Consider the following 92,629-nt stretch of genomic DNA (forward strand, 5'->3'; position numbering starts at 1 on the left):
ATTGAGCTAGCGGCTTTCCGACCAGCGCGCGACGCACATTCCAGTCGATTTGCGTGAATTGGTCCGCTGCGAACAGAGTTTGCAGCTTAGGGCTGACCACGATCACCCATTCCTGGGTTTCGTTGTCCTTGTAGGCCTCATCGATCAGGCCGCCGATGTATGACCACCCGTCCTGCTTGATTTCTACTGCGTTGGCTCTTAGACGGGTGATACGCGTGTGCAGCACCCTACGGTTCTTGCCCGTGTCAGTCTTGCCCATAAGCTTTAGCAGCGCGTAGGACGTTACACGGCACGGCACCCCCAGCGCCTGAAGGCGCAAGACGTGGAGCACGCTTTCCCACCCATCGAGGTCGCCCTGGTCAAGGCGTTCGCCAGTGTAAAGAATTGTCAGACCGTCGAGCGTTGTCACCCGCTCGCCCGACATATAGCGGCGCCGTCCCTTGGCGATAGCGCCGAACAGTGCTGACCGCAGGAAGCCGTTGGGCACGCCCCGCACAAAGTCCGGCCAACGCGGCAACTGAACCACGTCGTGCGGAAGCGGTGCGCCGGGCAGCTTGTTGCGCTTTTCACTGGCGACCCGCTCTCGGTGCTTCTTCTGCAATTCCGCGACGCGTGCGACCAGTGCATCAACCGAGTGGCGCTCCGAATCGCCGCCTGCGCCTGTTGGTCCCCGCCCAAGCACGGGTGTGCGGACAGCGCGGCCCCTCAAATCGTCAAGCGGCATGACTCACCACTTGACGTCGCTATGCGCGCGCTTGGCTACCGATTCGGCTTTGGTTGGGCGGCCCCGCCGACGCTTTTCAGGTGAAGCCAGTTCCGTCACGTTGGGAGAGTCGGCGCCGGTGACGTGTAGGCCAATCCATCTCTCTACATCTTCAGCGCGCCAAAGAAGGCGCTTCGTGTTGGGAAGGCGGCAGATCGGCGGAAGGGACTGCGGATTGCGCGTCGCATCGCTGCGGATGCTGGCGACAGATTTCTGTAGATGCTCAGCGAGCTGATCGACCGTGAGTAGCGCTTGCATGGACATTGGCCCTTATTTCCGCCATGTCACATTTGTGCACACAGCGGCGTTGGTTAGCTGATGTCTGCAAGGTTGACTCTTAGGGTCACCGAAATCTCGGTAGAGACGTGAAGTGTTTTCTACCAATGGGCTGCGCGATCTCGACCCACTGCGCGGCGCCACAAATTTGCCACATCTAGTGTGCAAAAACCTGCGCCAGAATGCAAAACAACGCACTACATCGCAAGACGTAGTGCGTTGTTTTTATTGGAACTTTTGGTGGAGCGGATGAGGATCGAACTCACGACCTTCGCATTGCGAACGCGACGCTCTCCCAGCTGAGCTACCGCCCCACTATCCAAAAGATTCTAGCACAGCAACTTCCGCTTGTGCCAAGCGCCAAAATTGCGCGACATCAACCCCCCAGAGCCTCAAGAAAGCTATTTGGATGAACCCGGCGCCCCAGCCAGCACCCAAGCCACGACATCCCGAATATCCCCCGCACTCATAGCAGGATGCGAGGGCATAGGAATCGCCCCCCAAACCCCGGCCCCCCCATCACGCACCTTCTTCTCGAGCTTGGCCTGCGCCCCGGCATCGCCCTTGTACTTCGCGGCGATATCTTTAAACGAAGGCCCAACAAGCTTCCGATCCACCGCATGACAGCCCATACAGGCATTGGAACGCGCAATAGCCGCCCCATCGCTACCAGCAGCAGCAAAAGCCAAAGACGACGCCCCCAACAACCCAACGAGCATCGCTCCAGCCATCCAACGCCCACGCATCATAAAAGCCCGAGCGACCATCACATCGCTGCCCCATTGCCACCGGCTGGCGCGGGCTCCGTCACCGGCGCAGGCGCCTGGTGTTGCGAATCGAGCGGCCTCGAGCTGACGTCCGCATCAGGCACAGCCCCCACCGTCGGCGCATCGGCGGCACTAACAGGCGCCGGCGTCGGCGCATTCCCGTTCGCCGCTCCATTCGCCACCATCGCCTGCTCCGGCTGAATATACTGGTAGCACTTCACCACCTGCATCACGCCCGGCACCGTGCTCGCCGCAGTGGCAGCGGTGCTGCCTTCCTGCATGGTCACGAGCCCCATCAGATAGACAACGCCGCGCTCGCTCACCACCTTGAAGTTGTTCGCCGAGATGTCCTTGTACAAGACGAGCTCGCTCTTCACGCGCCCTTCGAGATACGAGTCGTTGGCACGCGACGAGAACGAGCTCGCCGGCGACACCGCCAGTTCGTTGAGGATCGAGCCGACGTTCGGAATCGCCCGCACGATGCCCTCGGCCTTCTGCTTCGACGCATCGTCGGGCACTTCACCCGTCAGCAGCACGCGCTGATTGAACACCGCCACGTTCACGTGCGAAGCATCGGGCAGCCCATCGTTCAGGTCCTTGAGCGCCTTCACCTGGATCTCGCGGTCTTCGGTCTGCGAGCCCACCGTGCGCCGGTCGGTCGCCACCAGCGCCGTCCCGCCCGCCGCCGCGCCCGCAACGGCGAGGAAGCAGCCCTGCAGGTTCGCGCACAGCGAGGCCGCGAAGCCGATCGTCAGCGTGGTCCGGGCCAGCGCACGCGTCATGCTGTTTCTGATCATCAACTCCCTCTCCTTCGTCCTTCGGTGTCAGTCGTCGCCCAGCAGCATCGCGTCGATGCCGTCGCACAGGCAGTGGATCGTCAGCAGGTGTACTTCCTGGATGCGCGCGGTCCGCTCGGACGGCACGCACAGGTGGATGTCGGTGTCGGCGAGCGCGTCGTTGACCATGCCGCCGCTCTTGCCGGTCAGCGCAATCACGATCATTTCGCGCTCGTGCGCTTCTTCGACGGCGGCCAGCACGTTCGCCGAGTTGCCCGAGGTCGTGATGGCGAGCAGCACGTCGCCGGGCTGGCCGAGCGCGCGGACCTGTCTCGCGAACACCTGGTCGTAAGCGTAGTCGTTCGCCAGTGCCGTGAGCACCGATGCATCAGTCGTCAACGCAAGCGCGGGCAGGCCCGGGCGCTCGCGCTCGAATCGGCCGATCAGTTCGGCGGCGAAGTGCTGGGCGTCGGCGGCCGAACCGCCGTTGCCGCATGCGAGAATTTTGTTGCTGTTCGCCAGCGCGGCGAACATCGTATCGACCGCGGCGGCAATCGGCACGGCCAGGGCTTCCATCGCGGCGAGCTTGAGTGCTGCGCTGTCGCGAAAGTGCTGTTGAATTCGTTCGACGGACATCGACTCTCTAATCTGTACTGCGTATATCGCGAATATTCCGCGTGAATGCGGTGTGGCGCAAGTTTAGCGCACTCAAGCCCATTCTCTTCCGGCGTTCTTTTCTGTACGCGCTTTCCAGACCGCTTTTTTCGCGCGCGTGACCTCATGTGAAGGCGCGCGGTCATACCATCCGGTTACGCTTCGCCCGCTTATCGCCCGTCTTCGCGAAACGCGTCGCGCAGCCACGTGAGGCGTCCGCCTTCGAACGTCACCACGTCGAAGCGGCACGCGGGCGGCAATGCTTCCCGCGTATGCGCACACATCCCCACGTTCGCCAGGTAATAGCGCGCCGCGCGCAGGATGCGTTGCTGCTTGTGCCAGCCCACGCTCGCTGCCGCGCCGCCGTAACCGTGCCGCGTGCGTGCGCGCACTTCCACGAAGACGAGCGTGCCGTCGCGGTCGCGCATCACCAGGTCGATCTCGCCGGCCCGGCAATACACGTTGCGCGCGACCAGTGCGAGGCGTTGGCGCTGCAGGAATGCGAGTGCATGCGATTCGAAGCGCGCTCCTGCTTCGCGGCGTTCGCCCGCGCGCGCTCCGGCGTTGGACCGGGCTTGTGCGGAAAAGTTGTCGCGCCGCGTATCTGCGCGCGCCTTGTTGCCCACGTCCGCATGCGAAACCCGCGCGCCTGCCTCGCGACGCGGCACGTCCTGTGCCGCCGCGCGCTCCCCTGCGTGGCACAATGTCGGCCTCTTTTCCTGCGTTCGCGCGCTCCGTGTCATGACGTCCCTCCTCGAACTCGCCCAGGTCCAGCAGTATCCGGCCGCCACGCTGTACGTCGTGGCGACGCCCATCGGCAACACGGCCGACATCACCTTGCGCGCGCTTCACGTGCTCGGCCTCGTCGATCGCATCGCGGCCGAGGACACGCGCAACACGGGCCAATTGCTCGCGCGCTACGGCATTTCGAAGCCGCTCCTCGCCGTGCACGAGCACAACGAGCGCGAGGCGGCGCTGCGCGTGATCGAGCATCTGCGCGCGGGCGAGCGCGTGGCCTGCGTCTCGGACGCGGGCACGCCAGGCATCTCCGACCCGGGCGCAAAGCTCGTCGATGCCGTGCGCGCCGCCGGTTTCCAGGTCGTGCCGCTGCCGGGGGCGAGCGCGCTCGCCACGGCGCTTTGCGCGGCGGGCGACTGGGTCGCGACGTTCACGTTCCTAGGCTTTTTGCCGCCCAAGCCGAAGCAACGCGCGGCCGCGCTGAAGCCGCTCGCCGATCATGCGCACGCGATGGTGTTCTACGAGGCGCCGCATCGCATCGTCGAGACCGTGCAGGCGCTCGCCGATGCGTTCGGTCCGGCGCGGCGTCTGTTGATCGCCCGCGAATTGACGAAGTTACACGAGGCGCTCTGGTGCGGCACCCTGGCCGAAGGGCCAGCGTGGCTCGCCGCCGATGCGAACCGTCAGCGCGGCGAGTTCGTGCTGGTGGTGGAAGGCGCAAGCGCGCAGGTGTCCGGCGAGGCCGATCACGATGCGCTGCTGCGCGTGCTGCTCGAAGAAGTGCCGGTGAAGGGCGCGGCGAAGATCGCAGCGGCGCTCACGGGTGCGTCGCGCAATGCGCTCTATGCGCGCGCGCTCGAGCTGAAGAACGAAGGCGGAGAGGAAGAGGCCGACTGAGCCGTCACAGGCAAACCGACCGGCAGTGGCATGACTGGCGCGCCGGGTTGAACGACGGACGCGGTCATCAGAAAAGCCGAATGGCCGCCGAAGGCGGCCATTCGGCCATATAGACACATGGAGCTTGTGAGCCGTCCGGTGCGCGCCACGCGCCAGCACGGACGAAACCCATGGAATCGATCATGCGCTTTTAGCGCAGCGAATCTCAGTTGCCGTTCGAGTTCGCCGCCACCATTTCCGCTTGCGCAGCCTTCGCTTCCTGGCGCGAGAGGCCTTCGATATCCACCTTGGCGGTGCCCGCGTGCTGGAGGCCCAGCACCTTCGCCGCCGCATAGGACAGGTCGAGAACGCGGCCACGCGCGTACGGCCCGCGGTCGTTGATCTTCACCACGACCCACTTCGAGGTCGCGGGCACGCTCACGCGCACGTAGGAACCGAGCGGCAGCGTACGGTGCGCGGCGGTCAGCGCCCGCATGTCGAAGCGCTCGCCGCTCGCGGTCTTGCGGCCGTGGAACGCACGGCCGTACCACGAGGCGCGGCCGGTCTGGTGGAACGAGGCAACGTCCGGCGCGTTATCGTCGATCGGTTGCGCGTCGGCGAGCGAGTTGTCCTTGCCGGCGCCCGATGCGGGCAGCGCCCCGAACGCGGAGCCATAGCTCTGCGGTGCGGCGAATGCGGTGTGCGCGTCCTTGGTGCTGAGCGCGTTGCCCTGCGCCTGGTCTTGCGGACCAGGCGGCATGGCACAACCGGCCAGCACGGACACGGCTGCGAGACTCCCGAGTCGTCGTCGAGAAAGTCCGAAGTTCATAAATTTAGCCATCACGTTTCGGGGCCGTCCCGCGCCTTGGTTGCGCGTTCGTGGTTGGCCCCGGCGGTCGCAGGCAAAAGAACACCCCACCCGCCGATCGATGAAAAACGGCGAGCGAATGCCCATACCCGGATGCGGCCCTATTTGCCGCTAACCGCTGGTTTTCTTTCACGTCTGGCGCAGCCTGTCCCCGGCAGCCTGACCAGACCCCACATGCCGCCATCGAACGCGATGTACACGTTCAGGCACGCCGGTGACACACGGCGTACAGGAACGGCGGCGTAGGCCCCACCCAGCGTCACGGCAGCAAGTCCGTGGCAGGCGCGTGGCGCCTGGCTGGGCAAGACGTGCGGTGCCGAACGAATCGGCACCTGATTTGCCGTCTTGTAAGGCAGCCTGTTTAGCCAGCCTTGCTTGACGGCACTGCTTGACGGCGATGTATCGCGACCCATTTTTTACTGCGGGTCACATCGCCCAGTGAATGCACGCGTAAACGTGCTTGATGGAGCGCATTATACCTAAAAGTAATTCTTGCCATCCTTACCCGGTACAAATCTCCATGATTTTTCCCTATTGATGCAACAAAGCCGTTTGGCTCCAGCGCCCGCCGCCTTGTCTGACAAGGCGCGCGGACGGCCCTCGGCAGGCGCGGGCGACGTCTTGCGCGCCCCGGTACAATCGGGGTTTTGGCCTGCCCAGAACCCCATCATCCACGAGCCGCGCGCATGAAAGTCACGCTGATCCCCGTCACGCCGTTCCAGCAAAACAGTTCGCTCCTTGTCTGCGAAGCCACGGGGCGCGCCGCCGTCGTCGATCCGGGTGGCGATCTCGATCGCATCGAGGCCGAGATCGCGCGTCAGGGCGTGCAGCTCGAAAAAGTGCTGCTCACGCATGGCCACCTGGACCACTGTGCGGGCGCGAAAGAACTCGCCGAAAAGTTCGGTGTGCCGATCATTGGTCCGCACGAGGACGAGCGCTTCTGGATCGATCAGTTGCCGCAGCAGAGCGTGCGCTTCGGCTTTGGCCATGCGCAGGCGTTCGAGCCGGCTCAGTGGCTCGCGGACGGCGACACCGTGCAGTTTGGCGACGAGAAGCTGGAGGTCTATCACTGCCCGGGGCATACGCCCGGGCACGTCGTGTTCTTCAGCCGCCAGCATCAGATCGCGCTCGTGGGCGACGTGCTGTTCGCAGGCTCGATCGGCCGCACCGATTTTCCGCGCGGCAATCATGCGGACTTGATCCGCTCGATCCGGGAGAAGCTCTGGCCGCTCGGCAACGACGTCACGTTCGTGCCGGGCCACGGCCCGGTGTCGACCTTCGGCGAGGAGCGCCGCACCAACCCTTACGTCGCAGACAGCGTGCCCGGCGTCTCCGCCGGCGCGAGCGCGGCGCCCTGGGGCTGAGCGCCGGGCCAACCCACCCGCGCGGGCCGTCACGCCTCAAACCGTCAACGAATCCAGCCCATGAATCCAGCGAATCAAGCCGCCATTGAAGAGATCTACGTCAGCACCGACGTCGAGGCCGACGGGCCCATCCCCGGCCCCCATTCGATGCTGAGCTTCGCGTCGGCGGCCTATACCGCCGACAAGCGCCTGATCGCCACCTTTTCGGCGAATCTCGTCACGCTCGAGGGCTCGGCGCCGCATCCGGTGCAGGCCGCCTGGTGGGAGACGCAGCCCGACGCGTGGGCCGCGTGCCGCAAGGATCTGCAGGACCCGGCCGCGGCGCTCAATACCTATGTGGAGTGGGTGGAGGCGCTGCCCGGCAAGCCCGTGTTCGTGGCTATGCCCGCGGGCTTCGATTTCACCTTCATGTTCTGGTACATGATGCGCTTTGCGGGCCGCTGCCCGTTCTCGTGGTCGGCGCTCGACATCAAGACGCTCGCGTTCGCCATGACGGGCCTGCCGTACCGCAAGTGCATCAAGCCGCGCTTTCCGAAGCACTGGTTCGACGATCATCCGCATACCCATGTCGCGCTCGACGACGCCATCGAGCAAGGCGCGCTCTTTTGCAACATGCTCGCCGATCTGCGCGCGCAGCAGGCGGCGCCCGAAGCGGCCGCCACGTCCGATGATGGGGACGCCTCAGGGCAAAAAGCCGCTACTAGGCCGGCAAATTAGGGAATCTCCCTCGTCAGGTGCGGTTTGCATTGCGTTTCGTTTTCCCGGCCTCTAACATTCGGGAATACGGCGACGCACATGGAGGCGCATTTGACACTCGATACGTTCTCTCAGAAGATCCTGCGCCTGTTGCAGCTCGACGCGCGCCGTTCGGTGCAGGAAATCTCCGATCAGGTGGGTCTGTCCAGCACGCCGTGCTGGCGCCGCATCAAGGACATGGAACAATCGGGCGTGATCCAGCGCTACACGGCGCTGCTCGATCGCGAGAAGCTTGGCCTGCACGTCTGCGCGCTCGCGCATATCCATCTCACGCGGCACACCGAAGGCGGCGTCGAGGAGTTCGAGCGCGAGATCGCCACCTGCCCCGAAGTGACCGAGTGCTACAGCACGACCGGCGAATCGGATTACATCCTCAAGATCGTCGCGCCCGACATCAAGGCCTACGACGCTTTCCTGCACGAGCGCATCTTCCGCATTCCGGCCGTCGCGCAGGTGCGCACGAGCGTCGTGCTTCGCGAAATCAAGTTCGATACGCAATTGCCGCTTTGAGCGGCGGCTCGGCGCGCGGGAACGCGCAGGCTCGCGGCGCCTGCGCGTTCGCGGGCGTGCGTGCTCCAGTGCCCACTAACGACGCGGCCGCAACGAATCAGCCACGCGCGCCGCGCGAAACCCTTGCCGATCCCGAATCCGCCGACGACGCTGGCGCCGGCGTCGCGGCCTGCACGGCCTCCAGCTTGCTCGCGCCGAGCTTGCGCGCGAGCGTCTGCATGTCGACGTCGTCGAGACGCCGCGCATCGCCTTGCGTCGAGAGCACGACCTGAATTTCGAGCCCCGTGCTCAGGTAATGGAGCGTCACCGCCTCCACGCGTATGCCGTGCGCCGCGAGCGCCTCGCGCAGCGCGTGCGCGACTTCGCTGCGCGGCGGCAAGTTCGCGACCGAGCGCACGTGCATGTCGTCCTCGGGATCGACGTGGATCAGCGCGTCGAGCACGCGCGGGTCGGTGAGCAAACGCGCGCGCGCCGTCTCCGCGATGTAATGCCCCTCCGACACCGAGATGAACGGATCGACAAGGATATGCGCATCCACGAGCGCGAGGTCGCCGGTCTTGCGCGTGCGCATTTCATGCACGTCGAGCACGCCGGGCGTGCCGAGCAGCAGCGTGCGCAGGTCGGCCGTGGTGGCGTCGTCGAGCGCGCGATCGGAGAGGTCCTGCAGCGCGTCCCAGCCGAACACCCAGCCCATGCGCGCGACCATGAAGCCGACGATGGCCGCCGCGATCGGATCGAGCAGCCGCACGCCCATGAGGCTGCCCACGATGCCGATGGCGACCACGAGCGACGACGCCGCGTCCGAGCGCGCATGCCAGGCGTTGGCGATCAGCATGGCCGAGCGCACGCGCTGCGCCTCGCGCAGCATGTAGCGGAACAGCGTCTCCTTGGAGACGAGCACGAGCACGGCCACCGCGAGCGCACTCGCATGAACCGGCGGAATATCGCCGAGATGGGCGATGCGCGTGCCGGCGCGCGCGAGCATGCCCACGCCCACCGCAATCAGTAATGCGCCGAGAAATAATGAAGCAACCGTTTCATAACGGCTATGACCGTAATTATGGTCGGCATCCGGTTTTGCACCGCTATGGCGGTTCGCGAGCAACACGACGAAATCGGAAACGAGATCGGAAAGCGAATGAATGCCGTCGGCGATCAAGGCCTGCGAATGCGCAAACACGCCGACTGCGATTTGCAGCACGACCAGCACGGAATTGAGGGCGACGCTGACAAGCGTAGTCTTGCGCGCGACGCGCTGTTTTTCCGATGACGATACGGCAGTGGTTGTGGACATGCGAACAAAACGCGAACGGGGAATAGTCGCGATTGTAATGGCCCTACCATGACCAATTGGAGATAACCTTGAAAACTTCTTTTAAATCAGGCAACTACGAGAACACTTCGCATTCGCGTTCAACTCGCGCAGGGCAATACTGAAAGGTATCAGTAAGAAGGAAACAAAAAAGCCGCGCAAGTCCCCGTGACGGCGCGGCTTTTTCGCTCGGCGGGCCGCAGGGCCCCATGCCAGAAGCTAAATACTGGGAAGCGATTTACTTCTGAATCAGGTATTTTTCGCGGTCCTGGCCGGCGATCCAGCGCGGCGGCTTGCCGCGGCCCGACCACGTGCTCCCGCTATCCGGGTCGCGATATTTCGGTGCAACGCTTGCGCGCGAGCGGCTGGCTGCCTTGGCGCCTTTACCGGCTGCACGGCCGCCGCCGAGTTCGGCTAGCGTAATGCCATAGTCGGCCATTTTCTGCTTGATCTCGTCGAGGACTTCGGCATATTCACGTGCCTTTGCCTCTTCAATCTGCTTCTCCAGCTTTTCTCGCTGTGCGAGGAGTTCCTTGTAGGAAGACATAGGTATCCTGGTGGTTTGCTAATTAATGGCTACCGATCTTGAGTCAGTATGCCGATTGACAGGTGATTCGCCTCGGAAATTGCAGGCGAGATTAACACAGAATCGAATGTCGCGAAAAGCGCGGGCAATAAAAATAATTAAAATGTTTTACGCATTCTTCAACGCTGCGTCAGCTCTCGAAGAGCTTTCATTTCGTGCAAATCGGCGCTTTTACCCAATTCGCCTTTTTCCAGATAAATCCGGCTCTCATAATTCGCAGGGCGTGAAAATTAATTGAGAAAAAACGTGCAAACATTTCATCTCATGCGAGCTTTTGCCGGGGCCGACTTATTATCTCGAAAGTTTGCAATGCACTATGAGTGGCAGCAGACAGCGTCCGCCACCCTGTCGCAGAAATAGTCAGCTCGCATGCCGCGCGAGGCAATCGGCTAGCACGGCATGCAAGGATTGTGTGTCCCGTTGCGGTGCCTCGAAAACATAGCGCGTGCGTATACCGTCAATCGCGAGATCGGCGCCGTAGCGATCCACGCCGAGCAGCACGAGCGCGTCGCGCCGTAACGGATGCGTCTCGAAGAAACGAATCAGCGCGTCTTCCTCGTCGGCGGCGAGCGGATCGAGCGTGTCGAGATCCGCGCCGTCGAGCCAGCCCATCGCACCAAAGCCGCCGATATAGCGCAGCCGCTCCACGCGCATCGTCCAGAACGTGAAGTCGCCGAGCGCGAGATAGCGCGCCGCGTCCGGGTGGTAGCGCAGGTAGCGGCGCGCGAGCGGCGCCTCGGGGTTGGCGCTGGCGTCGGCGTCGCCCGGTTCGAACAGCCCGAGTAAGGTCATGCGCGGTGCGCTCAGCACGTCGTCGGGCATGCCCGCGCCGCTCATCTGCGCGACGAGAAAGCCCGCGCGCGGATCGTCCTGCAGATTGCGCGTGTGCTCGGCGAGCCGGCTCACGAGAATGACGGGACGATGCCGCGCATCGGGCGCGAAAGGCAGCAGCGTCGGATACGGAAAGCCGAGCGGCTCGCGCGTATGGGTCGCAAGCGTGCCGGTGGAAGTCTGATGCAGCAGATGGAGCGGCGCGTGAGCGGGGATCTTCAAGGCAATGTCCTCGATCGATGGGTTTTCGATGCGCTATCGACGCACTATGGCGCGTTATCAACGGATTATCGCGGTGCGCGACCGCAGCGAGACGAAAACCGCCAGCCTGGATCGAGCCGCGCGCACATCGCGCCATTCCACTATTAGAGCAGGCCGGAGCGCCGCAAGCAGCCCGCGCGCGCCTTCGCTAGAATTTCCCCTTGCCTTTCAAAAAGCTGATTCGCGAGCCGTTCCCGAGCCGTTCGGCCTCGCTCTCGCCCAACGCCAGGATTTCCCGTGTCCGACCGCCCTTCCGAACCGGCACTCGCCGTGCCGCCCCATGCCGTCCATCGCGCGCTGCCCGCCGCCACGCGCCAGCGTGCGCGCATTGCGACCATGGCGCTGTTTTTCATCGCCGGGATGATGTACGCGTCCTGGGGCGTGCACGTGCCCACGGTGCGCGACAAGTTCCATCTGGACGCCGCGCTGCTCTCGTACGCGCTCTTCGCCGTGGCGGGCGGCTCGATCGCGGCCATGACGACCATCGCCGGCTGGATCGCGCGTGCCGGCACGCGCCGCGCGTGCCTCACGGGCGGCCTCACGATGTCGGTATGCGGCGCGCTGATTCTCGTCGTGCCGTATTACTGGATGCTGCTCGTCGTGCTCGCCGCGTTCGGCATGGGCATGGCCACGCTCGACGTCGCCATGAACGCGGAGGCGAGCGCCGTCGAGGAAGCCATCGGCCGGCCGATCATGTCGTCGCTGCACGGCATGTTCAGCCTGGGCGGCATGGCCGGCGCGGCCATTGGCGGCGCGTTGCTCGCGCGCGGCATGGCGCCCGCGCTGCATCTGCTGCTTGCCTCGGCGCTGGCCGCGCTCGTGCTGCTCGTGTCGTGCCCCGCCGTGCTGCCGCACGTGCCGCACGCCACCCACGGCGAGCACGCGCGGACCGGCAACCGCTGGCGCACGCCCGCGCTATGGGCGCTGGGCGGCATCGCGCTCATCGCGCTGATCGCCGAAGGCGCGATGTACGACTGGGCCACGGTCTATATGCGCGACGTCGTGGTCTCGACGCCCGCGCTCGCGAGCGCCGCCTATGCCGCGTTCTCGGGCGGCATGGCCGCCGCGCGCTTCGCCGGCGACGCCGTGCGCGCACGCTTCGGCGCGCCGCAGCTCGTGTTCGCGAGCGCGTCGCTCGCCTGCGCGGGCATGATCGGCGCGCTGCTGCTGCCGTATTCGTTCTCCGCGCTCACGGGTTTCACGCTGATGGGCCTCGGCCTTGCGAACATGATGCCGGTGCTGTTCGCCGCCGCCGCGCGCGTGAAGGGCATCCATGCCGCCGAGGGCCTCGCGCACGTGGCCGGCATCGCTTATTTCGGACTGCTGTTCGGGCCGGTCGTGATCGGCGGCATCACCCAGGTGACGAATCTCACGGTCGGGCTCGCGGTCGTCGCGCTATGCGCCGCGCTCGTGGCGTTCGCGGGGCCGAAGGTGCTCAGGCGGCTGGGGATTTGAGGGGGGGCCGTCTACCGGATCAAACCTTCGGGGCAAAATGGCCAGCGCGAGCGCATGCTGGTCGGACTTGGGTTCGGTATCATCGAAAACGAATCGCTACTTTTGGGGAGCCACAGATGACTCAACTCGAAACCCGCACGTTGATGGCAAACGTGCCGATGCCTCTCGCCGAGAAAGTCGATCAGTTAGCCGAGCGGCTGGAGCGCTCGCCCGGCTGGATAGTCAAGCAAGCGCTATCGGCCTGGATCGACCAGGAGGAGGAGCGGGAGCGCCTGACACGCGAAGCACTTGCGGACGTCGACGCGGGCCACGTCATCGATCATCAGGCGGTGCAGGCATGGGCCGATAGCCTCGATACCGATCACCCGCTGCCGGCGCCCCGCTGATGGAACTGAAGTGGACCGGTAAAGGGTTGGCGGATTTGACGCGGCTCTACGAGTTTCTCGCGCCGGTCAACGAACCGGCTGCCGTCCGCGTCGTGCGCGCCCTGACCGACGCGCCAAAGTTGCTCATCGCCAATCCGCGTATAGGCGAAAAACTGTTCGAATTCGAACCCAGGGAGGTACGGCGCTTACTCGTCGGTCATTACGAAATGCGCTATGAGATTCGTGACTCGACCGTCTATGTTCTGCGCTTGTGGCATACACGCGAAGATCGCTGACAGTCAGTTCCGCCCCCGCCCGAATCGACCTTCCTCCAAAAAAACCAAAGCCCGCGAGTCCTGAAACTCGCGGGCTTTTCTCACCTCGCGCCGCACGAGGCAGCGCAACGCGCAATTACATCTTCACCACGTCGAGCAGCGACTTCTTGCCCGCCTTGTAGTTGTAAAGCGAGATCACGCCGTGCTTGAGGTCGCCCTTCGAATCGAAGGTCGTCTCGCCAATCACGCCCTTGTAGTCGGTGCTCGGCATTGCCGCGAGGATCTTCGCCGGATCGGTCGAGTTGGCACGCTTCATCGCGTCGACGATGATGTACACCGCGTCATACGTGAACGGCGCGTAGATCTGGATCGGCTGGCCGAAGCGCTTCTCGAACTTCGCCTCGAACGCCTTGCCGCCCGGCATCTTTTCGAGCGCCATGCCCGCTTCCGAGCACACGATGTTGTCGGTCGCGTCGCCGGCGAGGTCTGCGAGCTTGTCGGTACAGACGCCGTCGCCCGCGAGCACCTTCGCGCGCAGGCCAAGCTGCTTGGCTTGCTTGGCGAACGGGCCGCCGGTGGCGTCCATGCCGCCGTACATGATGGCGTCGGGATTCTCGCCCTTGATCTTGGTGAGAATCGCGCGGAAGTCCACGGCCTTGTCGTTGGTCGCGTCATGCGACATCACGTTCATGCCGAGCGACTTGGCGGTCTTCTCGAATTCGTTCGCGAGGCCCTGGCCGTAAGCGGTCGAGTCGTCGACGATCGCCACGCTCTTGAGCTTCATGGTCTTCGCCGCGTAGTTCGCGAGCGCCGGGCCTTGCTGCGCGTCGGTCGCCACCACGCGATAGGTGGTCTTGAAGCCCTGCTGCGTGTAGGCCGGGTTGGTCGCCGACGGCGAGATCTGCACGATGCCCGCATCGCTGTAGATCTTCGAAGCCGGGATCGAGGTACCCGAGTTCAGGTGGCCCACGACCGCGACAACCTTGTCGTCGACGAGCTTCTGCGCCACCTGCGTCGCCGTGCGCGGGTCGGCCGCGTCGTCTTGTGCGTCGAGCACGAGCGTGATCTTCTGGCCGCCGATCGTCAGGCCCTTGGCGTTGATTTCCTCGATCGCGAGGCGTGCGCCATTTTCGTTATCCTTGCCGAGGTGGGCAATGCCACCCGTCAGCGGCGCGACGTGGCCGATCTTGACCACTTCATCTGCGCTGGATGCCGTTGCAAAAGTCGCGAACAAAACGACTGCCGCGCTGATCGGCAACAGCTTGTGAAGCTTGATATTCATGTAAGTCTCCAGTTTCGAACCCAAAAGCAACGTAATCGCCCTGTGCTCCCGCGCCCCGAACGTGTCGCTCCCCGTGCGGACGACCACGCAGGATGCATCCTTGATGCACCTGGCTCGTATGGCGAAAAGCCCGCTCATGGCAGACCGCCCATCCATACTTGCGCGCAAGTGTAGGTGATCAAATTAATTTGGGGGATTTTTTTCAGATATCGGGGCGAGTACCAATAGGCTTTCACCCGAGTGCTTCGAAGGCCTGATCAATCGGCCCGGAAACCTTGTGCTGCAAGGGTCGACGAAGAGGTTTGCAATCCTTTCGAAAGCATTTTCCAGGGTGCGCCCGGATATTTTTTGGGATTTTTGGCCGGTTATGCCGCAGGTGTGGAATGCAACACCGGCACACGATAACGTTTGCTTTTTCAGGTGCTCTCGCCTATCGAGAGATTAGCGGGAATTAAAGTCAGCTTTCGATTAATTCCGGGCGCGCGGAAATCGTTGCGCGCGCCAGGGTTTTCTCCTGGTCTGCCGCGGCAAATTCAGGCCGATGAGGATTCGCCCGCTGCGAAACGCTCGAAACGCTCAAGCGTTGCGCGCAATTCGGTGTCGAGCGCATCGACCAGTTGAGCGGCGCCCAGGTTGGCTTCGCGCCGGCGCGCGAGCGGCGCGCCCTGCCCCGACCACAGCGAAAGATAATCGCCGTCGTTCGCGCGCGCCGCGTGCTGGCGCAATTCCTGGGTGAGCGCGTTCTGCACGGGATACGGCGCGACGTTCTCGGGGTGCGCTTCGAGTTGCTGCATCAGCGGATTGCGGATGCCGCGCGCGTGGCGGCCCGTGATCGCGCGCGTGACCGAGGTTGCCGTATCGGCCGAATCGCGCAGGCGCGCCTTCCAGTCGGCGGGAATCGCGCTTTCCGCGCAGCCGAGAAACGCCGTGCCCATCTGCACACCCTGCGCGCCCAGCGCGAGCGCGGCGGCCATGCCGCGCCCGTCCATGATGCCGCCCGCGGCGAGCACGGGCAGGCCGGTCGCGTCGGCGAGCTGCGGCACGAGCGCCATGGTGCCGACCAGCGCGTGCGGCACCTCGCCGATGAAGGTGCCGCGATGCCCGCCCGCCTCCGCGCCTTGCGCGACGATCGCGTCGGCGCCCGCGTCGCGCCAGGCGAGGCCTTCGGCCACGTGCGTCGCCGTGCCGATCACATAGCTGCCCGCCGCGTGCAGGCGTGCGACGTCCTCCTTCGCGAGCAGACCGAAGGTGAAGCTCGCGACCGGCACGCGCAGGTCCACGAGCGCGTCGAACTGGGCGCGGAAGTCGGGCGCGTAGCGGGCGGGTGGTGTCAATGGCGCGCCGGGCGGCAAGCCGTAATGCGCGCGCAGCGGGTCGATCGACGCGAGCGCGCGGCGCACGGTGGCGTCGTCGGGGCGGGCCGTGTCGAGCACGAAGAGATTCACGCCGAAGGGCCGGTCGGTGAGCGCGCGGATCGCCGCCGTTTCGCTGGCGATCTTCTCCGGCGCGAGCGCGGCTCCGGCGAGAAAGCCGAGCGCGAGCGCGTTCGATACCGCCGCGACGAGCGCGGGCGTCGTGGGGCCGCCGGCCATCGGCCCCTGGACGAGCGGCAGGCGCAGGCCGAAGCGCCGGCTGAACGGTGTGGAAAACGCTGCGGCGGCGGCGGACTGAGACGCGGAAACGGAGATCATGGCGATACCCTGGCTGATGGAAGCGAAAGCGCTCGATGCACGCGCCGTGCTCGCGGCATGGACGGCAAGCGCGGCGAGCACACGCAGTACTCGTGCGCCGGGCCGCCGGGCTGGGCACTGCGCGTGCGGCGCCATGCACGCGGCGCGACACCGGCTTCGACTGTAGCGGAGCCCGCCACGGCCGAAAAATGAATAATCGAGATCGTTACGATCCGCTTGCGAGAATGAAGCGCGCTGCAGGCTCGGCGACGGCGTGGCAAACTGGCTCCCCGTTGCGGAGCCTGGGCCCGCGCATGACAGGCTCCTGCAGGCACCATCGACATCATCGACACCATCGGCATCACCCCATTCGCGTAGAAGGAGAGCAACGTGAGCGTATCGACCAAGTGGATCGACATCCCCGCCGGCAAGGAAAGCTTCGGCGCGTATCTCGCCCTGCCCAAGGGCGGCAAGGGCCCCGGCATCGTCATCATTCAGGAGATCTTCGGCGTCAACGGCCACATTCGCGATGTGGTCGAGCAATATGCGCTCGACGGCTACGTGGCGATCGCCCCCGACATCTTCTGGCGCACGGCGCCGCGCGTCGAGCTCGACTACGTGGACGCGGACCGCGACCGCGGCATCGAGCTGATGAAGAAGACCGACCTCAATCTCGTCGTCGAGGACATCGCGGCGACGGCCGACACGCTGCGCAAGCTGCCCGAGTGCACCGGCAAGATCGCGGCCATCGGCTACTGCCTCGGCGGCCGCCTCGCGTACATGGCGGCGGCGACCGGCTCCGTCGATGCGGCGGTCTCGTACTACGGCGGCGGCATCCAGACGCAGCTCGATCTCGCCGACAAGATCAAGCAGCCGATCCTGTTCCACTACGGCGAGCTCGACCACGGCATTCCGCTCGACGCGGTGGGCCAGGTGAAGGAGCGCTTCGCGGGCCGCAACAACGCCGAGGTCCATATCTACCCCGGCGCCGATCACGGCTTCAACTGCTCGGTGCGCGCGTCGTACAACCAGAATGCGTCAGCGCTCGCGCACGGCCGCACGCTCGCGTTCCTCGCGCAACATCTCTAAGCCGCGCAGGCCCGGCTCGCACGGCGCGGGTGTGTACAAGCGCACGTAAAGCGCACGCACGCGCGCACGAGCGGGCCAAAACCAGCGGCCATTGCGGCAGAATCGCCGCAATGGCCGCTTTCGTTTCATCGCGCCCGAAGCGCTGGAGCGCCCGGCGGCGCTTCGAGTCATCGACCGATCGAGTTGAACGATCGACTTGAACGATCGAAGGCCGGGCCTCCCGAATCCCCCGACGTCCCCAAGGAGTGCGCGCTTTGCAGTCCGACTATCTCGAATATGACGCCATCGGCCTCGCGGAGCTCGTGCGGCGTCGCGAAGTGAGCGCGCGCGAACTGCTCGACACCGCAATCGCGCGCGCCGAGGCCGCCAATCCCGCGATCAATTCGATCGTGCTCAAGGACTACGACGCCGCGCGCAAGCGCGCGCTGCGCATCGAGGCGGGCGGCAACGGCGTCGATGCCCTCGCGCAGGGGCCGCTCGCGGGCGTGCCGTTTCTCGTCAAGGATCTGGGCGCGGCGGTCGCGGGCCTGCGCATGACGCTCGGCAGCCGCCACTATCGCCATTACGTGCCGCCCGCGGACTCGCCTGTGGTCGAGCGCTTTCGCGCCGCGGGCCTGAATCTGTTCGGCAAGACGAGCGCATCGGAGCTCGGCCAGATGCCGTACACGGAGCCCGAACTGTTCGGGCCGTGCCGCAATCCGTGGAGTCTCGATCACACGCCGGGCGGTTCGAGCGGCGGCGCGGCCGCCTCGGTCGCGGCCGGCATCGTGCCGCTCGCGCACGCCTCGGACGGCGGCGGCTCGATCCGCATTCCCGCGTCGTGCTGCGGGCTGTTCGGCCTGAAGCCTTCGCGCGGCAACCAGCCGCCTTCGGACGTGCCGCCCTCGCCGGGCGGGCTTGGCGTCGATCTCGCGGTGTCGCGCAGCGTGCGCGACACCGCGCTCGTGCTCGACCTGCTCGCCGGCGACCCCGCGCGCGCGCCCGGCGCGCCGGGCAGCTTTCTCGCGGCGGCGCGCGAGCCGCTCGACGGCGGCAAGCCGCTCTCGATCGCCTTCATCGCCGAGCCGATGTTCGCCGACACGCTCGCGCCCGACGTACGCGAAGCGCTCGACGACGCGGCCGCGCTGCTCGCCTCGCTCGGGCACAACGTGGAGCCGATGCGGCTCAGCGTGGATTTCGCGTCGGCGCGCGAGGCGTTCCTGATGCTGTGGTCGGTGGTGGCCGAGAAATACGTGCTCGAAGCCGACACGATCACGGGCGTCAAGCCGCGCCGCCAGGACTTCGAGATCGCGACGTGGGCGATGGCGCACATCGGCCGCAAGCTGGGCGAGCGGGCGCTGCCCGCCGCGCTCGAAACGCAGCAGCGCGTGACGGCGCAGATCGCCGACCTGATGACGCGTTTCGACGTGATCCTGTGCGCGACGCTGGCCGCGCCGCCGGTGAAGATCGGCGAGCTGAAGCCGACGCCCGCGGAGCGCATGCAGATGCGCGCCGTCACCGCGATGCCGGTGGAAGCGCTGATGAAAAAACTGCTGACGGAAGCCTCGAACAAGGCTTTCGCGTGGGCCGGCTGCACCGAGCTGTTCAACCTGACGGGGCAGCCTTCGATGTCGGTGCCGCTGGCGTGGAATGCGCGCGGGCTGCCGATCGGCGTGCAATTCGCGGCGCGCGAGGGCAACGATGCGTTGCTGCTGCGCCTCGCGGCCCAGCTCGAAGCGGCGCGCCCGTGGTTCGGGCGGCGCCCGCCTCTGCTGATGGCGCGCGTCTAGGTCCTGAGCGAGGAGCCCTGAACCGGGCGCCGGGCGAGGCGTGACGAGGTCGGTGCGCGCGCATCGATGCGCGGCGCGCCCGACGCGCGAGGCCTCGGGCCCGGCGTCAGACCTCGTTGAGCGCCCGGGATCAGGCGATCAAGCCTTCTTGTTGTAGGCGCTGCACCAGCCCTTGCCCGCGACCTGCTTGCCGGGGAACATCGGGCAGGCGGCGTAGGCGTCGGTGGCCTTGCCCTGGTAGAACGTGCAGTTGCTGCAATCCTGGCCGGCGGCGTACTTCGCGTACTTGGCCTTGTCGACCTTGGTGGCGTCGGACTTGTAGCCGAGTGCCTGGGCGGTGGGATCGGTGTCGGCGACCTTCGGCGTATCGGCGAAAGCCTGGCGCGAGAGCGCAACCGTCGTGGCGACGCCAAGGCTCGTAATCAGAAAGCTGCGGCGGGACGATTTCATGGGCAGTACTCCATCCAATATTGTGGGCACACCGTTCTGACGACGGCGTGGCGAGAAGAATAACAACGAAGCCGCCGTGCGTGCGTCAAGAATTCCGGAGATAAGCGATTCGCATCCGGGAACGATGTGCGGCGGGCAGGGGCTGTCCGGCATGTCCAATGGGGATGCCGCCCCGCGAGGCGACGGCGTGCGTACAGGATGGATAAGCTGGATAAGCGCTGCCGCAGGCGAACAACCCGCTCGAGCCCGCGGCCCAGCTCGAAGCGCTGCGGGCCGCTCAGGCGCGCCCGGCGACCTCGCACACGCGCTGCGCGATGGCGAGCGACGCCGTGAGCCCCGGCGACTCGATGCCGAACAGATTCACGAGCCCGCGCACGCCGTGCGCCGCGCCGCCCTGGATCACGAAGTCGGCGGCGCTCTCGCCCGGCCCCGAGAGCTTGGGCCGGATGCCCGCGTAGGCGGGCTGCAGCGCGCCGTCGGGCAGACCCGGCCAGTAGCTGCGGATCTGCGCATAGAAGGTCTCGGCACGGCGCGGATCGACGTCGTAGTCGATCGAATCGATCCACTCCACGTCGGGACCGAAACGCGCCTGCCCGCCGAGATCGAGCGTGAGATGCACGCCGAGCCCGGCTTCGTTCGGCATCGGATAGATCAGGCGCGAAAACGGCACGCGCCCCGAGACGCTGAAGTAATTGCCGCGCGCGAGATAGAGCGGCGGGATGTGGCGCGGATCGAGCCCGCGGATGCGTTTCGCGATCCGGGTCGCGTGCAGGCCCGCGCTGTTGATGAGGCAGGCCGCGCGGATTTCGGTGGGCGCGTCGCCGCCCGTCCTGATCACGAAACCGTTCGCGCTCGCGTCCACCGACTCGACCGGCGACTTGAGCGCCACCACGGCGCCCTCGCGTTCGGCGTCGCCCTGGAGGGCCAGCATCAGCTGATGACTGTCGACGATGCCCGTCTGCGGCGAGTACACCGCCGCCACGCATTCGAGCGCGGGCTCGAGCGCGAGGGCCTCGGTCTTGTTGATGCGCGTGAGGTCGAACACGCCGTTTTCCTTGCCGCGCGCCCGAATCGCTTCGAGCTGCGCGATCTGGGCCGGCGTCGTGGCCACGAGCAGCTTGCCGCAGCGCGCGTGCGCGACATTGCGTGCCGCGCAATACTCGTAGAGCATCTCGCGCCCGCGCACGCACAGCGTCGCCTTGAGCGAGCCGCGCGGATAGTAGAGCCCCGCGTGAATCACTTCGCTGTTGCGCGAGCTGGTGCTGGTGCCGATGGCGTCGGCGGCCTCCAGCACGATCACCTCGCGTCCGCGCGCGGCCAGCGCACGCGCCACGGCGAGGCCGACCACGCCCGCGCCGATCACCACACACTCGATTTGATCCATGTCCCTGCGTCCGGCGAGTGAGGCGGCGGCGCCATGGCCGGCACCGCCATGAGAAAAATTGTACGCCTCGCGCGGGACGGGCTCGAATCGAATACGTGCGGGAAATGCGGGCAAATCCACGTATTGGCGCAGGCGTGCCGGATTGAGCCCGCGCTGGCGCATGTCCCGACCATCGATCGGTACTACTCAGTCATTGTTGCGTAAAAAATAACAATTCCTTCGCAATACACGCTCGAAATACGCCGTTGTTGCCCCTATATTACAAATGGATACACACACCTTCATTGATGCGGCGCTGCGGCGTCCCCAAGTGAATCGACTGTTTGAGGTCCGGCGTTTGCGAACCCGGTATAGGATCGAAGGTCATAAAGAGTCCGCCTCGCCGCTGCCTGCCGACCTTATCGACTCGCAACCGCCCGCGTACATGGAGCCTGCCGACATGATGTTGTGGAAGAACTGCCTCGCCGCTACCCTGCTGACCGCTGCCGCCGCACTCGTGGCCGCGCGCGCGCAAACGACGGTGGAAGGGGTCGTCCAGCCCGCGCTCCCCGCCTCGCAGCCGGTGGTGCACGCCGTTCCGGCGAACCCTGCCACGTCGGCTCCGCAAGCGCCCCCGCAGGCTGTTGAACAGCCAGCCGCGCCGTCCGCCCAAAAGTCTGCTGAGAAGCCCGTGCAAAAGCCGGTTCACAAGCCTGCGCACAAGCTCGCCGAAAAGCCCGCTCCCGAACCCTACGCGCTGCCCACCGGGCAGCCCATGGTGCCCCAACCCGACGTCCCGCTCTTGCCGGCGGCGCAACCCGTGGAGCACCAGGCGCCCACGCAGGAACCCCCGCTGCTGCCGGCGCCGGGCCAGCAACCGGCGATGCAGCCGGCACCCACGTCACAACCCGCGATACAGGCAGCACCGGCTCCGCAACCCGCCATGCAGCCGGCACCGCAGCCCGTCGTGCAGCCCGCCCAGCAACCGGTGCCAACGCCACAGCCCTACGCGCAGCCCGCACCGGCGCCCGTTCCCGCGCCGCCGCCCTCCGCTCAGCCCGCGCCCGCGCCCACACCGCAGCCCTACGCGCAACCGGCCGAGCAGCGCGCCGTCAACTGGACGCTGCAGGTGATCCGCAATGGCCAGTTGATCGACTCGTTCGACGGCACGACCACGGTCGGCCAGGCGCACACCGACACCCATCACAAGGTCGTTTCGCACGACGTCGGCTGCAAGGATCAGCCGGCGGGCAGCATCGACCTGCAGCGCACCATCACGGTCTCGCCGCTGCGCGCGAATCCGACCGAGTCGATCCTCGCGATCGACGCCCAGGAGACGCTCGAAGACGGCGCCGCGCCGACAACCGCGGAAGGCTGCAAGCTGCCGCCGCAGCCGCGCCAGGTGCACGCGAGCCACCCGGGGCTCGTCGTGCCCGCGGGGCAATGGGTCAGCTGGCCGATCATCAACAAGGACCCCGCGCTCGCGTACCGGGTACGCGCCACGCTCGCGCCGCCGTCCCAGCAGCCCTGAGGGCCGCCCGAACGTGCCGCCCCGAAGCGCGAATCCGCCAACCGCACGAAACTGTCCAGGAACTCGTCGTCACAAGCGCATGCGAAATTTCGAACAACCCCTCATCGACGCGGTGCCGGCCAACACCGGGGACTTCGTCGCGGTGAGCTGGAACCTGCACAAGGGCCGCTCACCGCTTGGCTTTCAGGCCTGGCAGGCGATGCGGCGCTGGGTGCAGTCGACCCACGCCGACGCCTGGTTCCTCCAGGAGGCGATGGCGCGGCGTCTGCCGCAGCCGGTGCTTTCCTCGACTTTCGGCGCCGAGCTCGGCGACCCGCTGGAGGACGTCTGGCACTGCCAGGCCACCGAAATCGCCGACGCGCTCGAGCTGAAGATCGCGCTCGGGCCGAACGTGTTCAAGCCTTCGTGGCGGCACGGCAATGCCATCCTTTCGCCGCATCCGCTCGATCTGGGCGGACGCTGGGACATCTCGGCGCACCGCTTCGAGCGGCGCGGCCTGCTCGTCGCGCGCGCGAGCGTGGCGGGCCAGTCGGTCACGCTGCTGTGCGCGCACCTCGCGCTCACGCGTAGCGCGCGCCTGCGGCAGATGAACTGGATCGCGCACTGGATCGCCAAGGAAGCGCCGCAAGGGCCGCTCGTGCTCGCGGGCGACTTCAACGACTGGCGCAACGACTCGGTGCCGCTGTTCGCGGAGCACGGTCTGCAGGAGGTCGCGACGCTGCTCGGCGAGCCGGCGCGCACGTTTCCGGCGTTCTCGCCCGCGCTCGCGCTCGACAAGATGTTCGTGCGCGGCCTGCAGCCCGTCGAGCTGATCCAGCCGCCGCAGGAGACGGCCTGGCTCTCCGATCACCTGCCTTATATGGCGCGGCTGCGACTCGAATGACGCGCCACGAGAAGCCAACGCAATCGCGCTAATATGTCCGCGTCGCGCGCCCTTGGGGTGCGCCCTTCCCACCGGGCCTCGCATGCACCTCTTCGCCACGCTGCTCCAGATCGCCATCGTCTATTTGTTCGCGCTCATCAGCCCGGGCCCGAACTTCTTCATGGTGACGCAGCTCTCCCTGGCGGGCCGACGCGGCCTTGGCATCGCCTCGGCATTCGGCGTGGGCACGGGCTCCACGCTCTGGGCCGCGCTCGCGATGCTCGGCTTCGCCGCGGTGCTCCAGCATATCGAATGGCTCTATCACGGCGTGCGCGTCGCCGGTGCGCTCTATCTGCTCTGGTTCGGCATCAAGCTGCTGCGCTCGGGCGTGCGCCGCGATTCTGACGCGGCCCGCTCCGCCGACACCAGCCACGCGATCGAAAGCCCCGTCGCCGCGCTGCCGCCGCCCGACCGGCGCGCCTGGCTGCGCACGTGGCGCGCGGGCTTTCTCACCTGCCTGACGAACCCGAAGTCGTGCGTGTTCTGGACCAGCGTATTCGCGGCGATCTTTCCGGCTCACCCGCCGCTGTGGTTCTACGGCGCGGCGCTCGCACTCGTGGCGGCGATGTCGTTCGGCTATCACTCGAGCCTCGCGTTGCTGTTCGCCGACCAGCGCACGCAACGCGGCTACAAGCGGCTGCGCCGCCCCATCGACGCATTCTGCGGCGCGGCGCTGATCGGTCTCGCCGCCAAGCTCGCCGCCGACCGCTGAGATCTCCATAGCAATCAGTCGTATCGATCGTAAAAGCGCGACCCTATGCCGCCGCGCGCCGAATCTGCCCCCGCCAGCAGGGTCTCTGCTGCGACCTGTCAGACCTTCCGGTATGATTTGGGCGAAGATTCGGGCGGTATGCGTCGTATTCGTGCGCGTTGCCGCCAGCGGCGAGCACGCATGCCCTGGAAGGGGCGAACCGGCCCGGCCAGAAGGGCTGCCGGATTCCCGGGCTTTCGTGCCTCGCGCCGCCTCCCGCCGAAGCCCGCTTTATCGCGCCACGGCCCGTACGCAAGGGCTTGTGCGAGCGCGATACGGCATCTCGCGACACCCCGCGTAGCGCAGGCCATCACGCTCGTTAGACGCGGCGCAGCCCACGAGGCACGCTCGCGGTAAAATAGCGGACTGCGCCTCGTTCGCAATGGGAAGGCTGGCACGCTGGCAAAAAGCGGGGCACGAAGCGGAAAGCACAGCGGGAACCCAGGCGAGTCGCGAGGCAGAATGCCAGGCACACGCATGGGCAACCGCCGGAGAAGCGCACGCCGCACATCGTCAAACCGAGCCTGTCATGCACGTCATGCGTGGCCGGAAGGAACGCCCCGTCCGGCGGACCTTGTTTCGCATCATCAGGAACCATGAGCAAACACACCGAAGAAACCGTTCTGAGCGTCCACCACTGGACCGACACGCTTTTCAGCTTCACCTGCACGCGCGACCAGGCCCTGCGTTTCGACAACGGCCAGTTCACCATGGTCGGCCTCGAGGTCGAAGGCAAGCCGCTGATGCGCGCGTACTCGCTCGCGAGCGCGAACTATGAAGAGCATCTCGAGTTTCTGAGCATCAAGGTGCCGGACGGCCCGCTCACGTCGCGCCTGCAGCACCTGAAGGTCGGCGACAAGGTTCTGATCGGCAAGAAGCCCGTCGGCACGCTGGTGGCCGACAACCTGCTGCCCGGCAAGGTCCTGTGGCTGCTCTCGACCGGCACGGGCCTCGCGCCCTTCATGTCGATCATCAAGGACCCGGACATCTACGACCGTTACGAGAAGATCGTGCTCACGCACACCTGCCGTTTCGTCGACGAACTCGCGTACAAGGAATTCATCACCGAAGAGCTGCGCGAGCACGAGTACCTGGGCGAGATCGTCCGCGAGAAGCTGGTCTACTACCCGACCGTGACGCGCGAAGTGTTCGACAACCGCGGCCGCATCACCGAGCTGATCGACACCGGCAAGCTGTTCGCCGACCTCGACCTGCCCGGCTTCACGCCCGAGCGCGACCGCATCATGATGTGCGGCAGCACGCACATGCTGCGCGACACCGTCGCCCTGCTCGAAAAGGCCGGCCTCAAGGAAGGCAGCAACAACGAGCCGGGCCACTACGTCGTGGAAAAGGCGTTCGTCGGCTAAATCGGGCGGCGCGCCGCTGGGCCGCCGTGATCGGCACAAGAAACCGGAGCCTCGCGCTCCGGTTTTTTTATTTGCGTTTTGCCCATCCCGGCGCGTCACAGCGGCGCGTCAAAAAGCCACGCGGACCTTCATGTCTGATGGTTACAGTTTTCACAAACTTCGCGTAGCTTCCGTGTCAGTGTTTTTCCTACAGAAAGCGCGCGGCGCAACCTCATTCAGTCCGTGAGCTTTCGTCGCTAAGTATTGTCCCGACTGAAGTTTTCGCTTTTTTCAGATATTATCGCGGCGCAGCATCGGCGATATCGGGGCGTCTGACAGCGTCGGAGGCCGGTTGTTACAGGATGTAAGTTTCGTTACGCTGCGCCTGCCATGGATGACGCAAAACGTCGTCGCACTGGCATGCTCCGGCGCGCAAGCAGAGCACAAAAGGACCGGTTTCTGAACGGGAAATCACGGGGGATAGATGGATATGTCGACTCGCACCGCGCTTGATGCGGGCGTGCCTCGCGCCGATGCGCCAGGCACGCGTGCGGCCTGCACGGCCGGTGGCGTCCCCTTGCTCGCCAACGCCGAAGGCGCACGCGGAGCGTTCGACGCCATCGCGCGCGTGCAGCGACAGATTGCCGCAGCGGGTGCCGCTCGTATCCACGCCGACGAGGCCGCGCGCCACCGGCTCGCACGAGAGCTACACGACAGCGTCGGCGCCGAACTGGCGGCCACGCGCTTCGCCCTCGCGAACGTCCATACCTGGCTGCCCGCCGACGCGCCGCCCCAATGCACCGAGGCGCTCGCGCTCGTCATGCGCTCGCTGGACTCCGCCGGCGACGCCGTGCGACGTGTGCTCGACGGGCTGCACGCACCCGAACTCGATGCGGGCCTCGCAGCCGCGCTCGCCGACTGGACGCGTGGCTTCGCTACGCGCACCGGGCTTGTCGTGCGTTTTACCGCTTGCTCGATCGCCAGCTCACCAGACGCCACGCACACCACCGAACTCACCCGCGACGACGAAGCACGCCTCGCGCGCCTGCCCGCCGAAGCGGCGCTCGCGGTGTTCCGCGTCGCGCAGGAAGCGCTCACCAACGTCGCCCGCCACGCGCAGGCCACGCGGGTCGAGGTGCGCCTCACCAGCACGCCGCACGAGCTGATCGTGAGCGTGGTCGACGACGGCGTGGGCCTCTCGCACGAAGCCGCGCGGCGCGCCAAGCGGCATCGGCAACGTGAGCAAGCAGCGCCGAACGGCGAGCACGGTGCAAACGGCCGCAGCGCCTATGGTATCGCCGGCATGCGCGAGCGCTGCGCCGCCTTCGGCGGCACGCTGCTCATCGCGCCCGCTGGCCATAACCCGTCCACCGGCGAGATCAGCGAGATCAGCGAGATCAATCAGATCAAGACCAGCGACAACGCCATCGACCGGGCAGGCAACAATCCGTCCCGCCCCGGCACGACCATCGAAGCGCGCTTCCGCTGGGAAACGCTGCTCTCGCGGGCATCCGCCGAACCGGCTCCCAACTTCATGAAGGGCGTGCGCTCATGACGCTGCGCATCCTGCTCGTCGACGATCACGCCGTGGTACGCCAGGGCGTGCGCCAGCTACTGCTCGACCGCGGCGTCGCAAGCACGGTGATCGAGGCGCAAAGCGGCGCCGAAGCGCTCGCCAGCGTTGCCAGGCAAGCCTGCGACGTGGTCCTGCTCGACATCTCGCTGCCCGACATGAGCGGCATCGAAGTGCTCAAGCGCGCGAAGAAAAAGGCGCCGCGCGTGCCGGTGCTGATGTTCTCGATGTATCGCGAAGACCAGTACGCCGTGCGTGCGCTGAAGGCAGGCGCGTCGGGCTATCTCTCGAAGACGGTGGACGCCGCGCAGATGATCGCGGCGATCCAGCAGGTCGCGAGCGGTCGCAAGTACGTGAGCCCGGCGATGGCCGAGGCGCTCGCCGAATACGTGCTCGTCGACGGCGAGCAAATGCCGCACGAAAAACTCTCCGACCGCGAGTACCAGACGCTGTGCATGCTCGCCTCGGGCAAGCGCCTCACCGACATCGCGCACACGCTCTCGCTTTCGGTGAAGACGGTGAGCGTCTACCGCACGCGCCTGCTCGAAAAGATGAAGCTCAGCAACAACGCCGAGCTCACCTTCTACGTGATGAGCAACCGGCTCGTGGATCTCGCGCCCGCGCCGGGGATCTGAGGCGGCGAGCCGTCGAGCCAAGACCCGCCACGCGGTAAGCGGCCACACCGCAGGCCGCGCCGCACCTGCATCGCAAAAGAAGCGTCACTAAGACGCCTTCTCGCCACAAGCCGTTGATCTGGAAATGAATTCCGCCTTTTCGACCGGGTTCGTGCAAAGAACGCACGCACCCGCGCCCCTTTGCGGCGGAATCGACCACCGCCCCGCGCCGAATCCCTTCAGCACCCGACCCGGCTGAACCGGCCTGCGCGCCCCGATCCGCTAAAATTGCGGGTTTCCCCGCCTTCCCTGCCGTATGCGGCTTGGGAAGGCACGAGAGCGCGATTGCGCTCCCCGCGTTTGCGTGGCCGCCCGCGCGTTTTACCTGGAGTTCCCCGCCCAATGTCCCTCTTTCGCAAGAAGAACGTCGAACACATGCTGCAGGCGAGCGCCAAGGGCGCCGGCCTGAAGAAGGCTCTCGGCGCACTGGACCTCACCTTTCTCGGCGTCGGCGCGATCATCGGCACCGGCATTTTCGTGCTGACCGGCACCGGCGCCGTGCAGGCCGGCCCCGCGCTGATGCTCTCGTTCCTGATCGCCGCCGTGGCCTGCTGCTTCGCCGCGCTCGCCTACGCCGAATTCGCCTCGACCATTCCCGTGGCGGGCTCGATCTACACCTACTCGTACGCCACGCTCGGCGAGCTGGTCGCGTGGATCATCGGCTGGGACCTGATGCTCGAATACGGTCTCGCGACCTCGGCGGTCTCGGTGGGCTGGTCGGGCTATCTGCAGTCGCTGCTCTCGGGCTTCGGCGTCTCGCTGCCCACGATGCTGACCGCCGCGCCCGGCGCCGTGCCCGGCTCGTTCACGCTCTTCAACCTGCCCGCGTTCGTCGTGATGATGGCGATCACCGCGCTGCTCTCCATCGGCGTGCGCGAATCCACCCGCATCAACAACGTCATGGTCGCGATCAAAGTCACGGTCGTGCTGCTCGTGATCGGCGTGGGCGCCTTCCACGTGACGCCCGAGAAATGGCATCCGTTCATGCCGCACGGCTGGAACGGCGTGTTCGGCGCCGCCGCCGTGATGTTCTTCGCGTTCATCGGTTTCGATTCGGTGTCCTCGGCCGCGGAAGAGGTCAAGGATCCCAAGCGCGACCTGCCCGTGGGCATCATCGCGTCGCTCATCGTCTGCGCGGTGCTCTACGTGGCCGTCGCCGCGGTCGTCACGGGCATCGTGCCCTGGCAGCAGTTCGCCGGCATCGCCCACCCGGTTTCGTATGCGCTCCAGGTGGCCGGCGAGAAATGGGTCGCCGGTTTCATCGACCTGGGCGCCGTGCTCGGCATGCTCACCGTGATTCTCGTGATGAGCTATGGCCAGACCCGCATCATCTTCGCCATGTCGCGCGACGGCCTGCTGCCCGCGAAGCTCTCGAAGGTGCATCCGCGCTACGCCACGCCGTTCTTCACGACCTGGCTCGTCGGCATCTTCTTCGGCCTGATCGGCGCGCTCGTGCCGCTGAACGTGCTCGCCGAGCTCATCAACATCGGCACGCTCGCGGCGTTCTCGATGGTCTCGATCGCCGTGCTCGTATTGCGCAAGACCCACCCCGATCTGCCGCGCGCGTTCCGCTGCCCCGGCGTGCCGGTCGTGCCGATTCTCGCCGTGGCCTCGTGCCTGTTCCTGATGCTCAATCTCGCGTGGATCACGTGGGTCGCGTTCGTGGCGTGGCTGCTGATCGGCCTCCTGATCTACTTCCTCTACTCGCGCAACCATTCGCGCCTCGCGCATCATCCGCACGAGCACTGAAACGTCCCCGCACGGCGCGCCGGCCGCGCGCCCTTGAGTATTTGAGTACGCTTCACTGCGACGCCTAAGCGCGCATTTCGCTGCACTGCAACGGCCCGCCCCGGTCTCCCGGCGCGGGCCGTTTTGCATCTCGGCCAGCCGTTAAAAAGCGGCTAAAAAACGGTAAAAGCCCGCGCAGCGCGAATCAGTAAAGTGTGCTTTACTGTCCCGGCATTACCGACAGCAAAACACCAGCCGGACCCTCGTCCCCGCTTCCGCCCAGCCTGCCCGCCTTCGCGCGCGGCAGACGCATCGCGCCCGTTTGCGCGACGCATTCTGGGCGAAAGACAGCAGGCGGCACCAGCGGGGCAATTGGTGAATGCGGGCCCAGGCCGGTCCCTACCCATCACCTTGCATGGGACCAAAGACGCTCGAGCTTTGGTCAACAGGAGACAGTCAATGGCGATCAGTCTCAGTCTGACGGTCAACGGCAAGCCCGTGACCGCCGAAGTCGAACCCCACACGCTGCTAGTCCAGTTCCTGCGCGAGCAGTTGCGCCTCACCGGCACGCACGTCGGCTGCGATACCGCGCAGTGCGGCGCGTGCACCGTCCACCTCAATGGCCGCGCGATCAAGTCGTGCAACCAGCTCGCCGTGCAGTGCGAGGGCATGGACGTGACGACGATCGAAGGGCTCGCCACCGCGAGTGGAAACAACGACGGTAACGGCGCACTCCATCCCATGCAGGCGGCTTTTCGCGAATGCCACGGCCTGCAATGCGGCTTCTGCACGCCGGGCATGGTGATGAGCGCGGCTGCGCTCGTCGCCGAAAAGCCGGGCCTCAGCGAAGCCGACGTGCGCGCGGGCCTCGACGGCAACCTGTGCCGCTGCACCGGCTATCACAACATCGTGAAGGCCGTGCTCGCGGGCGCCGAAGGCATGCGCTCCGGCGCGGCTGAACCGGCAAAAGTGGCCTGAGGGGAGAACGCCATGAACGCACCCGACTCCCAAACGCCCCGCATGATCGGCGCCTCGGTCAAGCGCAAGGAAGACTATCGCTTCCTCACCGGCGCGGGCCAGTACACCGACGACGTCGTCCTGCCCGCCCAGACGTACGCCGTGTTCGTGCGCTCGCCGCATGCGCACGCGCGCATCAAGAGCATCGACATCAACGCGGCCAAGGCCGCGCCCGGCGTGGTGGCCGTGTTCACGGGCGCTGACCTCGCCGCCGACAACGTGGGCGGCCTGCCATGCGGATGGCTGATCCACAGCATCGACGGCACGCCCATGCACGAGCCGCCGCATCCCGTGATCGCGCACGAGAAGGCGCGCCACGTGGGCGACCAGGTCGCGCTCGTGATCGCCGGATCCCTGAAAGAAGCGAAGGACGCCGCCGAACTGGTCGAAGTCGACTACGAGGAACTGCCCGCCAGCGTCGACACCGCGCATGCCGCCGACGCGGGCCAGCCGCTCGTGCACGACGGCGTGCCGAACAACACCTGCTACACCTGGGGCCACGGCGACAAGGCCGCGACCGACGCCGCCTTCGCCCAGGCCGCGCACGTCACGACGCTCGACATCGTGAACAACCGGCTCATTCCGAACGCGATCGAGCCGCGCGCCGTGAACGCGAGCTACAGCGCCCACGACGACGGCTATACCGTCTACGTGGCGAACCAGAACCCGCACGTCGAGCGCCTTCTGATGGCCGCGTTCGTGCTCGGCCTGCCGGAGACGAAGCTGCGCATCGTCGCGCCCGACGTGGGCGGCGGCTTCGGCTCGAAGATCTTTCTGTACGCCGAAGACGTGGCGCTCACCTGGGCCGCGAAGAAGATCGGCCGCCCCGTGAAGTGGACCGCCGAGCGCAGCGAGTCGTTCGTCTCCGACGCCCACGGCCGCGACCACGTGACGAAGGCCGAGCTCGCGCTCGACAAGGACGGCAAATTCCTCGCCATGCGCGTGCACACCACGGCGAACATGGGCGCGTACCTCTCGACCTTCGCCTCCAGCGTGCCCACGATCCTCTACGCGACGCTGCTCGCGGGCCAGTACACCACGCCCGCGATCTACGCCGAGGTGAAGGCCGTGTTCACGAACACGGTGCCCGTAGATGCGTATCGCGGCGCGGGCCGCCCCGAGGCGACCTACGTGGTCGAGCGGCTTGTCGAGACCGCCGCGCGCGAGATGAACATCGACCCGGCCGAACTGCGCCGCCGCAACTTCATCACGAGCTTCCCCTACGCCACGCCCGTGGGCCTCACCTACGACACCGGCGACTACGAAGCGTGCCTCTCGCGCGCGCTCGAACTCGCCGACGTGCAGGGCTTTGCAGCGCGACGCGACGCCTCGAAGGCCAACGGCAAGCTGCGCGGCCTCGGCCACTCGTGCTACATCGAGGCGTGCGGCCTCGCGCCGTCGAACATCGCGGGTGCGCTCGGCGCACGCGCGGGCCTCTTTGAGGCGGGCGAGATCCGCGTGAATCCCACCGGCTCCGTCACCGTCTTCACGGGCTCGCACAGCCACGGCCAGGGCCACGAGACGACCTTCGCGCAGGTGGTGTCCGAGCGTCTGGGCGTGCCCATCGAGCAGATCGAGATCGTGCACGGCGACACCGCGCGCATTCCGTTCGGCATGGGCACCTATGGCTCGCGCTCGATCGCGGTGGGCGGCTCGGCCATCATGAAGGCGCTCGACAAGATCGAGGCCAAGGCGAAGAAGATCGCCGCGCACATGCTCGAAGCGGGCGTGGAGGACATCGAGTTCGCCGACGGCGTGTTCCGCGTCGCGGGCACCGACCGCACCAAGACCTTCGCCGAGATCGCGCTCTCGGCCTATGTGCCGCATAACTATCCGCTCGAAACGCTCGAACCGGGCCTCGACGAAAGCGCGTTCTACGACCCCACCAACTTCACCTATCCGGCGGGCGCGTATCTCTGCGAAGTCGAAGTCGATCCCGACACGGGCGAGACGCGCATCGAGCGCTTCACGGCCGTGGACGACTTCGGCAACGTCATCAATCCGATGATCGTCGAAGGCCAGGTGCACGGTGGGCTCGGCCAGGGGATCGGCCAGGCGATGCTCGAACGCTGCGTCTACGACAACGAGAGCGGCCAGTTGCTCTCGGGCTCGTACATGGACTATGCGATGCCGCATGCGTCCGATGTGCCGTCGTTCACCGTGGAGACCGCGAAGGGCACGCCGTGCACGCACAATCCGCTCGGCGTAAAGGGCTGCGGCGAGGCGGGCGCGATCGGCTCGCCGCCCGCCGTCATCAACGCGATCCTTGACGCCCTTAGCTCCCTCGGCGTGAAGGACCTGCAGATGCCGGCCACGCCGCATCGTGTGTGGTCGGCGATCCAGGCCGCCCAGTCCACGTCGGCATCCCAACAACCTTGAGCGGAGGCGCACCATGTATGCATTCGACTACCAGCGCGCCAGCGACGCGCAAGGCGCGGTGAAGACGGCCGGCGCCGACCCCGACGCCAAGTTCCTCGCGGGCGGCCAGAGCCTGCTCGCGGCGATGAAGCTGCGGCTCGCGCAGCCTTCGACGCTCGTGGACGTCACGCGCATTCCCGAGCTCAAGACCATGCAGGTGGACGGCAAGGTGGTGAAGATCGGCGCCGCGGTCTGCCACGCCGATGTCGCCGCGAACGCGCAGATCCAGGCCACGCTGCCCGCGCTCGCGCAGCTGGCCGCGAGTATCGGCGACCGCCAGGTGCGCGCGCTCGGCACGCTGGGCGGATCGATCGCCAACGACGACCCCGCCGCCGACTACCCCGCCGCCGTGCTCGGCCTGAACGCCACGGTCGTGACCGACCGCAGGCGCATAGGCGCCGACGACTTCTTCCTCGGCATGTACGAGACGGCGCTCGAACCCGACGAACTGATCGTCGCGGTCGAGTTTCCCGTGCCGCAGCGCGCCGCCTACGAGAAGTTCCATAACCCGGCGTCGCATTTCGCGTTGACGGGGGTGTTCGTCGCGCAGCTTGCCGATGGTTCTGTGCGCGTGGCGATCACCGGCGCGGCGCCTTCGGTGTTCCGCGCGACGGCGCTCGAAGACGCGCTCAAGGCGAGCTTCACGCCCGCCGCGGCGCGCGCGGTCAGCATCGCACCCGACGAGCTCAACACCGACCTGCACGCGAGCGCGGCCTACCGCGCGCATCTGATCCCGGTGCTGGCGGCGCGCGCGGTGACGAAGGCGCTCGGTTAGACTCCGCCGTCCACGGCCGCTCGCCCGCGCCCGGCATCACGCGCGACGCGAGCGGCCACCTCGCTTGCACGACGCCGCGCCGCGCACGCGTTTTTGCCCGCGTTTTTATCCGCGTTTTTGGCCACCTTCCTTGCCCTGATTGCAGACCCGCCATGCTCCCCGCCACCATCGACGACACGCTCTCGCAACTCGAAGCGCACGGCTATTTCGCGAGCCGCGAACTGGCCACGGCGCTCTTTCTCGCGCTCAAGATGGAACGCCCGCTGTTTCTCGAAGGCGAGCCCGGCGTGGGCAAGACCGAGCTCGCGAAGGCGGCGGCCGCGCTCGCCGGCACCACGCTGCTGCGCCTGCAATGCTACGAGGGGCTCGACACGGCGAGCGCGCTCTACGAATGGGACTATCCGCGCCAGATCATGGCGCTGCGCCTCGCCGAAGCCGCGGGCGAAAAACCGCGCGGCGACACGCTCTATCGCGATGAATTCCTCCTCAAGCGCCCGCTGCTCCAGGCGCTGCAGCCGGACCCGCATCATCCCGGCGCGCGCCGCGTGCTGCTGATCGACGAGATCGACCGCGCCGACGAACCGTTCGAAGCCTTCCTCCTCGAACTTCTTTCGGACTTCCAGGTATCGATTCCGGAATACGGCACGGTGCGCGCGAGCGTGCCGCCGCTCGTCGTCGTCACCTCGAACCGCACGCGCGAGGTGCACGACGCGCTCAAGCGGCGCTGCCTCTATCAGTGGCTCGGCTATCCCGAGCGCGCGCGCGAACTGGCCATCGTCGCGGCGCGCGCGCCCGCAACCGGCGCCGAGCTGCAGCGCCGCGCCGTGGCCTTCGTCCATCAGCTGCGCTCGATGGATCTGTTCAAGGCGCCCGGCATCGCCGAGACCATCGACTGGTGCCGCGCGCTCGCGGCGCTTTCGGTCACCGAGCTCGATCCGCAATCGGTGCAGGACACGCTCGGCGTGCTGCTCAAGTATCAGGACGATCTCGCGCAGCTCGACGCGGGGCGAATCGCGCAGACGCTCGCGCTCGCGGAGTAGAGCCGATGCCGCACGCGCTGCCGCCCATGCTCGCCCGCAACGTGGTGCATTTCGTGCGCGTGCTGCGCGCCGCCGGTTTGCCGATGTCGAGCGCGCGCGCCGTGGACGCGCTCGAAGCGCTGAGCTTCATCGACCTCACGCGCCGCGACGACGTGCGCGCCGCGCTGGCCGCCCTGCTCACCGCGGCGCCCGACGAGCGCGAGCTCTTTAACGCCGCGTTCGAGCTGTTCTGGCGCGATCCCGACTGGGAAGGCAAGCTGCGGGCGCTGCTGCTGCCGAAGGTGCAAGGCGCGCTGCCGCCGCCGCGCCGCAACAATCGGCTCGCCGATGCGCTCTCGGCGCGTTCGGCCTCACGCGCGGGCGCCCACGCGCCGCCCGCTCATGAGGAGCACGAACTACGTGCGCATGCGAGCTTCGCTGCCGAAGAGCGCCTGCGCCATCGCGACTTCGACACGCTTTCCGCCGACGAATGGCGCACGCTGCGCCACCTGATCCGCGCGCGGCGCCTGCCGCTCGCGACCGAGCGCACGCGGCGCCTGAAGACGTCGTCGCACGGCACGCATGCCGATTTGCGCGCGAGCGCGCGCCACGCCGTGCGCGCGGGCGGCGACTGGACCGTCTGGAAGTACCGCGCGTGCGTCGAGCGCAAGGTGCCGCTCGTGCTGCTGCTCGACATCTCCGGGTCGATGAGCAGCTATTCGCGCGCCGTGCTCTACTTCTGCCATGCGCTGCTGCAATCGCGCGAACGCCTCCAGGTGTTCCTGTTCGGCACGCGCTTGACGCACGCCACGCGCGCGCTGCGCGAACGCGACCCCGACGTGGCGCTCGCGCAACTGGCCGCGCAGGTGGCGGACTGGTCGGGCGGCACGCGCATCGGCGAGACGCTCGCGCAGTTCAACCGGCGCTGGGCGCGCCGCGTGCTCGGCGGTCGGGCAACGGTGCTGATGGTCACCGACGGCCTCGACCACGACCCCGGCGGCGCGCTCGCCGAGGAAATGGCGCGCCTGCACCGCTTCGCGCACCGTGTGGTGTGGCTCAACCCGCTGCTGCGCTATCGCGGCTTCGAGCCGAAGGCGCGCGGCGTGCAGGCGATGCTCCCGCACGTCGACGCGCACCATCCCGTTCATAACCTGGAGAGCCTGGAAGCGTTCGGCCGCAGCCTGCAAGAGGCGTCGTCCGGCCGCTCGCGCCCGCCAGCCACCCGACAAGGAGCGACACGATGGAGCTGACCGAAAGCCACACGCTGCCGGTGCCGCAGCAACGCGCGTGGGAAGCCCTGAACGACACGGCGATACTCAAGGTGTGCATTCCGGGCTGCGAGAGCATCGATGCCGACGGCGAGAACGCGTATGCTGTCGCCCTCACCGCCGCTGTCGGGCCCGTGAAGGCGCGCTTCAAGGGCCGCATGCAAATCGCCGACATCGACGCGCCGCGCAGCTACACGATCCAGTTCGAGGGCCAGGGCGGCGCGGCGGGCTTCGGCAAGGGCGACGCGCGCGTGACGCTCGAACCCGCGGGCGAAGACGCCACCACGCTCAGCTACACGGCGAGCGCCCAGGTGGGCGGCAAGCTCGCGCAGATCGGCTCGCGTCTCGTGGACGGCGCTGCGCGCAAGATCGCCGCCGAGTTCTTCAAGCGCTTCACCGAGCAGCTTGGCGGGGGCGCCGCCGGACAGGAAACCGCGGCGCAAGACACACAAGATACGCAGGAAGCGCAGGAAACAACCGAAACACAGGCCGCCAGCGACGCCGAAGGCGCGGGCGGCGACGAACCGCAAAAGAGGAAACGATCATGGACAGCGTGGATCTCGAAGTCCTGAAATCCAGCGTACGCTGGCTCGAGGAAGGCCACCGCGCCCTGCTGGTGACGGTGGTGAAGACGTGGGGCTCGTCGCCGCGTCCGGAGGGCGCGATGCTCGTCGTGCGCGACGACGGCCTCGTGGTGGGCTCGGTCTCGGGCGGCTGCATCGAAGACGACCTGATCGACCGCGTGCGCCGCGAAGGCATCGGCATCGTCAAGCCCGAGGCCGTGAAATACGGCATCACGGCCGAAGAGGCGCATCGCTTCGGACTACCCTGCGGCGGCACGATCCAGCTCGTGCTGGAGCCGCTCACCGAGGCATCGGGCATTCGCACGCTGCTCGAAACCGTGGAGCGCGGCGCGCTGGTCGCGCGCACGCTCGACATGGCCTCCGGGCGCGCCACGCTCGGCCCCGCGAACGCCACCGACGGCGTGGATTTCGACGACACGCGCCTGCTCACGATTCACGGCCCGCGCTACCGCATGCTCGTGATCGGCGCCGGGCAGCTTTCGCACTACCTGTGCCAGATCGCCGTGGGGCTCGACTATCAGGTGACCGTGTGCGATCCGCGCGAGGAATACACCGACACGTGGGACGTGCCCGGCACCGCGCTCGTGCGCACCATGCCCGACGACACCGTGCTCGACATGAAGCTCGACGAGCGCTGCGCCGTGATCGCGCTCACGCACGACCCGAAGCTCGACGACCTCGCGCTCATGGAGGCGCTCAAGACGCGCGCGTTCTACGTGGGTGCGCTCGGCTCGCGGCGCAACAACGCGGCGCGGCGCGAGCGGCTCAAGGAATTCGATCTGAGCGACGCCGAACTCGTGCGGCTGCATGGGCCGGTGGGCATCTACATCGGCAGCCGCACGCCGCCCGAGATCGCCGTGTCGATACTCGCCGAAGTCACGGCCGCGAAGAACGGCGTCTCGCTGCCCACCATCCTCCAGGTCGAAGGCGCCAAGGCCGCGCGCGAGCAGGCGGCGAGCGTCGGGTCGAGCTGCGACGTCTGAAGATAGCGGCGTGATGCGTATTCACATGTTGCGCGCGCCGCGCGGCCTCAGCAGCCGGCCGAGCCGCGCCCGCACGAGCCGCATCGCGCGCGTCCATCCCGCGGGGCGCGGGTCCGCGAGCATGCTCAGCGCCCGCGCATAGTCGAGCGTCAAGCCGGGCGTCCACGCCATCGTCTGGCCGCGCTTGCGCACCTGCGCGGCCACCCAGAGCTCCGGCGTCGCCAGCATGCGCACGAAGGCGAGCCAGCCGCCGCCCCAGACGCGCGGCGTCGCGCCTTCGAGCGCCGCTTCCAGCGCATGCGAGACCGTGCTCGAACAGTTGCGGTGCGTGAGGTTGTAGGTCGTATTGGCGCGATAGTGCAGCCAGAAGCGCGCGAGCCGCTGCGGATCGTAATTGCGGATGCGCACCTGGCGCGTGGACGGGCACCACGCCTTCGACTCGGTCGCGTAGTCGGGCTGGAACAGGCCCGGCACGTCGTTCTCGGCGCTCGCGCGCAGGATGCGCGAGAACTCGTCGGGCGAGCGGTCGATCTCCACGGCGGGATACAGGCTGATGTAGACGTCCTCGGGCGACTCCAGCGCCGCGTGGCCCGTCGAGATCACGCCGTCGCGGTCCACGGCCGCGATATAGCGGTCGATCAGCGGCTGGCGCCGCGCCTCGGTCTTCGAGGTGCCCACGGGCGTCCACACGTGCACGGTGAGCGCGGGCTCCTGCGCCTCGGGCGGTCCGTCGAACACGGTCTGCGCGAGCCTCGGCCCCACGCTGCCCGTCACGCCCACGGCGCTCGCCGCGAGCGCCGCCGCGCCGCCCTGCGCCGCCGCCGGATTCACGCCGAGCCGCCGCGCGCGCAGCGCGAGCAGCAGCAGGTTCCGACGCCCAGCAGGATCATCATGAGCCGCACCATCGTTCGCTCCGCACTGGCGGTTTTCAAGACAGCGATGCTACGCCGCACCGGCCGAGGCCTGCCACGAAGGTGCGCAGTGCGTAGAGGCGCGCCCGATCATCGGTTGCGCGCGCAAGCAAACGGGCCGGGGCCCGGTCGCGCGAATGAATGGCTCAATGGCCCAATGGCCCAATGGCCCAATGGCTCGGGCAAATGCGTTGTTCGAGCAGCCCCTAGAGCAAGCCGAACGCGAACGCCGCCGCCACCGAGCCCGCGACGAGCACCACGCCCACGGTTCGGCGGCGATTGAGCTCGGTCCACAGCAGCACGCCAGTCAGCGAAAGCAGGACGAGGCTGCCCGCAATCGTGTCCATGAGCAGCACCCAGCCGATGCCCATGCCCACGCCTTTGTGCAGATTGCTCAGCGTCGCGAGAAACGCGTTCTGCGTGCGCCGCACGGCGACCGTGCCGCTGCCCACCCAGTACTCCACGGCGACGCTCTGGCGCGGCCCCAGCAGCGCGAACTGCCAGGACTCGGGCTGCACGACGCTGCGCTCGCCCCACGCCACCGGATGCGCGTGCTCGCGGCGGATCTTGCCGGGCTTGCCGTCGAACGCGAGCTCGTGCTGAAGCCACTGTGCGAGCGCCTCGGGCGTGGCGGGACGCTCGGCGGGCAGCGCGAGCTGCATCTGCGTGACCTGCGGCGTGCCCGGCGAGATATGCAGCGGCCCCGCGCGATGATTGAGCAAGAAGCCCGTCACGCCGAACAGCAGCCCCAGCACCGCGCCCCAGAGCCCCACCCAGCCGTGCACCTTGCGCAGCCACTTGATGAAGTTCGCGCGGCGCGAGCGCTGGCGCCGCGCGGCAAGATCGGCGGCGTCGAGCGGCTGGCCGGCGCGGCGCAAGGGATCGAGGCGAACGGCGTCGTCGGCTTCGGCGCCCGGCGGTTCGCTCGCGGGGGAGATCAGGGACTCGTCAACGCGGGCATTCAAGACACGGCTCCAGACACGGCGCACGAGCGTCGCTCAGCCCTCCCGGGCCGCGCCTGCGCACGCCAATTCGAACGGGAATGAGGGCCGCGCAGCCTGCGTCAGCCTCACCTTACAAATGAGAACAATTATTATTACATATATGCAAGGTGAGGCCGCAAGGCAATCCGCACCGCTATGCGGGGGAGCCGCTTGACAAGGTAAAAAGGTAACTTTTAAGTGTGACATTGTGCCGATTTTTCCTGCGAGACCTGTCCCCATAACTGCAGCGCCGCTAAACGGAACGCCGCCATGCGCCACGTCCTCGTTCTTTGCCTCGCACTTCTCGGCCCGACCTTCGGCGCGCATGCGGCGGGAATGCCCGCGCCCGCCGGAACCACCGCCGGGACCGCCGAAGCCCCCGCCGCCAATGTCATCAACGCCGCCGATCAGGCGCCCTATACCAACGAAGCGGAGACCCAAACCTTCACCATCAACGCCGATGGCTCCTACACCAAGCTCGACACGCTCACCCTGCGCATCAACACCGAAGCGGGCATCGCGCGCGCGGGCCAGTATTACGTGTGGTTCAACCGCGGCATGGCGCACGTGGACGTGCTCGATGCGTGGACCGAGGACGCCCAGGGCCAGCGCCACGACGTGCAGCCCGAGCAGATTCGCGACGTGCAGGAAGTGCGCTCGTTCGACGCCCCGATGTTCCAGGACGTGCAGGACAAGGTCATCGTGTTCCCCGCGGTCGAGCCCGGCGCGCGCGTGCATCTCACGTGGCGCAAGACCCAGCGCGTGCCGCTCGTGCCCGGCTGGTTCAGCGATTTCACGCCGCCCGACCTCGCGCCCACGCACAATTTCCGCGTGATCTACGATCTGCCCGCGAAGGTGCCGCTCTACGCCGACGCGCGCGGCTTCACTGTGCTCAAACCGGTGATGGCGAACGGCCGTACGCGCTATGAATACCGCTACGACAAGGCCAATTTCGCGCGCCTCGAATATGGTTCGGTTTCCTATGTAAGCTACGGCGACCGGCTGATGGTCTCGACCTTCCCCGACTACGCGGCCTTCGCGAAGGTCTACCGCGAAGCCGCCGTCGATCCGGGCGCACGCGACGCGGCCATCGTGCAACTGGCGCAGACGCTCACCGCGCACGACGCCACCCCGCGCGCGAAGGCGCAAACGCTGTACGACTGGGTGCGCCGCAACATCCGCTACGTGGCGGTCAACGTCGGACGCGGCGAGATCGTGCCGCACCGCGTGACCGAGGTGCTCACGAACCGCTACGGCGACTGCAAGGACCACGTCGCGCTCTATGGCGCGCTGCTCGACGCCGTGGGCGTGCGCAACGTGCCCGCGCTCCTGAACAGCGGCACGATCTACACGCTGCCTTCGGTGCCGGGCTTCGGCATCATCAATCACGTCATCACCTGGCTGCCCGACTTGCAGCTTTTCGCGGACTCCACGGCGAACAACGTCGAGTTCGGCTATCTGCCCTCGACCGACATGAACCGCGAAACCGTGCTCGCCGGCGACGGCACGCTGATGCGCACGCCCGCCACCGAAATGACCTCGCGCGACAGCGATCTCGACATCAGCGTCGCGCCCGATGGCTCGGCGCGCTTCGTCTATCGTCTGGAATCCGAAGGGTGGGCGGCGGAGCAGACGCGCAGCGTGCTGCGTCTGCAAACGCCCGCGCAGCGCGAGGAATCGCTGCAATGGGAGCTGCACAACGCGAACCTGCGCGGCAACGCGATGCTCGCGTCGAGCCCGCTAGACGCCACCTCGGGGCCGCTCGTGGTCACGCTCACGGGCACGCTCGACGGCTTCGTCGATCCGCAGATGACGACGCCCGTGCCCACGCTCACGAGCCTCGTGGGCGGGCTGGACGCGAATCTGCGCTACTGGCTGGGCGAGCCGCGCCGCACGCAGCCCTTCGTCTGCCGCAACGTGGCCGTGACCGAGCGCGCGCGCATCGAGCTGCCGCCGGGGCTACGCGTGCTCGACATGCCCTCGCCGCAGCACGCGGAAAACGCGCTGATCGACTACAGCTCGCAGTACACGCTCGATGCGAACGTGCTGCGGGTGACGCGCACGGGCCGCACGCATTTTGCGAGCGACGTCTGCACGCCCGCCGACTTCGCGCAGATGCGCCCCACATTCGAGACGATGGCGCGCGACCTGCGCGCGCCGCTGATCGTCAAGCCCGTTGCGAAGCCGGCGATGGGCGCGACCGAGCAAACGGGAGACGTGCTGGATTTCGATGAACCGCTGGCGTCGGCGCCGCCACGCACGCAGTGACGCGTGCGGCTCAAACGGGCCAGAGCGGCCCTTCCTGCATCGCGCCGATCTGCTCGCGCAGTTCGAGGATGCGCTCTTCCCAATAGCGCTGCGTGTTGAACCACGGAAACGCCGCCGGGAACGCGGGATCGTGCCAGCGCCGCGCGAGCCACGCCGAATAGTGAATGAGCCTCAATGTCCGCAGCGCTTCGGTCAGATGCAGCTCGCGCTGATCGAATTCGCAGAAGTCCTCGTAGCCCGCGAGCAGATCGGCGAGCGCACGCGAGGCGTCCGCGCGGTCTCCCGGCAGCAGCAGCCACAAATCCTGGATAGCGGGACCCATGCGGCTGTCGTCGAAGTCGACGAAGTGCGGACCCGCATCGGTCCAGAGCACGTTGCTCGGGTGGCAGTCGCCGTGCAGACGGAGCTGGCGCACGTCGCCGGCGCGCTCGAACGCGGCTTCCACGCCTTGCAGCGCGAGCGAGATGGCGGCCTGCCAGGCCTCGCGCACGTCGGCGGGCACGAAGCCGTGCTCGAGCAGGTACGCGCGCGGCTCGTAGCCATAGCTTTCGATGTCGAGCGACGGACGCGCGCGATAGGGCTCGGTGGCGCCCACCGCGTGAATGCGGCCGATGAAGCGGCCGATCCATTCGAGCGTCTCGCTGCGGTCGAGATCCGGCGCGCGGCCGCCGCGCCGCTCGAAGAGCGCGAAGCGATAGCCATCGTGCTCGTGCAGCGTGCGGCCTTCGAGCGTGAGGGCGGGCACGGCGGGAATCTCGCGCGCGGCGAGTTCGGCCACGAACGCGTGCTCTTCGAGAATGGCCTCGTTGCTCCAGCGTTCGGGACGATAGAACTTCGCCACGAGCGGCGCTTCGTCTTCCACGCCGATCTGATAGACGCGGTTCTCGTAGCTGTTGAGCGCGAGCATGCGGCCGTCGGTGCGGCGGCCTGCGGGCATCAGGACGCCGTCGACGGCGTCGAGCACGCACTCGGGCGTGAGGCGGGCGTAGGGGGCGGCCGGGCTCGCGTCCGGCGGGTCGCCCGCCGTGTTGCCGGGCATGGGCGCGGACGGCTCGCCCGATGCGGATGTGGTTGGATCGTTCATCCCCGCATTGTGCATCGTGCGGGCCGCGGCGGCGAGTTCAGCGCGAACCCGCCACAAATTCAGGCCAAATCGAAGGCGCGCTCAGTGCAGGTTCGCGCCGGCGGGCATGACGTGCTCGCCCGTGTCTATCAGGTCCACCAGAAAAAAGGGTTCGGTATTGAGCTGCTTCGACGCGCCAGGCTCGCCGACGTACCACGTGACCATGGCCATGTCGCCGAGAATGCGCATCACGATACCGCGCGCGCCATGCGGCACGGCGATATGTACGGTGCGGACGATAGAACCGACTTGCATGATGTTTCCCCGTTCCCATTCCATTGCCGGCTTCCTCGCGGGAAAGCCGGTCACTGTGCTGACAAAAACTGGTGCGCATGCGAAGTTGCGCACACATCCAACCTGCCCCGGCGCGCCGCTGCCTCGCTCCACGGCATCTTCACGGCTTGTTTCTCCGATGCCCGCTGGCGCGCGTCCAACGCGACCGGTTTACGCATTTTTGCCTCATTTCGGCCGCTTGCGCAAAGCAAAAATAGGGGGGCGGCTCGCGCCGTCCCAATCAACTTACGAAACCCTGACTGTAACAGATGGTAAACACCGCCTTGCGCGCGCTTGTGGAGCGTCGTTTGCAAAAGTACTCTGACTATTGCACGCAAGCGCTATAGTCCTGCCGGAGCAAGCACATAGCAGGGTCCCGAGCGAGGCAGCCATACGCCCGTTCCGGGCGAAGGAGACAGACGGCGCGCGCCTCAAGGCACGCGCCGCCGCCTGATCCGATAGCGGCGCCATAACTGCACGCTGATATCGGCAATAACATCGCTGCCAGGGCCACGACGCCGTTCGCCGGCGCCCTCGCGCCGCGCACCGCCACAAGCGAAGGAATCTGCCGTTCCATGTGGATCGTCCGGCTCGCACTCAAGCGCCCCTACACGTTCATCGTGCTGGCGCTCCTGCTCCTGATCGTCGGCCCGCTGACGATTCAGCGCACGCCCACGGACATCTTTCCGAACATCGACATTCCCGTGCTCTCGGTCATCTGGACCTACACGGGCCTGCCCGCCGACGAGATGTCGCGCCGCATCGCGCTCAACTACGAGCGCGGGCTTTCGGTAGCCGTCAACGACATCGAGCACACCGAATCAACGTCGCTCAACGGCGTCGCGGTCGTGAAGATCTACTTCCAGCCGCATGCCAACGTGCAGGAGGCACTGGCCGAAGTCACCGCGCTCTCGCAGGCCCAGGTCCGCTCGCTGCCGCCCGGCATCACGCCGCCGTTCATCCTGCGCTACAACGCCTCCACGGTGCCGATCCTGCGCCTGTCGCTCTCCTCGCCGCAGCTCACGGAGCAGGAGCTGTTCGACTACGGCAACAACTTCCTCAAGACGCAGCTCGCCACCGTGCCGGGCGCCTCCGCGCCGCTGCCCTATGGCGGCAAGCAGCGGCAGATCATGGTCGACATCGACCAGCGCGCGCTCCAGCAGCACAATCTCTCGCCCATGGACGTGGTGAACGCCATCAGCGCGCAGAACCTCATCCTGCCTTCGGGCACGGCGAAGATCGGCGCGGCCGAGTATTCGGTGCTGATGAACGCAAGCCCCGACACCATAGCGGGTCTGAACGACATTCCCGTGAAAACCACGGCCGCGGGCACGATCTATATTCGCGACGTCGCGCACGTGCGCGACGGCTTCGTGCCGCAGACCAACATCGTGCGCGTGAACGGCCAGCGCGCCTCGCTCCTCACGATCAACAAGAGCGGCAACACGTCCACGCTCGAGATCGTCGACCGCATCAAGGAGATGATGCCGGCGCTGCGCAACCTCGTGCCGCCTTCGATGAGCATCGACCCGGTCGCCGACCAGTCGCTGTTCGTGCGCGCCGCCGTGCAGGGCGTGCTGCGCGAGGCGCTCATCGCCGCCGCGCTCACCGCGCTCATGATCCTGCTGTTTCTCGGCAACTGGCGCGCGACGCTCATCATCGCAATCTCGATTCCGCTTTCGATGATCACCTCGATCATCGTGCTCTCGGCGCTCGGCGAGACCATCAACATCATGACGCTCGGCGGGCTCGCGCTCGCGGTCGGCATACTCGTTGACGACGCAACAGTCGCCATCGAGAACATCAGCCAGCAGCTCGAACAGGGCAAGACGCTCGAACAGGCGATTCTCGACGGCGCGCACCAGATCGCGATTCCGACGCTCGTCTCCACGCTCTCCATCTGCATCGTGTTCGTGCCGATGTTTCTGCTCACGGGCGTCGCGCATTACCTGTTCATTCCGCTCGCCGAAGCCGTGGTGTTCGCGATGCTCGCGTCGTACTTCTTCTCGCGCACGCTCGTGCCCACGCTCGCGAAGTATCTGCTGCGCTATCACCACAAGAGCGCCGATCTTCATCACCAGCACGCGGGCACGCGCAACCCGTTCATGCGCGTGCACCTCGCGTTCGAGCGCGGCTTCGAGCGCACGCGCGTGCGCTATCGCGCGTTTCTCGCGGCGCGCGTGGCGCATCCCGTCTGGTTCGTGACGGCGTTTCTCGCGTGCTGCGGCCTCTCGCTGCTGTTGCTGCCGTTTCTGGGCCGCGACTTCTTCCCGCAAGTCGATGCGGGCACGATCGCGCTGCACCTGCGCGCGAAAACAGGCACGCGCGTGGAGGAGACCGCGGTCATCACCGATCGCATCGACAAGCGCATCCGCCAACTGATTCCCGCGCGCGAACTCCATTCGATCATCGACAACATCGGCCTGCCGGTCTCGGGCATCAATCTCTCGTACAGCAACACGGGCACGATCGGCACCTCGGACGCCGACGTGCTGATCTCGCTGAACGAGGATCATCACCCGACGGCGAACTACGTGCGCCTGCTGCGCCGCACGCTCAACGACGAATTCCCCGGGGTCGAGTTCGCCTTCCTGCCCGCCGACATCGTGAGCCAGACGCTGAACTTCGGCATGCCCTCGCCCATCGACGTGCAGATCGTGGGCCGCGACGCCAACGCCAACCGCGCCTTCGCGGCGCGCCTGCTCGAGAAGCTGCGCGGCGTGCCGGGTCTCGTCGACGCGCGCATCCAGCAGCCCGCCGACCTGCCGCGCATCTTCATCGACGTCGATCGCACACGCGCGCAGCAGGCCGGCTTCACGCAAAAGGACGTGGCGAACGACCTGCTCATCACGCTCTCGGGCAGCCAGCAGACCACGCCCACGTTCTGGCTCAATCCGATGAACGGCGTGAGCTACAACGTCGTCACCGAAGCGCCGCAATACACGATCGATTCGCTGCAATCGCTCGCCAACATTCCGCTCACCGCGAACGGGCGCAGCAATATCCTCGGCGCGCTCGCGAGCATGCGGCGCATGTCGGGCGAAGCCGTGGTCACGCACTACAACGCGCAGACGACCATCGATATTTACGGCAGCGCGGACGGCCGCGATCTCGGCGCGGTCTCCGACGACGTCGAGAAGCTCATCAACGAATCGCGCGCCGATCTGCCCAAGGGCTCGACGATCAGCCTGCGCGGCCAGGTCGACACGATGAATAATTCGTTCTCCGGATTGTTGGGCGGCCTCGTGTTCGCGATCGTGCTCGTCTACCTCCTGATCGTCGTGAACTTCCAGTCGTGGCTCGACCCGTTCATCATCATCACGGCGCTGCCCGGTGCGCTCGCGGGCATCGTCTGGATGCTGTTCCTCACGCACACCACGCTCTCCATTCCCGCGCTCACGGGCGCCATTATGTGCATCGGCATCGCCACGGCGAACTCGATTCTCGTGATCAGCTTCGCGCGCGAACAACTGCGCGAACATGGCGACGCCGCGCGCGCCGCCATCGAGGCGGGCTTCACGCGCTTTCGCCCGGTGCTGATGACCGCGCTCGCGATGGTGATCGGCATGGTGCCGATGGCCATCGGTCTTGGCGAAGGCGGCGAGCAGAACGCGCCGCTCGGGCGCGCCGTGATCGGCGGGCTCACGATCGGCACGCTCGCGACGCTGATCTTCGTGCCCGTGGTGTTCTCGCTCGTGTACCGCAAGCTCGGCGAGCACCGCCAGCGCGCCATCGAAAACGTAGTGCCCAAATCATGACGACGATCTTTCTTTCCCCTTCGATGCGGAGCCGCCATGCAGCCGGGCCACGCTGACGCGCCGCCGCCGCGCGACCCGCCGGGCGGCCACGATGGCCACGATGAGCGCAAGAAGCGCCGCTGGCCGCTCGTGCTCGCGGCGCTCGTGGTGATCGCGCTCGCGGCGCAGGGCATCTGGTCGCGCCACAACGCGCAGGCGGCGCTGGAGCGCGACGCACAGCGCGCGAGCACGCTCGCCGTGCAGGTGGTCACGCCGCAGCGCTCGGCGCGCGCGCTCGACCTCGTGCTGCCCGGCAACGTGCAGGCGTTTCTCGACACGCCCATCTACGCGCGCACCAACGGCTATCTGCGCAAGTGGTACGCCGATATCGGCGCGCACGTGAAGGCGGGCCAGTTGCTCGCCGACATCGAGGCGCCCGAAGTCGACGACCAGTTGCGCGCCGCGCGCGCCGACCTCGCAAACGCCGAAGCGAACTACGCGCTCGCGAAAACGACCGCCGACCGCTGGACGCAGATGCTGCAGACGCGCTCGGTCGCGAAGCAGGACGCCGACGAAAAAGTCGGCGACATGCTCGCGAAAAAGGCGACGCTCGACGCGGCGCGCTTCAACGTCTCGCGGCTCTCGCAACTGCAGTCGTACGAGAAGGTCACGGCGCCGTTCGACGGCATCGTCACGGCGCGCAACGTCGACGTGGGCGCGCTGATCGACGCGGGTGCATCGGGCGGCCAGCAAAAGGAGCTGTTCCACGTCGCCCAGGCCGACCGCCTGCGCGTCTACGCGAACGTGCCGCAGGCCTACGCGCAGCAGATCCGCCCGAACCAGCACGCGTATCTCACGCTCGACGAGACGCAGGGCAAGCGCTATCCGGGCGTGGTCGCGCGCACGGCGGGCGCGGTCGATCCGCAGCAGCGCACCATGCTCGTGGAAGTGGACGTCGACAATCCCAACGGCGATCTGCTGCCCGGCGCCTATGCGCAGGTGCATTTCGCGCTCGACGGCAACGCCACGCCGCTCACGCTGCCCGGCAACGCGTTCCTGTTCCGTCCCGATGGCGTGAAGGTCGCGACCGTCGGCGCGGACAACCGCGTGAAGCTCGTCAAGGTGATGCTCGGCGTCGACTTCGGCACGCGCGTGGCCGTGGCGGCGGGGCTCGCGGGCAATGAACGCGTGATCGTGAATCCGCAGGATTCGATCGTCGACGGGACGCCGGTGCGGATCGTGGAGAAGCCGGCCTCTGCGCCTGCGGGTTCGGATGCGGCGGCTTCCGCTTCGACGTCATGAAGCGCATCGCCATGAAGCACACAACGAAGCACACCCTCGGCCCGAATGCCTGCGCGAAGCGCGGCCTGCCGCGCCGCGTGACGCTCTGCCTCGCACTGAGCGCCGCGCTCGCGGGCTGCAAGGTCGGCCCCGACTACGTGCGCCCGAAGGTCGACATCGCCGCCACCTACAAGGAGCTCGACGGCACGGGCTGGACCAGCGCGACGCCCGCCGACACCGCGCCGCGCGGCGCCTGGTGGTCGATCTACGGCGACGCGCAGCTCGACGCGCTCGAAGCCCAGGTCGAGCGCGCGAACCAGAACGTAGAGGCCGCGCAGGCGCACTTTCGCGCCGCGCGCGCGAACGTCGCGCAGCAGCGCTCGAGCTTCTTCCCGCAAGTGACGGCGGGCGCCGACTATTCGCGCGCGCGCACCTCGCAGAACATCGAGTTCAAGTCGACGGCGGGCTTCACGCTCAACGACTACCTCGTGGGCATCGACGCGACCTGGGAGCCCGACGTCTGGGGCCGCGTCGCGCGCAGCGTCGAAAGCGCGAAGGCCAGCGCGCAGGCAAGCGCCGCCGACATGCAGGCCGTGCTGCTCTCGATGCAGGCCGAGCTCGCGACCGACTACTTCGAGCTGCGCGGCATCGACCGCGAGCGCCAGTTGCTCGACGACACGCTCGCCGCCTACCGCGAATCGCTCGCGCTCACGCAGCACCGCTACGACGGCGGCATCGCCACCGACGCCGACGTCGGCCAGGCGCAGACGCAATTGCAGACCACCGAAGCCCAGGCGATCGACCTCGGCGTGCAACGCGCACAGCTCGAACACGCGATCGCGATCCTCACGGGGCAATCGCCCTCCACCTTCGCGCTGCCCGTGCTGCCCGGCGCGCCGCTCACCGCGCAGGCGTTCGTCGCGCCGCCCGGCGTGCCTTCGACGCTGCTGGAGCGCCGCCCCGACATCGCCGCCGCCGAGCGCCGCGTGGCCGCCGCCAACGCGCAGGTGGGCGTGGCGCAGGCCGCGTTCTTCCCGAGCCTCATGCTCGCGGTCACGGGCGGGCTGGAGGCGACCAACTACAGCCAGTGGCTCGTCGCGCCCGCGCGCTTCTGGTCGCTCGGCCCGGCGCTCGCCGGCACGCTGCTCGACTTCGGCGGCCGCGCCGCCGTGCGCGACGAGGCGCGCGCGCAATACGACGAGAGCGTCGCGCAGTATCGCGAGACCGTGCTCGACGCGTTCGGCCAGGTCGAGGACAACCTCGCGGCGCTGCGCGTGCTCGAACAGGAAGCCATCGCGCAGGACCGCGCGGTGGACGCGGCGCAGCGCACGCTCGCGATCATCGAGAACCGCTACAAGAGCGGCGCGATCACGTATCTCGACGTGGTGGTCGCGCAGACCACGGCGCTCTCCAGCGAGCGCCAGGCCGTGAGCATCGCGCGCCGGCGGCTCGCGGCAAGCGTCGCGCTCGTGAAGGCGCTGGGCGGCGGCTGGAGCACGGCCGCGCTGCCCACGGACGATGCGCTCGTGCATCCGCCGCCATCCGCGAACGGCCGCGAAACGCCATAAGGCGGCGCGGCGGCACGCAAATTGGGGCGCGAGAAAGTGGGCCTCGCCGCTACGCCCGACGCCATCCTCATCCGTTGCGCACGCAACCATCATTGCACCGATGACTTCGCACCGCAGAAGCCACGCGCCTGCAATCGAGCGCGGCACGAATCGTGCGAAAGGCGTATCGTTGCGCCTTTGCTTTTCCGCGAGGAGTTTCAGTCGTGACTGCATCACCGGGCGCCGGGCGCAACACCGCCTCATCCTCCGCCGCCCCATCGTCCAACCCCGCGGCCGTCCCCTATATCGAGCGCGGCACGCCCGCCTTCTGGCACGCGAGCCTCGCGCTGCTGTTCGCGGGCTACGCCACGTTTTCGCTGCTCTATTGCGTGCAGCCGCTCCTGCCCGCGTTCTCGCAGGCGTTCGGCGTGAGCCCCGCGCAAAGCAGCCTCTCGCTCTCGTTCACCACGGCGGCGCTCGCCTGCGCGATCTTCGTGGCGGGCTTCGTCTCCGAAGGCTGGAGCCGGCGCGCCATGATGACCGCGTCGCTCACCGCCTCCTCGCTCTTCACGCTCGCGGTGGCGTTCGTGCCCCACTGGCACACGCTGCTCGTGCTGCGCACGCTCGAAGGCATCGCGCTCGGCGGTGTGCCCGCCGTCGCCATGGCCTGGCTCGCCGAGGAGATGCACCCCGAGGGCCTCGGCCTCTCGATGGGCCTCTACGTGGGCGGCACGGCCATCGGCGGCATGGCGGGACGCGTGATCACGGGCATCTGCACCGACCTCTTCGGCTGGCGCGTGGCCATTGCCGTGATCGGCGTGCTCGGGCTCGCCTCGATGTTCGCGTTCCGTGCGCTCCTGCCGCCCTCGCGCCATTTCGCGCCCAGGAGCGGCCTCGGCTTCGCGCATCATCGCGCGGCGCTCATGCGCCATTTCGCGCGGCCGGGGCTGCCCATGCTGTTCGCGCTCGGCTTCGTGCTGATGGGCAGCTTCGTCACGCTCTACAACTACATCGGCTACCGGCTGATCGCGCCGCCTTACAACATGAGCCAGGCAGCCATCGGCGCGATCTTTCTCGTCTATCTGACCGGCGTGGTCGCCTCGCCGTGGTCGGGCCGCATGGCCGACAAGTTCGGACGCTCGCCCGTGCTGATCGCCGCGATCGTGCTGATGCTCGCGGGCGTCGTGCTCACGATGTTCACGTCGCTCGGCATGATCGCGGCGGGCATCGGCTGCCTCACCATCGGCTTCTTCGCGGGGCACGCGGTGGCGAGCGGCTGGGTCGGCCGCCTCGCGCGCGAAGCGAAGGGCCAGGCCGCCGCGCTCTATCTGCTCGCGTACTACCTCGGTTCGAGCATCATGGGGTCGATCGGCGGGCACTTCTGGGCCAGTTGGGGCTGGAGTGGCGTGACGGGGCTCGTCACGGTGCTGCTCGTGGCGGGGCTCGCCGGCGCGTGGATGCTGCGCGCACGGGAGCGTGCCGGGGCGGCGTGAGGGGCCACCAAAGAGGTGGCACGAGGTGCGCTCTGGGCGCGCCATACGGCCTTTGGCGGCCGTGCGCATCAGGTGAGTTGCATGCCCTGCCTGCGGGCGCATTAGCCACCTGAAATGAAAGGCATTCGTAACATTCTACAAAAGCGAATGTTTTGCGCACTGCATCAGCCGAATCGCCGTAATGCCCGCCACACCGGGCTGCGCGCCGCAGCGCATGCACCATCGCCGCGCCCGCGTGCCGCCTTGTTCGCGAGCCTCACCTATACTCGATTCAGGCCCGAAGCCGCAGCGGCGCATGGCATGCGATAACGACTCTTTCATGCGCCGCGTCTTCGGTGACCGATATGACAAGGAGACGAGCATGGAAGGTTATTTCACGATTGGCGACTTCGTGATGATCATCCCGATGGCCCTCGCCGGCGCGCTCTTTCTCGGCGCCGTGCCCTGCGCAACCGAATTCAGGCACAACACGCTGCGGGTGATCGGCGCGCTGATCGGTGCGCTTTGCGCCGTTGCGCTGGTGGAAACGCTGCCCGCGCTGATGTAGCGGCGCGACGGCTCTAGTCGACCTTCGTTCCGACCTTCGTTCGCGCTCGCCGCCGGGCGCTCGCCCCGCGCGCCCGTGAATGCCAGGCGCCGGGCAACGCCAGCGCGGATCGCTGCCCTGTGCACGCACGTCGGCGCACCGTTCAGCGCACCCCGATACCCGGCTGCAATCCCTTGAACTGCCGCAGTGCCGCGTGCCAATACGGCATGCGCGCGTGCCCGTCCGTTGCCTCGTCGGCGCGCGCGAGCGCGGGCAGCGCGACCCACGGCAACGTGGGATGCAGATGATGCTGCCGATGCAGATGATGATTCATGAGCAGCACGCCCATCCCGCGCGGCACGCGAAAGTCGCGCGCGCGGCCCGGCTCGTCGAGCGCCACGCCGTAATGCGGCAGGTTGTCGGCGAGCGAGAGCCATAGCCCACGCAGATACATCGCCGCGGCCAGCACCGGCCACGCCTTTCCATAGAGCGCAAAAGCGAGCCCATAGAGCGCGAGCGAGCAGAGCCCGTCGCGGCGCGCACGGCGGCGGCGCACCGGATCGGCGGCATGGTTCGCGAATAGCCGCTGCACGTGGCGCCCCTCGGCGGCATGCGCGCCCACGCCACGCTCGACCAGCGCCTGCGCCATGCGCGCCGGCACGAACGCCAGCAGCGGCGCGAGCAATTCGGCCACGTAAAGGCCGCCCAGCAAACGCACGTACCACGCGATCCGGCGCAGCCAGCGCGGACCGCGCGCATCGTCGACATCGGGACGATCGAACGCCTCGCGCGTGAAGCGGTGATGCATCAGGTGTCCGAAACGTACCGCGTCGAACGGTATCGCCAAGCCGATCGCAAGCAGACGCGCAACGACTTCGTTGGCGCGCCGCGAGCGCAGCAACTGCCCGTGTATGCCCTCGTGGATCAAGCCCCAATGACTCGGCGTCGCGAACACGACCGGCACCAGCGACGCGAGCAGCGCAAACGACGGCCCGTCCGCCGCGCGCATCAGCAGCGGCAGGCCGAATAGCTGATACGCGAGCGCCAGCCCGGCAACGGCGATGAACGCAACGTTCGCGCCCACGTGGGGAGCGCGCCGCAACGCCGGTGCAGCCGGCGGCGGGGCGGCCCCGGCAGGCCCGGCAGATACGGGACGAACGGCGCTCGTGGACTCCATCGATATTCCTCGCGGCGAAGACTGCCGCGACGTTAGCAGCGCCGCGTGACAGGCCGAAGACGTGCCGAATACGCTGGAGTGCGCCCGAATGCGCCGCCGAGAGACGTGAAGCGCCGCCGCTACGGCTGGGCCGGAATGGCCGGCGAACGCCTGCGCGCAAGCGCAAGCAAAGCCCATAAAAAAACCGCCTCGCATGAAGCGAGGCGGTCCAGTTTCCAAAGACGCTTGCGGCAAAAACCGGCAGACGCCCGTCGTCAAATATGCTGGTCCGTCGATGGCTTCTCCCACAGGTTCACGCCGCCCTCGGTCGCGTGGCGGTCGATCTCCGCGAGCTCTTCCTGCGAAAATTCCAGATTCTTCAGCGCGGCGGCGTTCTCGCGCACCTGCTCCGCGCGGCTCGCGCCGATCAGCGCCGAGCTTACGCGGCCGCCGCGCAGCGTCCACGCGATCGCCATCTGCGCGAGGCTCTGGCCGCGGCGCTGCGCGAGCTCGTTGAGCTTGCGCACGTGCTCGATGTTCTGCGCACTCAGATGCTCGTTCTTGAGCGAGCTGCCGCCCGGACGGTTCACGCGCGCATCGTCGGGCACACCGTTCAGGTACTTGCTCGTGAGGAGCCCCTGCGCGAGCGGCGTGAACGCGATGCTGCCCGTGCCGATGTCCTCGAGCGTGTCGAGCAGCTCGTGCTCGATCCAGCGGTTGAGCATGTTGTACGACGGCTGATGAATCAGCAGCGGCACCTTGTATTCGGCGAGCAGCTTCGCCATCTCGCGCGTCTTCGCCGCCGAATACGACGAGATGCCGACATAGAGCGCCTTGCCCTGCTGCACGGCGGTGGCGAGCGCGCCCGCGGTTTCTTCGAGCGGCGTCTCCACGTCGAAGCGGTGCGAATAGAAGATGTCGACGTAATCGAGGCCCATGCGCTTCAGGCTCTGGTCGAGGCTCGCGAGCACGTACTTGCGCGAGCCGCCGCCCTGGCCGTAGGGGCCCGGCCACATGTCCCAGCCCGCTTTCGACGAGATCAGCAGCTCGTCGCGGTACGGGCGGAAATCGTCCTTGAAAATGCGGCCGAAATTGGTTTCGGCGCTGCCGTAGGGCGGGCCGTAATTGTTCGCGAGATCGAAGTGCGTGATGCCGAGATCGAACGCCGTGCGCAGGATTTCGCGCTGCGTCGAAATCGGCGTGGTATCGCCAAAGTTGTGCCACAGCCCGAGCGACAGCGCCGGCAGCTTGAGTCCCGACTTGCCGCAAAAGCGGTATTGCATCTCTGAATAGCGTTCAGCAGCGGCTTCGTAGGCCATCGTTCGAATCCTCGACGAAATGAGGGAATAACAGGGTCCAACAGCGGGTCCAGCGGCGCACACAGGCGGGCGCGGGCTGTCATGGTAGCCAATCCGCGCGGCGCCTGCAGATGTCCACCATGTGGGACGCGTGGATGGACGCCGCGGCGACGCTCGCCTACACTGCGGCGTTCGTCATACCCCGGGAGGTCTATATGGTCAAAGCGATTTCGTTCGCGCTGATCGCCTGCGGCGTCGCGCTGCTCTACTTTGGCGGCCAGTCGTTTCACTCGTTCTCGAACGACGTCTCGCGCGTGTTCACCGGCGCGCCCACCGACCGCACGATGATCCTGATCGTGGGCGGCATAGCCGCGACCATCGCCGGCATCACGGGCCTCGCGGTTTCGGGGCGCCGGCGCTAAAGCCTCGCGAGGCCGCGCTCCGCCGCGCGCGAGGCCGCCCTCACACGAGCTTCACCTCGGGCAGCGAGGCCGAGCGCGTGCCCGGCAACGGCACGTTGCTCGCGCCGTGATACGTGTACACGAGCGAGAACTTCACGTTGCCGCTCAGGTTCTGGCCCGCCGAGTGCAGCGTGTTGCAGTGGAAGAACACGACGTCGCCGGGATTGAGCGCGGGCGAGGTCGCGCGATCGATCCACGCCTGATTTTCCGGCAGATCGGCGCGGAAGAATTTCGCGGCGTCGAAGCGCTCCGAGGTGAACGGCTCCGTATGCGAGCCCGGCACGAACCAGAGGCCGCCGTTCTCGATCGTCTCGGGTCCGAGCGCGAGCCACACCGACACCAGATCGTCGCGCTCGAACGACCAGTAACGCGAGTCGCGGTGCCAGCCCGTGAGGCTGCCGTACATGGGGTGCTTCGTCATCATGCAGTTGTGATGGGCGCGCGAGAGCACGGGCTCCTCGCCGAAATACAGCTCCATCCAGCCGGCGATTTCGGGCGAGATCGCCCACTCGCGAAAACGCGCATGGCGCGAGTACGCGTCGAGCAGGCGGCGCACCGTATGGCCGCCGGGCGCGTCCTTCGACTCGGGCGCGCCGGGGTAGCGCAGATCGGCTTCGAATTCGAGCGGCGTGGCGGCCGCGAGCAACTGCTCCTGCGCCACGCGCTTGAGCTCGTCGCACCGCTCGGGCGAGACGAGCCCCGGCACGACCACGAAGCCGCGCTCGCGCAGCGCCTGCACCTGTTCCTTTTTTGACTGGACTGACATGGGACTTCCGTTGTTCGAGGCCTGCGAGGGGCCGCAGCCGCGATGGCTGCAGCGGCGGCGCCGCTTCTCGCGCGCGCCAATCGCTCGATTGTAAAACGTGCGCGCGTCCGCGGAAGGGGGGCCGACGCACAACGCCGAGGCAAACGCACCACGATGACGACAAAGGGCGCCATCGAACGGCCGCGATATGCCTCAAACTTGAGCAGGCGCGGGTATTAACCGACTTTCGGGCGTCATGATTCGCGTGTAGTCTGCGCGCATGCAGTGTCTTCACCCAGAACATCCCTCGCATTCATCGCACGAACGGGCTGCCCTCGAAGCCTTGCCCAGCAAGGTCGCCGATACCCGCGAAGCGCCCGCAGTCCGCTCCGGCGACGCGACTTTTGCCCCACGCGCCCCATCCCGTCACTTCCGTTATCGTGGCCGTCCTGAAGACGGGCACGTTTGCTGCTCGAATCGATGCGCCGCGCGAAGCCTCGCGCAAGGCGCACTCCGAACCTGACATCGCACACGCCATGCATACCCTTTTCAGTACCCGCCGCATGACTCATGCCGCCCTGAAGGCGGCGCGTCCCGCCCGCCGTCACGTCGGGCGCGCCTTGCGCCACCACACCGCACGCACGCGCGCGCTCGCGCAGCAGGTGCGCGGCACCCGCGCCGTGGACAGCATGCGCACGTGGTTCCATTCGTTCTTCTCGGTGCTGCGCCTGCGCGCGGGCGCACGGCACTTCTCGCTGCGCACGTTGCTGTACCGTCCCAACGCGACGCTGCGCTCGCTCGCCGCGCCCGCCACGGTGCACACGGCGCGCAACACCCGCCGCCCGCGCCGCATGGGCGCCACCAGCACGGGCTGGTTCGGCTTCGCCATGCGCTGATCGGCTGACCGAACCCGCGCCGGGAACGAAAAAACCCCGCCAGGGCATGCGCCCTGGCGGGGTTTTTGTTCATACGGAACCGACGAGGCCGGCGCGCGCGCCAGCCCTCGTGCGCCGCGCTTAAGCGAGCGCGCCCACCGGCTCCGTACCGGCCGCCTCGGCCAGCGCGAGTGCGCGGTCGGTGGCTTCCCACGAGAATTCCGGCTCTTCGCGACCGAAGTGACCATAAGCCGCAGTCTTCTCGTAGACCGGACGCAGCAGGTCGAGCATCTGGATGATGCCCTTCGGACGCAGGTCGAAGTGCTCGCGCACGAGCTTCGTGATGGTGGCGTCCGAGACCTTGCCCGTGCCGAACGTGTTGACCATCACCGAAGTGGGCTGCGCCACGCCGATCGCGTACGAGACCTGGATCAGGCAGCGCGAGGCGAGGCCGGCGGCCACGATGTTCTTGGCCACGTAGCGGCCCGCGTAGGCGGCCGAGCGGTCGACCTTCGACGGGTCCTTGCCCGAGAACGCACCGCCGCCGTGCGGGGCCGCTCCGCCGTACGTATCGACGATGATCTTGCGGCCCGTGAGACCGCAATCGCCCTGCGGGCCGCCGATCACGAAGCGACCGGTCGGATTCACGAGGAACTTGATGTCGCCCTTGATGAGCTCGCGCGGCAGCACCGGCTTGATGACCTCTTCGATCACGGCTTCGCGCAGCGTGGCCAGATCGATGTCGGGTGAATGCTGCGTCGAGAGCACGACCGTGTCGATCGCATGCGGCTTGCCGTCGACGTAGCGCACGGTGACCTGCGACTTCGCATCGGGACGCAGCCAGGGCAGACGGCCGTCGCGGCGCAGGTTCGACTGGCGCTCGACCAGGCGGTGCGAGAGGTGGATCGGCAGCGGCATCAGCTCGGGCGTTTCGTCGCAGGCATAGCCGAACATCAGGCCCTGGTCGCCGGCGCCCTGGTCGAGGTTGTTGTCGTGCGCGCGGTCCACGCCCTGGGCGATGTCGGGCGACTGCTTGTCGTAGGCGACGAGCACCGCGCAGCCGCGGTAGTCGATGCCGTAGTCGGTGTTGTCGTAGCCGATGCGCTTGATCGTGTCGCGCGCGACCTGGATGTAGTCGACGTTGGCCGTGGTGGTGATTTCACCGGCGAGCACGACGAGACCCGTGTTGCACAGCGTTTCCGCTGCAACGCGCGAGTATTTGTCTTGCGTGAGGATGGCGTCGAGGATCGCGTCCGAGATCTGGTCGGCGACCTTGTCCGGATGGCCTTCGGAGACGGATTCGGAGGTGAAGAAATAGTCGTTTGCCACGTGTAAGGCTCCTTGTAGCTGGTGACGGTTGAATTTCACGTAGCCAGCTTCGGGAGCTTTGAAGCGGCGACGCTTTAGCGGATTACCTGTCCAGTTGGCGCCGCGCTCGTGGATGGAACATCACGATCGGCTGCCTGCCGGCTTCGCCCCGCAAGTTGTCTATTAACTCGGCGAAGCCCTTATTATAGCGACTTCCCCAATTTGTCGCAGAGTCACGCCGCGTGCCGTTCGTTGCCTTCCCCACTGTTTTCGCGCCCTGCTCCAGGTGTGGCGCTGGAGCCGCCCTATGCTAGGCAAGCTCGGCTCCCGCCTCGCCATCGGCTTGCTCAAGCTGTTCGCGATCCTGCCCTATGGCTTCGTCGCCCGGCTCGGCGACGGCCTCGGCTGGCTCCTCTACCAGATCCCGAGCCGCCGCAAGGGCGTCGTCCACACTAACCTGCGCCTGTGCTTTCCCGAATGGAGCGACGAAAAGCGCGAGGAAGTCGCGGGTCTGCACTTTCGCCACGCGATCCGCAGCTACCTCGAGCGCAGCGTGCAGTGGTTCGGCTCGGCGAAAAAGCTCGAAAAGCTCATCGAGCTCGACAGCGAAGTCGATCTCAGCGATCCCGACCTGCCGCCCACCCTCTTTCTCGGCCTGCACTTCGTCGGCATCGAAGCCGGCTCGATGTTCCTCAATTACTCGCTGCACCGCCCCTGCGGCTCGCTCTATCAACCGTTCTCGAACCCCGAATTCGAAGCCGCCGCGAAAGCCGGCCGCAGCCGCTTCGGCGCCGAGATGGTGAGCCGCGCGGACAGCGCGCGCGTCGTGCTGCGCTGGCTGCGCGACAAGAAGCCGGTGATGCTCGGCGCGGACATGGACTACGGCATGCGCAATTCGACCTTCGTGCCGTTCTTCGGCGTGCCCGCCTGCACGCTGACCGCCGTGGGACGTCTCGCGAAGGTGGGCCGCGCGCAGGTCGTGCCGTTCATCGGCGAGGTGCTGCCCAATTACAAGGGTTATCGGCTCAAGATCTTCAAACCTTGGGACAACTATCCGACCGGCAACGACGAAGAGGATGCGCGCCGCATGAACGCCTTCCTCGAAGAGCAGATTCCGCGCATTCCCGAGCAGTATTACTGGGTTCACAAGCGCTTCAAGACGCGCCCGCCCGGCGAGCCGGGCGTCTATTGATCGGGCGGACGGCGCAGGGGCGAACGCCCGCGCCTCGCTTACAATGACAGGATGAAACTCAAGTTCACCAAAATGCACGGCGCGGGCAACGACTTCGTCGTGCTCGACGGCTATAGCCAGCCCATCGCGCTCACGCCCGAGCGCGTGCGCGCGCTCGCCAATCGCCACTTCGGCATTGGCGCGGACCAGTTGCTGCTGGTCGAGAAGCCCACCGTCGACGGCGTCGACTTCCGATATCGCATCTTCAATTGCGACGGCGGCGAGGTCGAGCATTGCGGCAACGGCGCGCGCTGCTTCGTGAAATTCGTGCGCGACCGCCAGCTCACCCGTTCGAACCGCGTGCGCGTGCAGGTCCAGAAGGGCGTCATCACGCTCGTCATGCAGGAAAACGGCGAGGTCGTGGTCGACATGGGCAGCCCCGTGTTCGAGCCCGCGCTGGTGCCGTTCGACGCGAACGGCCTCGAAGGCCGCCGCGAAGGCAACGACACGCTCTGGCCGCTCGAAGTGAACGGCCAGACGCGCTGGATCTCGGCGGTGTCGATGGGCAATCCGCACGCGGTGCAGGTGGTCGACGACGCCGAAGCGTTCGCCGTGCTCGCCGACGGCCCCGTGATCGAGGCGCATCCGCGCTTTCCGAACAAGGTGAACGCCGGGTTCATGCAGATCGTCTCGCGCAACGAAGTGCGGCTGCGCGTCTACGAGCGCGGCGCGGGCGAAACGCTCGCGTGCGGCACGGGCGCGTGCGCGGCGGTGGCGGCGGGCATTCGCCGCGGCCTGCTCGACTCGCCCGTGAAAGTGCATACGCATGGCGGCATGCTCACGATCGCCTGGGACGGCGCGCGCGACGAATCGGCTGCGCTGACGATGGCCGGCCCCGCCGCGACCGTGTTCGAAGGCGAGATCGAAATCGCCGACGAACTGTCGAACTGAGTCAACCCGAGTCAACCGCATCGGCATCACCCCAATCACGCCTGGCGCGCCCGCGCGCGCCGCTCCTTCATCGAACGCGCCACCAACATGAACGATCGCGAAGTCGCCGACTATCTGCTCGCCAATCCCGATTTTTTCGTTGAGCACGCCGAACTGCTGGCCACGATCAAGCTCGGCAATCCGCACGGCAAGGCGGCCGTGTCGCTGCAGGAACGCCAGATGGAGATGCTGCGCGAGAAGAACAAGCATCTGGAGCTGCGCCTGTCCGAGCTGCTGCGCTATGGCCACGAGAACGACAGCATCTCCGCGAAAACGGTGCACTGGGTCTCGCACGTGCTCGCGGAGCGCGACCCGCACGCCCTGCCGCGCCTGATCGCCGAGCAGTTGCGCCAGGAATTCGACGTGCCGCAAGTGGCGCTGCGCCTCTGGGATGTCGCCGATGCCTATGCGCAGGCGAGTTTCGCGAAGCACACGGGCGAAGAAGTGCGGATCTTCGCCAATAGCCTCGAAGTGCCGTATTGCGGCGCGAACACCGGCTTCGAAGCGGCGCAGTGGCTCGACGGCGGTAATGGCGGCAGTAGTGGCCATGGCGCCGAAGGCGCGGAACGTGCCGATAACGCCGCGCAATCGGTCGCGATCATCACGCTGCGCAAGCGCGTGAGCGCCGAGGAGCGCGATCCGAGCGGCGAAGCGTTCGGCCTGCTCGTGCTGGGCTCGCCCGATCCGCGGCGCTTTCACGACGGCATGGCCACCGATCTCCTGCGCAAGATCGGCACGCTCGCGAGCGCCGGGCTCACGCGGCTGCTGCCGCATTGATGCAACCCGAATTACACGCCGCGCGCGCATCGCACCTGCACTGAAGCCACCGCCACCGTGAACCCCACCGATCCGATCGCCGACTATCTCGATGAGCTCGAGCACGTGCGCCGGCTTTCGGCGCACACGCTGCGCGGCTATACGCACGAGCTCGACGAGCTCAAGAAGCTGGCGAATGGCCGGCCGCTGGAGCAGGTCACGCCCGCCGACGTGCGCGGCGGCGTCGCGCGCGCCCATGCGGGCGGCCTCACGGCGCGCTCGATCGCGCATCGGCTTTCGGCCTGGCGCGCGTTCTATCGCTGGCTCGCGGGCCGCATCGAGCTCGACGCAAATCCGGTGGCCGCGGTGCGCGCGCCCAAGCGCGCGAAAACGCTGCCCAAAGCGCTCTCCGTCGACGACGCCACCAGGCTCATGGAAGCGCCCGCCAGCGCCGCTCATGCCGGCGAGGGCGCCGCGGACAGCATCGAGACGCTGCGCGATCACGCCATGCTCGAGCTGTTCTACTCGTCGGGGCTGCGCCTCGCCGAGCTCGTGAGCCTCGACGTGCACTACCTGAAGCGCGACGGCTACGAATCGGCGAGCTGGTTCAAGCGCGACGCCGCCGAAGTGGAAGTGCACGGCAAAGGCAATCGCCATCGCGTCGTGCCCGTCGGCAAGAAGGCGCTCGCCGCGCTCGACGCCTGGCTCGCCGTGCGCGGCGCCTGGATCAAGCACGACGACGCCCCGCTGTTTCTCTCCGTGCGCGGCAACCGCATGGCGCCGGGCGTCGTGCGCGAGCGCGTGAAGCGCGCCGCGCTCGCCGCCGGGATCCCGGCGAACGTCCATCCGCACGTGCTGCGGCACTCGTTCGCCACGCACCTGCTGCAGTCGAGCGGCGATCTGCGCGCCGTGCAGGAGCTGCTCGGCCACGCCAGCATCTCGGCCACGCAGGTTTATACATCGCTCGATTTCCAGCATCTCGCGAAGATTTACGACAGCGCGCATCCACGCGCCAAGAAGCGCGACTGATTTATCCCCGATTCAACCGATTCAACCGATTCACCCGTCATCTGGCGAGCGGCGCCTCGCACCGCCATCCGCCGCGACGCCTCGCATCGAACCCATCATGAATATCGTCACCCTCAAGCCGTCCAAAGAAAAATCCCTGCTGCGTCGCCATCCGTGGGTCTATGCCAACGCGATCGACCGCGTCGAGGGCAAGCCCGCGTCGGGCGCCACCGTGATCGTGCGCGCGCATGACGGTCGCTTCCTCGCGCGCGCCGCCTACAGCCCGCATTCGCAGATCCGCGCGCGCGTCTGGAGCTTCGACGAGAACGAGCCCATCGACCACGCGTTCTTCAAGCGCCGCGTGCAGCGCGCGGTCGCGCACCGCGAGGCGATGGTGAGCGGCACGGGCGCGGTGCGGCTGATCTTCGGCGAGGCGGACGGCCTGCCCGGCGTGATCGTCGACTACTACAAGGAAGACGTGGCCGCAGGCGCGGAAGGCGCGCGCGGCCAGCTCGTCTGCCAGTTCATGGCCGCGGGCGTCGAGGCGTGGAAAGAGGCGATCGTCGCGGCGCTCACGGCGGCCACAGGCTGCCCGAACGTCTACGAGCGCTCGGACGTCTCGATCCGCGAAAAGGAAGGGCTCGAACAGATCACGGGTCTGCTGGCCGGCGACGAGCCGCCCGAGACCATCATCGCGAACGAGAACGGCGTGCGCTATCACGTGGACGTGCGCAACGGCCACAAGACCGGCTTCTACGTCGACCAGCGCGACAACCGCGCGCTCGTGCAGACCTACGCCCAAGGCCGCGACGTGCTCAACTGCTTCTGCTACACGGGCGGCTTCTCGCTCGCGGCGATGAAGGGCGGCGCCGCGCGTGTGGTGTCGATCGATTCGTCGGGCGAGGCGCTCGCCACCGCGCAAAAGAACGTTCAGGCGAACGGCTTCGACGCGGCCCGCGCGACCTGGCTCGACGCCGACGCCTTCAAGACGCTGCGCCGCCTGCACGAAGAGGGCGAGCGCTTCGACCTCGTGGTGCTCGATCCGCCCAAGTTCGCGGCCTCGCGCGAGCACGTGGACCGCGCCGCGCGCGCCTACAAGGACATCAATCTCACGGGTTTCAAGCTGCTGCGTCCGGGCGGCCTGCTCTTCACGTACTCGTGCTCGGGCGCGATCGATGCAGCGCTGTTCCAGAAGATCGTCGCGGGCGCGGCCGCCGACGCGAAGGTCGATGCGCGCATCCTCAAGCGCCTCGGCGCGGGCGTCGATCACCCGCTGCTCACGGCGTTCCCCGAAGGCGAGTATCTGAAGGGGCTGGTGTTGCAAATCGCCTGAAGCGGCCTAATGTAGGCGTGCAGGCGTCTATCTGAAAATTTGGCACACATACATACGGCGCGCGGGCGCTCGGGCCCCGAATCGGCGCTCAGTCCGCGCCGCTCGCCGGGACACGCGGGGGACAAGCGGGCGCGTCCCAGTTATGTTTCAATAGGCAGTTATGTTGTAACACCGGCCGGCGCGGCGCGCGCCACATGGTCCATCCGATCGCCGGTCCGGCGCGAGCGCATCCGACATCTACCAGGTAAATTCCAGGCAAAGAGCATGGCAAACAGCACGATTCCCGTCACCATCCTGACCGGCTTTCTCGGCAGCGGCAAAACCACGTTGCTCAAGCGCATCCTGAACGAAAAGCACGGCATGAAGATCGCCGTGATCGAGAACGAATTCGGCGAAGAAAACATCGACAACGAAATTCTCGTGCAGGACAGCCAGGAGCAAATCATCCAGATGAGCAACGGCTGCATCTGCTGCACGATCCGTGGCGACCTCGCGCGCGTGCTCGGCGACCTCGCCCAGCAAAAGCGCGACGGCAAGCTCGATTTCGACCGCGTGGTGATCGAGACCACGGGCCTCGCGAATCCGGGCCCGGTCGCGCAGACGTTCTTCATGGATAACGAGATCGCCGACGAATTCCTGCTCGACGCCATCATCACGCTCGTGGACGCCAAGCACGGCAACCATCAGCTCGACGAGCACGAAGTGGTGCAGCGCCAGGTCGGTTTCGCCGACCGCCTGTTCATCACGAAGGCCGATCTCGTCGACGAAAAGGTGCTCGAGGACCTGCGCCATCGCCTGCTGCACATGAACCCGCGCGCGCAGATCCGCCAGGTGAATTTCGGCGAGGCCGACATCAAGGAAGTGTTCGACCTGCGCGGCTTCAACCTGAACGCCAAGCTCGAGATCGACCCCGACTTCCTCGCCGAAGACGATCACGATCACGATCACGCGCACACGCACGCTCACGCGCACGATGACCATGGCCATACGCACGATCACGACGACTGCGACCATGACCACGGCAAGTGCAATCACGAAGGCCACGACCACGGCCACCACCATCATCACGCGCACCACGACGACAAGATCAAGTCGTTCGTGTACCGCAGCGACCGCCCGTTCGATCCGAACCGTCTGGAGGATTTCCTCGGCGGCATCCTGCAGATCTATGGCGAGCGCCTGCTGCGCTACAAGGGCGTGCTCTACATGAAGGGCGTGGACCGCAAGGTTGTGTTCCAGGGCGTGCACCAGATGATGGGCAGCGATCTCGCGGCCAAGTGGCTGCCGGTCGAGAAGAAGGGCAGCAAGATGGTGTTCATCGGCATCGAGCTGCCGCAGGACCTCATTACCGACGGCCTCGACGCCTGCCTCGCCTGAAGCCAGGCGCTGCGGCGCCGTTTCACGCTGTCTCGCAACGCCCGGCCCGCAGCCGGGCGTTGTCGTTTGTGCCGCGCGGTTTAGCGCCATATGACTGAGCGAAACGCGCAATAAGCCGGCTCGCACACGGGCGCAAAATCACGTTTCGCCGCTGCACATGTCAAATAACGTACCCGACCATCGCTTTTTCACGATGGGCGCGTTATATTTTCTGGATATCGAACGTTGACGAAAGCCGCTCATACAGGGATTTCCCGCTTGCGGCGCGAGTTTGCGGTTCGGTTACAATACGGCCCCACTGGAAAGAGAGGCGCCCCGGAACAGATATTTGAGCGAATTCCGGCAGGATGTCGCCCCCCGGCCGCGCATCGCGTCGCAGCGCGCAGCCGGTACGAAATATGCCTCAGAAGCATCTGAACAACGGTTTCCAGAGGAGTTCGGCCCCGCAGCGGCGCTCAGGCGTCACGACAATTCATCGTCTGTGCCAGCCGGCGCGTACATTGGCGCGATAAAAGCGCGCGTAAAAAGTGGGAAAGGCCACTGCGGGCAACACAAAAGTGCAGGCAAGATGTGCCAGTTTTGCCTCACTCATTGAAGAAGCAAGCCAGATGACGACGAAACGACTCTTGACCGAAGCCGAAATCCTGAAGATGAGCGACAAGGATTACATGAACGAGGATCAGCTCGCCTTCTTCAAGAACCGGCTCGAACAGCTGCAGGCGGAAATCCTCCGCAATGCGGGCCAGACCACCGAGAATCTGCGCGAAACGGTCATCGTGCCGGACCCGGCCGACCGCGCGACGATCGAGGAAGAGCATGCGCTCGAGCTGCGCACGCGCGACCGCGAGCGCAAGCTGCTGAAGAAGGTTCAGCAATCGCTCGCGCGCATCGATGCGGGCGATTACGGGTGGTGCGAGGAAACCGGTGAGCCCATCGGCATTCCGCGTCTGCTCGCGCGCCCCACCGCCACGCTCTCGCTCGAAGCGCAAGAGCGCCGCGAGCTGCGCCAGAAGCTGTTCGGCGATTGATTGGCTGCCGGCGCCGCCGCACGGCGGGTGCCGGATTTTGCTGCCTTCCTTGTCGAAGCGCACGGAGCCCCGTGCGCTTTTTTGTTTGCGCGTCCGACGCCGTGCGCGCGTGCCCATTGCGCATTGCCGCATGATGGGCCGATAACGGGCCAAGCCCCGCGCCAGCCGGCACCGGCGGCGTAAAGCCGGCTCGTCCCGCCGCTTCCCTCTCCCACGCTTATCCCGATTTCTGCGCCGCGAGCCCTTGAACTGCCCGCTGCCGCCCTAAACTTCTACCGACACGCCTGCTCGCGCGCCCGGATTCCAGCGTTGGCGCGCGCGGCGCGTACCGAATCCGACTATGCGGCGCGGCGGCCACCGCCGCGCCGCTCCAGCCCTGCCTGGCATCAACGGTAAAAAGGAACGCACATGGAGCAATTTCACGGCACGACGATCGTTTCCGTGCGGCGCGGCGACAAGGTCGCGCTCGGCGGCGACGGTCAGGTCACCCTCGGCAACATCGTCATGAAGGGGGGCGCGAAGAAGGTCCGGCGCATCTACGGCGGCAAGGTCATGGTGGGCTTTGCAGGCGGCACGGCCGATGCGTTCTCGTTGCTCGACCGCTTCGAAGCCAAGCTCGAAAAGCATCAGGGCAACCTCACGCGCGCGGCGGTCGAGCTCGCGAAGGACTGGCGCACCGACCGCATGCTGCGCCGCCTCGAAGCCATGCTGATCGCCGCCGACGCGCAAACCACACTCGTCATCACCGGCAACGGCGACGTGCTCGACCCCGAGGAAGGCATCTGCGCGATCGGCTCGGGCGGCGCGTATGCGCAGGCCGCGGCCCGCGCGCTCATGGAGAACACCGCGCTCTCGCCGCGCGAGATCGTCGAAAAGTCGCTCGAAATCGCGGGCGACATGTGCATCTACACGAATCACAACCGCGTGATCGAAACCATCGAGTAATTCGCCGGACAGAGGACAAGGAATCAGGATGAGCACCATGACCCCCGCCGAGATCGTCTCGGAACTCGACAAGCACATCATCGGCCAGGCGAACGCGAAGAAGGCCGTGGCCGTCGCGCTGCGCAACCGCTGGCGCCGCCAGCAGGTGGCCGAGCCGCTGCGCCAGGAAATCACGCCGAAGAACATCCTCATGATCGGGCCGACGGGCGTCGGCAAGACCGAAATCGCGCGGCGTCTCGCCAAGCTCGCGGACGCGCCCTTCATCAAGATCGAAGCGACCAAGTTCACCGAAGTGGGCTACGTGGGCCGCGACGTGGACAGCATCGTGCGCGACCTCATCGAAATCTCGGTGAAGCAGACGCGCGAGACGGAAATGCGCAAGGTGCGCAGCAAGGCCACCGATCAGGCCGAAGACCGTATCCTCGACATCCTGTTGCCGAGCGCGCGTCCAGTGGGCTTCGGTTCGTCCGATGCGGGCAGCCACACCGAAGGCGGCGATAACGCCACGCGTCAGACCTTCCGCAAGCGCCTGCGCGAAGGCCAGCTCGACGACAAGGAAATCGAGCTCGACGTCGAGCAGCCGCAAGTGGGCATGGACATCATGGGCCCGCCGGGCATGGAAGACATGACCGAGCAGATCCGCTCGATGTTCGCCAATCTCGGCGGCGGCAAGAAAATGCGCCGCAAGCTCAAGGTGAAGGAAGCGCTCAAGGTTCTCACCGACGAAGAAGCGTCGAAGATGCTCAACGACGAAGAGGTCAAGGCCAAGGCGGTGCAGAACGTCGAGCAGAACGGCATTGTGTTCCTCGACGAAATCGACAAGATCGCCTCGCGCAACAACGAGGGCAGCGGCGGCGAAGTCTCGCGCCAGGGCGTGCAGCGCGATCTGCTGCCGCTCGTCGAAGGCACGACCATCAACACGAAGTACGGGATGGTGAAGACCGATCACATCCTGTTCATCGCGAGCGGCGCGTTCCATCTCTCGAAGCCTAGCGATCTGATTCCCGAATTGCAGGGACGCTTTCCGATCCGCGTGGAACTCGATTCGCTGTCTGTGAAGGACTTCGAAGCGATTCTGGTCGCCACCGACGCGAGCCTCGTCAAGCAGTACCAGGCGCTGCTCGCGACAGAAGACGTGCAGCTCGATTTCGCCGAGGACGGCATTCGCCGTCTCGCGGAAATCGCGTTCTCCGTGAACGAGAAGACCGAGAACATCGGCGCGCGCCGTCTCTACACGGTCATCGAAAAGCTGCTGGAAGACGTCTCGTTCGCGGCCGGCAATCATGCGGGCAAGAGCGTGACCATCGACGCGGCCTATGTCGACAAGGCGCTCGGTGAAGTCGCGCAGGACGAGGATCTGTCGCGCTACGTGCTGTAACGGTATGGACTTGCCGCGCTAGTCGCGTGCGCTGAAACCTGGCGCACGCGCAGGCTGGAACGAAAAGGGGCTCCGCGCCAAGGCGGGAGCCCCTTTACTTTTGTGCAGTTCTCAGGCGCTTTATGGGCGCCTTGTATGCGCTTACTGGCGCACCGGCCGCTTCGCGAGCTTGCGCTGCAGCGTGCGCCGATGCATGTTGAGCGCGCGCGCCGTAGCCGAAATGTTGCCGCCGTGCTCGGCCAGCACGCGCTGGATGTGCTCCCATTCGAGGCGCGCGACCGACAGCGGCGCGGGATGCTCGATGGCGGCCTCGGCCTGCAGCGCGCTCGCATCGCCCTGCAACGCGGTGAGGATCATTTCCACGTTCGCCGGCTTGGCGAGATAGTTGTCCGCGCCATCCTTCACGGCCTGCACCGCCGTCGCGATGCTCGCGTAGCCCGTGAGCACGAGCATGCGCGCGTCGGGCTGCAGGTTGCGCAGCGGCGCGATCAGCGAGAGGCCCGAGTCGTTGCCCAGATGCAGGTCGACGGTGATCTGCGAGAACTTCTGCTGATTCGCGAAGCGGATCGCCTCTTCGGCGTTGTGCGCCTGCTGCACCTGGTAGCCGCGTCGCGTGAGGCCGCGCGTGAGGATGTCGGAAAACACTTCGTCGTCGTCGATCACCAGGAAATTCATATCGCTCATACTGCTTCTCCGTGTTGTCAGGCGGCGTCGGGCCGGCCTGGTCCTTCGCCTCGTCCAATTTCCGAACTCCGGGCCGCAGCGTCGCTGCGCGCCGCCTCGCTCGACGCGGTGCTCGACGCATGATTCGACTGCGCCGCCGGGACCGCCCTCACCGGCACGTGCAGCACCGCACGCGTGCCGCGCGGCTTGCGCCCGCGCACGCCGCCGGTTGTCGCGCCCGCGCCCGTGACCGGGAGTTCCCGCGTGCTTGCGTAGGGCGCCGCAGCGTCGTCCGGCGTGGCCTCGGCCCCGGCGCCTGGCACGGCGCCGCCCGCCGAAACATCGGCGAGATCGATCGACCCGCCCAGCCGCGCCACCGACGAAAACGCGAGATACAGCCCCACGCCATGGCCGCCCTGCGTGCTTTCCACGGGCGCCGCGCCAAGCGATGCGCGTAGCGCCAACGGGATGCCCGGTCCCGCATCGCAGACTTCGAAATCGATATAGCCCGCGCGCGACGCGGGATACGCACGCAGCGTCACGAAATCGCGGCTCGCGCGCGCGGCGTTGTCGAGCAGGATCGTGAGGATCTGGCCGACCGCGACGGTGTCGTCGAGGCAGAGATCGTCGGGCGCATTGCTGAGCAGTTCGAACTTCACGTGCGGATGGCGCAAGCGCCATTGCTCGACGAACGGCCCGAGCCACTCGCTCACGGCCTGGCGGCTACCCGTGGACGACGCGCGGCTGCGCAGCCGCGCGAGCGCCGAGGTGCAAAGCGTGATCTGCTTGTCGAGCAGTTCGAGGTCGGCGCCATACGGCGCGAGACCCTTGTCGGTGCGCGCGATGTCGCGCAATTCCTCGGTGAGCATCGCGATGCTCGAAAGCGGCGTGCCGATCTCGTGCGCGACGGTGGCCGCCTGCACCCCGAGCGCGACCGCGCGCTCGTCGCGCAGAAGGCGCTGCTGCGCGTCGGCGAGCGCGGCTTCGCGCTGGCGCAGCGCGCGCGACATGCGCGCGACGAACCACACGATGAGCGCCACGCTCACCATGAAGTTCACCCACATGCCCGCGCGGTAGTAATCGAAGAGATTCGCGGGATTGTCGAGATTGAGCGGAACGTTGTCGAAACCGAGCAGTACGTAACAAGCCACGGCGAAGCACGCGAGCCACGCGGTGAGATACCACGGCAGCACGGCCGCCGCGATCGCGAGCGAGGGCAGATAGAGCGAGACGAACGGATTGGTCGTGCCGCCCGAGAGGAACAGCAGCGCGGAAAGCGCGCCGAGGTCGACCCAGAGCTGGCCGAACAATTCGAGATTGGATTCGGGACGGTCCTGCGTGACGCGCAGCCAGGTGACGCCGTTGAACGCCACTTCCATGGCGATCACGAACAGCATGGCAGGCAGCGGCAACTGCACACCAAAGAAGAATTGCACGAAGGCGATCGTGCAGAGCTGGCCGATGATGGCGAGACTGCGCAGCCAGAACAAATGGCTGAGATTGACGCGGGCACTGACGGTTATGCGATGCATGGGGTCAGTTTACCTGTTCGGACACGTCTGATTCATCATCTTGAAAAGGTTTGCTTCAATCTAAGTCATCCACCCGCTACATGGGAAACGGCACTTTCCGACAGGACGATTTACCCGATGCAGACTCATCTTCCCGACACGCTTGCGCGTATGTGTGAGCTATTCCTGGATTTCGTCGACGCCGCAACGGCTGACGCAACCGGCAAAGCCGACGCGGCTGTCGTCCGCGAATTGCTGGTGAAGGCTCGCGCCTCGCTGCAAGGCCTCGACGACGATACGCTCATGCGCATCGCGGCAAGCGCCGGAGAACCCGCGCGGGCCAGCGAGGCCGTGCGCCTGAGCGCCGCGATCGCGAGACTCGAACCCAAGCGGGCCGCCGCATGGTTCGCCGCGGGCCTCGCACTCCAGTTCGCCAACCGCCACGCCGACGCCATAGCACCTTACCGCCGCGCGCTCGCAATCGAGCGAACGTTTCCTAATCTGCGTAACAATCTTGCCGGCGCATTGATCCAAATCAAATCAGACAGCAATGAGATCGTCGCGCTGCTCGAAGAGACCATCGCGGCGAATCCCGACGATGCCAATGCCTGGATCAACCTCGGCCGCGTGCTGCCCAGCGACACCGACGCGACGCGCCCGCTCGAAGCGGGCCGACGCGCGCTCGCGCTCGCGCCGCATAGCGCGCTGGCCGCGAACAACTACGCGATGGCGTGCCGCGAAGCGCAGCAATGGGACGAAGCCGAGCGGGCCGCACGCAGCGCTTGCCAGTATGCGCCGAACGACGCATCGACACGTCTGAACCTGTCGATGATCGAGCTCCTGCGCGGCAACTTCGCTGAAGGCTGGCTGGGACATGAGCTGCGCTGGCAAGGCGCCAGCGAACTGGCCGCGGGCCGCCCCGCGTTCCTCCAACCCCAATGGCGAGGCGAGCCGCTCGCGGGGCGCACCTTGCTGGTGTGGGGGGAGCAAGGCATGGGCGACCTGCTGCAGTTCTGCCGCTATGTGCCGATGCTGGCCGAGCGCGTGCATCGCGAAGGCGGCCGGCTCGTCTGGAATTCGTTCCCGCAGATGGGCGCGCTGCTCGCCCGCAGCCTCGGCGGCCATTGCGATCTCTACTGCGTGGGCGGCCCGGTCGAGGCCTTGCCGCCTCACGACTGCGAGGTGTCGCTGCTGAGCCTGCCGTTGATTTTCGGCACGCGCGAAGAGACGATTCCGGCTCCGGTGCGCTATCTCGCGCCTGAGCCCGCCGCGGCGGCGCGCTGGCGCGAACGGCTCGCGGGGGAAAAGCGCCTGAAAGTCGGGCTCGCGTGGACGGGCAGCCTCACGCACAAGCGCAATCCGTTCCGGCGCGTCGGGCTCGAGCGGTTCGCGGCGCATTTCGCGGGCATCGCCGACGCCGCGTTCTACTCGTTGCAGCCGGAGGCGGGCGCCGACGTCGAGGCCGCGCGCGCGGCGGGCTTCGAGATCGCCGACTTCAGCGCCGAATGGCGCAGCTTCGACGATACCGCCGCGTTCGTCGACGCGCTCGATCTCGTGATCTCGGTCTGCACGTCGAGCGCGCATCTGGCGGGCGCGCTCGGCCAGCGCACCTGGGTGCTGCTGGACGTGAATCCGCATTGGGTCTGGGAGCTCGAGCGGCGCGACAGCCCGTGGTATCCGCACACGACGCTGTATCGGCAAAAGCAGTTCCGGGAGTGGGGGCCGGTGCTCGACGAGGTGAGCGCCGACCTCGCGAAACTCGCCGGCGATCATCGGGCGAGCCTGGGGACTTAGCGGCCTGGCGACTCGGTAACCTGGAGCGGCCCGGAGACTCAGCGGCGCTCGCCCGCGTTCTGGGGCGCCGCGCCCGCGGCGACGGCGGCAGCGAGGCACTCGGGACACAGGCAACGTCCGCGCGGGTCGAGCTGGCTCGCGGGCACGGCGGGCAGCGTCTTGCACCAGCAGTCGAACGGCTCGGTGTGCCTGCCGCAGTCGAACGCGCGGCCGCAACGCGGGCAACGTGCGCTCTTGACGGCGTGGGCGGGGCTTGCGGGGGCGGTCATGGCGGCGCGCTCCTGGCGAGGCCGGATTCGGAGATGGGAAAATGATGCCACAGGATCGCGCCCGCGCCCGAGGTTCTCCCATCGAACCGGTTTGGGCGGAAATCGCGCATGATCGCCTGGAATTCGTGTCAATTGTGCGCGACGGCGCGAGAGGCGCGGCGCCCCGTTGCGCCGCCGCCCGCCCACCCTCTCGAAAACCCTGCTGCACCGCGCCAGTCCTGTACAATTCGGCCTGTTTCAGCCGTGCTTTAATGAACGCGCCTGATTCAGCCGTATTTGTACGTATTCGCCACGTTTTCGCCCCGTTTTCCTGTCCAGTTCCGCCGCCATGTCCGAGCCCATCGACCTCTCGCAGATCGCACCCACCCTGAAAGCCGAAATCCTGGCCGAAGCGCTGCCCTACATCCGCCAGTATCACGGCAAGACCGTCGTCATCAAGTACGGCGGCAATGCCATGACCGAAGAGCGGCTCAAGCAGGGCTTCGCGCGCGACGTCATCCTGCTCAAGCTCGTGGGCATCAATCCGGTCATCGTGCACGGCGGCGGCCCGCAGATCGACACGGCGCTCAAGAAGATCGGCAAGCAAGGCACGTTCATCCAGGGCATGCGCGTCACGGACGAAGAGACCATGGAGGTCGTCGAGTGGGTGCTCGGCGGCGAGGTGCAGCAGGACATCGTCACGCTCATCAATCACTTCGGCGGCCATGCGGTCGGCCTGACCGGCAAGGACGGCGGCCTGATCCACGCGCGCAAGCTGATGATGCCGGACCGCGACAACCCGGGTCAGTACATCGACATCGGCCAGGTGGGCGAAGTCGAGGCGATCAATCCGGCCGTCGTGAAGGCGCTCCAGGACGACGCGTTCATTCCGGTGATCTCGCCGATCGGCTTCGGCGAGGACGGCCTTTCGTACAACATCAACGCCGATCTGGTGGCGGGCAAGCTCGCGGTCGTGCTCAACGCCGAGAAACTCGTGATGATGACGAACATCCCCGGCGTGATGGACAAGGCGGGCAACCTGCTCACCGATCTCTCGGCGCGCGAGATCGACGCGCTCTTCGAAGACGGCACGATCTCGGGCGGCATGCTGCCGAAGATCTCGTCGGCGCTCGACGCGGCCAAGAGCGGCGTGCGCTCCGTGCACATCATCGACGGCCGCATCGAGCACTCGGTGCTGCTCGAAATCCTGACCGAGCAGCCGTTCGGCACGATGATCCGCTCGCACTGAGCGGCTCCCTGACCGGCGGCGGCGCCTTGCTGCCGCCGCATCTCACGCCCACCATGACCGTCTCCCGCCCGCACGCCAGGCGCCGGCCGCGACGCGTCGCCCATGCGTCGGGCGTTCGCGGCCCGGGCTACGGTGCTCCCAGCGAGCGCATGCCCGCCGCACGCAGCCCCGTCTGGCTATTCGACCTCGACAACACACTGCACTGCGCCTCGCGCGCGATCTTCCCCGCCATCAATCGCGGCATGACGCAGTACATCGTCGATACGCTTGGCGTGAGCCAGGACGTCGCGAACCATCTGCGCACGAGCTACACGCACCGCTACGGCGCAGCACTGCTGGGCCTCACGCGCCATCACCGGATCGATGCGCACGATTTCCTGAAGGTCGTGCACACCTTCGACGATCTGCCCACGATGCTGCACGCCGAGCGCGGCCTCGCGCGCACGCTCGCGGCGCTGCCCGGCCGCAAGATCGTGCTGACCAACGGCCCCACCGATTACGCGCACGCGGTGCTCGCGGCGCTCGGCATCGAGCGGCTGTTCGAGCGCGTCGTGGCGATCGAGCACATGCGCACGCGCGAGCGCTGGCGCGCCAAGCCCGATCCCGCAATGCTGCGCAAGACGCTGCGCGACGCGCGCGTGGCGTTCGCCGACGCGATCCTCGTCGAGGACACGCGCGGGCATCTGAAGCGCTACCGGCGTCTCGGCATCCGCACGGTCTGGATCACGGGGCATCTGCCCACGCGCATGGCGCGCGACGGGCGGCCCCACTATGTCGATCATTGCGTTCGTTCGCTAAAATCGCTGGGACGCGGCCTGCAAAGCGGCGCATTGCGCAGCCGGGCGCGCGCCTGAGCGCGTCAACGAAAGCAAACAGCAGCGCAAACGCAACAAGAAAACAGCAAAAACGCAGCGAATCCGGAGCCGCAACCCATCCGGAGCGACAATAAACGGCAAGACTCAAGCGGCCCGGCGGGATTGCAGCCCGCCAGCCGGACCCAGGGGGCGACATTCATGCAGCCGATCGAAACGCGTGACCCAGTCGTAGCAACCACAGCAGCCGAATCTCCAGACGCCGCACCGCGCCGCGGCACCCGTCCGAAGCCGGGCGAGCGCCGCGTGCATATCCTCCAGACGCTCGCGTCGATGCTCGAAACGCCGCGCGGAGAAAAGATCACCACCGCCGCGCTCGCCGCGCGCCTGAACGTCTCCGAGGCCGCGCTCTATCGCCATTTCGCGAGCAAGGCGCAGATGTACGAAGGCCTCATCGACTTCATCGAGCAGACGCTGTTCCAGTTGATCAACCAGATCGTCGCGAAGGAGCCGAGCGGCGCTTTGCAGGCGCGCGCGATCGCCCTGATGCTGATTCAGTTTTCGGCGAAGAACGCCGGCATGACGCGCGTGCTGACCTGCGAGGCGCTCGTGGGCGAGCACGAGCGCCTCGCCGAACGCGTGAACCAGATGCTCGACCGCATCGAGGCCACCTTGCGCCAGTGCCTGCGCGTGAGCCTCGCGGAGCAGGCGCAAGCCGCGGGCGGCACGGCCGAAGGCCGCTTGTCGAAAACCGGTTACGATCCCGCTGTTCGCGCCAATTTGCTCGTGCGCTACGTGATCGGTTGCTGGCACCGCTATGCGCAAAGCGGCTTCAAGCGCTCGCCCAGCGAGCACGCCGACGAGCAGATTCGCGTGATTCTTCAGTAGCGCGGCCAAGCAGGAGGCGCGCATCGACAAGGAGAAGATACGCATGAATCGTCCAGTCCCGCCCGCCGCCCTGCCCATTCTCGCCGGCCTCTCCGCCCATTGGGGGTGGCTGCTCGCGCGCGGCATTGCCGCCATCGTGTTCGGCGTGCTCGCGTTCGCCTGGCCCGGCCTCACCGTGCTCACGCTCGCCATCGTCTGGGGCGCCTACGCGATCGTCGACGGCGCCTTCGCGCTCCTCTACGGCGCGCGCGGCGGCGGCACGCGGCGCTGGTCGTATATCGTCGTGGGGCTGATCGGCCTGATCGCGGGGCTCGTGGCGTTCTTCTGGCCCGGCGAGACGGCCATCGTCCTCGTGATGATCATCGGCTTCTGGGCGCTCGCCGTGGGCGTGTTCGAGATCATCTACGCGATCCAGTACCGCCACGCGATCGCGCATCCGTGGGCGGTCGGCCTTTCGGGGCTGCTCTCCGCCGCGGTGGGCTTCTTCATCATCATGTTCCCGGGCGCGGGCGCGCTCTCGCTCATCTGGGTGATCGCCGCCTACGCGATCCTTTACGGCGTCTTGATGATCGTCGCCGCGTTCGGCCTGCGCCGCTGGCGCAACGCGCATCCGGCCGGCGTCTGAGCCGCGCGGCGCGCGAGCGGCGCACCAGCGGCACGCAAGCGCGCGCAGCGCCGCTCGCGCGCCGGTTCGGCTGCGTTAATGTACGAGGGTGCGGGGCGCCTGGCGTTTTCCGTTATACTTTGCGTTCGTTGTGCATCACCCACGCGCCGATTTGCTGACTCGATTGCGGGCGCGTGAACCCTGGGCCTCAGGTCTGGAGTTCGATATAAATGCGGCTAAAGAGGTCGTCAGCTGCGCCAATCCTTTCGCACTCCGCGCCCGCCGACACCGTTTAGCCGCCCAGAAAACCAAGGCGGAACGAATGGAATCGATCGGCATCGTCGCTCCTCAAACACTGCATTTCGACGAGCCCCTGCAACTGCAGAACGGCACGGCGCTGGCCGGGTACGACCTCGTGGTCGAGACTTACGGCACGCTCAACGCCGCGCGCAGCAATGCGGTGCTCGTCTGTCACGCGCTCAATGCGTCGCATCACGTCGCGGGCGTCTACGCGGACAACCCGAAAGACGTCGGCTGGTGGGACAACATGGTGGGCCCGGGCAAGCCGCTCGACACCAACCGCTTCTTCGTGATCGGCGTGAACAACCTGGGCTCGTGCTTCGGCTCGACCGGCCCGATGAGCACGGACCCCGCCACGGGCAAGCCGTGGGGCGCGCGCTTTCCGGTGGTGACGGTGGAGGACTGGGTGGACGCCCAGGCGCGCGTGGCCGACCGCTTCGGCATCGAGAAGTTTGCCGCCGTGATGGGCGGCAGCCTCGGCGGCATGCAGGCGCTCGCCTGGAGCCTGCGCTATCCGGACCGGCTCGCGCACTGCATCGTGGTCGCCTCCACGCCCAAGCTCTCCGCGCAGAACATCGCGTTCAACGAGGTCGCGCGCTCGTCGATCCTCTCGGACCCCGACTTCCACGGCGGCGACTACTACGCGCACGACGTGAAGCCGAGGCGCGGCCTGCGCGTGGCGCGCATGATCGGGCACATCACCTATCTTTCGGACGACGACATGGCCGAGAAGTTCGGCCGCGCGCTGCGCCGCGCCGAGGGCGCCCAGAACGGCTACAACTTCAACTTCGACGTGGAGTTCGAGGTGGAGTCGTACCTGCGCTACCAGGGCGACAAGTTCGCCGATTACTTCGACGCCAACACGTATCTGCTCATCACGCGCGCGCTCGATTACTTCGATCCCGCCAAGGACTTCGACGGCGATCTCACGCGCGCGCTCGCGCACACGAAGGCGAAGTATCTCGTGGCGAGCTTTTCCACCGACTGGCGTTTCGCGCCCGCGCGCTCGCGCGAGCTCGTGAAGGCGCTGCTCGATCACAAGCGCCAGGTGACCTACGCCGAGATCGACGCGCCGCACGGCCACGACGCCTTCCTGCTCGACGACGCGCGCTATCACGGCGTCGTGCGCGCCTATTACGAACGCATTGCCAACGAGGTGGGCGCATGAACCAGAGCGCTTTAGACAGTCTTTCCGCCCGTCCCGACTTTCGCACCATCGCGCGCTGGGTCGAGCCGCGCTCGACCGTGCTCGATCTCGGCTGCGGCGACGGCGCGCTGCTCTCGCTGCTCTCCGAGGAACTCGAATGCTCGGGCTACGGCATCGAGATCAACGACGCGGGCGTGCTCGCCTCGACGAAAAACGGCATCAACGTGATCCAGCAGAATCTGGAGGACGGCCTGCGTCTTTTCGAAGACGCGAGCTTCGACTTCGCGATCCTCTCGCAGACCTTGCAGACCATTCACCAGACCGCCGCGATCCTGCGCGAGACGGCGCGCGTGGGCAAGGAATGCATCGTCTCGTTTCCGAACTTCGGCTACTGGCCGCACCGGCTTTCGGTGCTGCGCGGACGCATGCCGGTTTCGAAGTCGCTGCCTTACCAGTGGCACAACACGCCGAACGTGCGCGTGCTCACGGTGAAGGACTTCGAGGCGCTCGCGCCCGAGGTCGGCATCGAGATTCTCGACCGCGCCGTGCTGCACGGGGGCCAGACGGTTCGATGGGGCGTGAACTGGCGTGGTAGTCTTGCGGTCTATCGCGTAAAGAAGCGCTGACGCCGGCAGCGGCGTCGCGCCTCTTTCACAGATTACAGACCTGGAAACCACGCTGGTCACCGCGCCGCCGCCCTCCGACGACACTCCGGACGACATGCAGAATTCGCCCCAAGAGGCCAAGACCCACCCCTCCCAGACGTCCGAGGCGTCCGAGGCACCCCAAACGCCACCCACGCCGCACACGCCACACAACCTCGACGCACACGAAGAACACCCCGGCTGGCGCGCGTATCTGAACACGCACATGCTGATCTGCGTGTTTCTCGGCTTCACCTCGGGGCTGCCCCTCTTCACGCTCGTCTATCTCGTGCAGGCGTGGCTGCGCTCCGAGGGCGTCAATCTCAAGGAAATCGGCCTCTTTGCGCTGATCCAGTTTCCCTATACGTGGAAGTTCGTCTGGGCGCCGCTCATGGACCGCTACGTGCCGCGCCTGCCCGGCTGGCGTCCGGGGCGCAGGCGCGGCTGGATGCTCGTCACGCAGATTCTCGTGGCGGGCGCGATCGCCACGCTCGGCTTCGTCTCGCCGAGGGACTCGATCTGGACCGTGGCCGCGCTCACGGCGCTCGTGGCGCTCTTCGGCGCGAGCCAGGACATCGCCATCGACGCCTACCGGCGCGAGCTGCTCAAGGACACCGAGCAGGGCCTCGGCAATGCGGTGCACGTGAACGCGTACAAGATCGCGGCGCTCGTGCCGGGCTCGCTCGCGCTGATTCTCTCCGACCATCTGCCGTGGAGCACCGTGTTCGTCGTGACGGCGGCGTTCATGGTGCCCGGCATGATCATGTCGCTCGTGGTGAGCGAGCCCGAAGTGCACGGCGCGCCGCCGAAGAATCTGGGCCAGGCGATCGTGCAGCCGTTCGCCGAATTCGTGAAGCGCGACGGCCTGCGCGCGGCGCTCTTCGTGCTCGCGTTCATCTTTCTCTACAAGCTCGGCGACACGATGGCCACGACGCTGTCGACGTCGTTCTTCCTCGACATCGGCTACTCGCGCACCGAGATCGGCGTAATCGCGAAGATGACCGCGTTCGGCGCGAGTCTCGCGGGCGGCATCATCGGCGGCGTGGCGCTCGTGAAGATCGGCATCGGGCGCGGCCTGTGGATCTTCGGCTTCCTGCAGATGGTCTCGACGCTCGGCTTCGCCTGGCTCGCGCAACTCGGCCCGGGCTCGCACTCGCTTGCGCTCATCTATGATGCCATCGTGTCGGTGAGCCACGGCTTCGCGCATGTTGCCGGCATGGTCGGCCTGAACGCGCAGCTCGCGCTGGACCCGCGCGCCGCCGCGCTCGCGCTCGTCTACGGTCTGGAGACCTTCGCGACCGGCCTCACGCTCGCCGCCTTCACCGCGTATATCGCCAGCACGACCGATCCGCGCTACACGGCCACGCAATTCGCGCTGTTCACGAGCCTCGCTTCGGTGCCGCGCACGCTCGCGTCCGCGGCCAGCGGTTACGTGGTCGCGAAGATCGGCTGGTTCGACTATTTCATCGTCTGCACGGTGCTGGCTGTACCGGGTATGCTCCTGCTCATTCGTATCGCCCCGTGGAGAATCCGGTCGTGAAGTCCCCCCAGCATGCCGTGCCCGCCCATCGCCCGACGCCCGGCCGTCCGGGATGGCGCGACGCGCACCGAACAGCGGATCAGGGGCGGCGCGACGCGGGTGCAAATGTAGTTGCAAGCGCAGTTGCAAACGCGCGCGGCACGGGTTCGGCGGCGGCGTTACACGTGCGCATGCGCACGGCAAGCGGCGCGCTCGCGCTAGCTTTGGCGGCAACGCTACCCGTCTGGGGCATGCTCGATGCCGGGCTTGCCCGCGCCGCCGAGAATACGGCCGCCAGCGCACCTTCCAACTCAACCTCGAACGCAACCCCGAACGCGTCCAACGGCGCGTCCGGCAACACGTCAGCCACGCCGCCGGCGCCGCCCACCAGCGCCGCGGAAACGCCCGGCGCGGCCGCCGCATCCTCGGGCGAAAACGCACAGACGGCACCGGGCAACAATGCCGCCAACGCCAGCGGCCCGAACACGGGCCGCGTCGTGCGCTTCGGCAACATCGCGGCGTTTCGCAACCTGATTCCCTCGCCGATGCTCGAAGCGCAGGCCGCCGCCGAGTACAACGAGATCGTGCGCGGCGCGGCGCACTCGAAGCTGCTCTACCCCGACTCCGATCCGCACGTGCAGCGCGTGCGCGAGTTCGTCGACCGGCTCGCGCCCTATGCGCTCAAGTGGAGCGACCGCGTGAAGAGCTGGAAGTGGGAAGTGGCCGTGATCCGCTCGCCCGACATTCGCATGTACTGCCTGCCGGGCGGCAAGATCGTCGTGTACGGCGGCCTGCTCGACCGCGTGAAGCTCAACGACAACGAGCTCGGCATGCTGCTCGGCCACGAGATCGCGCATGCGGTGCGCGAGCACGTGCGCGAGCGCCTGGGCGAGCAGCAGGCTGCGCAGATCGAGGCGGGCGTGGTGCCGCAGCTGTTCGGGCTCGCCGATCTCGGCATGTTCCCGCTCGGCATCGGCTCGCGCCTCGTGGAGATGCACTATGGCCGCGACGACGAAACCGAAGCCGACGTGATCGGCAGCGACATCGCCGCGCGCGCGGGCTACGATCCGCGCGCGGCGCTCACGCTCTGGGACAAGCTCGCGGTGGCCACGCGCGCCGACCGCGACCAGGGCTTCATCTACGTGCATCCGTACACGCCGGCGCGGCGCGCCGACATCGCCAAGCGGCTCGCCGACATGATGCCGCTCTACGCGAAGGCGATCGGCAAGCCGCTCGCGAGCTTGCCCGACTATCAGGGCATTCCGGCGGTGCAAAAGCGCAAGGTGGTGTCCGCGCCTTGATGCCCGGCAACGACGCAGCGTCTTGCGCCGCGTCCCGCACGCTCAACGCTTCTTGATCTTGTAGTCGTAGTCGATGGTCAGCGGCGCGTGGTCGCTGAACTTGATGTCCTTGAAGATGGACGTGTGCTTCGCCGTGGCCGCGATGCCGGGCGTCGCGATCTCGTAGTCGATACGCCAGCCCACGTTCTTCGCGTAGGCCTGGCCGCGGTTGCTCCACCACGTGTACTGCTCGGGGCGCGGGTCGAGCGTGCGGAACACGTCGACGTAGCCCACGTCCTCGAAGAGCTTCGTGAGCCACGCGCGCTCCTCGGGCAGGCAGCCGGAGTTCTTCTGGTTGCCCTTCCAGTTCTTGATGTCGATTTCCTTGTGGACGATGTTGACGTCGCCGCACAGGATCACTTCGCGCTCGCGCTTGAGCTCTTCCAGATGCGGCAGGAACGCGTCCATGAAGCGGTACTTCGCCTCCTGGCGCTCATCGCCGCTCGAGCCCGAGGGCACGTAGACCGAAATCACCGAGAGCTTGCCGAAGCGCGTCTCGACGTAGCGGCCTTCGGCGTCGAACTCCTCGCTGCCGAAGCCGATGATCACGTCGTCGGGTTCGTGGCGCGTATAGACGCCCGCGCCGCTATAGCCCTTCTTCACGGCGTGCTGGAAATAGCCCTTGAAATCGTGGGGCGCCATGAATTCGGGCGTCATGTCGTCCTGCGAGCACTTGATTTCCTGCACGCAGAGTACGTCGGCGTTCTGCTCGCCGAACCATTCGAAGAAGCCCTTCTTCGCCGCGGAGCGGATGCCGTTGAGGTTCGCAGTGATCACACGCAGCATGTCTTCAGTCCTTTTGGTTTGCGCGGTTTGGGATGATGCCCGTGGACGCATTCGAGCCGCCGTGAGGCGTCACTCGATCGTCACGCCCTTGAGCTCGGGCTTGGCGGGCGGAAATTCGAGCTTGAGTCCGTCCATCAGGCGCAGCAGCAACTCGGCCACCATCACGTTGCGATGCGTCTTCGAGTCGGCGGGAATCACGTACCAGGGCGCGATTTCCGTGGACGTGGCCGCGAGCGCCTCGCGATACGCCGCCTGGTAGGCGTCCCAGTGCTGGCGCGCCTCGAGATCGGAAAGATCGAATTTCCAGTGCTTGGTGGGGTCGTCGATGCGCGACTGGAGGCGGCGGCGCTGCTCGTCCTTCGAGATGTGCAGCCAGCACTTGATGATGGTCGTGCCGTTCTCGGCGAGCATCTGCTCGAAGTCGCGGATCTGCCGGTAGCGGCGCTCGCATTCGCCCTTGTCGATCTGCTCCATCACGCGCGGCACGAGCACGTCTTCGTAATGGCTGCGGTTGAAGATGGCCAGCTCGCCCGCACCCGGCACCTGCATGTGCACGCGCCAGAGGAAATCGTGCGCCGCCTCGATGGGCGTGGGCGCGCGAAACGGCACGACGCGCAGGCCGAGCGGATCGACCTCGTGGAACACGCCGCGGATGGTGCCGTCCTTGCCGCTCGTGTCCATGCCTTGCAGCACCAGCAGCACGCGATGATGACGCTGCGCATGCAGGCGCTCCTGCTGCACGTCGAGCTTGGCGCCGATTTCCGCAAGACGCTCGCGGTCGCCGTCCTTGCTGCCGGTCGAGAATGGTTTCGTCGCCGGGTCGATCGCCTCGGGCGAGAACTTGTCCGCTTTCTTGTCGCCGAAATACGGCACGCGATAATCGTCGAGACTCGGGGACTTCGCCATCGCTATTGCTCTCCTTGTAGATTCGGCCGCCCGGACTCACGCAACTGGTTCAGCACCGGATTCAGGCACATGAAGCGGCAAGGCGGCGCCGCACACCTTGCACGACGCCGCCTCGCCAGCTTGCCGATCAACAGCGTATCAGCCCAGCTTCTTTTTCAGCAGTTCATTGACCTGCTGCGGGTTCGCCTTGCCCTTGGTGGCCTTCATCGCCTGGCCGATCAGCGCGTTGAACGCCTTTTCCTTGCCGGCGCGGAATTCCTCGACCGACTTCGGGTTCGCCGCGAGCACCTCGTCGATGATCGCTTCGAGCGCGCCGGTGTCCGAAATCTGCTTGAGGCCCTTCGCTTCAATGATGCGGTCCGCCGCGGCTTCGTCCGTTGCCTTCTCGTCCCACATCGCCTGGAACACTTCCTTCGCGATCTTGTTCGAGATCGTGCCGTCGGCGATGCGCTGGATCAGCAGCGCGAACTGCGCGGCCGACACCGGCGAGGCGTCGATCTCGAGGCCTTCGCGGTTCAGCTGCGAGGACACTTCGCCCATCAGCCAGTTCGCGGCGGCCTTCGCCTGGGGCGCGCCCGTCTTCGCCACGACGGCTTCGAAGTACGCGGCCATCGCCTTGCTCGACGTGAGCACGTTCGCGTCGTAGGGCGTCACGCCGTACTGCTCGACGAAGCGCGTCTGCATCGTCGCGGGCAATTCGGGCATCGCGCTCTTCACGCGCTCGATCCACGCCGCGTCGATCACGAGCGGCATCAGATCGGGGTCGGGGAAATAGCGGTAATCGTGCGCGTCTTCCTTGCTGCGCATCGAGCGCGTCTCGCGCTTGTCCGGGTCGTAGAGGCGCGTTTCCTGCACCACCGTGCCGCCGTCTTCGATCAGCTCGATCTGGCGGCGCACTTCGTACTGGATCGCTTCTTCGAGGAAGCGGAACGAGTTCAGGTTCTTGATCTCGGCGCGCGTGCCGAATTCCTTCTGGCCGACCGGGCGCACGGAGACGTTCGCGTCGCAGCGGAACGAGCCTTCCTGCATGTTGCCGTCGCAAATGCCGAGCCACACGACGAGCGTGTGCAGCGACTTCGCATACGCCACCGCCTCGGCGGCGCTGCGCATTTCAGGTTCCGTAACGATTTCGAGCAGCGGCGTGCCGGCGCGGTTCAGGTCGATGCCCGTCATGCCCGCGAAGTCTTCGTGCAGCGACTTGCCCGCGTCCTCTTCGAGGTGCGCGCGCGTGAGATTGATGGTCTTCTCGTACGCTTCCTTGCCGGCCTTTTCGTTGGCGGGCACCTGGATCGTGATCTTCCCGCCCTGCACGACCGGAATCTCGTACTGGCTGATCTGATAGCCCTTCGGCAGGTCCGGGTAGAAGTAATTCTTGCGCGCGAAGATGCTGCGCGGCGCGACCGCCGCGTCGATCGCGAGGCCGAAGCGGATCGCGCGCTCGACGGCGCCGCGGTTCATCACCGGCAGCACGCCCGGCAGCGCGAGATCGACGGGGCAGGCCTGCGTGTTCGGGGCCGCGCCGAATTGCGTCGACGCGCCCGAGAAGATCTTCGACGCCGTCGACAATTGCGCGTGCGTCTCGAGACCGATTACGACTTCCCACTGTGTAGCCATGTTCACACCCCTGCCGGCGCCTTGCGATGCCATTCGGTCGCGCGCTGGAAAGCGTCGGCGACCTGCAGCATGCGGGCCTCGTTGAAATAGTTGCCGACGATCTGCAGACCGACGGGACGCTGCGCGTTGGCCCCCGCGCCGAAGCCGCACGGCACGCTCATGCCGGGCAGGCCCGCGAGGCTCGTGGAAAGCGTGTAGATGTCCGCGAGATACATCTGCAGCGGATCGTCGCCCTTCGCGCCGATGTCCCATGCCACGCTGGGCGCGACGGGTCCCATGATCACGTCGCACTGCTTGAACGCTTCCTGGAAGTCCTGCGCGATGATGCGGCGGATCTTCTGCGCCTGCAGGTAGTACGCGTCGTAGTAGCCGTGCGACAGCACGTAGGTGCCCACGAGAATGCGGCGCTTCACTTCAGGGCCGAAGCCCTCTGCGCGCGACTTCTTGTACATGTCGGAGAGGTCGGTGTATTCGGCCGCGCGATGGCCGTAGCGCACGCCGTCGAAGCGCGAGAGGTTCGACGAGGCTTCCGCCGGCGCGATCACGTAATAGACGGGAATCGAGAGCTCGGTCTTCGGCAGCGTGACTTCCACGAGCGTCGCGCCAAGCGCTTCGTACACCTTGAGAGCGGCGTCGATGGCGGCGCGCACGTCGTCGGCAAGACCCGCGCCGAAGTATTCCTTCGGCAGGCCGATGCGCAGGCCCGCGAGCGGCTTGTCGGCCGTTGCGTTCGCACTCCACGTCTGACCCAGGTGGCGCGTGTAGTCTTCGTCGTCGCGCGTGAGGCTCGTGGAATCGCGCTCGTCGAAGCCCGCCATCGCATTGAGCAGCAGCGCGCAATCGGCGGCGCTCTGCGCGAATGGGCCGCCCTGGTCGAGCGACGAGGCGAACGCGATCATGCCGTAGCGCGAGACGCGGCCGTAAGTGGGCTTGATGCCCGTCACGCCCGAGAACGACGCGGGCTGACGGATCGAGCCGCCCGTGTCGGTGCCGGTGGCGGCGGGCGCGAGGCGCGCGGCCACGGCCGCGGCCGAGCCGCCCGACGAGCCGCCCGGCACGGCCTTTTTGTCCCACGGGTTCTTCACGGCGCCGAAATGCGAGTTCTCGTTGGACGAACCCATCGCGAATTCGTCCATGTTGGTCTTGCCGAGGCAGACCATGCCCGCGCGCTCGAGCCGCGCCACCACGGTCGCGTCGAACGGGCTCACATAGTTTGCAAGCATCTTCGAGCCGGCGGTCGAGCGCCAGCCGCGCGTGACGAACACGTCCTTGTGCGCGAGCGGAATGCCGGCGAGCGGGCCCGCGTGGCCCGAGTGCAGCAGCGCGTCGGCAGCCTTGGCCTGGGCGAGCGTCAATTCGGGATTGACGTCGACGAAGGCGTTCAAATCCTGATGTGCGTCAATTCGACCCAGAAAATGCTGGGCCAGTTCGACGGCGGAGCATGCCTTCGCGGCCAGCGCGGCGCGCAGTTCGGTCAAGCTTTTGTCATGCATTGCGTGATTCCTGGAAGAACGTAACGGCGCGCCCACAACGTTCGCACCGCCGGGAGCGCCTCGCGCGCGAGTGCCGCCGCGCCGCGCCGGATTCGGGTTTCCGCATTCCGGAAGTTAAAGTCATATGACTCGAACTTCATCGAAAATAACGGGAAATGAGCGCGTGTTTACTCAATTACGCGCGGCACGAGGTAAAGTCCGTCCTGTACCGCGGGCGCGGGACGCTGGAAAGCGTCGCGGTCCACGGTTTCGGTTACCGCGTCCTCGCGCAGCCGCAGCGCGACGTCTTCGATCTGCTCGATCGGATGCGCGAGCGGCGCGACGCCCGTCGTGTCCACGGCCTGCATCTGCTCGACGAGCCCGAAGAAGTTATTCAGGCGCTCGAGCGTATTGCCGGCCTCGGCTTCGGCCAGTTCGAGGCGCGCGAGATGCGCGATGCGCTTCACATCGGTCAGGGTCAGGGCCATGCGGGTCACCGGAAAAATTGAGGCTGAGGCAGTGCGGAAAAATCGGTGCTGCAACAGCGGTTTATCGCACCCGATCCGGGGGTAGAAGAAAGCTTCGGCGAAGTCAAAAACTGCCTTCCGGATCCTGCAAAACAGGCAAAATTATAAGGTATCATTACGCGTTCGACTCAAACCCGGATCGCCTTGCGCCCGCCTTTCATCGCGGAATCGCAGCAACGTGCGCCCAGTTGGCACGCAACGGGTGCCGCTCCGGTAACCATTCCCGCAGTTTCAGGCTCCTCGCGGCGGCGCTTTCCGCCCGTCCTGAGGCTGTTATTTTTTCCGCTGCCGCCCGTGTGACCCGCTCGTCCGTTGGTCGGCCACAAGCGAGACAGGATTTTTGAATGTTCGGTTTTCTGCGTAGCTATTTCTCCAACGATCTCGCGATCGACCTCGGCACCGCCAACACGCTGATCTACATGCGCGGCAAGGGCATCGTCCTCGACGAACCCTCGGTCGTGTCCATCCGCCAGGAAGGCGGCCCGAACGGCAAGAAAACGATTCAGGCGGTCGGCAAGGAAGCCAAGCAGATGCTCGGCAAGGTGCCGGGCAATATCGAAGCCATCCGCCCGATGAAGGACGGCGTGATCGCCGACTTCACCGTCACGGAACAGATGATCAAGCAGTTCATCAAGACTGCACACGAATCGCGCATGTTCTCGCCGTCGCCGCGCATCATCATCTGCGTGCCGTGCGGCTCCACCCAGGTCGAGCGCCGCGCGATCAAGGAAGCCGCGCACGGCGCCGGCGCCTCGCAGGTCTATCTGATCGAAGAACCCATGGCCGCGGCCATCGGCGCGGGCCTGCCGGTTTCGGAAGCCACGGGCTCGATGGTCGTCGACATCGGCGGCGGCACGACCGAAGTGGGCGTGATCTCGCTCGGCGGCATCGTGTACAAGGGCTCGGTGCGCGTGGGCGGCGACAAGTTCGACGAAGCCATCGTCAACTACATCCGCCGCAACTACGGCATGCTGATCGGCGAGCAAACCGCCGAAGCCATCAAGAAGGAAATCGGCTCGGCGTTCCCCGGCTCCGAAGTCAAGGAAATGGAAGTGAAGGGCCGCAACCTCTCGGAAGGCATTCCGCGCAGCTTCACCATTTCGAGCAACGAAATTCTCGAAGCGCTCACCGACCCGCTGAACCAGATCGTCTCGTCGGTGAAGATCGCGCTCGAGCAAACGCCGCCGGAACTGGGCGCCGACATTGCCGAGCGCGGCATGATGCTCACGGGCGGCGGCGCGCTGCTGCGCGACCTCGACCGTCTGCTCGCCGAAGAAACCGGCCTGCCGGTGCTCGTGGCCGAAGACCCGCTCACCTGCGTCGTGCGCGGCTCGGGCATGGCGCTCGAGCGCATGGACAAGCTCGGCAGCATCTTCTCGTACGAGTAAGCGCAGCGGCGCCCGGCGCCACGTGCAGCGCCCGCCTTTGCCGGAGCAGTGCACTGCCCGGGCACAGGCGGCGCAATTGAAGCACACTTGGCTGCGGCGGCCCGCACGCCGCTGCACCGTCCGCAGCGCGGCGCCCGTCCCGGCGCCGCTGTTGCATTTCACGTTTCATCGTTAGTCTCACCGAACCGCGCCCGGCGCCGACCATGGAATACAGTCCGCCGCCTCTTTTCAAGCAAGGCCCTTCGGCACTCGCACGGCTCATTTTCTTCGTCGTTCTGTCGATCGCGCTGCTCATCTCCGACGCCCGCTTCAAGACCCTCGAAGTCGTGCGCGGCGTGCTCGGCGCGGGTCTTTATCCGCTCCAGCGCGCCGCTCTCGTGCCGCGCGACCTCTTCATGGGCGCAGCCGACCTCGCCGTGACGAGCGCGTCGTTGCGCCAGGACAACGCGAAGCTGCACGCGCGCAACCTCCAGCTCTCGCAGCAAGCCAACGAAGCCGCATCGCTCGCCGCCGAAAACACGCATCTGCGCGCGCTGCTGCAGCTCTCGCAGCGCATCGGCGCGCAGACCACGCCCGCCGAGATCCAGTACGACACGCGCGACCCGTTCACGCAGAAGGTCGTGATCGGCGGCGGCTCGCAGCAGGGCGTGCAAAACGGCGCGCCCGTGGTGAGCGAAGACGGCGTGATCGGCCAGGTCACGCGCGTGTTCCCGATGCAATCCGAAGTCACGCTCGTGACCGACAAGGACCAGGCCGTACCGGTCGAGATCGTGCGCACCGGGCTGCGCAGTGTGATCTACGGCACGGCCAGGGGCGACCTGCTCGATCTGCGCTTCGTGCCGATCAGCGCCGACGTGCAAGTCGGCGACGAACTCGTGACGAGCGGCCTCGACGGCATCTATCCGCAAGGACTGCCGGTCGCGAAGGTGCTGCGCATCGACAAGCAGGCCGACACGGCGTTTGCGCGCGTGGTCTGCATGCCGCTCGCGGCGGTGCGCGGCGCGCGCGAAGTGCTGGTGCTGCATTTCGTGGCCCAGGTGCCGCCGAATCCGGTCGAGGCCGCGGATGCCGCTTCCGCTGCGGCCGCAACCGACGCCAAGGACGCGAAGAAGAAAAAGGCCGCCAAGCCCGTGGATAAAAAAGCCGACGACCAATCGAAGGCAACCACGGCCAATCCGGCCGCGAACGCGGCGACCAAAGCACCGGCGAATGCACCGTCAAGCGCGCAACCGGCCCATGCGAACGCCGCAGCGAAGAAAGCGCCGCCCGCCGCGCCCGCGAAGCCGCAGGGGGGCCATTGATGCCGCGTCCGCAATACATCCTGCAGCCGGTCAACCCGTATTTCATCGCGTTCAGCCTCGCCGCCGCGTTCCTGCTGAACCTGCTGCCTTGGGGCAAGCTGCCCGGCATTCCCGACTTCGTCGCGCTCGTGCTGCTGTTCTGGAACATCCATCAGCCGCGCAAGGTGGGCATGGGCATCGCGTTCTGCCTCGGCATCCTGATGGACGTGCACAACGCGAATCTGCTCGGCGAGCATGCGCTCGCCTACACGCTGCTTTCGTACGGCGCGATCACGATCCACCGCCGCGTGCTGTGGATGTCGCTCGGCGTGCAGATGTTCGCGGTCATGCCGATGCTCGTCGGCGCGCAGGTCGTCCCGTTCGTGGTCCGGCTCCTGATGGGCGCGCCGTTCCCCGGCTGGGGCTATCTCGTCAGCGGCTTCGTGGAGGCCGTGCTCTGGCCGGTCACGAGCATCGTGCTGCTGCTGCCGCAGCGCCGCCCCGTCGACCCCGACGACACCCGGCCCATTTGAGTGGCCGCGCGCCGCTCACCGTTGAAAGACGCAACCGATGACCCACCCTTTCTACCGGCCCGCCGCAGCGCCTGAGCGAGGCGCGGGCCGCGGTGCACTCCCCGCATGACCGAATTCAAGGACACCCAGCAGCAGCTCACGAAGTTCCGCCTGCGCGTCGCGGCGGCGGGACTGTTCGTGTTCGTCTGCTTCGGGCTGATCGCGTTCCGCTTCCTCTATCTGCAGGTCTGGAACCACAGCAAATACTCGCTGCAGGCCGACGAGAACCGCATCTCGGTCGCGCCCATCGTGCCGAATCGCGGCATCATCACCGACCGCAACGGCGTGGTGCTCGCGAAGAACTACTCGGCGTACACGCTCGAAATCACGCCCTCGAAGCTCACCGACACGCTCGACAACACGATCGACCAGCTCTCGACCGTGATCCCGATCGATCAGCGCGACCGCCGCCGCTTCAAGAAGCTGCTCGAAGACTCGAAGAACTTCGAGAGCCTGCCGATCCGCACGCGCCTCACCGACGACGAAGTCGCGCGCTTCACCGCCCAGCGCTTCCGCTTCCCCGGCGTGGAGGTGCGCGCGCGTCTGTTCCGCCAGTACCCGCTCGGCACCACGGCCGCGCACGTGATCGGCTATATCGGCCGCATCTCGCAGCGCGACCAGGAACGCATCGACGACGAGAGCGACAAGAACGACAGCGATCCCGAGCACTACGATCCGCGTCTCGATGCGAACAACTACAAGGGCACCGACTACATCGGCAAGATCGGCGTCGAGCAGAGCTACGAAACCGAGCTGCACGGCCTGACCGGCTTCGAGGAAGTCGAAGTGACGGCGGGCGGGCGCCCCGTGCGCACGCTCAAGCGCACCCAGGCCACGCCCGGCAACAATCTCGTGCTGTCGCTCGACATCGGCCTGCAGCAGGTGGCCGAGCAGGCCTTCGCGGGCAAGCGCGGCGCGCTCGTGGCGATCGAGCCTTCGACGGGCGACATTCTCGCGTTCGTCTCGGCGCCGAGCTTCGACCCGAACGCCTTCGTGGACGGCATCGACCAGCAGACCTGGGACGCGCTGAACAATTCGCCCGATCACCCGCTGCTGAACCGGCCGCTGCACGGCACCTATCCGCCCGGCTCGACCTACAAGCCGTTCATGGCGCTCGCCGCGCTCACGCTGCACAAGCGCACGCCGGGCTGGGGCTTCTCGGACCCCGGCTACTACATGTTCGGCGGCCACCGCTTCAACAACGACGTGCGCTCGGGCCAGGGCTGGGTCGACATGAACCGCGCGATCATGGTGTCGAACGACACCTACTTCTTCATGCTCGCGCACGACCTGGGCGTGGACAACATCGCGAACTTCATGAAGCCGCTCGGCTTCGGCCAGCTCACGGGCATCGACATCTCGGGCGAGGCGCGCGGCATCCTGCCTTCGACCGAATGGAAGCGCAAGGCCTATCGCAAGCCCGAGCAGCAGAAGTGGTACGAGGGCGAGACGATCAGCCTCGGCATCGGCCAGGGCTACAACTCGTTCACGATCCTGCAGCTCGCGCACGCCACGGCCACGCTCGCCGACAACGGCATCCTCATGAAGCCCCACCTCGTGAAGGAGATCGAAAATCCGATCACGAAGGCGCAGCATCTGACCGTGCCGAGCGAAAGCGGGCGCCTGAACGTGAAGCAGTCCGATATCGACGTCGTGAAGCGCGGCATGGAAGGCGTTACGATGAATCCGTCGGGCACGGCGTACAAGATCTTCGCGAACGCGCCCTACACCTCGGCGGGCAAGACCGGCACGGCGCAGGTGTTCTCGCTGCAGGGCGGCAAGTACCATGCGCACGCGCTGGCCGAGAATCTGCGCGACCATGCACTCTTCATTGCATTCGCCCCGGCGGACAAGCCGCAGATCGCCGTCGCGCTGATCGTCGAGAACGGCGGCTGGGGCGCGCAGGCTGCAGGCCCGATCGCGCGCCGCGTGCTCGACTACTGGCTCGTCGATCGCCTCAAGCCCGGCGTCGAGCAGGCGGCCGTGGCCGAGGCGGCCTCGGCGACGCAGGACGCGTCCGCACCCACGATCGGCGGCGCGCCGCAGGCCGCCTCGGAAAGCGCCGGGACGCTGCCGGTCAAGGTGGCGGCCGGCTTCACACCGCTGCCCGTACCGGGTGCGGCTTCGGCCGCCGAGGCTGCTTCGGCTGCCGCGGCGGCATCCGGGGCTTCGGCGCCTCCCGCGGCGTCGGGCGTGCCCGCCACGACAGCGCCAGCCGCCGCGGCCAGGCCCGCCAGCGCAGGCGCCGGCAAGAAAGCGCGCCATGCGCCCGCCCAGCCGGTCGCACCCGAAGCCGCCCATGGCACCGATGCCGTGAACGCCGGCACCTCGGGCGCCACTTCGACCTCCCCCGACGGCGACGCCCCGGCCCAGCGCCCCGCCGCCGCCGCGCTTGCGCGCCATTTCGGCCCCGGTCCGCATCGCCCGCGCCGCCCCGCGAGCGCGCCCGACGCGGCCACGCTCGCGCCGCCGCCCAAGCCCGCCACGGGCGGCATCGACGAGTAAGGAGTTCCCATGCCTTTCTTCCAGTTCGACAAGATCGACAAGCGCGCCGTGCTCGACGCGCTGCGCAAGATGTTTCTGGGCTTCGACCGCCCGCTCGCGCTCACGGTGTTCCTGCTGCTGTGCGTGGGCATCGTCACGCTCTACAGCGCGACCCTCGACATGCCGGGCCGCGTCGAAGACCAGTTGCGCAACATCATGTTCACCTTCGTGCTGATGTGGGCGCTCGCCAATGTGCCGCCCACCACGCTCATGCGCTTCGCGGTGCCCATCTACACGTTCGGCATCGCGCTATTGATCGCGGTCGCGCTGTTCGGGCTCACGCGCAAGGGCGCGAAACGCTGGATCAACGTGGGCGTCGTGATTCAGCCCTCCGAAATTCTCAAGATCGCCACGCCGCTCATGCTCGCGTGGTACTACCAGCGCCGCGAAGGCGTGATGCGCTGGTACGACTTTCTGGTCGGCTTCGTGATCCTGCTCCTGCCCGTGGCGCTGATCGCCAAGCAGCCCGACCTCGGCACCGCCGTGCTCGTGTTTGCCGCCGGGTTTTTCGTGATCTATTTCGCGGGGCTCTCGTTCAAGCTGATCGTGCCGGTGCTCATTGCGGGCGTGATCGCGGTGGCGTCGATCGCCGCGTTCCAGGACAGGATCTGCCAGCCGCAGGTGAGCTGGCCGCTCATGCACGACTACCAGAAGCACCGCATCTGCACGCTGCTCGACCCCACTTCCGACCCGCTCGGCAAGGGCTTCCACACGATTCAGGCCGTGATCGCGATCGGCTCGGGCGGCCCGCTCGGCAAGGGCTGGCTCAAGGGCACGCAGTCGCATCTGGAATTCATCCCCGAAAAGCACACCGACTTCATCTTCGCGGTGTTCTCGGAGGAGTTCGGCATGGCGGGCGGGCTCGTGCTGCTCACGCTCTACATGTGCCTGATCGCGCGCGGACTCTATATCGCCGCCAACGGCGCGACGCTGTTCGGGCGATTGCTGGCCGGCTCGCTCACGATGGCGTTCTTCACCTACGCGTTCGTGAACATCGGCATGGTGAGCGGCATCCTGCCCGTGGTGGGCGTGCCGCTGCCGTTCATGAGCTATGGCGGCACCGCACTCACGACGCTCGGCGTCGCCATCGGGCTGATCATGAGCGTCGGGCGGCAGAAGCGGCTCATGCAGAGCTAGGCGATAAAGCGTTGCCGGCTGCGCGCCGGCTCGCTTGCGAAACGCGCCGTCTTGCACGGCGCGTTTTG

82 protein-coding genes, 1 tRNA gene and 2 pseudogenes are annotated in these 92,629 nt (G+C 66.8%); 54 read left to right on the plus strand and 31 right to left on the minus strand.

Going from position 1 to position 92,629, the window contains the following annotated elements; all coding sequences use genetic code 11:
* The 7 genes from trfA to U5775_RS27410 all read right to left on the minus strand — a co-directional run.
* On the minus strand, nt 1-601 hold a 601-nt coding region (gene trfA / locus U5775_RS27380; protein WP_322061242.1), incomplete at its 3' end, for a plasmid replication initiator TrfA.
* Between the two features lie 126 nt (nt 602-727).
* Complete coding sequence (locus tag U5775_RS27385; RefSeq protein ID WP_322061243.1) at nt 728-1,021, minus strand: DNA-binding protein; 294 nt, start codon at nt 1,019-1,021, stop codon at nt 728-730.
* 256 nt (nt 1,022-1,277) lie between these two features.
* Nucleotides 1,278-1,353: transfer RNA gene (locus tag U5775_RS27390), tRNA-Ala, on the minus strand.
* 87 nt (nt 1,354-1,440) lie between these two features.
* On the minus strand, nt 1,441-1,788 hold the full coding sequence (locus tag U5775_RS27395) for a c-type cytochrome (RefSeq protein WP_415913668.1): 348 nt from the start codon (nt 1,786-1,788) through the stop codon (nt 1,441-1,443).
* A gap of 17 nt (nt 1,789-1,805) precedes the next feature.
* Entirely contained in the window at nt 1,806-2,603 is a 798-nt protein-coding gene (locus tag U5775_RS27400; protein WP_322061244.1) for a BON domain-containing protein, read from the minus strand.
* Between the two features lie 27 nt (nt 2,604-2,630).
* Entirely contained in the window at nt 2,631-3,218 is a 588-nt protein-coding gene (locus tag U5775_RS27405) for a phosphoheptose isomerase (RefSeq protein WP_322061245.1), read from the minus strand.
* A gap of 188 nt (nt 3,219-3,406) precedes the next feature.
* On the minus strand, nt 3,407-3,940 hold the full coding sequence (locus U5775_RS27410) for a YraN family protein (RefSeq protein ID WP_415913665.1): 534 nt from the start codon (nt 3,938-3,940) through the stop codon (nt 3,407-3,409).
* A gap of 37 nt (nt 3,941-3,977) precedes the next feature.
* Between U5775_RS27410 and rsmI the strand changes: the two genes are divergently transcribed.
* Nucleotides 3,978-4,871, plus strand: a complete 894-nt coding sequence (gene rsmI, locus U5775_RS27415) for a 16S rRNA (cytidine(1402)-2'-O)-methyltransferase (protein WP_322061247.1) — start codon at nt 3,978-3,980, stop codon at nt 4,869-4,871.
* 205 nt (nt 4,872-5,076) lie between these two features.
* Here rsmI and U5775_RS27420 read toward each other — a convergent pair whose 3' ends face one another.
* Nucleotides 5,077-5,679, minus strand: coding sequence for a septal ring lytic transglycosylase RlpA family protein (locus tag U5775_RS27420; protein ID WP_322061248.1), 603 nt, complete (start codon nt 5,677-5,679; stop codon nt 5,077-5,079).
* Between the two features lie 725 nt (nt 5,680-6,404).
* Here U5775_RS27420 and U5775_RS27425 point away from each other — a divergent pair.
* From U5775_RS27425 to U5775_RS27435, 3 genes are all read left to right on the plus strand, one after another.
* Nucleotides 6,405-7,082 (plus strand): MBL fold metallo-hydrolase, encoded by a 678-nt coding sequence (locus tag U5775_RS27425; protein ID WP_322061249.1) that lies wholly within the window; start codon nt 6,405-6,407, stop codon nt 7,080-7,082.
* Nucleotides 7,083-7,142: 60 nt separating this feature from the next.
* Complete coding sequence (locus tag U5775_RS27430; RefSeq protein WP_322061250.1) at nt 7,143-7,799, plus strand: exonuclease; 657 nt, start codon at nt 7,143-7,145, stop codon at nt 7,797-7,799.
* A 78-nt stretch (nt 7,800-7,877) separates the two neighbouring features.
* Entirely contained in the window at nt 7,878-8,348 is a 471-nt protein-coding gene (locus U5775_RS27435) for an Lrp/AsnC family transcriptional regulator (RefSeq protein ID WP_205710056.1), read from the plus strand.
* Between the two features lie 97 nt (nt 8,349-8,445).
* Here the strand turns inward: U5775_RS27435 and U5775_RS27440 are convergent, their stop codons facing one another.
* The 3 genes from U5775_RS27440 to U5775_RS27450 all read right to left on the minus strand — a co-directional run bounded on the left by U5775_RS27440 (nt 8,446) and on the right by U5775_RS27450 (nt 11,299).
* On the minus strand, nt 8,446-9,642 hold the full coding sequence (locus U5775_RS27440) for a cation diffusion facilitator family transporter (protein ID WP_322061251.1): 1,197 nt from the start codon (nt 9,640-9,642) through the stop codon (nt 8,446-8,448).
* A gap of 256 nt (nt 9,643-9,898) precedes the next feature.
* A complete protein-coding gene (locus U5775_RS27445; protein WP_322061252.1) occupies nt 9,899-10,207 on the minus strand; it encodes an H-NS histone family protein in 309 nt (102 codons plus the stop codon).
* Between the two features lie 399 nt (nt 10,208-10,606).
* A complete protein-coding gene (locus U5775_RS27450) occupies nt 10,607-11,299 on the minus strand; it encodes a HugZ family protein (RefSeq protein ID WP_322061253.1) in 693 nt (230 codons plus the stop codon).
* 276 nt (nt 11,300-11,575) lie between these two features.
* On the opposite strand from U5775_RS27450, the gene U5775_RS27455 reads away from it, so the two are divergent.
* From U5775_RS27455 to U5775_RS27465, 3 genes are all read left to right on the plus strand, one after another.
* Nucleotides 11,576-12,793 (plus strand): MFS transporter, encoded by a 1,218-nt coding sequence (locus tag U5775_RS27455; RefSeq protein ID WP_322061254.1) that lies wholly within the window; start codon nt 11,576-11,578, stop codon nt 12,791-12,793.
* Between the two features lie 116 nt (nt 12,794-12,909).
* Nucleotides 12,910-13,179 (plus strand): CopG family ribbon-helix-helix protein, encoded by a 270-nt coding sequence (locus U5775_RS27460; protein ID WP_322061255.1) that lies wholly within the window; start codon nt 12,910-12,912, stop codon nt 13,177-13,179.
* The gene (locus U5775_RS27465) at nt 13,179-13,454 is read left to right on the plus strand and encodes a type II toxin-antitoxin system RelE/ParE family toxin (protein WP_322061256.1); all 276 of its coding nucleotides are present in this window, start codon (nt 13,179-13,181) and stop codon (nt 13,452-13,454) included. The genes U5775_RS27460 and U5775_RS27465 overlap by 1 nt, the downstream gene beginning before the upstream one ends.
* 115 nt (nt 13,455-13,569) lie before the next feature.
* Here U5775_RS27465 and U5775_RS27470 read toward each other — a convergent pair whose 3' ends face one another.
* Together U5775_RS27470 and U5775_RS27475 are read right to left on the minus strand one after the other, a co-directional pair.
* On the minus strand, nt 13,570-14,715 hold the full coding sequence (locus U5775_RS27470; protein WP_322061257.1) for a branched-chain amino acid ABC transporter substrate-binding protein: 1,146 nt from the start codon (nt 14,713-14,715) through the stop codon (nt 13,570-13,572).
* A 533-nt stretch (nt 14,716-15,248) separates the two neighbouring features.
* Nucleotides 15,249-16,406, minus strand: a complete 1,158-nt coding sequence (locus U5775_RS27475) for an NAD(P)H-dependent flavin oxidoreductase (protein WP_322061314.1) — start codon at nt 16,404-16,406, stop codon at nt 15,249-15,251.
* 369 nt (nt 16,407-16,775) lie between these two features.
* Between U5775_RS27475 and U5775_RS27480 the strand changes: the two genes are divergently transcribed.
* The gene (locus U5775_RS27480; protein ID WP_322061258.1) at nt 16,776-17,474 is read left to right on the plus strand and encodes a dienelactone hydrolase family protein; all 699 of its coding nucleotides are present in this window, start codon (nt 16,776-16,778) and stop codon (nt 17,472-17,474) included.
* A gap of 254 nt (nt 17,475-17,728) precedes the next feature.
* Entirely contained in the window at nt 17,729-19,243 is a 1,515-nt protein-coding gene (locus U5775_RS27485; RefSeq protein ID WP_322061259.1) for an amidase, read from the plus strand.
* 138 nt (nt 19,244-19,381) lie between these two features.
* Here U5775_RS27485 and U5775_RS27490 read toward each other — a convergent pair whose 3' ends face one another.
* Entirely contained in the window at nt 19,382-19,693 is a 312-nt protein-coding gene (locus U5775_RS27490; protein ID WP_322061260.1) for a high-potential iron-sulfur protein, read from the minus strand.
* Between the two features lie 277 nt (nt 19,694-19,970).
* A complete protein-coding gene (locus U5775_RS27495; RefSeq protein ID WP_322061261.1) occupies nt 19,971-21,077 on the minus strand; it encodes an NAD(P)/FAD-dependent oxidoreductase in 1,107 nt (368 codons plus the stop codon).
* Between the two features lie 967 nt (nt 21,078-22,044).
* Between U5775_RS27495 and U5775_RS27500 the strand changes: the two genes are divergently transcribed.
* From U5775_RS27500 to U5775_RS27565, 14 genes are all read left to right on the plus strand, one after another.
* Nucleotides 22,045-22,587 carry a hypothetical protein gene (locus U5775_RS27500; RefSeq protein WP_322061315.1) on the plus strand — a complete coding sequence of 181 codons (543 nt, stop codon included), beginning with the start codon at nt 22,045-22,047 and terminating at the stop codon, nt 22,585-22,587.
* A gap of 79 nt (nt 22,588-22,666) precedes the next feature.
* Nucleotides 22,667-23,470, plus strand: coding sequence for an endonuclease/exonuclease/phosphatase family protein (locus U5775_RS27505; protein WP_322061262.1), 804 nt, complete (start codon nt 22,667-22,669; stop codon nt 23,468-23,470).
* A gap of 82 nt (nt 23,471-23,552) precedes the next feature.
* On the plus strand, nt 23,553-24,221 hold the full coding sequence (locus tag U5775_RS27510; protein WP_322061263.1) for a LysE family translocator: 669 nt from the start codon (nt 23,553-23,555) through the stop codon (nt 24,219-24,221).
* Nucleotides 24,222-24,856: 635 nt separating this feature from the next.
* Complete coding sequence (locus U5775_RS27515) at nt 24,857-25,627, plus strand: ferredoxin--NADP reductase (protein WP_322061264.1); 771 nt, start codon at nt 24,857-24,859, stop codon at nt 25,625-25,627.
* Nucleotides 25,628-26,096: 469 nt separating this feature from the next.
* Entirely contained in the window at nt 26,097-27,161 is a 1,065-nt protein-coding gene (locus U5775_RS27520; protein ID WP_322061265.1) for a sensor histidine kinase, read from the plus strand.
* Nucleotides 27,158-27,814, plus strand: a complete 657-nt coding sequence (rqpR, locus tag U5775_RS27525) for a response regulator transcription factor RqpR (RefSeq protein ID WP_322061266.1) — start codon at nt 27,158-27,160, stop codon at nt 27,812-27,814. Before U5775_RS27520 ends, rqpR begins: the two co-directional genes overlap by 4 nt.
* A 381-nt stretch (nt 27,815-28,195) precedes the next feature.
* Nucleotides 28,196-29,602 (plus strand): amino acid permease, encoded by a 1,407-nt coding sequence (locus tag U5775_RS27530; protein WP_322061267.1) that lies wholly within the window; start codon nt 28,196-28,198, stop codon nt 29,600-29,602.
* A gap of 438 nt (nt 29,603-30,040) precedes the next feature.
* A complete protein-coding gene (locus U5775_RS27535; RefSeq protein WP_322061268.1) occupies nt 30,041-30,559 on the plus strand; it encodes a (2Fe-2S)-binding protein in 519 nt (172 codons plus the stop codon).
* Between the two features lie 12 nt (nt 30,560-30,571).
* The gene (locus U5775_RS27540; RefSeq protein WP_322061269.1) at nt 30,572-32,977 is read left to right on the plus strand and encodes a xanthine dehydrogenase family protein molybdopterin-binding subunit; all 2,406 of its coding nucleotides are present in this window, start codon (nt 30,572-30,574) and stop codon (nt 32,975-32,977) included.
* Nucleotides 32,978-32,990: 13 nt separating this feature from the next.
* Nucleotides 32,991-33,791, plus strand: coding sequence for a xanthine dehydrogenase family protein subunit M (locus tag U5775_RS27545; protein ID WP_322061270.1), 801 nt, complete (start codon nt 32,991-32,993; stop codon nt 33,789-33,791).
* Between the two features lie 152 nt (nt 33,792-33,943).
* Nucleotides 33,944-34,831, plus strand: coding sequence for a MoxR family ATPase (locus tag U5775_RS27550; RefSeq protein WP_322061271.1), 888 nt, complete (start codon nt 33,944-33,946; stop codon nt 34,829-34,831).
* A 5-nt stretch (nt 34,832-34,836) separates the two neighbouring features.
* Nucleotides 34,837-36,060, plus strand: a complete 1,224-nt coding sequence (locus U5775_RS27555) for a VWA domain-containing protein (protein ID WP_322061272.1) — start codon at nt 34,837-34,839, stop codon at nt 36,058-36,060.
* Nucleotides 36,051-36,650 (plus strand): carbon monoxide dehydrogenase subunit G, encoded by a 600-nt coding sequence (locus U5775_RS27560; protein WP_322061273.1) that lies wholly within the window; start codon nt 36,051-36,053, stop codon nt 36,648-36,650. Before U5775_RS27555 ends, U5775_RS27560 begins: the two co-directional genes overlap by 10 nt.
* Nucleotides 36,623-37,645 carry an XdhC family protein gene (locus tag U5775_RS27565; protein ID WP_322061274.1) on the plus strand — a complete coding sequence of 341 codons (1,023 nt, stop codon included), beginning with the start codon at nt 36,623-36,625 and terminating at the stop codon, nt 37,643-37,645. Before U5775_RS27560 ends, U5775_RS27565 begins: the two co-directional genes overlap by 28 nt.
* A 21-nt stretch (nt 37,646-37,666) precedes the next feature.
* Here U5775_RS27565 and U5775_RS27570 read toward each other — a convergent pair.
* A pseudogene (locus U5775_RS27570) lies at nt 37,667-38,524 on the minus strand (DUF308 domain-containing protein); the annotation flags it as partial.
* 238 nt (nt 38,525-38,762) lie between these two features.
* Nucleotides 38,763-39,434 (minus strand): PepSY-associated TM helix domain-containing protein, encoded by a 672-nt coding sequence (locus U5775_RS27575; RefSeq protein WP_322061316.1) that lies wholly within the window; start codon nt 39,432-39,434, stop codon nt 38,763-38,765.
* A 375-nt stretch (nt 39,435-39,809) separates the two neighbouring features.
* Between U5775_RS27575 and U5775_RS27580 the strand changes: the two genes are divergently transcribed.
* Nucleotides 39,810-41,807 (plus strand): DUF3857 and transglutaminase domain-containing protein, encoded by a 1,998-nt coding sequence (locus tag U5775_RS27580; RefSeq protein WP_322061275.1) that lies wholly within the window; start codon nt 39,810-39,812, stop codon nt 41,805-41,807.
* 10 nt (nt 41,808-41,817) lie between these two features.
* Here U5775_RS27580 and U5775_RS27585 read toward each other — a convergent pair whose 3' ends face one another.
* Together U5775_RS27585 and U5775_RS27590 are read right to left on the minus strand one after the other, a co-directional pair.
* A complete protein-coding gene (locus U5775_RS27585; protein ID WP_322061317.1) occupies nt 41,818-42,846 on the minus strand; it encodes a serine/threonine protein kinase in 1,029 nt (342 codons plus the stop codon).
* 126 nt (nt 42,847-42,972) lie between these two features.
* Complete coding sequence (locus U5775_RS27590) at nt 42,973-43,185, minus strand: hypothetical protein (protein WP_035523464.1); 213 nt, start codon at nt 43,183-43,185, stop codon at nt 42,973-42,975.
* A gap of 593 nt (nt 43,186-43,778) precedes the next feature.
* Between U5775_RS27590 and U5775_RS27595 the strand changes: the two genes are divergently transcribed.
* The 5 genes from U5775_RS27595 (at nt 43,779) to U5775_RS27615 (ending at nt 51,808) form a co-directional block, all read left to right on the plus strand.
* Nucleotides 43,779-46,961, plus strand: a complete 3,183-nt coding sequence (locus tag U5775_RS27595; protein WP_322061276.1) for an efflux RND transporter permease subunit — start codon at nt 43,779-43,781, stop codon at nt 46,959-46,961.
* Nucleotides 46,962-46,997: 36 nt separating this feature from the next.
* Nucleotides 46,998-48,242 carry an efflux RND transporter periplasmic adaptor subunit gene (locus U5775_RS27600; protein ID WP_322061277.1) on the plus strand — a complete coding sequence of 415 codons (1,245 nt, stop codon included), beginning with the start codon at nt 46,998-47,000 and terminating at the stop codon, nt 48,240-48,242.
* A gap of 11 nt (nt 48,243-48,253) precedes the next feature.
* Nucleotides 48,254-49,789, plus strand: a complete 1,536-nt coding sequence (locus U5775_RS27605; protein WP_322061278.1) for an efflux transporter outer membrane subunit — start codon at nt 48,254-48,256, stop codon at nt 49,787-49,789.
* 203 nt (nt 49,790-49,992) lie between these two features.
* Entirely contained in the window at nt 49,993-51,261 is a 1,269-nt protein-coding gene (locus tag U5775_RS27610) for an MFS transporter (RefSeq protein WP_322061279.1), read from the plus strand.
* Between the two features lie 361 nt (nt 51,262-51,622).
* Nucleotides 51,623-51,808 carry a hypothetical protein gene (locus U5775_RS27615; RefSeq protein ID WP_322061280.1) on the plus strand — a complete coding sequence of 62 codons (186 nt, stop codon included), beginning with the start codon at nt 51,623-51,625 and terminating at the stop codon, nt 51,806-51,808.
* A 142-nt stretch (nt 51,809-51,950) separates the two neighbouring features.
* Here the strand turns inward: U5775_RS27615 and U5775_RS27620 are convergent, their stop codons facing one another.
* Both U5775_RS27620 and mgrA read right to left on the minus strand, forming a co-directional pair.
* Nucleotides 51,951-52,964: a fatty acid desaturase family protein gene (locus U5775_RS27620; RefSeq protein ID WP_322061281.1), complete on the minus strand. Its 1,014-nt coding sequence runs from the start codon at nt 52,962-52,964 to the stop codon at nt 51,951-51,953.
* Between the two features lie 254 nt (nt 52,965-53,218).
* Nucleotides 53,219-54,262: an L-glyceraldehyde 3-phosphate reductase gene (gene mgrA / locus U5775_RS27625; protein WP_322061282.1), complete on the minus strand. Its 1,044-nt coding sequence runs from the start codon at nt 54,260-54,262 to the stop codon at nt 53,219-53,221.
* Nucleotides 54,263-54,456: 194 nt separating this feature from the next.
* Here mgrA and U5775_RS27630 point away from each other — a divergent pair, with 194 nt between their 5' ends.
* Nucleotides 54,457-54,663 carry a DUF3185 family protein gene (locus U5775_RS27630; protein ID WP_322061318.1) on the plus strand — a complete coding sequence of 69 codons (207 nt, stop codon included), beginning with the start codon at nt 54,457-54,459 and terminating at the stop codon, nt 54,661-54,663.
* 40 nt (nt 54,664-54,703) lie between these two features.
* Here the strand turns inward: U5775_RS27630 and U5775_RS27635 are convergent, their stop codons facing one another.
* Nucleotides 54,704-55,468 carry a phytanoyl-CoA dioxygenase family protein gene (locus U5775_RS27635; RefSeq protein ID WP_322061283.1) on the minus strand — a complete coding sequence of 255 codons (765 nt, stop codon included), beginning with the start codon at nt 55,466-55,468 and terminating at the stop codon, nt 54,704-54,706.
* A gap of 515 nt (nt 55,469-55,983) precedes the next feature.
* Here U5775_RS27635 and U5775_RS27640 point away from each other — a divergent pair.
* On the plus strand, nt 55,984-56,343 hold the full coding sequence (locus tag U5775_RS27640; RefSeq protein ID WP_322061284.1) for a hypothetical protein: 360 nt from the start codon (nt 55,984-55,986) through the stop codon (nt 56,341-56,343).
* A 120-nt stretch (nt 56,344-56,463) separates the two neighbouring features.
* On the opposite strand, the gene metK is transcribed toward U5775_RS27640, so the two are convergent.
* Nucleotides 56,464-57,651 carry a methionine adenosyltransferase gene (gene metK / locus U5775_RS27645; protein WP_322061285.1) on the minus strand — a complete coding sequence of 396 codons (1,188 nt, stop codon included), beginning with the start codon at nt 57,649-57,651 and terminating at the stop codon, nt 56,464-56,466.
* A gap of 286 nt (nt 57,652-57,937) precedes the next feature.
* Here metK and U5775_RS27650 point away from each other — a divergent pair, with 286 nt between their 5' ends.
* From U5775_RS27650 to hslU, 9 genes are all read left to right on the plus strand, one after another.
* Nucleotides 57,938-58,822, plus strand: a complete 885-nt coding sequence (locus U5775_RS27650) for a lipid A biosynthesis lauroyl acyltransferase (protein ID WP_322061286.1) — start codon at nt 57,938-57,940, stop codon at nt 58,820-58,822.
* Nucleotides 58,823-58,873: 51 nt separating this feature from the next.
* Nucleotides 58,874-59,752 carry a diaminopimelate epimerase gene (gene dapF, locus U5775_RS27655; protein ID WP_322061287.1) on the plus strand — a complete coding sequence of 293 codons (879 nt, stop codon included), beginning with the start codon at nt 58,874-58,876 and terminating at the stop codon, nt 59,750-59,752.
* Between the two features lie 87 nt (nt 59,753-59,839).
* Complete coding sequence (locus U5775_RS27660; protein ID WP_322061288.1) at nt 59,840-60,568, plus strand: DUF484 family protein; 729 nt, start codon at nt 59,840-59,842, stop codon at nt 60,566-60,568.
* A gap of 57 nt (nt 60,569-60,625) precedes the next feature.
* Complete coding sequence (locus U5775_RS27665; RefSeq protein WP_322061289.1) at nt 60,626-61,576, plus strand: tyrosine recombinase XerC; 951 nt, start codon at nt 60,626-60,628, stop codon at nt 61,574-61,576.
* Between the two features lie 97 nt (nt 61,577-61,673).
* Nucleotides 61,674-62,888 (plus strand): class I SAM-dependent rRNA methyltransferase, encoded by a 1,215-nt coding sequence (locus tag U5775_RS27670; RefSeq protein ID WP_322061290.1) that lies wholly within the window; start codon nt 61,674-61,676, stop codon nt 62,886-62,888.
* 264 nt (nt 62,889-63,152) lie between these two features.
* Nucleotides 63,153-64,265 carry a GTP-binding protein gene (locus tag U5775_RS27675; protein WP_322061291.1) on the plus strand — a complete coding sequence of 371 codons (1,113 nt, stop codon included), beginning with the start codon at nt 63,153-63,155 and terminating at the stop codon, nt 64,263-64,265.
* A gap of 608 nt (nt 64,266-64,873) precedes the next feature.
* Nucleotides 64,874-65,293 carry an RNA polymerase-binding protein DksA gene (dksA, locus tag U5775_RS27680; RefSeq protein ID WP_090541141.1) on the plus strand — a complete coding sequence of 140 codons (420 nt, stop codon included), beginning with the start codon at nt 64,874-64,876 and terminating at the stop codon, nt 65,291-65,293.
* A gap of 408 nt (nt 65,294-65,701) precedes the next feature.
* Nucleotides 65,702-66,238, plus strand: a complete 537-nt coding sequence (gene hslV / locus U5775_RS27685) for an ATP-dependent protease subunit HslV (protein ID WP_322061292.1) — start codon at nt 65,702-65,704, stop codon at nt 66,236-66,238.
* 28 nt (nt 66,239-66,266) lie between these two features.
* Complete coding sequence (hslU, locus tag U5775_RS27690; RefSeq protein WP_322061293.1) at nt 66,267-67,616, plus strand: ATP-dependent protease ATPase subunit HslU; 1,350 nt, start codon at nt 66,267-66,269, stop codon at nt 67,614-67,616.
* A 141-nt stretch (nt 67,617-67,757) separates the two neighbouring features.
* Here hslU and U5775_RS27695 read toward each other — a convergent pair whose 3' ends face one another.
* Both U5775_RS27695 and U5775_RS27700 read right to left on the minus strand, forming a co-directional pair.
* Nucleotides 67,758-68,300, minus strand: coding sequence for a response regulator transcription factor (locus U5775_RS27695; protein WP_322061294.1), 543 nt, complete (start codon nt 68,298-68,300; stop codon nt 67,758-67,760).
* A 311-nt stretch (nt 68,301-68,611) separates the two neighbouring features.
* Nucleotides 68,612-69,811, minus strand: a pseudogene (locus U5775_RS27700) (ATP-binding protein); the annotation flags it as partial.
* 117 nt (nt 69,812-69,928) lie between these two features.
* Between U5775_RS27700 and U5775_RS27705 the strand changes: the two are divergent.
* Complete coding sequence (locus tag U5775_RS27705) at nt 69,929-71,584, plus strand: hypothetical protein (RefSeq protein ID WP_322061295.1); 1,656 nt, start codon at nt 69,929-69,931, stop codon at nt 71,582-71,584.
* Between the two features lie 38 nt (nt 71,585-71,622).
* Here U5775_RS27705 and U5775_RS27710 read toward each other — a convergent pair whose 3' ends face one another.
* Nucleotides 71,623-71,853 (minus strand): cysteine-rich CWC family protein, encoded by a 231-nt coding sequence (locus tag U5775_RS27710; RefSeq protein WP_322061296.1) that lies wholly within the window; start codon nt 71,851-71,853, stop codon nt 71,623-71,625.
* 328 nt (nt 71,854-72,181) lie between these two features.
* Here U5775_RS27710 and argB point away from each other — a divergent pair, with 328 nt between their 5' ends.
* From argB to U5775_RS27750, 8 genes are all read left to right on the plus strand, one after another.
* Nucleotides 72,182-73,081, plus strand: coding sequence for an acetylglutamate kinase (gene argB, locus U5775_RS27715; RefSeq protein ID WP_028203194.1), 900 nt, complete (start codon nt 72,182-72,184; stop codon nt 73,079-73,081).
* A 53-nt stretch (nt 73,082-73,134) separates the two neighbouring features.
* Nucleotides 73,135-73,935 (plus strand): pyrimidine 5'-nucleotidase, encoded by an 801-nt coding sequence (locus tag U5775_RS27720; RefSeq protein ID WP_415913669.1) that lies wholly within the window; start codon nt 73,135-73,137, stop codon nt 73,933-73,935.
* Nucleotides 73,936-74,094: 159 nt separating this feature from the next.
* The gene (gene slmA / locus U5775_RS27725) at nt 74,095-74,781 is read left to right on the plus strand and encodes a nucleoid occlusion factor SlmA (RefSeq protein WP_322061298.1); all 687 of its coding nucleotides are present in this window, start codon (nt 74,095-74,097) and stop codon (nt 74,779-74,781) included.
* Nucleotides 74,782-74,824: 43 nt separating this feature from the next.
* Nucleotides 74,825-75,406 carry an HdeD family acid-resistance protein gene (locus U5775_RS27730; RefSeq protein ID WP_322061299.1) on the plus strand — a complete coding sequence of 194 codons (582 nt, stop codon included), beginning with the start codon at nt 74,825-74,827 and terminating at the stop codon, nt 75,404-75,406.
* Between the two features lie 301 nt (nt 75,407-75,707).
* Nucleotides 75,708-76,853 carry a homoserine O-succinyltransferase MetX gene (metX, locus tag U5775_RS27735; protein WP_322061300.1) on the plus strand — a complete coding sequence of 382 codons (1,146 nt, stop codon included), beginning with the start codon at nt 75,708-75,710 and terminating at the stop codon, nt 76,851-76,853.
* Nucleotides 76,850-77,458 carry a methionine biosynthesis protein MetW gene (gene metW, locus U5775_RS27740; RefSeq protein ID WP_322061301.1) on the plus strand — a complete coding sequence of 203 codons (609 nt, stop codon included), beginning with the start codon at nt 76,850-76,852 and terminating at the stop codon, nt 77,456-77,458. Before metX ends, metW begins: the two co-directional genes overlap by 4 nt.
* A 94-nt stretch (nt 77,459-77,552) precedes the next feature.
* Nucleotides 77,553-79,016, plus strand: a complete 1,464-nt coding sequence (locus U5775_RS27745; protein ID WP_322061302.1) for an AmpG family muropeptide MFS transporter — start codon at nt 77,553-77,555, stop codon at nt 79,014-79,016.
* Entirely contained in the window at nt 79,013-80,296 is a 1,284-nt protein-coding gene (locus U5775_RS27750; RefSeq protein WP_322061303.1) for a M48 family metallopeptidase, read from the plus strand. Before U5775_RS27745 ends, U5775_RS27750 begins: the two co-directional genes overlap by 4 nt.
* A 42-nt stretch (nt 80,297-80,338) precedes the next feature.
* Here the strand turns inward: U5775_RS27750 and U5775_RS27755 are convergent, their stop codons facing one another.
* The 5 genes from U5775_RS27755 to gatC form a co-directional block, all read right to left on the minus strand.
* Complete coding sequence (locus U5775_RS27755) at nt 80,339-81,121, minus strand: exodeoxyribonuclease III (RefSeq protein ID WP_322061304.1); 783 nt, start codon at nt 81,119-81,121, stop codon at nt 80,339-80,341.
* Between the two features lie 69 nt (nt 81,122-81,190).
* Nucleotides 81,191-82,027, minus strand: coding sequence for a PPK2 family polyphosphate kinase (locus tag U5775_RS27760; RefSeq protein WP_322061305.1), 837 nt, complete (start codon nt 82,025-82,027; stop codon nt 81,191-81,193).
* 138 nt (nt 82,028-82,165) lie between these two features.
* Nucleotides 82,166-83,641 (minus strand): Asp-tRNA(Asn)/Glu-tRNA(Gln) amidotransferase subunit GatB, encoded by a 1,476-nt coding sequence (gene gatB, locus U5775_RS27765; protein ID WP_322061306.1) that lies wholly within the window; start codon nt 83,639-83,641, stop codon nt 82,166-82,168.
* 2 nt (nt 83,642-83,643) lie between these two features.
* Nucleotides 83,644-85,134, minus strand: coding sequence for an Asp-tRNA(Asn)/Glu-tRNA(Gln) amidotransferase subunit GatA (gene gatA, locus U5775_RS27770; RefSeq protein WP_322061307.1), 1,491 nt, complete (start codon nt 85,132-85,134; stop codon nt 83,644-83,646).
* A gap of 167 nt (nt 85,135-85,301) precedes the next feature.
* On the minus strand, nt 85,302-85,601 hold the full coding sequence (gene gatC / locus U5775_RS27775; RefSeq protein ID WP_322061308.1) for an Asp-tRNA(Asn)/Glu-tRNA(Gln) amidotransferase subunit GatC: 300 nt from the start codon (nt 85,599-85,601) through the stop codon (nt 85,302-85,304).
* Between the two features lie 383 nt (nt 85,602-85,984).
* On the opposite strand from gatC, the gene U5775_RS27780 reads away from it, so the two are divergent.
* From U5775_RS27780 to rodA, 5 genes are all read left to right on the plus strand, one after another.
* The gene (locus U5775_RS27780) at nt 85,985-87,028 is read left to right on the plus strand and encodes a rod shape-determining protein (protein ID WP_004189550.1); all 1,044 of its coding nucleotides are present in this window, start codon (nt 85,985-85,987) and stop codon (nt 87,026-87,028) included.
* Between the two features lie 203 nt (nt 87,029-87,231).
* On the plus strand, nt 87,232-88,329 hold the full coding sequence (gene mreC, locus U5775_RS27785) for a rod shape-determining protein MreC (protein WP_322061309.1): 1,098 nt from the start codon (nt 87,232-87,234) through the stop codon (nt 88,327-88,329).
* Nucleotides 88,329-88,841: a rod shape-determining protein MreD gene (mreD, locus tag U5775_RS27790; RefSeq protein ID WP_322061310.1), complete on the plus strand. Its 513-nt coding sequence runs from the start codon at nt 88,329-88,331 to the stop codon at nt 88,839-88,841. The genes mreC and mreD overlap by 1 nt, the downstream gene beginning before the upstream one ends.
* Before the next feature lie 105 nt (nt 88,842-88,946).
* Entirely contained in the window at nt 88,947-91,385 is a 2,439-nt protein-coding gene (mrdA, locus tag U5775_RS27795; protein WP_322061311.1) for a penicillin-binding protein 2, read from the plus strand.
* A gap of 9 nt (nt 91,386-91,394) precedes the next feature.
* On the plus strand, nt 91,395-92,561 hold the full coding sequence (rodA, locus tag U5775_RS27800) for a rod shape-determining protein RodA (RefSeq protein ID WP_322061312.1): 1,167 nt from the start codon (nt 91,395-91,397) through the stop codon (nt 92,559-92,561).
* Nucleotides 92,562-92,629 lie beyond the last annotated feature (68 nt).

Origin of the sequence: Paraburkholderia sp. J63, assembly GCF_905220245.1 — a bacterium.
Lineage (GTDB): Bacteria > Pseudomonadota > Gammaproteobacteria > Burkholderiales > Burkholderiaceae > Paraburkholderia.

Excerpts from the sequence above, each read along its gene's own strand:
- U5775_RS27385 (WP_322061243.1), bottom strand. The coding sequence starts at position 1,021 with ATGCAAGCGCTACTCACGGTCGATCAGCTCGCTGAGCATCTACAGAAA.
- U5775_RS27395 (WP_415913668.1), bottom strand. The coding sequence starts at position 1,788 with ATGATGCGTGGGCGTTGGATGGCTGGAGCGATGCTCGTTGGGTTGTTG.
- U5775_RS27400 (WP_322061244.1), bottom strand. The coding sequence starts at position 2,603 with ATGATCAGAAACAGCATGACGCGTGCGCTGGCCCGGACCACGCTGACG.
- U5775_RS27405 (WP_322061245.1), bottom strand. The coding sequence starts at position 3,218 with ATGTCCGTCGAACGAATTCAACAGCACTTTCGCGACAGCGCAGCACTC.
- rsmI (WP_322061247.1), top strand. The coding sequence starts at position 3,978 with ATGACGTCCCTCCTCGAACTCGCCCAGGTCCAGCAGTATCCGGCCGCC.
- U5775_RS27420 (WP_322061248.1), bottom strand. The coding sequence starts at position 5,679 with ATGAACTTCGGACTTTCTCGACGACGACTCGGGAGTCTCGCAGCCGTG.
- U5775_RS27425 (WP_322061249.1), top strand. The coding sequence starts at position 6,405 with ATGAAAGTCACGCTGATCCCCGTCACGCCGTTCCAGCAAAACAGTTCG.
- U5775_RS27430 (WP_322061250.1), top strand. The coding sequence starts at position 7,143 with ATGAATCCAGCGAATCAAGCCGCCATTGAAGAGATCTACGTCAGCACC.
- U5775_RS27435 (WP_205710056.1), top strand. The coding sequence starts at position 7,878 with ATGGAGGCGCATTTGACACTCGATACGTTCTCTCAGAAGATCCTGCGC.
- U5775_RS27440 (WP_322061251.1), bottom strand. The coding sequence starts at position 9,642 with ATGTCCACAACCACTGCCGTATCGTCATCGGAAAAACAGCGCGTCGCG.
- U5775_RS27445 (WP_322061252.1), bottom strand. The coding sequence starts at position 10,207 with ATGTCTTCCTACAAGGAACTCCTCGCACAGCGAGAAAAGCTGGAGAAG.
- U5775_RS27460 (WP_322061255.1), top strand. The coding sequence starts at position 12,910 with ATGACTCAACTCGAAACCCGCACGTTGATGGCAAACGTGCCGATGCCT.
- U5775_RS27465 (WP_322061256.1), top strand. The coding sequence starts at position 13,179 with ATGGAACTGAAGTGGACCGGTAAAGGGTTGGCGGATTTGACGCGGCTC.
- U5775_RS27470 (WP_322061257.1), bottom strand. The coding sequence starts at position 14,715 with ATGAATATCAAGCTTCACAAGCTGTTGCCGATCAGCGCGGCAGTCGTT.
- U5775_RS27475 (WP_322061314.1), bottom strand. The coding sequence starts at position 16,406 with ATGATCTCCGTTTCCGCGTCTCAGTCCGCCGCCGCCGCAGCGTTTTCC.
- U5775_RS27490 (WP_322061260.1), bottom strand. The coding sequence starts at position 19,693 with ATGAAATCGTCCCGCCGCAGCTTTCTGATTACGAGCCTTGGCGTCGCC.
- U5775_RS27495 (WP_322061261.1), bottom strand. The coding sequence starts at position 21,077 with ATGGATCAAATCGAGTGTGTGGTGATCGGCGCGGGCGTGGTCGGCCTC.
- U5775_RS27505 (WP_322061262.1), top strand. The coding sequence starts at position 22,667 with ATGCGAAATTTCGAACAACCCCTCATCGACGCGGTGCCGGCCAACACC.
- U5775_RS27510 (WP_322061263.1), top strand. The coding sequence starts at position 23,553 with ATGCACCTCTTCGCCACGCTGCTCCAGATCGCCATCGTCTATTTGTTC.
- U5775_RS27515 (WP_322061264.1), top strand. The coding sequence starts at position 24,857 with ATGAGCAAACACACCGAAGAAACCGTTCTGAGCGTCCACCACTGGACC.
- U5775_RS27520 (WP_322061265.1), top strand. The coding sequence starts at position 26,097 with ATGTCGACTCGCACCGCGCTTGATGCGGGCGTGCCTCGCGCCGATGCG.
- rqpR (WP_322061266.1), top strand. The coding sequence starts at position 27,158 with ATGACGCTGCGCATCCTGCTCGTCGACGATCACGCCGTGGTACGCCAG.
- U5775_RS27530 (WP_322061267.1), top strand. The coding sequence starts at position 28,196 with ATGTCCCTCTTTCGCAAGAAGAACGTCGAACACATGCTGCAGGCGAGC.
- U5775_RS27535 (WP_322061268.1), top strand. The coding sequence starts at position 30,041 with ATGGCGATCAGTCTCAGTCTGACGGTCAACGGCAAGCCCGTGACCGCC.
- U5775_RS27540 (WP_322061269.1), top strand. The coding sequence starts at position 30,572 with ATGAACGCACCCGACTCCCAAACGCCCCGCATGATCGGCGCCTCGGTC.
- U5775_RS27545 (WP_322061270.1), top strand. The coding sequence starts at position 32,991 with ATGTATGCATTCGACTACCAGCGCGCCAGCGACGCGCAAGGCGCGGTG.
- U5775_RS27550 (WP_322061271.1), top strand. The coding sequence starts at position 33,944 with ATGCTCCCCGCCACCATCGACGACACGCTCTCGCAACTCGAAGCGCAC.
- U5775_RS27555 (WP_322061272.1), top strand. The coding sequence starts at position 34,837 with ATGCCGCACGCGCTGCCGCCCATGCTCGCCCGCAACGTGGTGCATTTC.
- U5775_RS27560 (WP_322061273.1), top strand. The coding sequence starts at position 36,051 with ATGGAGCTGACCGAAAGCCACACGCTGCCGGTGCCGCAGCAACGCGCG.
- U5775_RS27565 (WP_322061274.1), top strand. The coding sequence starts at position 36,623 with ATGGACAGCGTGGATCTCGAAGTCCTGAAATCCAGCGTACGCTGGCTC.
- U5775_RS27580 (WP_322061275.1), top strand. The coding sequence starts at position 39,810 with ATGCGCCACGTCCTCGTTCTTTGCCTCGCACTTCTCGGCCCGACCTTC.
- U5775_RS27585 (WP_322061317.1), bottom strand. The coding sequence starts at position 42,846 with ATGCCCGGCAACACGGCGGGCGACCCGCCGGACGCGAGCCCGGCCGCC.
- U5775_RS27590 (WP_035523464.1), bottom strand. The coding sequence starts at position 43,185 with ATGCAAGTCGGTTCTATCGTCCGCACCGTACATATCGCCGTGCCGCAT.
- U5775_RS27595 (WP_322061276.1), top strand. The coding sequence starts at position 43,779 with ATGTGGATCGTCCGGCTCGCACTCAAGCGCCCCTACACGTTCATCGTG.
- U5775_RS27600 (WP_322061277.1), top strand. The coding sequence starts at position 46,998 with ATGCAGCCGGGCCACGCTGACGCGCCGCCGCCGCGCGACCCGCCGGGC.
- U5775_RS27605 (WP_322061278.1), top strand. The coding sequence starts at position 48,254 with ATGAAGCACACAACGAAGCACACCCTCGGCCCGAATGCCTGCGCGAAG.
- U5775_RS27615 (WP_322061280.1), top strand. The coding sequence starts at position 51,623 with ATGGAAGGTTATTTCACGATTGGCGACTTCGTGATGATCATCCCGATG.
- U5775_RS27620 (WP_322061281.1), bottom strand. The coding sequence starts at position 52,964 with ATGGAGTCCACGAGCGCCGTTCGTCCCGTATCTGCCGGGCCTGCCGGG.
- mgrA (WP_322061282.1), bottom strand. The coding sequence starts at position 54,262 with ATGGCCTACGAAGCCGCTGCTGAACGCTATTCAGAGATGCAATACCGC.
- U5775_RS27630 (WP_322061318.1), top strand. The coding sequence starts at position 54,457 with ATGGTCAAAGCGATTTCGTTCGCGCTGATCGCCTGCGGCGTCGCGCTG.
- U5775_RS27635 (WP_322061283.1), bottom strand. The coding sequence starts at position 55,468 with ATGTCAGTCCAGTCAAAAAAGGAACAGGTGCAGGCGCTGCGCGAGCGC.
- U5775_RS27640 (WP_322061284.1), top strand. The coding sequence starts at position 55,984 with ATGCATACCCTTTTCAGTACCCGCCGCATGACTCATGCCGCCCTGAAG.
- U5775_RS27650 (WP_322061286.1), top strand. The coding sequence starts at position 57,938 with ATGCTAGGCAAGCTCGGCTCCCGCCTCGCCATCGGCTTGCTCAAGCTG.
- dapF (WP_322061287.1), top strand. The coding sequence starts at position 58,874 with ATGAAACTCAAGTTCACCAAAATGCACGGCGCGGGCAACGACTTCGTC.
- U5775_RS27660 (WP_322061288.1), top strand. The coding sequence starts at position 59,840 with ATGAACGATCGCGAAGTCGCCGACTATCTGCTCGCCAATCCCGATTTT.
- U5775_RS27670 (WP_322061290.1), top strand. The coding sequence starts at position 61,674 with ATGAATATCGTCACCCTCAAGCCGTCCAAAGAAAAATCCCTGCTGCGT.
- U5775_RS27675 (WP_322061291.1), top strand. The coding sequence starts at position 63,153 with ATGGCAAACAGCACGATTCCCGTCACCATCCTGACCGGCTTTCTCGGC.
- dksA (WP_090541141.1), top strand. The coding sequence starts at position 64,874 with ATGACGACGAAACGACTCTTGACCGAAGCCGAAATCCTGAAGATGAGC.
- hslV (WP_322061292.1), top strand. The coding sequence starts at position 65,702 with ATGGAGCAATTTCACGGCACGACGATCGTTTCCGTGCGGCGCGGCGAC.
- hslU (WP_322061293.1), top strand. The coding sequence starts at position 66,267 with ATGAGCACCATGACCCCCGCCGAGATCGTCTCGGAACTCGACAAGCAC.
- U5775_RS27695 (WP_322061294.1), bottom strand. The coding sequence starts at position 68,300 with ATGAGCGATATGAATTTCCTGGTGATCGACGACGACGAAGTGTTTTCC.
- U5775_RS27705 (WP_322061295.1), top strand. The coding sequence starts at position 69,929 with ATGCAGACTCATCTTCCCGACACGCTTGCGCGTATGTGTGAGCTATTC.
- U5775_RS27710 (WP_322061296.1), bottom strand. The coding sequence starts at position 71,853 with ATGACCGCCCCCGCAAGCCCCGCCCACGCCGTCAAGAGCGCACGTTGC.
- argB (WP_028203194.1), top strand. The coding sequence starts at position 72,182 with ATGTCCGAGCCCATCGACCTCTCGCAGATCGCACCCACCCTGAAAGCC.
- U5775_RS27720 (WP_415913669.1), top strand. The coding sequence starts at position 73,135 with ATGACCGTCTCCCGCCCGCACGCCAGGCGCCGGCCGCGACGCGTCGCC.
- slmA (WP_322061298.1), top strand. The coding sequence starts at position 74,095 with ATGCAGCCGATCGAAACGCGTGACCCAGTCGTAGCAACCACAGCAGCC.
- U5775_RS27730 (WP_322061299.1), top strand. The coding sequence starts at position 74,825 with ATGAATCGTCCAGTCCCGCCCGCCGCCCTGCCCATTCTCGCCGGCCTC.
- metX (WP_322061300.1), top strand. The coding sequence starts at position 75,708 with ATGGAATCGATCGGCATCGTCGCTCCTCAAACACTGCATTTCGACGAG.
- metW (WP_322061301.1), top strand. The coding sequence starts at position 76,850 with ATGAACCAGAGCGCTTTAGACAGTCTTTCCGCCCGTCCCGACTTTCGC.
- U5775_RS27745 (WP_322061302.1), top strand. The coding sequence starts at position 77,553 with ATGCAGAATTCGCCCCAAGAGGCCAAGACCCACCCCTCCCAGACGTCC.
- U5775_RS27755 (WP_322061304.1), bottom strand. The coding sequence starts at position 81,121 with ATGCTGCGTGTGATCACTGCGAACCTCAACGGCATCCGCTCCGCGGCG.
- U5775_RS27760 (WP_322061305.1), bottom strand. The coding sequence starts at position 82,027 with ATGGCGAAGTCCCCGAGTCTCGACGATTATCGCGTGCCGTATTTCGGC.
- gatB (WP_322061306.1), bottom strand. The coding sequence starts at position 83,641 with ATGGCTACACAGTGGGAAGTCGTAATCGGTCTCGAGACGCACGCGCAA.
- gatA (WP_322061307.1), bottom strand. The coding sequence starts at position 85,134 with ATGCATGACAAAAGCTTGACCGAACTGCGCGCCGCGCTGGCCGCGAAG.
- gatC (WP_322061308.1), bottom strand. The coding sequence starts at position 85,601 with ATGGCCCTGACCCTGACCGATGTGAAGCGCATCGCGCATCTCGCGCGC.
- U5775_RS27780 (WP_004189550.1), top strand. The coding sequence starts at position 85,985 with ATGTTCGGTTTTCTGCGTAGCTATTTCTCCAACGATCTCGCGATCGAC.
- mreC (WP_322061309.1), top strand. The coding sequence starts at position 87,232 with ATGGAATACAGTCCGCCGCCTCTTTTCAAGCAAGGCCCTTCGGCACTC.
- mreD (WP_322061310.1), top strand. The coding sequence starts at position 88,329 with ATGCCGCGTCCGCAATACATCCTGCAGCCGGTCAACCCGTATTTCATC.
- mrdA (WP_322061311.1), top strand. The coding sequence starts at position 88,947 with ATGACCGAATTCAAGGACACCCAGCAGCAGCTCACGAAGTTCCGCCTG.
- rodA (WP_322061312.1), top strand. The coding sequence starts at position 91,395 with ATGCCTTTCTTCCAGTTCGACAAGATCGACAAGCGCGCCGTGCTCGAC.